General features: G+C 66.1%; 116 protein-coding genes and 1 pseudogene (1 of these 117 only partly in view). 66 read left to right on the plus strand and 51 right to left on the minus strand.

The features are described from left to right. Nucleotides 1–253 (minus strand): annotated as a pseudogene (locus MKL11_RS05830) (porin family protein); the annotation flags it as partial. Nucleotides 254–983: 730 nt separating this feature from the next. Here MKL11_RS05830 and MKL11_RS05835 point away from each other — a divergent pair. Next, nucleotides 984–1,148, plus strand: coding sequence for a hypothetical protein (locus MKL11_RS05835; protein WP_243941172.1), 165 nt, complete (start codon nt 984–986; stop codon nt 1,146–1,148). 378 nt (nt 1,149–1,526) lie between these two features. Continuing rightward, a complete protein-coding gene (locus MKL11_RS05840) occupies nt 1,527–1,883 on the plus strand; it encodes a hypothetical protein (RefSeq protein WP_409565818.1) in 357 nt (118 codons plus the stop codon). 13 nt (nt 1,884–1,896) lie between these two features. Here the strand turns inward: MKL11_RS05840 and MKL11_RS33020 are convergent, their stop codons facing one another. After that, nucleotides 1,897–2,022 carry a hypothetical protein gene (locus tag MKL11_RS33020; protein WP_279600303.1) on the minus strand — a complete coding sequence of 42 codons (126 nt, stop codon included), beginning with the start codon at nt 2,020–2,022 and terminating at the stop codon, nt 1,897–1,899. Between the two features lie 43 nt (nt 2,023–2,065). Further along, nucleotides 2,066–2,287, minus strand: coding sequence for a DUF6894 family protein (locus MKL11_RS05845; RefSeq protein WP_243941174.1), 222 nt, complete (start codon nt 2,285–2,287; stop codon nt 2,066–2,068). A gap of 576 nt (nt 2,288–2,863) precedes the next feature. Between MKL11_RS05845 and MKL11_RS05850 the strand changes: the two genes are divergently transcribed. Then, complete coding sequence (locus MKL11_RS05850) at nt 2,864–3,121, plus strand: hypothetical protein (protein ID WP_243941176.1); 258 nt, start codon at nt 2,864–2,866, stop codon at nt 3,119–3,121. 166 nt (nt 3,122–3,287) lie between these two features. Here the strand turns inward: MKL11_RS05850 and MKL11_RS05855 are convergent, their stop codons facing one another. The 6 genes from MKL11_RS05855 to MKL11_RS05875 form a co-directional block, all read right to left on the minus strand. Beyond that, on the minus strand, nt 3,288–3,590 hold the full coding sequence (locus tag MKL11_RS05855; protein WP_243941178.1) for a hypothetical protein: 303 nt from the start codon (nt 3,588–3,590) through the stop codon (nt 3,288–3,290). 47 nt (nt 3,591–3,637) lie between these two features. Next, nucleotides 3,638–3,763, minus strand: a complete 126-nt coding sequence (locus tag MKL11_RS33025) for a hypothetical protein (protein ID WP_279600305.1) — start codon at nt 3,761–3,763, stop codon at nt 3,638–3,640. 82 nt (nt 3,764–3,845) lie between these two features. Further along, a complete protein-coding gene (locus MKL11_RS05860; RefSeq protein WP_243941180.1) occupies nt 3,846–4,289 on the minus strand; it encodes a DMT family transporter in 444 nt (147 codons plus the stop codon). 141 nt (nt 4,290–4,430) lie between these two features. Further along, on the minus strand, nt 4,431–4,694 hold the full coding sequence (locus MKL11_RS05865) for a hypothetical protein (protein ID WP_243941182.1): 264 nt from the start codon (nt 4,692–4,694) through the stop codon (nt 4,431–4,433). A gap of 377 nt (nt 4,695–5,071) precedes the next feature. Next, complete coding sequence (locus MKL11_RS05870; RefSeq protein ID WP_243941393.1) at nt 5,072–5,491, minus strand: hypothetical protein; 420 nt, start codon at nt 5,489–5,491, stop codon at nt 5,072–5,074. Then, on the minus strand, nt 5,488–5,949 hold the full coding sequence (locus MKL11_RS05875) for a hypothetical protein (protein WP_243941184.1): 462 nt from the start codon (nt 5,947–5,949) through the stop codon (nt 5,488–5,490). Before MKL11_RS05875 ends, MKL11_RS05870 begins: the two co-directional genes overlap by 4 nt. A 255-nt stretch (nt 5,950–6,204) precedes the next feature. Here MKL11_RS05875 and MKL11_RS05880 point away from each other — a divergent pair, with 255 nt between their 5' ends. Both MKL11_RS05880 and MKL11_RS05885 read left to right on the plus strand, forming a co-directional pair. Next, nucleotides 6,205–6,714 (plus strand): hypothetical protein, encoded by a 510-nt coding sequence (locus tag MKL11_RS05880; RefSeq protein WP_243941186.1) that lies wholly within the window; start codon nt 6,205–6,207, stop codon nt 6,712–6,714. Then, nucleotides 6,711–7,157 (plus strand): hypothetical protein, encoded by a 447-nt coding sequence (locus tag MKL11_RS05885; protein WP_243941188.1) that lies wholly within the window; start codon nt 6,711–6,713, stop codon nt 7,155–7,157. The genes MKL11_RS05880 and MKL11_RS05885 overlap by 4 nt, the downstream gene beginning before the upstream one ends. A gap of 16 nt (nt 7,158–7,173) precedes the next feature. Here MKL11_RS05885 and MKL11_RS05890 read toward each other — a convergent pair whose 3' ends face one another. Both MKL11_RS05890 and MKL11_RS05895 read right to left on the minus strand, forming a co-directional pair. Next, the gene (locus MKL11_RS05890; protein WP_243941191.1) at nt 7,174–7,428 is read right to left on the minus strand and encodes a hypothetical protein; all 255 of its coding nucleotides are present in this window, start codon (nt 7,426–7,428) and stop codon (nt 7,174–7,176) included. Between the two features lie 96 nt (nt 7,429–7,524). Then, a complete protein-coding gene (locus MKL11_RS05895; protein ID WP_243941193.1) occupies nt 7,525–7,797 on the minus strand; it encodes a hypothetical protein in 273 nt (90 codons plus the stop codon). A 395-nt stretch (nt 7,798–8,192) separates the two neighbouring features. On the opposite strand from MKL11_RS05895, the gene MKL11_RS05900 reads away from it, so the two are divergent. Next, the gene (locus tag MKL11_RS05900) at nt 8,193–8,330 is read left to right on the plus strand and encodes a hypothetical protein (protein ID WP_243941194.1); all 138 of its coding nucleotides are present in this window, start codon (nt 8,193–8,195) and stop codon (nt 8,328–8,330) included. 29 nt (nt 8,331–8,359) lie between these two features. On the opposite strand, the gene MKL11_RS05905 is transcribed toward MKL11_RS05900, so the two are convergent. Then, entirely contained in the window at nt 8,360–9,046 is a 687-nt protein-coding gene (locus tag MKL11_RS05905) for a hypothetical protein (RefSeq protein ID WP_243941196.1), read from the minus strand. Nucleotides 9,047–9,239: 193 nt separating this feature from the next. On the opposite strand from MKL11_RS05905, the gene MKL11_RS05910 reads away from it, so the two are divergent. Both MKL11_RS05910 and MKL11_RS05915 read left to right on the plus strand, forming a co-directional pair. After that, nucleotides 9,240–10,019, plus strand: coding sequence for an SDR family oxidoreductase (locus MKL11_RS05910; protein ID WP_243941198.1), 780 nt, complete (start codon nt 9,240–9,242; stop codon nt 10,017–10,019). Between the two features lie 969 nt (nt 10,020–10,988). Then, nucleotides 10,989–11,777: a class II aldolase/adducin family protein gene (locus MKL11_RS05915; RefSeq protein WP_243941200.1), complete on the plus strand. Its 789-nt coding sequence runs from the start codon at nt 10,989–10,991 to the stop codon at nt 11,775–11,777. Nucleotides 11,778–12,013: 236 nt separating this feature from the next. Here the strand turns inward: MKL11_RS05915 and MKL11_RS05920 are convergent, their stop codons facing one another. Further along, the gene (locus MKL11_RS05920; protein ID WP_243941202.1) at nt 12,014–12,913 is read right to left on the minus strand and encodes a LysR family transcriptional regulator; all 900 of its coding nucleotides are present in this window, start codon (nt 12,911–12,913) and stop codon (nt 12,014–12,016) included. 140 nt (nt 12,914–13,053) lie between these two features. Between MKL11_RS05920 and MKL11_RS05925 the strand changes: the two genes are divergently transcribed. Then, complete coding sequence (locus MKL11_RS05925; protein ID WP_243941204.1) at nt 13,054–15,195, plus strand: malate synthase G; 2,142 nt, start codon at nt 13,054–13,056, stop codon at nt 15,193–15,195. A gap of 52 nt (nt 15,196–15,247) precedes the next feature. Here MKL11_RS05925 and MKL11_RS05930 read toward each other — a convergent pair whose 3' ends face one another. Continuing rightward, nucleotides 15,248–15,487: an EscU/YscU/HrcU family type III secretion system export apparatus switch protein gene (locus tag MKL11_RS05930; RefSeq protein WP_313900732.1), complete on the minus strand. Its 240-nt coding sequence runs from the start codon at nt 15,485–15,487 to the stop codon at nt 15,248–15,250. Between the two features lie 716 nt (nt 15,488–16,203). Here MKL11_RS05930 and MKL11_RS05935 point away from each other — a divergent pair. The 4 genes from MKL11_RS05935 (at nt 16,204) to MKL11_RS05950 (ending at nt 19,500) form a co-directional block, all read left to right on the plus strand. Further along, nucleotides 16,204–17,238 carry a nucleotidyltransferase domain-containing protein gene (locus MKL11_RS05935; protein WP_243941208.1) on the plus strand — a complete coding sequence of 345 codons (1,035 nt, stop codon included), beginning with the start codon at nt 16,204–16,206 and terminating at the stop codon, nt 17,236–17,238. 131 nt (nt 17,239–17,369) lie between these two features. Beyond that, nucleotides 17,370–17,897, plus strand: coding sequence for a hypothetical protein (locus MKL11_RS05940; protein WP_243941209.1), 528 nt, complete (start codon nt 17,370–17,372; stop codon nt 17,895–17,897). A gap of 84 nt (nt 17,898–17,981) precedes the next feature. Further along, nucleotides 17,982–18,605: a cyclin-dependent kinase inhibitor 3 family protein gene (locus MKL11_RS05945; RefSeq protein WP_243941210.1), complete on the plus strand. Its 624-nt coding sequence runs from the start codon at nt 17,982–17,984 to the stop codon at nt 18,603–18,605. Continuing rightward, complete coding sequence (locus tag MKL11_RS05950) at nt 18,598–19,500, plus strand: ADP-ribosylglycohydrolase family protein (RefSeq protein WP_243941211.1); 903 nt, start codon at nt 18,598–18,600, stop codon at nt 19,498–19,500. Before MKL11_RS05945 ends, MKL11_RS05950 begins: the two co-directional genes overlap by 8 nt. 129 nt (nt 19,501–19,629) lie before the next feature. On the opposite strand, the gene MKL11_RS05955 is transcribed toward MKL11_RS05950, so the two are convergent. Together MKL11_RS05955 and MKL11_RS05960 are read right to left on the minus strand one after the other, a co-directional pair. Beyond that, nucleotides 19,630–20,340, minus strand: a complete 711-nt coding sequence (locus MKL11_RS05955) for a class I SAM-dependent methyltransferase (RefSeq protein WP_243941212.1) — start codon at nt 20,338–20,340, stop codon at nt 19,630–19,632. An 11-nt stretch (nt 20,341–20,351) separates the two neighbouring features. Then, complete coding sequence (locus tag MKL11_RS05960; protein WP_243941213.1) at nt 20,352–21,332, minus strand: hypothetical protein; 981 nt, start codon at nt 21,330–21,332, stop codon at nt 20,352–20,354. Between the two features lie 425 nt (nt 21,333–21,757). On the opposite strand from MKL11_RS05960, the gene MKL11_RS05965 reads away from it, so the two are divergent. After that, nucleotides 21,758–22,225 carry a hypothetical protein gene (locus tag MKL11_RS05965; RefSeq protein ID WP_243941214.1) on the plus strand — a complete coding sequence of 156 codons (468 nt, stop codon included), beginning with the start codon at nt 21,758–21,760 and terminating at the stop codon, nt 22,223–22,225. A gap of 1,231 nt (nt 22,226–23,456) precedes the next feature. Here the strand turns inward: MKL11_RS05965 and MKL11_RS05970 are convergent. The 8 genes from MKL11_RS05970 to motA form a co-directional block, all read right to left on the minus strand. Next, a complete protein-coding gene (locus MKL11_RS05970; RefSeq protein WP_243941215.1) occupies nt 23,457–25,697 on the minus strand; it encodes a phage/plasmid primase, P4 family in 2,241 nt (746 codons plus the stop codon). Between the two features lie 808 nt (nt 25,698–26,505). After that, nucleotides 26,506–27,144 carry a site-specific integrase gene (locus MKL11_RS33030; RefSeq protein ID WP_313900733.1) on the minus strand — a complete coding sequence of 213 codons (639 nt, stop codon included), beginning with the start codon at nt 27,142–27,144 and terminating at the stop codon, nt 26,506–26,508. A gap of 238 nt (nt 27,145–27,382) precedes the next feature. After that, entirely contained in the window at nt 27,383–28,486 is a 1,104-nt protein-coding gene (locus MKL11_RS05980; protein ID WP_243941216.1) for an EscU/YscU/HrcU family type III secretion system export apparatus switch protein, read from the minus strand. A 14-nt stretch (nt 28,487–28,500) separates the two neighbouring features. Then, the gene (locus MKL11_RS05985; RefSeq protein ID WP_243941218.1) at nt 28,501–29,526 is read right to left on the minus strand and encodes a flagellar motor switch protein FliG; all 1,026 of its coding nucleotides are present in this window, start codon (nt 29,524–29,526) and stop codon (nt 28,501–28,503) included. A gap of 14 nt (nt 29,527–29,540) precedes the next feature. After that, entirely contained in the window at nt 29,541–29,936 is a 396-nt protein-coding gene (gene fliN / locus MKL11_RS05990; protein ID WP_243941384.1) for a flagellar motor switch protein FliN, read from the minus strand. A gap of 115 nt (nt 29,937–30,051) precedes the next feature. Beyond that, a complete protein-coding gene (locus MKL11_RS05995) occupies nt 30,052–30,387 on the minus strand; it encodes a hypothetical protein (protein ID WP_243941220.1) in 336 nt (111 codons plus the stop codon). Further along, nucleotides 30,371–31,312 (minus strand): flagellar motor switch protein FliM, encoded by a 942-nt coding sequence (locus MKL11_RS06000; protein ID WP_243941222.1) that lies wholly within the window; start codon nt 31,310–31,312, stop codon nt 30,371–30,373. The genes MKL11_RS05995 and MKL11_RS06000 overlap by 17 nt, the downstream gene beginning before the upstream one ends. Beyond that, nucleotides 31,312–32,199, minus strand: coding sequence for a flagellar motor stator protein MotA (gene motA / locus MKL11_RS06005; protein ID WP_243941224.1), 888 nt, complete (start codon nt 32,197–32,199; stop codon nt 31,312–31,314). Before motA ends, MKL11_RS06000 begins: the two co-directional genes overlap by 1 nt. Nucleotides 32,200–32,374: 175 nt before the next feature. On the opposite strand from motA, the gene MKL11_RS06010 reads away from it, so the two are divergent. The 16 genes from MKL11_RS06010 to MKL11_RS06085 all read left to right on the plus strand — a co-directional run bounded on the left by MKL11_RS06010 (nt 32,375) and on the right by MKL11_RS06085 (nt 46,547). Next, nucleotides 32,375–33,790: a DUF1217 domain-containing protein gene (locus tag MKL11_RS06010; protein WP_243941226.1), complete on the plus strand. Its 1,416-nt coding sequence runs from the start codon at nt 32,375–32,377 to the stop codon at nt 33,788–33,790. Nucleotide 33,791: 1 nt separating this feature from the next. After that, entirely contained in the window at nt 33,792–34,532 is a 741-nt protein-coding gene (gene flgF / locus MKL11_RS06015; protein WP_243941228.1) for a flagellar basal-body rod protein FlgF, read from the plus strand. A gap of 174 nt (nt 34,533–34,706) precedes the next feature. After that, nucleotides 34,707–36,032, plus strand: a complete 1,326-nt coding sequence (gene fliI / locus MKL11_RS06020) for a flagellar protein export ATPase FliI (RefSeq protein ID WP_243941230.1) — start codon at nt 34,707–34,709, stop codon at nt 36,030–36,032. Nucleotides 36,033–36,106: 74 nt separating this feature from the next. Then, nucleotides 36,107–37,324 carry a flagellar hook protein FlgE gene (locus tag MKL11_RS06025; RefSeq protein ID WP_243941233.1) on the plus strand — a complete coding sequence of 406 codons (1,218 nt, stop codon included), beginning with the start codon at nt 36,107–36,109 and terminating at the stop codon, nt 37,322–37,324. 23 nt (nt 37,325–37,347) lie between these two features. After that, nucleotides 37,348–38,802 carry a flagellar hook-associated protein FlgK gene (gene flgK, locus MKL11_RS06030; RefSeq protein WP_243941235.1) on the plus strand — a complete coding sequence of 485 codons (1,455 nt, stop codon included), beginning with the start codon at nt 37,348–37,350 and terminating at the stop codon, nt 38,800–38,802. Between the two features lie 4 nt (nt 38,803–38,806). Beyond that, nucleotides 38,807–39,859, plus strand: a complete 1,053-nt coding sequence (locus MKL11_RS06035) for a flagellar hook-associated family protein (protein ID WP_243941237.1) — start codon at nt 38,807–38,809, stop codon at nt 39,857–39,859. Between the two features lie 97 nt (nt 39,860–39,956). Then, nucleotides 39,957–40,304, plus strand: a complete 348-nt coding sequence (gene flaF, locus MKL11_RS06040; protein WP_243941239.1) for a flagellar biosynthesis regulator FlaF — start codon at nt 39,957–39,959, stop codon at nt 40,302–40,304. After that, the gene (flbT, locus tag MKL11_RS06045) at nt 40,301–40,753 is read left to right on the plus strand and encodes a flagellar biosynthesis repressor FlbT (RefSeq protein WP_243941241.1); all 453 of its coding nucleotides are present in this window, start codon (nt 40,301–40,303) and stop codon (nt 40,751–40,753) included. Before flaF ends, flbT begins: the two co-directional genes overlap by 4 nt. Nucleotides 40,754–40,766: 13 nt before the next feature. Next, nucleotides 40,767–41,189, plus strand: coding sequence for a flagellar hook assembly protein FlgD (flgD, locus tag MKL11_RS06050; RefSeq protein ID WP_243941243.1), 423 nt, complete (start codon nt 40,767–40,769; stop codon nt 41,187–41,189). A 272-nt stretch (nt 41,190–41,461) separates the two neighbouring features. Then, complete coding sequence (locus MKL11_RS06055; protein ID WP_243941245.1) at nt 41,462–41,728, plus strand: flagellar biosynthetic protein FliQ; 267 nt, start codon at nt 41,462–41,464, stop codon at nt 41,726–41,728. Nucleotides 41,729–41,880: 152 nt separating this feature from the next. Continuing rightward, nucleotides 41,881–43,971: a flagellar biosynthesis protein FlhA gene (flhA, locus tag MKL11_RS06060; RefSeq protein WP_243941247.1), complete on the plus strand. Its 2,091-nt coding sequence runs from the start codon at nt 41,881–41,883 to the stop codon at nt 43,969–43,971. Then, entirely contained in the window at nt 43,968–44,723 is a 756-nt protein-coding gene (gene fliR / locus MKL11_RS06065) for a flagellar biosynthesis protein FliR (RefSeq protein WP_313900731.1), read from the plus strand. The genes flhA and fliR overlap by 4 nt, the downstream gene beginning before the upstream one ends. Before the next feature lies 1 nt (nt 44,724). Beyond that, on the plus strand, nt 44,725–45,231 hold the full coding sequence (locus tag MKL11_RS06070) for a hypothetical protein (protein ID WP_243941249.1): 507 nt from the start codon (nt 44,725–44,727) through the stop codon (nt 45,229–45,231). Further along, nucleotides 45,228–45,710: a rod-binding protein gene (locus tag MKL11_RS33375; protein WP_243941251.1), complete on the plus strand. Its 483-nt coding sequence runs from the start codon at nt 45,228–45,230 to the stop codon at nt 45,708–45,710. Before MKL11_RS06070 ends, MKL11_RS33375 begins: the two co-directional genes overlap by 4 nt. 45 nt (nt 45,711–45,755) lie before the next feature. Beyond that, entirely contained in the window at nt 45,756–46,091 is a 336-nt protein-coding gene (locus tag MKL11_RS06080; RefSeq protein WP_243941253.1) for a flagellar protein FlgN, read from the plus strand. Between the two features lie 6 nt (nt 46,092–46,097). Next, nucleotides 46,098–46,547, plus strand: a complete 450-nt coding sequence (locus tag MKL11_RS06085) for a hypothetical protein (protein ID WP_243941255.1) — start codon at nt 46,098–46,100, stop codon at nt 46,545–46,547. Between the two features lie 115 nt (nt 46,548–46,662). On the opposite strand, the gene MKL11_RS06090 is transcribed toward MKL11_RS06085, so the two are convergent. Further along, nucleotides 46,663–49,221, minus strand: a complete 2,559-nt coding sequence (locus MKL11_RS06090; protein ID WP_243941257.1) for a heparinase II/III family protein — start codon at nt 49,219–49,221, stop codon at nt 46,663–46,665. A gap of 480 nt (nt 49,222–49,701) precedes the next feature. On the opposite strand from MKL11_RS06090, the gene MKL11_RS06095 reads away from it, so the two are divergent. The 18 genes from MKL11_RS06095 (at nt 49,702) to MKL11_RS06185 (ending at nt 65,888) form a co-directional block, all read left to right on the plus strand. After that, nucleotides 49,702–50,382: a response regulator transcription factor gene (locus MKL11_RS06095; protein WP_243941258.1), complete on the plus strand. Its 681-nt coding sequence runs from the start codon at nt 49,702–49,704 to the stop codon at nt 50,380–50,382. Between the two features lie 434 nt (nt 50,383–50,816). Then, nucleotides 50,817–51,197: a flagellar basal body rod protein FlgB gene (flgB, locus tag MKL11_RS06100; protein WP_243941261.1), complete on the plus strand. Its 381-nt coding sequence runs from the start codon at nt 50,817–50,819 to the stop codon at nt 51,195–51,197. Nucleotides 51,198–51,199: 2 nt separating this feature from the next. Beyond that, nucleotides 51,200–51,616, plus strand: a complete 417-nt coding sequence (gene flgC, locus MKL11_RS06105; RefSeq protein ID WP_243941263.1) for a flagellar basal body rod protein FlgC — start codon at nt 51,200–51,202, stop codon at nt 51,614–51,616. Then, on the plus strand, nt 51,616–51,942 hold the full coding sequence (locus MKL11_RS06110) for a flagellar hook-basal body complex protein FliE (RefSeq protein WP_243941265.1): 327 nt from the start codon (nt 51,616–51,618) through the stop codon (nt 51,940–51,942). The genes flgC and MKL11_RS06110 overlap by 1 nt, the downstream gene beginning before the upstream one ends. A 98-nt stretch (nt 51,943–52,040) precedes the next feature. Beyond that, nucleotides 52,041–52,829, plus strand: coding sequence for a flagellar basal-body rod protein FlgG (flgG, locus tag MKL11_RS06115; RefSeq protein WP_243941266.1), 789 nt, complete (start codon nt 52,041–52,043; stop codon nt 52,827–52,829). Between the two features lie 25 nt (nt 52,830–52,854). Then, nucleotides 52,855–53,331, plus strand: coding sequence for a flagellar basal body P-ring formation chaperone FlgA (flgA, locus tag MKL11_RS06120; RefSeq protein WP_243941268.1), 477 nt, complete (start codon nt 52,855–52,857; stop codon nt 53,329–53,331). Beyond that, nucleotides 53,331–54,434, plus strand: coding sequence for a flagellar basal body P-ring protein FlgI (gene flgI / locus MKL11_RS06125; RefSeq protein ID WP_243941270.1), 1,104 nt, complete (start codon nt 53,331–53,333; stop codon nt 54,432–54,434). Before flgA ends, flgI begins: the two co-directional genes overlap by 1 nt. Further along, nucleotides 54,431–55,066, plus strand: a complete 636-nt coding sequence (locus MKL11_RS06130) for a MotE family protein (protein ID WP_243941272.1) — start codon at nt 54,431–54,433, stop codon at nt 55,064–55,066. The genes flgI and MKL11_RS06130 overlap by 4 nt, the downstream gene beginning before the upstream one ends. Beyond that, entirely contained in the window at nt 55,063–55,761 is a 699-nt protein-coding gene (flgH, locus tag MKL11_RS06135) for a flagellar basal body L-ring protein FlgH (protein WP_243941274.1), read from the plus strand. The genes MKL11_RS06130 and flgH overlap by 4 nt, the downstream gene beginning before the upstream one ends. Nucleotides 55,762–55,783: 22 nt before the next feature. After that, entirely contained in the window at nt 55,784–56,266 is a 483-nt protein-coding gene (locus MKL11_RS06140) for a flagellar basal body-associated FliL family protein (protein ID WP_243941276.1), read from the plus strand. 37 nt (nt 56,267–56,303) lie between these two features. Further along, entirely contained in the window at nt 56,304–57,065 is a 762-nt protein-coding gene (fliP, locus tag MKL11_RS06145) for a flagellar type III secretion system pore protein FliP (RefSeq protein ID WP_409565819.1), read from the plus strand. 281 nt (nt 57,066–57,346) lie between these two features. Beyond that, complete coding sequence (locus tag MKL11_RS33040; protein WP_279600308.1) at nt 57,347–58,651, plus strand: flagellin; 1,305 nt, start codon at nt 57,347–57,349, stop codon at nt 58,649–58,651. A gap of 172 nt (nt 58,652–58,823) precedes the next feature. Next, entirely contained in the window at nt 58,824–60,470 is a 1,647-nt protein-coding gene (fliF, locus tag MKL11_RS06160; protein WP_243941278.1) for a flagellar basal-body MS-ring/collar protein FliF, read from the plus strand. Then, nucleotides 60,470–61,111 carry a hypothetical protein gene (locus MKL11_RS06165; RefSeq protein ID WP_243941280.1) on the plus strand — a complete coding sequence of 214 codons (642 nt, stop codon included), beginning with the start codon at nt 60,470–60,472 and terminating at the stop codon, nt 61,109–61,111. Before fliF ends, MKL11_RS06165 begins: the two co-directional genes overlap by 1 nt. A gap of 2 nt (nt 61,112–61,113) precedes the next feature. Next, entirely contained in the window at nt 61,114–62,346 is a 1,233-nt protein-coding gene (locus tag MKL11_RS06170) for a MotB family protein (protein WP_243941282.1), read from the plus strand. Beyond that, on the plus strand, nt 62,343–63,623 hold the full coding sequence (locus tag MKL11_RS06175) for a chemotaxis protein (protein ID WP_243941284.1): 1,281 nt from the start codon (nt 62,343–62,345) through the stop codon (nt 63,621–63,623). Before MKL11_RS06170 ends, MKL11_RS06175 begins: the two co-directional genes overlap by 4 nt. Continuing rightward, on the plus strand, nt 63,620–65,383 hold the full coding sequence (locus MKL11_RS33380) for a flagellar hook-length control protein FliK (protein WP_243941286.1): 1,764 nt from the start codon (nt 63,620–63,622) through the stop codon (nt 65,381–65,383). The genes MKL11_RS06175 and MKL11_RS33380 overlap by 4 nt, the downstream gene beginning before the upstream one ends. Then, nucleotides 65,343–65,888, plus strand: a complete 546-nt coding sequence (locus tag MKL11_RS06185) for a transglycosylase SLT domain-containing protein (RefSeq protein ID WP_243941288.1) — start codon at nt 65,343–65,345, stop codon at nt 65,886–65,888. Before MKL11_RS33380 ends, MKL11_RS06185 begins: the two co-directional genes overlap by 41 nt. A 388-nt stretch (nt 65,889–66,276) precedes the next feature. Here MKL11_RS06185 and MKL11_RS06190 read toward each other — a convergent pair whose 3' ends face one another. From MKL11_RS06190 to MKL11_RS06205, 4 genes are all read right to left on the minus strand, one after another. Beyond that, nucleotides 66,277–66,693 (minus strand): hypothetical protein, encoded by a 417-nt coding sequence (locus MKL11_RS06190; RefSeq protein WP_243941290.1) that lies wholly within the window; start codon nt 66,691–66,693, stop codon nt 66,277–66,279. A 258-nt stretch (nt 66,694–66,951) separates the two neighbouring features. Beyond that, nucleotides 66,952–67,116: a hypothetical protein gene (locus MKL11_RS06195; protein WP_243941292.1), complete on the minus strand. Its 165-nt coding sequence runs from the start codon at nt 67,114–67,116 to the stop codon at nt 66,952–66,954. Nucleotides 67,117–67,370: 254 nt separating this feature from the next. Next, entirely contained in the window at nt 67,371–67,961 is a 591-nt protein-coding gene (locus MKL11_RS06200) for a cell wall hydrolase (protein ID WP_243941295.1), read from the minus strand. Between the two features lie 543 nt (nt 67,962–68,504). Beyond that, entirely contained in the window at nt 68,505–68,831 is a 327-nt protein-coding gene (locus tag MKL11_RS06205; RefSeq protein ID WP_243941298.1) for a DMT family transporter, read from the minus strand. A 329-nt stretch (nt 68,832–69,160) separates the two neighbouring features. Here MKL11_RS06205 and MKL11_RS06210 point away from each other — a divergent pair, with 329 nt between their 5' ends. Next, on the plus strand, nt 69,161–70,390 hold the full coding sequence (locus MKL11_RS06210; protein ID WP_243941300.1) for a serine hydrolase domain-containing protein: 1,230 nt from the start codon (nt 69,161–69,163) through the stop codon (nt 70,388–70,390). A 44-nt stretch (nt 70,391–70,434) separates the two neighbouring features. Here MKL11_RS06210 and MKL11_RS06215 read toward each other — a convergent pair whose 3' ends face one another. Beyond that, nucleotides 70,435–71,829 carry a DUF4105 domain-containing protein gene (locus MKL11_RS06215; RefSeq protein WP_243941301.1) on the minus strand — a complete coding sequence of 465 codons (1,395 nt, stop codon included), beginning with the start codon at nt 71,827–71,829 and terminating at the stop codon, nt 70,435–70,437. 212 nt (nt 71,830–72,041) lie between these two features. After that, on the minus strand, nt 72,042–73,781 hold the full coding sequence (locus tag MKL11_RS06220; RefSeq protein WP_243941303.1) for a hypothetical protein: 1,740 nt from the start codon (nt 73,779–73,781) through the stop codon (nt 72,042–72,044). 550 nt (nt 73,782–74,331) lie between these two features. Here MKL11_RS06220 and MKL11_RS06225 point away from each other — a divergent pair. Then, the gene (locus tag MKL11_RS06225; protein WP_243941305.1) at nt 74,332–74,760 is read left to right on the plus strand and encodes a MucR family transcriptional regulator; all 429 of its coding nucleotides are present in this window, start codon (nt 74,332–74,334) and stop codon (nt 74,758–74,760) included. 230 nt (nt 74,761–74,990) lie between these two features. Here MKL11_RS06225 and MKL11_RS06230 read toward each other — a convergent pair whose 3' ends face one another. Further along, nucleotides 74,991–75,917 (minus strand): PAS domain-containing protein, encoded by a 927-nt coding sequence (locus MKL11_RS06230; protein WP_243941307.1) that lies wholly within the window; start codon nt 75,915–75,917, stop codon nt 74,991–74,993. Between the two features lie 880 nt (nt 75,918–76,797). On the opposite strand from MKL11_RS06230, the gene MKL11_RS06235 reads away from it, so the two are divergent. Together MKL11_RS06235 and MKL11_RS06240 are read left to right on the plus strand one after the other, a co-directional pair. Beyond that, nucleotides 76,798–77,712: a sugar kinase gene (locus MKL11_RS06235; protein ID WP_243941309.1), complete on the plus strand. Its 915-nt coding sequence runs from the start codon at nt 76,798–76,800 to the stop codon at nt 77,710–77,712. A gap of 181 nt (nt 77,713–77,893) precedes the next feature. Beyond that, nucleotides 77,894–78,694 carry a DUF502 domain-containing protein gene (locus tag MKL11_RS06240; RefSeq protein ID WP_243941311.1) on the plus strand — a complete coding sequence of 267 codons (801 nt, stop codon included), beginning with the start codon at nt 77,894–77,896 and terminating at the stop codon, nt 78,692–78,694. A gap of 69 nt (nt 78,695–78,763) precedes the next feature. Here the strand turns inward: MKL11_RS06240 and MKL11_RS06245 are convergent, their stop codons facing one another. Both MKL11_RS06245 and recG read right to left on the minus strand, forming a co-directional pair. Then, nucleotides 78,764–79,087, minus strand: coding sequence for a hypothetical protein (locus tag MKL11_RS06245; protein WP_243941313.1), 324 nt, complete (start codon nt 79,085–79,087; stop codon nt 78,764–78,766). Nucleotides 79,088–79,409: 322 nt separating this feature from the next. Continuing rightward, nucleotides 79,410–81,629 (minus strand): ATP-dependent DNA helicase RecG, encoded by a 2,220-nt coding sequence (recG, locus tag MKL11_RS06250; protein WP_243941315.1) that lies wholly within the window; start codon nt 81,627–81,629, stop codon nt 79,410–79,412. A 107-nt stretch (nt 81,630–81,736) separates the two neighbouring features. On the opposite strand from recG, the gene MKL11_RS06255 reads away from it, so the two are divergent. The 3 genes from MKL11_RS06255 to MKL11_RS06265 all read left to right on the plus strand — a co-directional run bounded on the left by MKL11_RS06255 (nt 81,737) and on the right by MKL11_RS06265 (nt 84,460). Next, nucleotides 81,737–82,621: an alpha/beta fold hydrolase gene (locus tag MKL11_RS06255; protein ID WP_243941317.1), complete on the plus strand. Its 885-nt coding sequence runs from the start codon at nt 81,737–81,739 to the stop codon at nt 82,619–82,621. A 165-nt stretch (nt 82,622–82,786) separates the two neighbouring features. Further along, nucleotides 82,787–84,007, plus strand: coding sequence for a UbiH/UbiF family hydroxylase (locus tag MKL11_RS06260; protein ID WP_243941319.1), 1,221 nt, complete (start codon nt 82,787–82,789; stop codon nt 84,005–84,007). Between the two features lie 237 nt (nt 84,008–84,244). After that, nucleotides 84,245–84,460 (plus strand): hypothetical protein, encoded by a 216-nt coding sequence (locus MKL11_RS06265; protein WP_243941321.1) that lies wholly within the window; start codon nt 84,245–84,247, stop codon nt 84,458–84,460. 162 nt (nt 84,461–84,622) lie between these two features. Here MKL11_RS06265 and MKL11_RS06270 read toward each other — a convergent pair whose 3' ends face one another. Together MKL11_RS06270 and MKL11_RS06275 are read right to left on the minus strand one after the other, a co-directional pair. Beyond that, the gene (locus MKL11_RS06270) at nt 84,623–84,967 is read right to left on the minus strand and encodes a hypothetical protein (protein WP_243941323.1); all 345 of its coding nucleotides are present in this window, start codon (nt 84,965–84,967) and stop codon (nt 84,623–84,625) included. 161 nt (nt 84,968–85,128) lie between these two features. Beyond that, a complete protein-coding gene (locus MKL11_RS06275) occupies nt 85,129–86,385 on the minus strand; it encodes an AMP-binding protein (protein ID WP_243941326.1) in 1,257 nt (418 codons plus the stop codon). A 450-nt stretch (nt 86,386–86,835) separates the two neighbouring features. On the opposite strand from MKL11_RS06275, the gene MKL11_RS06280 reads away from it, so the two are divergent. Then, entirely contained in the window at nt 86,836–87,609 is a 774-nt protein-coding gene (locus MKL11_RS06280; protein ID WP_243941328.1) for an invasion associated locus B family protein, read from the plus strand. Nucleotides 87,610–87,747: 138 nt separating this feature from the next. Here MKL11_RS06280 and MKL11_RS06285 read toward each other — a convergent pair whose 3' ends face one another. The 3 genes from MKL11_RS06285 to MKL11_RS06295 all read right to left on the minus strand — a co-directional run bounded on the left by MKL11_RS06285 (nt 87,748) and on the right by MKL11_RS06295 (nt 89,971). Next, entirely contained in the window at nt 87,748–88,731 is a 984-nt protein-coding gene (locus MKL11_RS06285) for a DUF4424 domain-containing protein (RefSeq protein ID WP_243941330.1), read from the minus strand. Nucleotides 88,732–88,815: 84 nt separating this feature from the next. Then, nucleotides 88,816–89,154 carry a heat shock protein HspQ gene (gene hspQ / locus MKL11_RS06290; RefSeq protein WP_243941332.1) on the minus strand — a complete coding sequence of 113 codons (339 nt, stop codon included), beginning with the start codon at nt 89,152–89,154 and terminating at the stop codon, nt 88,816–88,818. Nucleotides 89,155–89,215: 61 nt separating this feature from the next. Continuing rightward, nucleotides 89,216–89,971, minus strand: a complete 756-nt coding sequence (locus tag MKL11_RS06295; RefSeq protein ID WP_243941334.1) for a DJ-1/PfpI family protein — start codon at nt 89,969–89,971, stop codon at nt 89,216–89,218. 53 nt (nt 89,972–90,024) lie between these two features. Between MKL11_RS06295 and MKL11_RS06300 the strand changes: the two genes are divergently transcribed. After that, a complete protein-coding gene (locus MKL11_RS06300) occupies nt 90,025–91,011 on the plus strand; it encodes a GlxA family transcriptional regulator (RefSeq protein WP_243941335.1) in 987 nt (328 codons plus the stop codon). A gap of 119 nt (nt 91,012–91,130) precedes the next feature. On the opposite strand, the gene MKL11_RS06305 is transcribed toward MKL11_RS06300, so the two are convergent. From MKL11_RS06305 to MKL11_RS06335, 7 genes are all read right to left on the minus strand, one after another. Further along, a complete protein-coding gene (locus MKL11_RS06305) occupies nt 91,131–92,543 on the minus strand; it encodes a DUF4435 domain-containing protein (RefSeq protein WP_409565820.1) in 1,413 nt (470 codons plus the stop codon). 433 nt (nt 92,544–92,976) lie between these two features. Continuing rightward, on the minus strand, nt 92,977–94,026 hold the full coding sequence (locus MKL11_RS06310) for an HpcH/HpaI aldolase/citrate lyase family protein (RefSeq protein WP_243941339.1): 1,050 nt from the start codon (nt 94,024–94,026) through the stop codon (nt 92,977–92,979). A gap of 138 nt (nt 94,027–94,164) precedes the next feature. After that, nucleotides 94,165–95,523 (minus strand): tlde1 domain-containing protein, encoded by a 1,359-nt coding sequence (locus MKL11_RS06315; RefSeq protein ID WP_243941341.1) that lies wholly within the window; start codon nt 95,521–95,523, stop codon nt 94,165–94,167. Nucleotides 95,524–95,800: 277 nt separating this feature from the next. After that, the gene (locus MKL11_RS06320) at nt 95,801–97,120 is read right to left on the minus strand and encodes an AmpG family muropeptide MFS transporter (RefSeq protein WP_243941343.1); all 1,320 of its coding nucleotides are present in this window, start codon (nt 97,118–97,120) and stop codon (nt 95,801–95,803) included. Nucleotides 97,121–97,186: 66 nt separating this feature from the next. Further along, complete coding sequence (mfd, locus tag MKL11_RS06325) at nt 97,187–100,795, minus strand: transcription-repair coupling factor (protein WP_243941345.1); 3,609 nt, start codon at nt 100,793–100,795, stop codon at nt 97,187–97,189. 585 nt (nt 100,796–101,380) lie between these two features. Continuing rightward, the gene (locus tag MKL11_RS06330) at nt 101,381–101,611 is read right to left on the minus strand and encodes a hypothetical protein (protein ID WP_243941346.1); all 231 of its coding nucleotides are present in this window, start codon (nt 101,609–101,611) and stop codon (nt 101,381–101,383) included. 15 nt (nt 101,612–101,626) lie between these two features. Next, a complete protein-coding gene (locus MKL11_RS06335) occupies nt 101,627–101,923 on the minus strand; it encodes a succinate dehydrogenase assembly factor 2 (protein ID WP_243941348.1) in 297 nt (98 codons plus the stop codon). A gap of 191 nt (nt 101,924–102,114) precedes the next feature. Between MKL11_RS06335 and MKL11_RS06340 the strand changes: the two genes are divergently transcribed. The 3 genes from MKL11_RS06340 to MKL11_RS06350 all read left to right on the plus strand — a co-directional run bounded on the left by MKL11_RS06340 (nt 102,115) and on the right by MKL11_RS06350 (nt 104,010). Beyond that, a complete protein-coding gene (locus MKL11_RS06340; protein ID WP_243941350.1) occupies nt 102,115–103,092 on the plus strand; it encodes a quinone oxidoreductase family protein in 978 nt (325 codons plus the stop codon). After that, nucleotides 103,089–103,715, plus strand: coding sequence for a nicotinamidase (locus MKL11_RS06345; RefSeq protein ID WP_243941352.1), 627 nt, complete (start codon nt 103,089–103,091; stop codon nt 103,713–103,715). Before MKL11_RS06340 ends, MKL11_RS06345 begins: the two co-directional genes overlap by 4 nt. Nucleotides 103,716–103,809: 94 nt before the next feature. Further along, nucleotides 103,810–104,010 carry a hypothetical protein gene (locus MKL11_RS06350; RefSeq protein ID WP_243941354.1) on the plus strand — a complete coding sequence of 67 codons (201 nt, stop codon included), beginning with the start codon at nt 103,810–103,812 and terminating at the stop codon, nt 104,008–104,010. 27 nt (nt 104,011–104,037) lie between these two features. Here the strand turns inward: MKL11_RS06350 and MKL11_RS06355 are convergent, their stop codons facing one another. From MKL11_RS06355 to rimO, 3 genes are all read right to left on the minus strand, one after another. Continuing rightward, nucleotides 104,038–104,265 carry a hypothetical protein gene (locus MKL11_RS06355; RefSeq protein WP_243941356.1) on the minus strand — a complete coding sequence of 76 codons (228 nt, stop codon included), beginning with the start codon at nt 104,263–104,265 and terminating at the stop codon, nt 104,038–104,040. Nucleotides 104,266–104,407: 142 nt separating this feature from the next. Further along, nucleotides 104,408–105,490 (minus strand): DNA polymerase IV, encoded by a 1,083-nt coding sequence (gene dinB, locus MKL11_RS06360; RefSeq protein ID WP_243941358.1) that lies wholly within the window; start codon nt 105,488–105,490, stop codon nt 104,408–104,410. A gap of 119 nt (nt 105,491–105,609) precedes the next feature. Then, entirely contained in the window at nt 105,610–106,962 is a 1,353-nt protein-coding gene (gene rimO, locus MKL11_RS06365; protein WP_243941360.1) for a 30S ribosomal protein S12 methylthiotransferase RimO, read from the minus strand. 380 nt (nt 106,963–107,342) lie between these two features. Here rimO and pabB point away from each other — a divergent pair, with 380 nt between their 5' ends. From pabB to MKL11_RS06395, 6 genes are all read left to right on the plus strand, one after another. Continuing rightward, entirely contained in the window at nt 107,343–108,734 is a 1,392-nt protein-coding gene (gene pabB / locus MKL11_RS06370; protein ID WP_243941362.1) for an aminodeoxychorismate synthase component I, read from the plus strand. Then, nucleotides 108,731–109,342, plus strand: coding sequence for an anthranilate synthase component II (locus MKL11_RS06375; protein ID WP_243941364.1), 612 nt, complete (start codon nt 108,731–108,733; stop codon nt 109,340–109,342). Before pabB ends, MKL11_RS06375 begins: the two co-directional genes overlap by 4 nt. Next, nucleotides 109,329–110,201, plus strand: a complete 873-nt coding sequence (locus MKL11_RS06380; protein WP_243941366.1) for an aminotransferase class IV — start codon at nt 109,329–109,331, stop codon at nt 110,199–110,201. The genes MKL11_RS06375 and MKL11_RS06380 overlap by 14 nt, the downstream gene beginning before the upstream one ends. Then, on the plus strand, nt 110,201–110,617 hold the full coding sequence (locus MKL11_RS06385; RefSeq protein ID WP_243941368.1) for a DoxX family protein: 417 nt from the start codon (nt 110,201–110,203) through the stop codon (nt 110,615–110,617). Before MKL11_RS06380 ends, MKL11_RS06385 begins: the two co-directional genes overlap by 1 nt. Nucleotides 110,618–110,828: 211 nt before the next feature. Further along, complete coding sequence (locus MKL11_RS06390) at nt 110,829–111,017, plus strand: hypothetical protein (RefSeq protein ID WP_243941371.1); 189 nt, start codon at nt 110,829–110,831, stop codon at nt 111,015–111,017. Nucleotides 111,018–111,144: 127 nt separating this feature from the next. Further along, nucleotides 111,145–111,684 (plus strand): ferritin-like domain-containing protein, encoded by a 540-nt coding sequence (locus MKL11_RS06395; RefSeq protein WP_243941373.1) that lies wholly within the window; start codon nt 111,145–111,147, stop codon nt 111,682–111,684. Nucleotides 111,685–111,777: 93 nt separating this feature from the next. On the opposite strand, the gene MKL11_RS06400 is transcribed toward MKL11_RS06395, so the two are convergent. After that, nucleotides 111,778–112,107: a hypothetical protein gene (locus tag MKL11_RS06400; protein ID WP_243941375.1), complete on the minus strand. Its 330-nt coding sequence runs from the start codon at nt 112,105–112,107 to the stop codon at nt 111,778–111,780. A 73-nt stretch (nt 112,108–112,180) separates the two neighbouring features. Continuing rightward, a protein-coding gene (gene mazG, locus MKL11_RS06405; protein ID WP_243941377.1) for a nucleoside triphosphate pyrophosphohydrolase crosses the window boundary here: on the minus strand, nt 112,181–112,638 show its 3' portion. The gene runs 415 nt beyond the window's last position; 458 of the gene's 873 nt are visible here — the last part of the coding sequence; its start codon lies beyond the right edge, outside the window; it ends in the stop codon at nt 112,181–112,183.

Raw genomic sequence — 112,638 nt, forward strand, 5'->3', positions numbered from 1 at the left:
GGCTGCGGTCGCGGAAGGTGGCGGTGGTGCCGGTGGTGGCGTAGGGGGCCGGGATGCCGAAGACCGAGCTGTTGGAGCGGCTGCTGGCGTCGAAGGCGTGTCCGGCGTTGATGCCGAAGTAGGCGCCGGTCCAGGTGAACACCGGCACCGGGGTGAACACCGGCGGCGGCGCGGCGCGGCGGGGCAGGTCGGCGGCGGCAGCCGCGCCGGTCAGGGCGGTAAAGGCGGCCAGGGAGGCGATGAGCTTGGTCATGAGGGGTAATCCAGGGCGTGAAATCTGACGCTATGACTACCAATCCGTCGGCGAGAAAGCTGTAGTTTTACGGACACACCGCCCAGCCGCGACGCAGGACATCATAGTAAACTACCGGTAAATATATAGCGTGCTCCGATCACCATTCGGGGAATACTGGGCCGAGCGCGACAACTCTGACGCCGGGCATCGGTTGCGGCGGCACCGGCGATTGCGGAACACCTGTGGCCGATCGGCGACAGGGCTGCCGGGGTCGCCCGCAACGCCGATGTAACCGCCCGACTCGCCGCGCGTTCATGGGACACCAAGCCCTGAGGGGCGATTCGACGGAGGCCTCATGCGCGCATTCCTCACCGGCGCCGCTCTGCTGGTTCTCGCGACCGCCGGCGCGGGAGCCCAACCCTACGACGATCGGCGGCCGCCGCCGCCGTCCGGCGAGGATCTCGATCGGCCGCCGCCGCCACCGCATCGGGTCCGGCCCCCACCGCCCGATGCCGACGATGACGGAATGCCGCCGCCGGGGCGCCGGGGACCGCCGCCGCCGGATGACGACGATGATGATGATGACGGACCGCCGCCGCGGTCGGATCGTCTTTGACGCCTGCTGTTAGGCGCGCACATCCGCAATCGCTCCGCGGCAGGCGTTCGCATTCCGTACCCCTGTGACCCGGCTGCGGCAGTCGTCCGCCGGGGCCTCTGCTAGACAGGTCGGCGTCCCCGGATGCCGCTCATGTCCACTCGACCGCTCCTTCGTCGTGTTGCCCTGGTCCTGGTGCTGCTGGGCGGCCTGTTGGCTCTGGCGGACCTCGTCGCCCGCAGGGAGCTGAGGCAGGCGGCCGACGAGTCCTTCGGGCGAAGCGGCGCCATCGCCCATACGGCCGAGGCCACGGAGTAGGCGCGCGCCAGCCGACGGGCCGGGACAAAAAAGGCCACCCCCGAAGGAGCGGCCCGAAGTCTTGGGAGGAGACACCCTTGGGAAGGGCGGCAGGCCCGCGACGCCGTCGCGATCCTGCGTGGTCGACTTAAGGGCGACGAATACGGCCGACAACCACCCGGAACGTGTCGGCGCGTGCATAAGGGGGAGAGCGGTTTCCCCGCAGGTGCGCTTCCACACCACAGCTTGCACATTCTGGCTTCCACACCCCGGCTTGGCACGGCGGCCGAATCCCGACGGGATTGCCGGTGCCGGGGCGAGGATCCCGGTTCCGTTCGCGATGCCGCCCTGGCCCGGCGTCGAGCCCGCATCAGAACCAAATGCCGCGATCCGCCGTTGATGCTGGCGGCACCGATCGCGCGACGATCGGTGCCGTGCCTCGCCACGCTCACCGACTTCGAATTTCCGATGGACCGTCCGCGCCGCGTGGGCCTGCCCTGGTACGCCCCGGAGCACTACGAGGCGCTGCGCGCCGGCCTCGCCGACGGGGCGAAGCTGCCGCCGCATTACGAGACCTGGCGGATCGCCACCGAGCAGATGGAGCGCGAGGTGCAGCGCAGCGGCGTCGAGATCGTGCGCGTGCCGATCGAGCCCGATGCCTTCGCCGCCTGGTGTGCCCGCACCGGGGTCGCGGGCGACGGCCCCGGGCGAGCCCGGTACGCAGCTGAGGCCGTGGCGGCGACCGGCCCGGCCTGAGATCGGCCGCGGATCAGAGCAGGACGACCAACGCCAAGCCGGCGGTCATCAGGACGGCCCCGTGGATCTGCCGCAGGCTTGCCGGATGCACGGCGAAGCCGACCCGTCCGTGATTGTCGGGCACGATCGGGGCGGCCACGCCCACCGAGACGATGATGCCGAGGAACGACGCGGCACCGATCCTATGTCTTGATCGGCAGACGCCTGAGCACGGCCCCGGCCTCGTCTTTCACGATCAAGGTCCAGGCCTCGTCGGGATCGGCGGCGGTCAATTCATCGGCCATCTCGCGGATCACGCTCCGGGCCTCCGCCACGGCTTCCTCCGCGCTGTCGGCCTCGACGCCTTCCGCGTCACGGATCGATTCCTTGCCGTTCTCGATGTCGAAGTAGAAGCGTTCAGGCACCGGGCACGTCCCCCTGATCGACGCCCTCCCGGGAGGGTTGATGAATTCGGCTACGTAGTGCGAACCGACGCAGCAGCATTCAAAAACAACGATAAACCTTAAAATATCTCAAACCTGAATTGGATGGGCGAGTTGCAATTATGTCGAGATTTTGGCGAGACGATCCATTAAAGCTATTGGCGATCGCCTTCCGAACCAAGGCCTTAAGGCCCGCTGAGGTGGCGCTCCTTGCTTGGGGCACTTGCCATGTCGACGTGTGACAAACCGGACTCCGGACAGAGAACCGAAGCGGCATCAGACAGTAGAGACAAGCTTCGTAACCACATTCGACGCATACTTCTGTGTATCAAGACCCAATCCGGGCAGAACAAACCGGCGCCGTGAACGGGGTGCCGCGAGGCGTCATCCGGCGAACGACTTTGGCCGGATGACACAGAGACCGGGTCGGTCCGCCCCGCGGCGGCGCGTGAACGCGGTCATACCGCGACGCTTTGCGGCACAACGTCCTTTCGGTCGGCGGCCAGCTGTGGCGCGCCTGCGCTGGCGCGGATCGCTGCCGGACGGCATCGTCGCCGCATGGTGAAGCCCGGAACCCCGACCTGCGAAGTCTCCGTCGAGGGGGCCTGGGTGGCCATGACGGTCGACGAGGCGCAGGCCCGCCATCGCGATGCCCTCAAGCGCTGCCCGGCCTGCTTCGGACGGCTGATGATCCAGGGCGGCTACACGGCGGTGCGGCGCGCGTCGCTGTCGCATTTTCGCGTGCACGATGGCTGCCCGCTGATCCCGCGGCACTACAAAGGCGAGCCGAAACGCCACCCGGCGGCGATCGATTAGGGCGTGCTGTTCCGTGAACCCGCGGACCGGCCGCGACACAGCATGAAAGTCCTGGGCTTCCAAAGGGCTCGGCCCTTCGGCGGGGTTCAGGGGCGAAGGCCTCGAGCGCCGGAGCGACGCTCTATCCTGCACCCGCACAGGGTCGAAGACTTTTCGAAATCCTGACTCAGCGCTGGACCGCCTCGATGTCGTCCTCGAAGATCGAATCGGGCTGGCAGGCGTGCCAGTCCTTTTTCTCGTCTGTCTGGCCCTTGCGCCCCCAGCAATAGCCGGCCTGGGCCAGACGCCCGCTCAAGCGGTCGCGGAGCCGGCACTGCTCCCGGATGACAGCCGGATCGCCCGAGCCCTCGCAGCCGAGCGCGGCCTTCTCCTCCGCGGCCAGCAGTTCGGGAATGGTCGGCGGATTCTGCTGCGCCCTCGCCCCACCGGCGGCGGCGACGAGGGCTAGGGCGGCGAGGGCGATGCGCATCCGGGCAGGATAGAGGCAGGAGCGGGCGTGTCGAGGCGGCGAGCGCGCTATCGCCCGCGCAGGAAGAAGAACCAGATCAGGATCAGGACGGGGATCGGTACCCCGATCAGCCACAGCAATCCACCCGTCAGCATCGCGTTCTCCTGGAGCGTATGAAGGCCAACCCCGCGCAAGTGAGGGTGTTCCGCGAGCGCGTTCCGGGGGCGCCGGCCGTCGCGGGCAGCGATCGGCGAGGCCCCTGCGGGTGTCCCGCCGTCAGAAGGCGGCGACGAGGGCCACGCCGACGACCATCAGGACACCGCCGAGGATCCGCCACAGGCTGGCGGCGTGGCGCTCGAAACCGACCCAGCCGAAATGGTCGAGCACGATCGAGGTGACCACGCCCGAGGTGACGAGCAGGCCGAGGAACGGCGCCGCCCCGATCTGACGCGCCACGACGAACTGCGCCAGGATGATGCCGCCGCCCAGGATCCCGCCGAACCACGCCCACCAGGGCATCGCCAGCGCCTGCGCCGCCGTCGGCCAGGCGAGCTTGCCGGAGAGGAGGCCGACCACGAGGATGCAGGTGGCGGTCCCGGCCGCCACCACGAGGCCGGCGGTCAGCGATTCGGCCAAGCCCTTCGAGAGCGCCCCGTTCTGCCCCGCCTGGACGGCGTTGGCGACGCCGGCCAGGAGCACGAAGCCGTAGAGGTACCACATGGCGGGGATCTCGATCTGTAACACCGGGTCGATGGGGCGGTCGGGACGGGGACGTCACACGACCGTCAGGGGGGTTCGCGTCCCGCTGCGACGACCTGCGCGCGTGCGCAATCACCTTCGGGGACGAGGCTCCAAAGGGCGTCAGGCTTTCGGCGCGGCGGCGTCCATGCGTTCGGCCAATTCCTGAACAACCTCCTGAACCAGGGGCGGCCAGGGCACGTCGTTGTCCTGAAGCAGCCGGGCGGCGCTCACCAGCGCAGTGAGCTGTTCGCTCGAGATCGAGCGTCCCATGATCTGCGAGGCCAGCATCTGCTCCGCCAGCGCCGAGGCGAGGCGCAGAACCTCCGGCATCCTGGCCGCCTTGGGATCCGTCTCCACGTCGATTCCGGGGTCCATGTCGGTCATGTCAGGTCCCCCGGCTCCCGGACGCGCGCCGCCGAGAGGGATACCGCTCGGCAGCTTGGGTGTTCCACGACCGACGCAGGGTCACGGCCAATTACAATCACTCCGCACGCGGGTCGAAAGCAAATCTCGCAGAATACCCGACGATCTTGGGTCGAAAACCAGTGATCGACCGATCGTCGAAGCGGCCGACGTGTCGGCCCTCCACCACACTTCTGCCGAGGGCCTTATGCCGGACCTGCCGGCCCCGGGCCGACGATTGGCCTGTCGAGGGACCCGGACAGGCGGGCGGCCGAACTCGGTTCCGGTCGGCGATCGGGGCCGCGATCCGATCCGCCGCCCGATCCTGGCCGCCCCGGTCTCGTGAAGTCCGGGGCGCGCTACTTCGTGATCCGCACCGAGACGGGATCGCTCCCGGGAAAGCTCTCCTCCAGAGCCTCGTCGAGCCGCTCCTCCATCCGGTCCGGCTGGTTCTCCGCGAGACCCCGATCCGACGCCGCCGCAGGGGCGCCGGCCGGGATCGCCACGGAACGCCGACGCGCCGATGCCGACCGGAACACGTCGTAGACAAGCAGGCCGAGCCCAGCCGCGATCAGCAGGGTCGGCACCGGGTTCACGCGCAGATCGGCGACGAAGCGCTCGACCACCTCGCCGGCGGCCTGCCCCGACCGTTTGAGGTCGGCCAGATCCCGGGGCATGCCGGGACCCTGGAAGCGGGATTGCAGATCGCCCAGCGTGCGATCCAGGCGCCCGCGGCTCGCCTCCACGTCCTGTTCGAGTTCATCCGCCGCGTTGCTCATGGTGTCCTGCCTTCCGTCGGAGCATCATTCGGCAGGACGTCGACCGGAACCAGGGCCCGGGAGCGCGGGACCGGCCGGATCCCGGGCGCGGTGATCAGCCGGTAGAGCGCGAAGCCCGCCAGCATGGCGGCGGCCGCCGTCAGGGCCGGCCGGCGCCGGGCCGCGGCCCGGACCTCGTCGTACATCTCGCCGAAGGAGCGGCGGGATATGTCCTCGGCCAGACCATCGACGCCGAGCGCGGCCTGATCGAAGAACGCCTTCAACTGCGGCAGCCCGTCGAAGCCGGCGCCCGTCTCTCGGATGGCGTCGCCGACATCCGAGACCACCCGCGCCGCGTCGGCCCTGCGCTTGCCGGTGTAGCCGTGCGCCTGCTCGCGCAGGGCTTCGGTGAAGCCCCGAGCCTCGCTCCGGTCCGGGCCGGACGCGGTCGGGCCTCGATCCTGGGCACCGTTCCGCATCAGGCTGTTCCTCCCGGGCCGCTCCCGTCTGGAGGAACTGGAGGCGCCGCATCCAGTTCCGCAGCCCGCCGAGGGGGGCGGAGCCTGCGGTGTCGCGGAAGGCGCTGCCGGCACCCGGCCGGCTGCGCCAATTCCAGCATAGCGCGCGCCCGGTTTCAACAAAGCACCGCGGGCCGGACTTGATTTTAACGCTCCGTTAACCAATGCAGACAGTTTAGTCGGATCCAAGGTCTACCGGCAGGGAGAGGACGCCCCGTGAGCGAGCTGCAGCGGCTTCTGAACGATCCGCGCTTCCGCAGCGCCGACAAGTCGAAGCGCGAGCCGAGTGCCGCCCCCGAGGTCAATCTCGGCAACGTCCTGCGCGTCGTCTCGTCGCTGAACGAGCAGGCCCCACTGCCGACGCCGCAATCGTCGCCGCAGGATTGGGATGCGCTGATCCACCGGGTCCAGGCGGCGGCCCGCCAGGCGCGCGAGATCGAGGCGCAGGCCCGCGAGCGCGAGGAGCGCATCGAGCACGTACTGGAGCGGGTCCGCGACGACATCACCGCCTCGAACGAGCGCGCGCGGATCGCCGAAGTCCAGGCGCGGGACGCGCAGGTCCGCGCCGAGGCACAGGTCCTGGCCGCCGAAGAGCGCGCGAAGGCTGCCGAGGCCCGCGCCCGGGCGGCGGAGGATCGCGCGCGTCACGCCGAAGAGTGGCTGGCCCGGGTCCAGGACGCGATCATGTCCGAGTTCTCGGACCTGACCGACCAGGCTGCGGCATGAGCGGTTCGGCCCGGGCGACGGCGGCGCCGCCGGAGAGCGACCCGGTGGACCGGGTGGTCGCGCTGTTCTCCGGGGCCGACGGCACCGCGCCTGCCGCTGCCGAGGACGAGGATTGGTCGGCCTCCCTGCTGGCGGTCCGGGGCGTCGCGGCCCGGGTTCGCGAGATGCAGAAGCGCGCGCGGGACTCGGTCCGGGAGGCGCAGCGCACGGTGCGCGAGGCGGACGCGACGGCGCGGGCGGCCGAGGACTGGGCCCGCCATGCCGAGGCGACGATGCGCGAGGCGGTCGCCCGGGCGGAGCGCGCCGAGGAGCAGGTCCGCCTGGCAGCCGAGCGGGCCGACCGGGCGGAAGCCCGCGCCACCGAGGCCCATATGTGGCTGCGGCGCATGCACGAATGCATGGTGAGCGAGTTCGGCACGCTCGCCGAGCCGGGCCGGCTCTGACGCCGGCCGACCGCCTTCACGCGGCGGCCGGGGCAGCCACCACGTCGACCGCGTGCTGCGCCCAGGCATAGGGCTCGATATGGCCGTGATACACGGCGATCTCGAGCTGCAGGACCCGGACGCACTCCTCGGACAGCTCCGTCAGGATGTCGAAGCCGTCCTCGTCGATCGCGGACCGGACCGATACAAACGGGCGATCTTCTTCGTAGGTGACCAGCACTTCCTGCTCGGCATAGGGATCGAGCGGGTTAATACAATAATGGGCCGGCATCTGCCTTCGCTCCTGAGATGATGTCACGCAGGATGCCTCTAGATCCCGGTTGTAACAGCCCGATGAAGACTGCCGATCACCACGGCCGGGCGCACGTCACGGCGCAGGCCGAGCGCCACCGTCGCGCTCGGGGCCGACAGCCGCGGGGACGCCTGGGCAGGGGAGCGAAAACTCCGCCCGGAGGGCCGAGAGCGCCGCGCGGATCGCCATCCGCACCGATCGCGGCGCGTTCCGGGCCTGGGCGCGCAGTTGAAGCTGCTGCAACTCGTGCCGGAGGACCCGCCGCCCGGGATCGCCGGGCAGGCCATAATCCGCGGTGAGCAGGCTCAACAGCTGACGGCCGAACGGGTCCGCGAGAAGGGTCGCCATGAAGCCATCTCAACGCAGTACAGGAATCTACCAATAGCTCTCTGTGCTATATCGATCGGTATAAACCGCTGATTGGCGAGTCCATAGCACGGATGCTAGACGAAGATTACTGACTTGCGTAACCCCCGCGCAGGCCAGTACCGGCGGGGCGGGAGGGGGAGCTTTGCTCGCCCGCCTCGCCGGTACCTCCAGCGCGACCGAGCCGGTCCATGACGGGCCCCCGCCTCCAGGGCCGGCGAAGATCTGCGCCGACGCGGCGTCGGGCCGATTGTCGCCGCCGCCGCAAAACGATCGATCCGCCCCAAAACGACCAATCATCTTAAGGTCAAAACAATAATTCTCGGCAATTATTGCTGCATCCGGGCCATTCGACGCTGTCCAGCGAGCAGACTGCCGTGACCCTCAGCCTCGTCCTCAGTATCACCGCCCCGCTGCTGACCGGCGTCGGCGCCCTGCTCTGGGCCGGATTCGTCGCCCCGGCCCTCGACGAAGTGCCGGACGCGACGTCGCGCCGCGACCTGCGCACCTGGTGAGCACCCACCACCGGGAGTCGAAGGCCCGCTCAGGGCATGCGGCGGATCCCGGCGATGCTCTCCGGCGAGAGATCCGCCGCGAGGCTCCGGTGCGGCGGGCTATCGGCGGCCCGCACCCGGATGGGCGAAGGCCGGTGATCGCCCGGGGCGGTCGCCGCCTCCCGCTTCGGCCAATCCTCCGCCCTCGAAGCCCGGGCGGGCTTCTGATCGCCGCAGCCGTCGCAGACCGAGACGAGCCAGGATTGCCAGAGGCCGTCGGTCTTCTCCTGCGCCGAGCGCGCCTGCTCGCGATGCGCGGAGGCCAGCGGGAGGGTGTCGAGGTCGGATTGCGGCCTGGGCGTGGCCAAGGTCCGGAGCTCGTCGAGCGTCACGTCGCTCTTGGGCGTGGCCTGGGCGGCCGAGGCGGTGGCGCCCGGCAGGGAGCCGGTGGTGCCGGGGTCGGGCCGGCAGCCGATGCAGATCCGGGTGCTGATCGCGTCGTTCGCGACCTGGCGCGGCGACCGGCGCTCGATCGGCCGGATCGCAGTCGAACCGGTCGCGGTCGGGCTGGCGGCCCGGCTCGGCGGCTTGGTCCGTCCGACCGCCGTGGTGTTCGGCGCGGTCTCGGTGGAGAGCGGGACGCCGCCGGTGCCGGTGACGTCCGGCTGCGCGCAGGCCAGTCCCGCGGAAAGGGTACAGAGCACGAGGCCAAATACAGGAGTCCGGAGCACGATCATGGCCACCTCCATCATCGATCAATCGCGTAGCCTGCATCGGGTTCAGTAATACTTCCGGCGTATTGGGAAGATCATCCCTCCGAGTCGGCGCCCCGGCGGCGGGCGCGCCGCGACCCGGGTGCCGCCGGCCGCCCCGGCGCGTTATCACCTCCCCAGAAGCCCTCCCGGGGAGGGCCGAGACGCGGAGGCATCCATGGATCTGGGTTTGAGCGGGCGCCGGGCACTGGTCTGCGCGGCCAGCAAGGGGCTCGGCCGGGGCTGCGCCCTGGCGCTGGCCCGCGAGGGCGTCGCCGTGACGATCACGGCCCGCACGCTGGAGACCCTGGAGGCGACCGCCGACGCCATCCGCCGGGAGACCGGCGCCGCCGTGACCGTGGTGGCCGGCGACATCGCCACCGAAGCCGGCCGGGAAGCCGCGCTCGCCGCTTGTCCCGAGCCCGACATCCTGGTCACCAATGCCGGCGGTCCGCCCCCGGGGGATTTTCGCGACTGGGACCGCGACGCCTGGATCCGGGCGCTGGACGCCAACATGCTGGCGCCGATCGCGCTGATCAAGGCGACGGTCGACGGCATGATCGGGCGCACCTTCGGCCGGATCGTCAACATCACCTCCGGGGCCGTGAAGGCGCCGATCCCGCATCTCGGCCTGTCCAACGGCGCCCGCTCAGGGCTGACCGGCTTCGTGGCCGGGGTGGCCCGCCAGACGGTGCGGCACAACGTGACGATCAACAGCCTCCTGCCGGGCCCGTTCGACACCGACCGGATCCGCAGCAACGCCGCCGCCGGAGCCGCCAAGGCCGGCACCACCGTGGAGGCGTTCCTCGAAGCCCGGGCGCGCGACAACCCGGCGGGCCGGTTCGGCCGCCCGGACGAGTTCGGCGCCGCCTGCGCGTTCCTGTGCAGCCGGCACGCCGGGTTCATCACCGGGCAGAACCTGCTGATGGACGGCGGGGCCTATCCCGGGACTTTTTGAAGGCCGATCCGGCCGGATCATCCCATCCATCCCCCCTCATCCTGAGGTGGCGGCGCGAAGCGTTGCCCTCGAAGGAGCCCTCCAGCCAGCCGCACGATCCCTGGAGCCCTCCTTCGAGGCCTCCGCTCCGCTTCGGCACCTCAGGATGAGGGGGATGGTTTGGGGAGGCGGGTCTCACCGGCATCCGGTCACACGTCATCGGCCCCGCGCGGAAAACCGCCGGGAGCACGGCTAAAAAAACCCAGTCGCAACCGGGGTGACGCGGGACGCCGCGAAGCCCGAACGCAACGTTGCACAAAGAGCCGGCTTCCCGGCGTCCCGCGGACCGGAGGCGCCGCCGCCGAGAGGACGGCCGGGCCACCGCATCCGTCTTTTCGTCCGGTGTCCGTCACGCGGGAGCCCGCCTGCGCTAAGTTCCAGTCCCGAGGTGCTCATCGCCCCTCAGCGCTTCCGAGCGAGCCTTCGTCGCACGCCCCCTCGTAGTAGAGGGCGCCGCAGAACCGCCGCACCGCCCAGGACAGGGTCGCCTTTCGGCATCTGAACGGCCATTGGCATTTCCTCCGCCGGCCGCCGCCCAGCCCGAGCCGGGGGGTGTCGTGCTCCCGCGCCCGGGCCTGCCGCAGCCGACGGCAGACGCAGGCACCGGCCCACCGCCGCCCGCCCGGCGGCTGACCGGACCGGCGCCCCGAGACGTCTCACGACGCGTCGCGGCGGGCGAGAGACCATGAGCACAAAATAGGAACATTGTCAAGTTCTGGCTGAGCCAGGGGAGGGGGCTCCCAAAGGGCGAGCCCTTTGGCGGGGTTCGGGGCGGAGCCCCGAGATACCAGGGCTCCGCCCTGGACCCGCACAAGGTCCCGGACCTTGTGAATCCAGGATGCCATAGATCGGCGGCCCCGACGCATTGCCGGGCAGCGGGCCCTGGTGCACCCTGTCGGCGATCTCGCTCACCGAGCCAGGAGCCGTCGCATGATCGCCGCCGCCCGTTCCAGTTCCCCGGACCTCGATGCCGACCCGACCGCGACCCAGGCGATGCGTGTCGATCTGGCGGCCGCCTACCGGCTGATCCACCGGCTCGGCCTCGACGACAGTATCTACACCCACATCTCGGCGCGGCTGCCGGGTGAGGGCCATCGGTTCCTGATCAATCCCTACGGCATGCGCTTCGAGGAGGTGACGCCGCAAAACCTCGTCACCGTGGATATCGACGGGCGCGTGCTCGAGGATCCGATGGGGCTCGGTATCAACCCGGCCGGCTTCACGATCCACAGCGCCATCCACGCCGCGCGCCACGACGCGATCTGCGTGCTGCACACCCACACGGTCGCGGGGGTCGCGGTCTCGTGCCAGGAGGAGGGGCTGCTCGCCCTGAACCAATGGTCGATGCAGTTCGCCGGCCGGCTCGCCTATCACGCCTATGAGGGGATCGCCCTCGACCTGGACGAGCGGGCGCGGCTGGTGGCCGATCTCGGCGACAAGCCCGTCATGGTGTTGCGCAACCACGGCCTGCTGACCTGCGGCCGCTCGGTCGGCGAGGCGTTCAAGCTGATGCACAACCTGGAGCGCTCGTGCCGAGCGCAGTTGGCGATCCTGGCCGCCGGCGCGCCGATCACCCGCCCCTCCGCCGCCATCGCGGCCAAGACCGCCGGGCAATACGCAGCCGGCTACGATCGCATCGCCGTCCAGGGCGCCCCCGACAACGAGTGGGCGGCATTCAAGCGGATGCTGGCCCGCACCGATCCGGATTTCGCGCAGTGAGAAGGCGACAAATGATCTACGTGTTCGTCGTGAAGCGTAGGGCCCAAGGCCGCTCGTGAAGAGCGCGGGTCCCCTCTCCCGTGCGGGAGAGGGACAGGGTGAGGGGTGCGACCTATCCAGATAGACCCGGCCCCTCACCCAACCCGCTCCCGCACGGGAGAGGGGGCGCGTCGAGGCCTGCAACAGGACTTGCGCGTCAAATTTATACCAGCCCCACGTGAACCGGGCAGGGCGCCTCACGGCTCCGGCCAGGCGGCGCTCGACCGGTAGGAGCGCTTCAGGAAGTCGATGAAGGCCCGGGTCTTGGCCGGGACGAAGGCCCGGCTCGGATAGACCGCGTAGATCCCCGCCTGGGCCGCCGCCGTGTAGGCGGGCAGCACCACCTCCAGCAGGCCGCTGCGCAGTTCCGCGTGGACGTCCCAGGTCGAGCGCAGGGCGATGCCGAGACCGCCGATCACCGCCTCGCGCACCACCTCGTTGGAATGGGTCCGCAAGGGCCCGGCGGCGTTCACCGTGCAGGGCCCGTCCGGCCCAACCAGGCGCCAGGGATTCTGGTTCTCGGTGGCCAGGCAGACATGGCCGCGCAGATCGTCCGGACCGGACGGGCGCCCGGCCGCGTCGAGATAGCTGGGCCGTGCGCAGAGGACCCGCCGCACCGGTGCGAGGCGCACGGCGGTCAGCCCGGAACTCTCAAGGGTGCCGACCCGGATCGCGAGATCGTAGCCGCGCTCGACGATCGGCTCGAAATCGTCGCTGAGCTCCAGGTTCAGGACGAGATCGGGATGGAGCGCGAAGAAGGCCCGCAGGTGCGGGACGATGTGCAGCCGCCCGAACGAGCTGGGCGCCGTCACCCGCAGGGTTCCCCGCGCCCGGGAGGCCCGCTGCGACACCAGGGTCTCGGCCTCCGCGATGGCGTCGACGATCGGGGCGATCCGCTGGAAGAACTCTTGGCCGACATCGGTCGGGGCGACCCGCCGTGTGGTCCGGTGCAGCAGCCGCACCGCCAGCCGTTCCTCCAGCCGCTTCAGCCGCTTCGAGACCACCGCCACGGACAGGCCGAGCTCCGACCCGGCCTGGGTCAAGCTGCCGGCCCGGACCACCCGGGCGAAGATCTCCAAATCGCTATGATCGTGCATTCTCAACGCCGCGGAAAGAATCAAATCCCTTTTGGCGCCTTTTTCGCGGGAGCCAAGGGTTCTATCGCTGTCTTCTCAAAGATTCTTCACGCGCCGCTCAAGTTTTTCTGAACCCGCGTGCGCCAGCCCAGGGGATCGCCATGTCGGGCCTCATCGTCGCCGAAGACCTCCGCCGCTTCCTGTCCGAGGAGGCGCTGCCCGGGACGGGCGTGTCCGCGGATACCTTCTGGTCGGGCTTCGCGGCGATCCTGCGGGATCTCGCGCCGCGCAACCAAGCCCTGCTCGAGCGGCGCGACGGGCTCCAGGCCGACATCGATGCCTGGCATCGCGACCACCGGGGCCAGCCGCACGATCCGGCCGCCTACGCGGCGTATCTGGCGCGGATCGGCTACCTGCAGCCGGAGCCCGAGACCGTGCGGGTCACCACCGCGGACGTGGACGCGGAGATCGCGCAGATCGCCGGCCCGCAGCTCGTGGTGCCGATCTCGAACGCCCGCTACGCCCTCAACGCCGCCAATGCCCGCTGGGGCAGCCTCTACGACGCGCTCTACGGCACCGACGCAATCCCGCAGGACGGCGAGCTGGCCCCGGGCCAGGCCTTCAACCCGGCCCGCGGCGCCGCCGTGGTCGCCCGGACCAAGGCGTTCCTGGACGCGGCCGTGCCCCTGGCCGGGGGGATCTGGGCCGAGGCCGCGGGCTTTGCCGTGACTGCGGGCGCGCTCGCCGTCGATCTCGGCGGCGGCCGCAGCGCCGCCCTGCGGGACGGCGCCGCGCTGGCCGGCTACACCGGCGCCGCTCAGGCGCCGGATACCATCCTGCTGCGCCACCACGGCCTGCATATCGAGATCCGGATCGACCGGACCAGCCCGATCGGCTGTACCGATCCGGCCGGCATCGCCGACGTGGTGCTCGAGTCCGCCCTCTCGACCATCATGGACATGGAGGATTCGGTCGCCGCCGTGGACACCGCCGACAAGGTCGCGGTCTACCGGAGCTGGCTCGGCCTGATGCGCGGCGACCTCGTCGCCCGCCTGCCCAAGGGCGGCCGGACCGTCGAGCGCCGGCTCGCCGAGGACCGGGTCTACACGGCCCCCGACGGCGGCAGCCTGACCCTGCCGGGCCGGTCGCTGATGCTGGTGCGCCATGTCGGGCACCACATGCTCACCGACGCCGTGACCCTGGACGGGGCCGAGATCCCCGAGACGATGCTCGACGCGGCAGTGACCGCGCTGATCGCGCTCCACGACCTCAAGGGCGCCCGGCGCAACAGCCGGGCGGGCTCGGTCTACATGGTCAAGCCGAAGCTGCACGGCCCCGACGAGGTGGCGTTCGCGGTGGAGCTGTTCGGCCGGGTCGAGGCCCTGCTCGGGCTGGCGCCCCGGACCCTGAAGATCGGCGTGATGGACGAGGAGCGGCGTACCAGCGCGAACCTCCGGGCCGCGATCGCCGCCGCGTCCGACCGCCTGTTCTTCATCAACACCGGCTTCCTCGACCGGACCGGCGACGAGATCCACACCGTGATGGAGGCCGGCCCGGTGGTCCGCAAGGATGCCATGAAGGCCACCGCCTGGATCCGGGCCTACGAGGACGGCAACGTCGATGCCGGCCTGGCCTGCGGGCTGCCGGGGCACGCGCAGATCGGCAAGGGCATGTGGGCCGCCCCCGACCGGATGACCGCGATGCTGGAGGCCAAGGGCGCCCATCCGGAGGCCGGCGCCAACACCGCCTGGGTCCCGTCCCCCACCGCGGCGACGCTCCACGCGCTCCACTACCACCGGACCGACGTGCGCGCCCGCCAGGCGGAGCTCCGCGGCCGGGCGCCCGCGACCCGGGCCGCCATGCTGACGCTGCCGCTCGCCCCGGGGCCGTTCTCGCCCGAGGCCGTCCGGGAGGAGCTCGACAACAATTGCCAGGGCATCCTCGGCTACGTGGTCCGCTGGATCGACCAGGGAATCGGCTGCTCGAAGGTGCCCGACATCCACGATGTCGGGCTGATGGAGGACCGCGCCACCCTGCGCATCTCCAGCCAGCACATCGCCAACTGGCTCCGCCACGGGATCGTCGACCGCGCCCAGGTCGTTGAGACCCTGCGCCGGATGGCCGGCATCGTCGATCGCCAGAACGCCGGCGATCCGGCCTACCGGCCGATGGGCCCGAATTTCGACGGGCCGGCCTTCCGGGCCGCGGAGGCCCTGGTCTTCGAGGGCGCGGCCCAGCCGAACGGCTACACCGAGTTCGTCCTGCACCGCTTCCGCCGGGAGGCGAAGCGCCGGGGCGCATAAGGCGGCCCGCTCCGGTGCCGGGTGACCGCGCGTCACCCGGCGGCCTCCAGCGTCAGCGGCGCTTGCGCGTCATGACGTAGACCAAGAGGTTGGCGACCGCGCGGTAGAATTCCGCCGGGATCGCCTGATTGATCTCGACATTGTCGTACATCGCCCGGGCCAGGGTCTTGTCGACCACGATCTCGATCCGGTGCTTCTCGGCGATCTCGCGGATGCGCAGGGCGAGCAGATCCTTCCCCTTGGCGAGCACCATGGGGGCGTCGTTCTCCGCCTGATCGTAGCGCAGCGCGATTGCCTAGTATGGGTCTAGTGTCTCGTCCTACATGCTGACCCAACGATAAGCCGACCACTCTCTCACAATCGAAAAACCATTTCATCACAGCGCCTTAGGCTGGCATAGGCTATCATAGTCGGCGATCACGGGGAAGACGAAATTTGAAGCGTTTTTCGGGGTCAGTGTGACAGATTGTGACCAGATCGCGAGGACAGGACGTACCTTGCGAAGGCTGATCCCCCATTCCCTAAACGGCAGGGCGGGCACTGAACCGCTTACAGGAGTGAGCATCGCCGACGATCCACAGCCGAGCCGAAGCCTTAGGGGATCGTCGGTTGGTGCTGCTGTTACGATCGGTCGCCACCAAGAAGGGGGTCGCTAGACCGTCAAGCTAGATAGCGGCGTCGATCAGAACCACGGCTGGCGTCATATCTGGAAAACACGCAAGCTTGGAGCACTGGAAGAGGAACGATTACGCGACGCCTCCACGGGACGCCGGGTCGCATCAGTAGGCCGGAAACATGAAACACCGAGGCTGATGATGCTGGCCGACGCTATAAATTGGCTCCTACGCGACTGAGCCAACGTCACACCAGCCCTATTTTCGTTAAAGCAAATGCCGACCTGGTCGCCGAGAGCGTCGTCGCTTTACAACCCTGATTCGGTATGTTCACCTTGGGTTGAAATCCGGGCAACCCACTTGTCGAAGGTGGACGCAATTGAAGAGAACGATAGTGGCGAGCTCACCTGGTCGTAATCTTGAAGATAGCCTTGTACATCTCGGTCTATCACAGACAACAGTGCGTCTATTTGGGACACGACGTGATCATTCCAATCATCGCATGGCTGAATTAAACCGCGAACTCGATCTATCGACCTCCATTGCTAATTATCCAGGACTTAGCATTTTCGCGACCGGATCTTACGCACGAGGCGAAGCAAGCATTCACTCCGATGTAGATCTGTTCTTCATTAATGACTGTTTATCTGGCGAGGTTGTCAATCCAAACCTGAGACAAATAAAAGTAATGTCAGACGTAATAAAGGCCACGGAAGGAAAGCTTGGATTTCCGGCACCGTCAAACGACGGCGAATTCCTGAAAGTTATGACAGTTGCGGAAATTTTAAAAGATCTTGGCGGAAGAGAAGACGACTACAAAAATCACTTCACCGCAAGGATGCTTTTGTTGCTCGAAAGTAGCCCTGTTATGGGTGAAGATGCATATAGGTCCGTCATTGATACGGTCATTGGATCATATCTCAGGGACTATGAAGATCACGTGAAGGACTTTCGTCCGACGTTTATTGTAAACGATATCATTCGCTTTTGGAAAACATTGTGCCTGAATTATGAACACAAGCGCAACCAGGAAGAAGATGCGCGAAAGATTAAGCAGAAAATTCGAAATTTTAAACTTGGCTACAGTCGTCTCATGACCTGCTTCGCAACAGTAGGGCTCCTGTCTAGCTATAAACAAATCACAAAAGAGGATTTAGTCAGTATCTGTCGGATGCCTCCCATCGAACGCCTACTGCTTCTTGCAGAGAGACAACCGCTCGTCAAAGGACACCTTATTCAGGCACTACAGCAGTATCACTGGTTTTTAGAAAAAACCGAAAATACGACGACAGATCTGGAAAGCTATTTCTCCGATAGAAACAACAGAACAGAAGCGTTCACACACGCCAGCAAGTTTGGAGACGCCATTTACCACGTGGTCTATACATCCGCCACACAATCCGAGACGTTACGGTATCTTGTGGTATGAAACGGCATTTCTACGGCATACATCTACAGAGCGGGAAACTTTCCGCTGCGTTTGATGTCATAAGGTATTTGTCCGAGCCCGACAGCATTCGTTTTTCACACATAACGCTGCGTGGGCCTTACAATCAGCTGTTGTCTAGCTACACCCTAAGTGAACTAAACCACCATAAGGCTCGCGAATGGTGCGTTCGACTCGATGGCGCCGGCGCTTTCATTGGAGGAAAACAAAACACAGTCATTATAAGAGTTGATTTACTTGATCTAAGCGATTTATTCTTCAAGCCTGACTTTCGCGAAGGCACCCCACATCTAACATTGTATGACGGACCAGAGCAAGCTTATGCCAATTCACTACTCCGGCTACTCTATCGGTTCGATTTAACTGAAATTGTTTTTGTCAGTCAATTACAGAAAATCAGCCCGAAAGCACCAACTTCCGGATCCTTCGCAATCATATACAATGATTTCTATGATACATTCCATAAGTATCTTGCCTGCGAGCCTTCTACAGAGTTCGTGAGATCGCTTGATACGGATCGCAAACTCAAAACGATCGAAATGATCTTAAAGCAAAACTTCAAGGAGTTATACGACAGGCTTAATACCTATCCACCCTCCGACCAACAGCTGACGCTACCATTCAGAAATGACGAGGAATGATCTGCAATTCTCTGCCCTTCCATACCATGAATGATATTTTATATTCCCGCCCTGATGTGATATAACAATCATATCGGAGGCACCATGGCGAAGGATGATATTCGGCACGTTGGACATGCTGTTTTTGGATCACACAGCTTACCTAAAGCGCAACGACCAGTCCGAACATCCGTCAGTCATCCCCTGCAGATCGCAACAGTTACTGCAGGGGAAAACGGTGGCGCTATCGGCATTACTTTCTGTCCGGGCAAGAAGGGGCCATCCGTCTTTGGTGCCCCTTGGGATCGTGACCTGTCGGCAGACGTAGAGGCCATTCGGGCTTGGGGCGCATCATCCGTTCTCACCCTGCTTGAGTCCCACGAGTTTGACCTTCTGGCCGTGAAAGGCTTGCCGGATGCGGTCAGGGATGCCGGAATGGTTTGGCATCATGCCGCGATCCCCGATGTCAGCGTTCCAGGGCTGGCGTTCAAAACTGCATGGCGGTCAATTGGGCCTCGCATCGCAGAACAGTTACGCGAAGGTGGGGCCGTGGTGGTTCATTGCCGGGGCGGTCTCGGACGCGCCGGTATGGTGGCTGCCATGCTCTTGGTGATGATGGGCGAAGATCCGAGACGAGCAATCGAACGGGTGAGAGCGGTAAGGCCGGGAGCCATCGAGACCCAGGCACAGGAAGCGTACGTTCTCGGGCAGGGGGCGCCGAATGTCTGAAGCGATCCGCGACCGTGCCATAGGGGCGTTCATTGGCCTTGCGGTGGGTGACGCTATCGGGACCACCCTGGAATTCGAGACACGAGACACCAAGCCAGCGGTCTATGACATGGTGGGTGGCGGTCCCTTTGATCTGCTACCGGGACAGTGGACAGACGACACATCGATGGCACTGTGCCTGGCCGACTCGCTCATAGCCTATGACCGCCTTAACGAGCACGATCTGATGGAACGCTTCTGCCGGTGGTACAATGCCGGTGAGAATTCTAGCACGGGTACCTGTTTCGATATCGGGATAACGACGAGGAATGCCCTCGAAGCGTTTCGACGGACGGGTAATCCTGTAGCTGGTCCGACCGACGACAGGACCGGAGGAAATGGATCGATCATGAGGCTCGCGCCCTGTGCGATCCGCTACTGGAATGAACTCGAACGCCTACGTGATGTCAGCCGACGCCAGAGCTACACGACACATGGTGCTACCGAAGCCGTGGATGCCTGTGAAGCCTTAGCGACGGTCCTTGCGTCACTGATCGAGGGCAAGCCGCTCACGGACGTTCTCTCAGCCTCCTACGGTCCCTTCTGTCCTGGCGTCCAGCGGATCATGAACGGGTCGTATCGCGGCAGGGCACGGAACGAGATCGGGTCCTCAGGCTACGTCATCCACACGCTCGAAGCGGCTCTCTGGGCAATTTCAGAGACGACGACTTTCAGTGACGCTGTTCTCCTGGCGGTGAACCTAGGGGACGATGCGGATACGGTTGGGGCGGTCACAGGTCAGATCGCGGGAGCAGCATACGGACTTACCGGTATCCCTCAGAAATGGATCAACCGACTCGTTTGGAATGAATGCTTAATCAACAAGGCAGAAATACTAATAAATCATAGCTGGTAATATTAGCTGCTTGATGCCCAAAATTTAAAGAGATACAGCGCATCTGAAAAAAAGCAAGATTTCTAGAATATAGGCATACAATCTTGATTGAGCGCGTCCAAATATAATACGCATTTGTAAAGCACAGACTCAAATGCCTGATTGCCTCAAATCATTCGAAATTGCAGGCGATCTGTAGTAAGTTCGAGTCACCGATTGAGGATGAAATCCATCCTTTCGTTCGATCAACATGAAACCTGCCTCCAACAGTACATACTCATAGACAGGATTGTTGTATATTAAAAATACTTCATTGCTTCGAAGATTGTTTATCATCGGACGAAGTACGACATCATCGAAGGGGTTATACAGGTACAATATCAAGCTTCCGCCCGAACAAAAAGCGAACTCAGAAGCGTCTGCTTGAATAAAGATGCCCTCATCACCAAATAAATTAAAATGATTATTCCGAGCCACTGCTAAAACGTCTTCATAATAATCTATACCACCAACGTTCTGCAACAATCCTTCCCTATGGAGCAATTGCTTCCAGACGATTTGAACCTTCCCTTTGCCGCATCCCACATCATAGAAATGGAAGGATTCAAACCTCGAATTCAGATGTTGGCGAGATGATTTGTATCCAAAAACTATTTCTGAGGTCCAGGAACTAGAATAGTGCAAGCCATATTTTAGATTTGCTAAGCCAGTAGAATAGTTTTCCTTAGAAATTTGTCGAACGGTATCAACTTTATAAATCCAGTCAAATAGTAGTCGCTCCCGTAAATTTGCCCATATGAGCCGGGGATCCTTTAAGGCCATGCGGGTTAGATATGAGATTTGCGACTGAATTGATTTCATTGAGAACCCTGTCATTCGCTGTAACGAAACTCAAAATCTATAGTTGAAACAGCGCGCTGCACTATTCTACACTGTTGACGGGATTGCTCTAACCCAAGCCAACGAGGTGAACCCGACGTCGCATCGTCCACCGGGCCCATAATGAATAATCCGGTTCCATTACTTCCATGATAAGCTTGACGTATAGCATTCACAAGAGTGAACCAGCCCGATCCTCTTTTCGACTTAAACGACCCCCCTTCCATATAATATGTGTTAATGCCGATAGACACACAGGCAGCAAAGCTGTCAAGTCGTCCGCTCGGAGCAACGCATATTACAAATTTCAGGTGGTTGGCTAATGCTATGTAGCGAAGTACACTTTTTACAAAAATTTTGACCTTGGATGATGCCACACCTTTGCTTATAAGCGTCAATGACTTTAAATTGATAATTTCAACGTGATACTTCCAAAACCGTCGGATATCAAGTATCATTAAGCCTTGACTATCGCATTCACGAACGTACTTATTGTAGCTTCGGATTACATTTTTGCTAATTGAGCCCCAATATTCGTTCCAACTCGTCCAACAACTAAAATCTACCACCTCAAGCTTTGCATATTTTATATTTGAAACTTTTACATCCGGTGTGCCCTTCAAAGCTTCTACTCGACAGGGCCCAGTCATCCACTCAGAACCATATCTATATCGCCCTGGACCAAGTATTGCTAGGATCGCTCGCATAATTGTAGCCCACATATGTCCCCAGCTAGGCAGCAATTGCAACTGATCTGTAAATATTCTTGTATCTTTTGTCATAATGATAGCAAACTGACCAATCTTAATTTCAGTCGGTCCTTCCTTTAATACTATATCAAATCGCTTGATCGAAAATAGTATACTTCGAGAACTATTTGATAGCCAATGCGCTTTGAAAAGACATCTATATGAGCAACCGCATTTGGCAACAAAACGATCCCATTCTTCGTGGTCAAGCGCGCTCTTATACAAGGATATAAATCTCAGCAAATTAGAGTTGTTTCTATCTTCGCTATACAAGGTAGACGATCTACAGAGTCTTTTCATCGGCACCTGCTATCCCGATGCGTTGCTGATAGATATTATAATGAGTTCGCAATCACGAGCAACCCTCATAACTCGATCTATTGCAATTAAGGTGCCACGCATGTAGGAAACAGGCCGATGCAATATTGCATCGATTTCTGATCTCATAAAAACTTAAATTACACTGACAAAGTATGCCCGAATACCCTCGCTAAAATTTCAGAATTGCGAGCTTGATAATACATTCATGAGATGCGTAACATGAGTTTGTTCCGAGTTGGACAAGCTGTGGTTATGCAAAGGCCGCAATACAAGTATTGTGATTGCCGATTCATAATCCAGCGAGATCTCTCAAGCATTGGAGCAAGGCCGTGGATAACGAAATTACGCAGGAAGTGCTGAAAGCGGGGCCATTCGAAAATGAAGGTCAAACAGTTTTTGGTGAAAATATCATTGAAATTATGCGACACATAAGTTTCCGTAGGTTAATTACTTTAGATCGGAGCCTTAAATCGGATCACACGGGGTATGATGAACGCTCTATACAACGAGAATGGCTAGTTGATGGTCAGCCGGCCAAGGATCTAGATGATGCAATCGAACGACTCTCTAAACCGTCTCAATTGTCAGACGACGAAGTTTATATCTTGGAAAAACTACCTAGAGATTGGATTAGATTGGCAGAGTTTAAAGCAGCATTCCCAATGATATTGCAAACAACAATTGGTCCCGTGCTAGTCAAACTTCACCTTAAAGGTCTGATTGAAAATCGGATGGAAACGATAGCACAACGTTCTATACCCTCAATTCGTCGTACACCTTTGACGGACGATGCTTGATGCATAGAATTTCAAGCTTATGTTGCCGTTCCTGTTTGGATTCCGGGATGACGGTTGATGCTCACTTGTCCGGTGCCACCTGCGGTCGAGGGCCATACCCGATCCATAGCGAGGTTAGGACGACCGATACGATTGCGAGAGCGGCGCTAACCAGCAGCGTGGATCGGATCATTTACAGCCCCCATTGACGGACGGCTTTGTGTTGCATGGTCATGGCGCATTCGGGGCATCTACCGTTGATAGCGATCACCGTGTCAGGCGCGATCCTCATAAGTGTTCTCAGGTTGGGGTCGGGGCGCAGCGAAAGTGATAGCCTCTATCGTTGCCCCTATGCCGCACGAACATCGCCTATGGTCGTATGGGAGGGCCGCAAGCCAATTCGGGCAAGGTGTTGGGAACCGAACTGTTCTGAGCCGAAACCCACCACCTTGAGGGCTCATACCCCTACCGCTATGAGACGCTGCTCATCGCGCTCTCACCGAAGACGCATTCCTCATAACAGTAATGCAGAATGGATACGGGGCACCCTTGAAGCGGTGCCCCTTGATTATGTCAGGCCGCTTGCCTCCTAGGTGCACCAATCTTCAAGATCAGATTGACGGGGCGGTCCTGATTCTTCCCATTGCAACCATCAACCATTCTACTGGTCTCAAGATAATAATGATGCATATTCATGATGCGATCATGATAGATGCGTTGAGCAACTTCATATGCATCTAAAAAACAGTGATTGTCAGTATCATTGAGAACTAGATTTTCTGATAGATTTGAGTCTATCAATTCGATCATCTCCTCAATATATACATACTCCCACTCAGGAACAAGGTAGTGATCTGGCTTGTTAGAATTCCTACGCCGTTCATTCATGATATTGAGAGTCAACGCAAAAAAGTTCCTTAGCCGTCGAGCAGTGCGGGCATCATAAACAGTTTTTCCAGGCACAATTTGTCTTCTTTATTAAATGTGATGGAGGCGATAGATGCATCGAACGAAAATTCGATGCCAGTGGCGGGGTTATAGTTTGCGATATTTGGACCTCTGTCTTCTGCTCTCTTCCTTTCCGAGTGTGTGTGTGTGTGTGGATGAATGGATGTTATCTACCTAAAAAATAGAAATAGGAATCAGATAGATACATAGGAAGTTATGTTATCAATCATCCATTCCTCCATATGCACATAAGGATGATAGATCACGACCAAAGGGAGTGACGGGGACAGAGGCCCCGTAACTGTTACTTGAATCGAATTCCGGTTCGTGCGTTACCGTTTGCCCTCTTATGAATACCGATGTCCATGCGAGTAAGTGTCTTCATGAACATAATCTTGTTCAATGGCTCTGACCCACTGTTATCGGAGTAAGACACGTACCGCTCATACAGTTCTCCGGCCATGATCTTGCTAACTCCATCACGCACGCACGCAGCATCAATGAAGTCCGCGACATTATTGTTTTCACTTCTATACTCAGCGATGGAATGACGAACAGACTCAGGTGGAGCAAGAAAATCCCCTTTCATTTCTCCGATCTGCTCCAAACCTTCCAGCGACCAATTCAATATGCCCGGAAGCTCACCCTTTAGCTTTTCGAGTAGTTTTGGATCCCTTTCCTCCGGCTTGAACGTTCTGGGAAATTCAATGACATGGATCCTCCGCCAGATCGCATCATCATTCCCGGAAATCTGTGGCAACTCATTACTGGCAAACCACAATTTGAACTCAGGCCGCATATTGAAGTAATCTTTGTACAATCGCTTGACCGACATCATATCACCGCCAGTCATTCGCTTGATCTTAGCAACAGCAAGCCGATCTCCCGATTCACCTTCGGTAGCATAGGCAAATCGCTTTCCCACCAATGAGGCCAAGTCATCAGTCTTATCGTTTGAGAACTTCTGCTGCATGATTGAATGGGCTGGAAGAGCCGTCCCATAATCACCCATCAACGCCTGCAATAGACTCAGAAATACCGATTTCCCATTTGCACCGGCGCCGATTAGGATAAACATGATCTGTGCTTCAACACTGCCAGTCAGAGTATATCCAACAGCGCGACGCACATACTCGATCTTCTCTATGTCACCATTGAATACCTGGGAGATGAAATCCAGGAATTTAGGACATGAAGCATCGGCACGAAAATCTGTTCCGATCCTTTTAGTTATGATATCGTTTGGCGTTATCAGTCGCTGAACGCTTAGATCCAGCACACCGTTGCGAGTTCCAATGAGATGGGAATGAGCATTAAAGCCCCTATCGTCAGTCCGTTTCAATGACTCTGAGAGTTCATAGACGGAATTGATACGTGCACTAGATTGCGATGCGCGAATCTTGACAGGATCGCTTATAGTGTTCGTCCTAGCTGGCTCTTTCAAGAAATCTATGATCGTTGCTTTAACCTCAACAGGCGAGATAGGATCGTATACCTCAGAACTATTCTTGTAGAATCGTTCTTCATGTTCGGCATAGATCAGACTACCAATTGTTGATTCGTGAAATGCTTCGGCTGTCGAGATGTCGGTACTTGTATCAATCGTGACGGATACAGTGCGCGTGTTGTTGTTAACGGCAATGGCCTTCGACGCAGTCTGCCGTCCACCCATCCATTCGATAAGAGTATTGAGGGCTTTTTCTGAGCCGAACAATTTAATCAGTTTTGACCGCCATTCTACCGGCTTCTGATCTGCCGCACGCTCATAGGTAGTCACTACAGTTCCAATGCGATCATCCATCTCTTCATCGTCCGTGATGTCGCAAAGGGTTTGCACCACCGTCAAGCATGATTCCTGATTTACCTCGCTGCAAGCACAGAGTCCGGCGAACCGAAGCGCGAGCTTATGCCGACCGCCCTGGACCCAGAATTCGGATAGGACGCTTACCGTCGCGATTTGACGTACGGCTCTGAGAAGGTCGTCTCGTTGGACCCATGACGGCACGCCATCCTTGCCGGCCTCATAGCGCACCGCCTCACCGTCAGGATGCACGGAGCCGACCATCATTGTCTGACAGCCATCGCCTCGAAACTCGACGAGCATCTTCCCGCTGACAGGGTGCGTCAGCTTCACAGTCCGAGTGTCGCCTGTGATGCGGAAGAGGTAATGCGAGCCCGGCTTACTATCTCGGCCAAACACCAATCCGGTAGGCGGCAGGATCAGCGCTGCCGCCTCAGTCGTGTTCGAGCCGTCAAGATCGATGTCCACCAGACCACCGGATGCCGTTCCGGTCAGAACCCCCACGTTGATATCCGAGGGAATCGATCCAAAGTTGAGCAAGCTCTTTAGCTCCTCACCTTTGTTCTGCCAGTCCTGCTGCACCGGTTTCTTAGTTTTCGAATGCAGGGGGATATACGAGAAATGAGTTTCATTGTAATCGATATTCAATTTACTAGACCATTTTAAACATGCGTCTTTATCCGCCACCAAAAGGCCGGCGATTTTAATAAGAGCAATACAGTTGAAATTCGCCCCAAGCAGCAATAGCTCGGCGCAGTTTGTTGCCTTAAGTACTAAAGCGATGTGTTTATCTCATAATTTCAGTGAGATGTCAACAAGAAATTTACGTAAAACAATTCAATGCAGTCTAATGAACCTGCGCGTGGCACAATTCGCCATCATTGTCAATATCTATTTGGAATAATCGCCGACAATTTGGATAGATTGTATCAATTTGCGACCGATCACTGGAAAACACTCATAGACCGGACGGATCCACTTTTCCAGATTCATTCTGAAAATCCGTTCCATATAACAGTAATATGCGGTGACAGTCCGTTTCCGAACTTTAGATTGTTTCTGTACGATTTAAGGTTTACTTGCGAAGATGCGAGTTTCAAGATCCTACTGTCGCAGCTTTTTACTCTACTTTTGATCGATCTATAAGCAACATGATGTAAAGTTTTAGATTAGTTTTCAGACTTTAGTTTATAGCCGGCCATTATCGCCCCACATTCACTGAAATTAAGTTCTGCGTGATTTCTATAATCAACATAAAGGTTTGGCTGGACGATCACACCGGACTCTCACATAAGACGGTAAGTCGGTTGTCGTTCTGATTGTTCAATCCTCTGCAATCAACGGTGAAACAGCGGTAGTTCAACCGTAAATCGGGAGTTCGATCCTCCCTATCGTCACTTGAAATCAGTCAAGTAATGAAGTGACGCAAAAACTTATAGCCGAGCTTGAACCGGTTTAATCACTGTGTGGGCCGCAATATTAGCTAGACGCTTCCCCAACTTAGGCGGCATCGGCAAGAAATATTCTAAACATTCCTTGCCGCCTGCCTGTTCTATGTAGGCTTATTAAAGATCGCGGCGAGTTTGGCAGCGACACTTTCAGGCTTGATATGCGTGTATCTTCTTAACATTTGATAATCGCGGTGGCCCGAAATCATTGCGACCTCCGGCACACTTAACCCATATTCAAAATATCTAGAGATGCCTTCATGCCTTAGATCATGCCATCGCAGATTTCGAATTCCCGCAGCCTTGAGCAAATTCACCCACCAAGAATTTAGTGTGAAGTAGTTTACTGAGATAATTGAAGTGTTGCCGTTTTTTCTTTCGATTGATCGTATGATTTCCATTGCCCTCGGAGTCAGTGGAATTGTCCGTGGATATTCGTTTTTTGTTTTCGGGATGTGAAGTGTCGATTGACTGAAATCAATATCCGACCATTTAGCGTTAAGAAGTTCGCCCTTTCTCATTGCTGTTTCAATAGCCAGTTCAATGATATGTATCATAGACTTTTCGCCTCGGCGAAAATCACTATCGACAATTCGGTCCCATTCTTCCTTTGAAATGCGCCGCTCTCTACTATTTCGAACCTTCGGTTTCCGCACGCTTTTGAAGACATTTGTTGACAGTCGAACGCCCCATTCGCTTTGAGCTATGGTCAGACAATGTGAACCGATGGAAAGCTCTCTCACGACCGTTGCAGGTTTAACTGTTTTCAATCTTTGATCTCTGTAACGAGCAACATCTCCCTCGCACAGATCGCTAAGCTTTATGTTGTATATATCCGACCTTTGAAATCTCTTTAGTACCGAAACTTCGCGCTTATACCAATATCTCTTTGAAAGAATTTCGATAAAATATCTTTCGAGCAATTCTCCTATGGTCTCCGTATTGTTAGATTGTTGATCTTTTATATCGATGCGGCTGTATTTATCCGTCTCCGTAGCTTTCGACCATCTTACCGCCTCGGATTTTGTTTCGAAAGTCTTTGTCGTAGCTTGAGATCCTTTTATTCTTATTTGGACCTGATATTTCCCATTTCTTTTCCTGATCGTTGCCATCGTCATCCTCATTGTGACTGACATTGTGCCCGAACGCATGAATCAAAGGCTTCCGATAGGATCGAATGGTGCTTGAGCGACCGATAAACCATTGTTTTACAATGATTTTCTGATCGACTAGCGTGAGGCAGAAGCATAGCAGCGCGATGGCGTAATGCGTCGGGTTGGCCAGGATCATCGTGGCGCGGGGCACGGACGCCATCATCTGCTTGCGCACGCGATCCAGCGCGATCGAGCGCAGCTTGGCCTTCACCGCCGGATTGCCCTCGGTCTGCTTGTATTCGTCCTTCAGATCCTGCTTCGACATCCGCAGGTCGCGCTGCCACTTCATGCGTGTCCAGACGAGATCGCCCGCGACCAAGGCAATCGTCGCGACGCTGACTGCGGAAACCAGTCGGACCGACAGGCTCAGAAGCAATTCGGGCAGGCCGATCGGATCCTCAAACATGATATTCTTGATCTCGTGTCGGTCGGCGCGCAGAATCATGAAGACGACGCCGCCGATGGCCAGGAACTTGAGAACGCTTTTCCCAAATTCGATATATCCTTGCAGGCTGAAAACGCGATCCCACCCACTGACGGGTGAAATGCGAGACCATTGCGGCCTGATGCGCTCGCCCGCGATGCGCGGCACATTCTGGAAGATCGAAGCGGCCAACCCGGCCGCCATCAGGATCACCAGCATGGGCAGCAGGAGCTTCCACATCGTGAAGGCCAGCGCCACGAGGAGCTGCTCCGCATCCTGCCCGTTGGCCAGGGCGAAGTTCCGCGGTTGCTCCAGGAGCAGGGTGAGCTGCCGCACGAACGGCGCGCCGTGATCCCGCACAACGAAGACGAGGATGATGAGCGTCGCCGCAATCGAAGCGAAGATCGGCGCCTCCCGCGAGAACGGGACATTGCCCTTCTCGAGCGCCTCGCCGATCTTCTTCTCGCTCGCGGCCTCGGTCTTGCTCTCCTTGTCCTCGTCCGACATCGCAATCGACCCGCTCAGCTGAAGTAGGTGTCTTCGGCTTCAGCCTGGTTGAGCTCGATCTCGCCGCGGGAGGCCATCTCCAAGGCCTGGTCGGTGATCGCACGGCGCGCTTCGAGCACGTCGCGCTGGGAGGCGGGCTCGCCGCCTTCGAGTTCGTGCTCCACGAGGCGCCGCGTGCGGGCCGTGATGGCACTCAGCACGACGTTGCGGAGCGTGCCGCTGGTCCCCTTCAGCGCCAGGATGATGCGTTCGGGCGGGATCTGATCAAACAGGGCCGTGCGCGCCCGGGGCGTCATGTGGATGATGTCGTCGAAGGTGAACAGCAGGCTCTTGAGGATCTCCGCCGACTTGGGACGCGATTGCGCGAGGCTGTCCAGGACCTCCTCCATGCCCTGGCGCTCCATCTTGTTGATGATGTCGGCCATGCGCGCATGGGTGTCCGCACCGGCATTGCGGGCCTGGTTGATCATGAAGTCCTCGTGCATCGTCTGCTCGATCATCTTCATCGTCCCGTCGACGGTGGGCTTGAACGTCAGCATCCGGCGCATGACCCCGTTCCGCAACGGCGCCGGAAGCTGGGCCATCACCTTGGCGGCGCAGGCCGGTTTCACCTTCGACAGGATCAGGGCCGCGGTCTGCGGGTGCTCCTTCAGCAGATAGGACGCCAGCGCGGTCTCCGCCCCGTTCGAGATGCGGTCCCAGACCGAGCGCTCGCCCTGCCCGAGGACGTCGGCCATGATGCTGGCGATCTGCTCGGGCGGCAGGTTGCCCTCCAGCAGCTTCTCCATCTCGCGGGCGGTTCCGATCAGGTTGGCCCCGTCGGAGAAGAACGCGGTCACCTCGTCGATGATGTTCTCGAGCTGCGATCGCGAGACCGGTCCGAGCTGCGCGACGGCGCGGGTGATCTGCTTCAGTTCCGCAGTGTCGAAATACTTGACCAGACGACTCGCCGTCGCCTTGTTCATCGCGATGAGGACGGCCGCGACTTCCTCGGCGGGGTTCAGGACGCGCGTGACCTTGGTGAGGGGGCCGACGGCCATGACGTTGCGTCCCGTCAGCCGTTGGAATCGGCCGTCGCGGGACCGACGATTTCGGTCAGCGACACGCCGAAGCGCGAGTTGTCGTCCTCGACGACGACGACTTCGCCGCGTGCGATGACCCGGCCGTTCACGACGACGTCGACCGGCTCACCGACGCGGTGGTCGAGGGGAACGATCGCCCCGCGCCCGAGCTTCATCAGGTTCGCCACCGGCATCGTCGCCGATCCGAGGACCACCTGCATCAGGACCGGGATGCGGAGGATCGAATCCAGGTTCCGGCCGCTGCCGGCCTTCTCGCCCTGGGCGCGCCGCTCCTGCGCCTGGGCCTCGATCTTCGCGAACAGGCTCTCCTTGTGGCCGTTGCCGGAGCCGCCATCGGTTTCCGCATCCGAAAAGTCTGAGGCTGACATCATAGGTTCCTTGAGGAAATCAGGGCCGGCGCCGTCTCGACCGCCGCTCGGATCGGGCGGCTTCAAGCCGTGACGCCACCGCGCGCGTTCGGCGCGTACGCGCCGGCCATCGGCATCAGACGCTCGACAGGCTGCCGACCGCGGACTCGTGGGCGACGCTCGCGGGCTGCACCGCGGCTGTCAGCTTGAGCCGCTCGGCCTTGAGCTCGGCCAGGGCCGCCTTCGCGAACTCGATTTCGCAGCTGAGATCCTCCAGGACGGTCCGCCCTTCCTGGGCGAAGGCCTGCACGGCGTTGCTCGCGCCGACCATGGCGCAGGCGCTCCAATCGATCATGTCCCGGTACTGCGCATGATACCGGTCCAGGCGCTTCAAGCGCATGTACATCGGGACCAAGCACCCGGTCGTCGCGACCAGGGCGGCGAAGAGCAGGGCTTCAGCGAGAGAGAACATCGTCGATAAACTCCTGGTCCTGATCGATGAACCGGTCGACACGCAGCACGATGGTGCCATCCTGCTGCCCGACGTCACACCAGAACAACTCACGATTGTTGCCCTCGAGCTTGACGCGCGTATTCGGCGTCGCCCGCAACTCGATCACCTGACCGACCTCCAGGCTGGCGATCTCGCCCAGGGTCAAGGGCTTCTCTTCCAGGATCGCCTTGAGCGTCACCGGGGTCTTCTGGACCTCGCCGGCGATCTGCCGCGTCCAGCGGGAATCGCGCGCCGTGCTCTCGCCAACCAGGATCCGGGCCAAGCTCTGGCGCATGGGGTTGAGGACGGATTGCGGGATGACGATGAACATCTCGCCGCCGCGATTGAGCGCCTGCAGAACGAACTTTGCGGCGACGGCCTGATTGTTCCGGCGGCCGATCACCGCGAAATCCATCCGCAGCTCCGTCCGTTCGAGCTTGAACGGCGTGTCCGCCACCAGGGCGAAGGCGGCCTGCAGCGCCTTGCCGATCTGGTCGAAGATCCGCTGGGCCATCCGCATCTCGATGGCCGAGAAGGAACGCTCCTCGTCGAGGGGAGGCTCGGAACCGTCGGAGCCGAGAAGAACCTCCACCATGGTGAAGACGAAGTCGCGATCGAAGTCGACCAGGATGTGGCTGTCCCATTCCGGCGCCTGGAAGATGCCCGCGATGGCGTTCGCCTCATAGGGTTCGAGGATGTCCCCGAAGCGCTGGCTTTCCACGTTGCTCAGGGAGAAATACACCGGCGACGCCGCGAAATGGCGCAGGTGCTCGGCGCTGAACGTCGCCACCCGGTCCAGGATGACGTGCAGCATCGGCAGCCGGTCGAGCGAGAGGCCCGCGGCGTCCAGCAGCCGATCCCGGATGTCGCTGGTGATCTGCTGCTTGTCCTGCGTGTCCGCCATCACGCAGCCTCACGCTGGCCGGCCTCGGCGCGCGAGCCGTTCGTGATCGTCGCGTTCTCGACCTCGTCGATCGTCGGCCGATAGGCGGCGGAGATCGCCTTCCGTCCATGCTCGATGGCGATCTGCGGCAGGGCGCCGTTCATGTAGGCGAGCAAGGTCTGCTTCACGATGATGTAGACGCGCCCCTGCGATTCGCGGGTGGTCTTCACCTTGCTCGCTAAGGGAGCGATGACGCTGTAGGAGACGAAGATGCCGCTGAAGGTCCCCACCAGAGCCGAGCCGATCAGGCTCCCCAGGAGCGCCGGCGACTGATCCAGGGCACCCATCGCCTTCACGATGCCGAGGACGGCCGCGACGATGCCGAGAGCCGGCAGCCCGTCGGCCACGCCGGTCAGGGCGCCGTACGGCTTCAGCTTGTCGCGCCGATGGGTGACCATCTCCTCCTCCATCAGCGCTTCGATCTCGTGGGATCGGGCGTTGCCGATGAGGATGAGGCGCACGTAGTCGCAGATGAACAGCGTCAGCTCCTTGTCGCGCGTTACCCGCGGGAAGGCCTTGAAGATCTCGGACTCATCCGGATTCTCCAGATGCGGCTCGACCTCGTTGCGGGGCTTGGCCCGCAATTCCCGCGTCAGCGCGAACAGCAGCCCGAGCAGCGCGAGGTAATCGTCCTGCTTCGGCGCCCGGCTCAGAATCGCATCCACGATCGCGGCACCGGTATCCTTGACCACCTTTATCGGATTGGCGACCACGAAGGCGCCCAGCGCCGCGCCGCCGATGATGACGAACTCGAAGGGCTGCCAGATCACCGCGAGGTGGCCGCCCATGGCCGCGAACCCGCCGCCTACGCAGCCGACCGCGATCAGCAAGCCGATGATAACACCCACGCGCGGCGCCCTGACGTCGTTCCACTCAATAGCAGCGAAGCTAGATCTGCATGCTTGCGCAGGGCTGGAGCAGCGCACATGCGCAAGCATGCCGGCCTACGACTTCGGAACGAGCAAGGCTCAGGCAAGCCAGAGATCTTAGATTTTCAAACCCGAAAGATGAAGGATTCGCCCGATGCTTTCGACATTTATTGATTACAGATCCACAGTCACAGACCTATCGAAATCTCTTAACCGAACGGCATCTCAGCCAACATCAAAACGCGACATACAATATTTTCAGGACCATATCGGCAACGTCAAAACGCTCGACGATTTTATGGCGGACAATCGCCTCTACAGCTTCGCCATGAAGTCGTACGGCCTGGATGATATGATCTACGCCAAGGGCTTCATGAAGAAGGTCCTCGCGGGCGAGCCCGATGCCAACGGGCGGGTTTTGGTCGATCGATTGCAGGATTCACGGTACCGGGATTTCGCGGCCGCGTTCAACTTCAAGACCTACGGCCAAGACCCGAACAAGCCGCAGCACTCGGACGATCCGGAGGTCCAGGCGCTGATCGATTCTCTCGGCATCAACCAGACTCTGATGCAGAAAAAGGATGACTACGATAGCAAAACTACGGGTCAAATAGATTACATTCAAAATATGGCAAAATACGTTCATTCTATTGATGACATTGTCGAGGATTCCAAAATTTCATCCTTCGTCCGGACCGCCGTCGGCCTGCCTCCGGCCTCCTCGGATGATGATGATTACACGCAAGCCCAACAGATCGAGAGCAAATTTGATGCTGCCGCGTTTCAGGACCCGGAGCAACTTCGTCAACTGATCGATCGTTTCTTCGCCCAGCGCTTGGAAGGCCGCAAAGCTATCATCGACCCCTATTTCCGGCCAGCGGGAACCTACGCCGATTCCGATGCGGAAATCGGAAAGCTGACCCAGTATTTCCAAGCCAAGATAGGCACGGTATACTCTGCTAAAGACATCGTCGCCGACCCGGTGTTATCCGGCCTCGTCTTGAGCACGCTGGGCGTCTCCACCGCGGCGACATCGAAGAATTCCGACGCGCAGGCCAAGCTGATCGAGAGCAGGCTCGACGTCTCATCCCTCCGAGATCCCAGGAAGCTCAGTCAATTTCTTGACAGATTTAAGACACAACGCAGCGAGGCCCGCACGGCAACAGTGGACGCTTATGTCCGCCAGACGCTTGAAACGGATGCCGGGAACGAGAATGAAGGCGTCAGGCTTGCTCTCTACTTCCAACGCAAGGCGGCGAGCATCAACTCCGCGTATGGATTTCTTGCTGATCCGGCCCTGGCCCAGGTCGTCCGCACCGCGCTCGGCTTACCGCAGTCGGCAAAGAGCAGCATCGAAGCGCAGGCCAATCTGATCGAGCGGAAGATCGACATTTCCAGTCTCAAAGATCCTCAAAAACTGAATCAGTTTATCAAGCGCTTCACGATCATGTGGGACACCCAAAACAATACGGCTTCGTCGCCGGCGCTGACATTCCTCGCCGGATCCGATACCAGCCTCGATGCGGACCTCCTCCTGAAGCTCCAATCCATCCGGCTGGGAGGCCGATGACATGCAGTCGTCGCTCTACGTCACCCTGTCCGCCCAGGTCGCCCTCGAACAGCGCCTGACCACGGTGGCGAACAACGTCGCCAACCTCGGGACGGCCGGATTCCGCGCCGAGGAGGTGAAGTTCGAGACGATCCTGTCCCAGGCGGGCGGGCGCGACACCGCCTTCGTCACGCCCGGCGAGACCTTCCTGTCGCGCAAGGCCGGCCCGCTCAACAAGACGGACAGCCCCCTCGACGTCGGCATCCAGGGCGACGGCTGGCTGGCCGTGCGGGGCCGGTCGGGCCCGGTCTACACGCGGGACGGCCGGATGCAGATCTCGGCCGCGGGCGATCTCCAGGATCTGAACGGGCGGGCGGTGCTGGATCCCGGCGGCTCCCCGATCACGGTCGATCCCGAGGGACCGCCGATCACCATCGGCCAGGACGGGATCATCACCCAGGGGGTCAACCAGATCGGGGCGCTCGGCGTCTTCCGCCTCGACAATGCAGCCACCCTCACCCGGGTCGACGGCGACGCGGTGGCCTCGGACCGGCCGGGCACCCCGATCCTCGACTTCAACCAGCGCGGCGAGACCGCCGTCCGCGTCCAGCAGGGCTTCCAAGAGGGCGCCAACGTCAATCCCGTCATGGAGATGTCGCGGCTGATCCTCATCACCCGCACCTTCGAGGGCGCGGCCGCCGCGGTGGCGGAGACGGAATCGTCCCTGCAGAGCGCGATCCGCGGCCTCGGGCCGGCGAGCTAGCCCCGCGAATGAAGCGATAGCCCGAGGCCCGCAGGGCTCCGCCCTGCACCCGCAAAAGGTCGAAGACCTTTTGAAACCTCGATTTTCCATTGGCGGGCGGTACGGGACAAGACCGCGAAGCCGCGCTCGCCGCCGCCGCCGCTGGGCCCGGGGCCGCGGGTTCCGGAGATCACCATGAACGCCCTCGACCAGCTCGCCCGCGCTCTGGAGGACCGGGACGAATATCCCGTGATCCGGGTCGGCGGCTCTGTGAGCGAGATCGGCTTCGGCCATTGCCGCATCAAGATCACTCTGCCCCTGCTGAAGCTCGGCGACTGCATGCGGATCGAGGCGGGGGACCAGCGGATCGACGGCGAGGTCGTCCGGATCGACGGCGACGGCGTGATCCTCAAGCCGTTCGACACCCGGATCGAGGCCGGACTCGGATCCCTGGCCTATCGCGTGACGGCGTTCGATCCCCGGCCGTGCGAGGCCTGGAAGGGCCGGGTCATCGACGCCCTCGGCCGGCCGATCGACGGGGCCGGCGACCTGCCCAAGGGCACACGGGCGATGCCGCTCGACGCCAGCCCGCCGCCGGCGATGCGCCGCGCCCGGGTCGACCAGCCGCTGAAGACCGGCGTGAAGGCGCTCGATCTGTTCATGCCCCTCTGCGCGGCGCAGCGCATCGGCATCTTCGCGGGCTCGGGCGTCGGCAAGTCGACCCTGCTGTCGATGCTGGCTCGGTGCGCGGGGTTCGACACCGTGGTCGTCGCCCTGGTCGGCGAGCGAGGGCGCGAGGTCCGCGAGTTCCTGGAGGGGCCGATCCAGGCGAGCCGCACTCGGGCAGTCGTCGTCGTCGCCACCGGTGACGAGAGCGCGATGATGCGCCGGCAGGCGCCGAAGCTCGCCTTCGCGGTCGCCGAGTCTTTTCGCGATCAGGGCCAGTCGGTGCTGCTCGTGCTCGATTCGGTGACGCGCTTCGCCCACGCGGCCCGGGACGTGGCCCTGGCGGCCGGCGAGCCGCCGGTGGCGCGCGGCTACCCGCCGAGCGTGTTCGGCGATCTCCCGCGCCTGCTGGAGCGGGCCGGCCCGGGCCTCGAGGGCGGCGGGACGATCACCGGCATCTTCTCGGTTCTGATCGACGGCGACGACCACAACGATCCCGTGGCCGACAGCATCCGCGGCACCCTCGACGGCCACGTGGTCCTGGACCGGGCCATCGCCGACCAGGGCCGCTACCCGGCGATCAACCTGCTCGGCTCGATCTCGCGCCTGGCCGACCTGGTCTGGACCCCGCAGCAGCGCGAGCTCGTGCGCACGCTCAAGAGCCTGATCGCCCGCTTCGAGGATTCCCGGGACCTGCGCCTGATGGGCGGCTATCAGGCCGGGACGGACCCGGAGCTCGATCAGGCCGTGGCCCTGGTCCCGAAGATCTACGCCGCCCTGCGGCAGGACCCCACCGACCCGCAGAGCCTCGATGCCTTCCTGGATCTCGCCAACGCCCTGCGCGCCGGCGGATGAGGTGCCGAAAGCTTCACGCAAGCGACTCCTGATCTGAAGTCCTGCAACGTCGTCCAACAACGGAGATTCGCGTCATGGGTCTGTATGGGGTGCTCAACAGCGGCGTCTCCGGAATGAACGCCCAGTCCAACCGGCTCGGCGTCGTTGCGGACAACATCCAGAACCAGAATACCGTCGGCTATAAGCGCGGATCGACGCAATTCTCATCACTGCTCACGGAATCCGGAAGCGGTTCCTACGATTCCGGCAGCGTGACCACGGTCGTTCGGCACGATATTGGCAGCAAATCCAACACGACCGCGACGACAAATGCTTCGGATATCGCGATCGGCGGCAACGGCTTCTTCGTCGTCAAGGATGCGGGCGGCAAGACAGCGCTGACGCGCGCCGGGAACTTCGTCATCGATGCGAAGACGGGCGACCTGGTGAATGCCGCGGGCATGCATCTGCAGGGCTATAGCCTGGCTTCGGGCACCCCGATCCTGTCGATGAACAGCTTCAACGGGCTCGCGCCGGTCAACCTCGCCTCGTTTGGCATGCAGGCCCATCCCAGCACGGCGGGTCGCATCGACGCGGGCAACCTCAACAGCAACGACCCGGATCTGACCGGCGCCTTGAGTAACACCAACTTTACTAAGGCGAGCAGTGTCATCACCTATGACAACCTTGGAAACCCGTTTCAGGTCGATCTCTACTTCGGGAAGACAGCGACGGGGAAGTGGCAGGTGTTGGCCTATAATCATGACACTAAAACTCCTATCCCGCCAGGGGGGACAGCGACTCCCTTAACATTCGACACGTTCGGCAAATTATCGAATGCGGCGTCACTGAGTTTCACCGTCCCCAACGGTCAGCCGTTCAAGCTGGACTTTGCCAACCTGACACAGATGGCGGGCGATTTCGTACTCAATGGCCGGGTCGATGGGAACAAGCCGCAAGCCGTCGACCATGCCGCGATCGACACCGACGGCACGGTCTACGCGGTCTATCAGGACGGCCAGACGGCCGCGGCGTTCCGCATCCCGCTCGCGACCGTGGCGAGCCCGGATAACCTGACCCCGCGCTCGGGCAACGTGTTCGAGGTCACCCCCGAATCTGGGGACCCGCAGCTCAACTTTGCCAATGTCGGCGGGCGCGGATCGATCGAGTCGCATTCCCTTGAGGATTCGAACGTCGACCTGGGCAACGAGCTGGCCACGATGATCGAGTCGCAGACCGGATACGGCGCCAACTCGAAGGTGTTCCAGACAGGCACGGAGATGCTCGAGACCCTCGTGAACCTGAAGCGCTGACGATCGGCTGAAGGAGACCGGGGATGAGCCTTTCCGTTGCCATGAAGGCGGCGCGCGGCGCCTTGCAGGCGAACGCGACCAGTACCGGCGTGGTGTCGCGCAACATCGCGGGCGTCAACGATCCGGCCTATTCACGCAAGATCGCGTCGCTGGTCACCACGGACGGGCCTGTCCGCGTCGTGGTCAGCCGCGCCAGCGACACGCTGCTGTTCGATAAGACACTCCGCAGCACGTCGGAACTCGCCGGCCGGACGGCGATCCTCAAGGGTCTCACCAGCCTGGAGGACACGGTCGGTGACACGGAGGAGGGTAGCTCCGTCTCCGCCAAGATCGGCGCGGTCAAGATCGCGCTCGCGAACGCCGCGAACCAGCCCAGCGACATCAACCTGGCTAAGGCTGCCGTCGCGGCCGCGAAGGATCTGGCGCGGACCCTGAACCAAGCGAGCACGACGATCCAGAAAACGCGCCTCAGTGCTGATCAGGACATCGCCAACTCCGTTGCGACGGTGAACGATCTGCTCGGGCAGTTCGACAAGGCCAACAAGGCCGTGGTGTTCGGGACGGCGACCGGGGCCGACATCAGCGACGCCCTCGACAACCGCGACAAGATCCTTGCGCAGCTGTCCCAGGAGATCGGCATCCATACGGCCGTCCGGGCCGGCAACGACATGGCGATCTACGCCGACAACGGCGCCCCGCTCTTCGAGCGGAGCGCCCGGACCGTATCGTTCGCGGCGACACCGGCTTTCGGCGCCAGCACGACCGGCAACGCCGGTCTGATCGACGGCATCCCCGTGACCGGCAACAGCTCGATGATGCCGCTCCAGTCCGGACGCATCGTCGGGTTGATGACGGTGCGCGACGAGGCCGCCGTCACCTATCAGAATCAACTCGACGCGATCGCCGGCGGCTTGATCAACGCCTTTGCCGAGACGGACAAGAACTCGGCGACCGGGACGGCTCTGGCAGGCCTGTTCACCGATGCCGCCAACGCGGCGCTGCCGACCGTGACGACCGGGCTGGCGAGTTCGATTCAGGTGAACGCGAAGGCGGATCCGGAGCAGGGCGGCAATCCGTTCACCCTGCGCGACGGCGGCATGAACGCAGGCACGCAGTACAAGTACAACGTCGCCAACGCCGCCTCGTACGCGGATCATCTGCGCGCCCTTCAATCCGCACTCGGGGCCGACCGGTCCTTTGCATCGGATTCCGAACTCCCGGCTTCGGCCTCGCTGCTCACGGCCGCCGGGGCTTCGGCGAGTTGGCTGGAAGCGACCCGCAAGGGGGCCTCGACTCAGGTGGATAGCGAATCGGCCATCCTGAACAGCGCGTCGAACGCGCTCTCCAATGCGACGGGGGTGAATCGCGACGACGAGGTTGCGACGATGCTCGAGCTCGAAAAGTCCTATGCGGCTTCCGCCAAGCTCCTCGCGACCGTCAATGCGATGCTGCAGACCCTTCTCGATGCCGTGAGATAGCGATATGAAAGCCAGCTTCATCTCCACGGCGACGCTGTTAAACAGTACGCGCTGGGACATGTCCCGTCTGCAAGCGGGCATTGCCAAGGCCAATATCGAAGTCGACAAGGGCCGCTATGCCGATATCGGCCTCGAACTGGGCTACAAGACCGGGATCACCCTCGATCTGCGTCAGCAGTTCGGCGACATTACTGCCCAGAAGACGCGCAATGATCTGACCACGGTCCGGCTTGCCGACAGCCAGAGCGCACTCAATCAGATCCGCTCGGACGGCGAAGCGTTTCTTGCCCTCATCGCACCGGGAAAGCTGACGGACGCCAGCGGGACTGTCGTAGCCCAGGCGGCAGCTTCGAAGCTCTCGGCATTCATCGGGCAGATGAACACATCGACCGCAGGTCAATATGTGTTCTCCGGAATCAACACGACGCAGCGCCCGCTCGCGGATTATGAGGCGTTCCCGACCTCGGCCGCCAAGACCGCGTTCGCACAGACCTTCCAGACCACGTTCGGATTCGCGCCGGGCACTCAACCGGGGGCAAGCCAAATCACCCCGGCGCAAATGCAGAGCTTCCTCGACGGCCCGGCCGCTGCCCTGATCGCCAATCCGCAATGGGGTTCGAACTGGTCTTCTGCTTCAGACACCAATATCCGAACCGATATCGGCCCCGGCGAGACCGCGACCACCTCCACGAACGCCAATGCCCAACCGTTCCGGCAATTGGCGATGATGTACATGATTGGGTCGGATATTGGTCTGGCTAGTCTGGCTTCGGCAACGCAGGCCGTCGTCTACAGCAAGATGCGCAGCATCGCCGGTCAGGCCACGGTCGACGTCACTGCGATCCACGCCGATCTCGGTACCGTTGAGGCTAGGCTCACCACATTGGGAAAACAGCAGGAAGCTCAGAAAATCATCCTGACTAGTGGCTTCAACTCTCTTGAGGGCGTGGACCAAGCGGAAGCCAAGACACGCCTCGACGCTCTGTCGACTCAACTCCAGATCTCGTATTCTCTGACCAGCCAGATCCGGAAGCTTAACCTCATCGATTACGTCTGATCCGGTGCTCGGGCACTATCCGCGGTGGGCGAGCGCAACGATCTGAATCCGGATCCGTTGCGGTCGTTTTTCTTACCACGCAAGAGGCAATTCTGCGATGTACGGCGCGTCTTACGCGGAAATCATGGAAGACTCGCCCTCCCTGGCCAGGGAACGCGAGCGCGAGGCCTTCGACCGGGCCATCGATCTGATGAAGCGCGCGGAGGCGCCCGATGCACCCTTCGAGGCGCGTGCCGAAGCGGTCAGCTTCGTGCAGCGACTCTGGAGCGTACTCATCGACGATCTCGTGAAGCCCGAGAACGAGTTGACGGTCCAGTTGCGCGCCGACCTGATCTCGATCGGTCTCTGGAACATGAGCCAGACCGACCAGATCATCCGCGGCGATGCCACCGGTTTCGAGAGCCTGATTTACGTCAACACGATGATCCGCGATGGTCTCAAATGAGCCGCTCGATCAATCTCAGCCTGCGCGGGCGCGAGCGGATCTTCATCAACGGCGCCGTCCTCCGGGTCGACCGCAAGGTGACGATCGAGCTGCTCAACGACGCCACCTTCCTGCTGGAAGCCCATGTGCTGCAGGCCGAGGAGGCGACCACGCCGATCCGGCAGCTCTACTTCATCGCGCAGGCGATGCTGATCGATCCCAAGAACGCGGAGCGCGTCCGGGCGGCCTACGACGCGGTGGAATGGACCTATCTCGACCGCGGCCCCGACCCGAGCATCGTGGCCGCGCTCGCGACGGCGCGAAGTTTCCTCGATGCCGGGCGCGCCTTCGATGGCCTGCGCGTCCTGCGCGGCCTGTTCGAACCGGACGTTGCTCAGCGCGCCCGCTTGGTCACCGACCTTTCCAATCCGGGTGCCTTCGGACAACCCGGGGCCGCCAATCCCGTTTGACGGAGGCAGAATCATGAGCGTGCCAGTCACCAACGCCGCCAATACATCGGCCACCGACGCGGCTTTGAAGGCCCAAGCCGCGAAGAAGAAGGCGGAGAGTTCGACGACGTTGAACTACGACAACTTCCTCCGCCTTCTCCTCGCGCAGATGAAGAACCAGGATCCGACCGCTCCGATGAAATCGACGGAGTATATGGGTCAGCTGGCCACGTTCTCGCAGGTCGAGCAGAGCGTCAACGCGAACAGCAAGCTCGATTCGCTCCTCAAGTCGACATCCATGACGCAGGCCCAGGGGCTGATCGGGCGCACCATCACCTCCGCGGACAAGTCGGTCACCGGACAAGTCACCTCGGTTCAGGTGACCGACACGGGCGTGGTCGCCCATCTCAACAACGGCAAGGACATCCCGTACGATCCCGGCGTGACGGTCTCCTGAAGGATGGTGGCGACGTCCGGTCGGCGAGCCGTCCCGGCGCGCATGCGGTGGAGCAGATCTGCACCGCTCGATGCGCGGTCGCGTCGTGAATGTGCAGAGACGGAGCCGTGGCAGGCGATCGCGGCTCGCCACGGATCGCCCCGGTTGCCCGAGCTTCATTCTCAGGGCGAAACGTCTCGACGGCACGGCGCCGGTCTGCACTCACGCGCGGACAGACAGCGCGCAGATCGGCTGATGCCAGGATCCTTCGGCTTCGCTCCGGGGCAAGCACAATGAACGAGGTCGACGCGCTTGAACTCACCCGCACGGCGATCTGGACGATCATCGTCGCTTCCGGGCCTTCGGTCGCGGCCGCGATGGTCGTGGGCACCCTGATCGCCCTCTTCCAGGCGCTCACCCAGATCCAGGAAGTCACCCTCACCTTCGTCCCGAAGATCGTCGTCACCCTGCTGGTGATGATCGCGACCGGCTCCTTCGTCGGAGGCCAGATCTACACCTTCACCGAGCTGGTCTACGGCAAGATCATCTCCGGGTTCTGAAAGGCGCCGCGAGCCCGCATCGTCGGGGGGCTGGCCGGTACGCCGATCCCGAGATTTCGGCACCCGCCCGGGCCGGGCGGCGCGGCGGCTCGCGCAATCCAGGCGCAAGCTTGGTGATCCAGAATGGAGGTGGGCACCGAGGGGTTGAGCGCGTGGCAGCGGCCGTAGACGTCTTCACGCCGGAGCGCAGGGTCCGGCGCGATATCTGGTTCGCGGTCGGGATCATCGCCATCCTGGCGGTTCTGTTCCTGCCCGTGCCCGCGATCCTGATCGATATCGGGCTGGCCTTCTCGATCGCGCTGTCCGTGCTGATCCTGATGGTGGCGCTCTGGATCCAGAAGCCCCTGGAATTCTCGTCCTTCCCGACGATCCTGCTGATCGCGACGCTCCTGCGCCTGGCGCTCGGCATTGCGACGACCCGCCTGATCCTCGCCAACGGCGATGCCGGCGTCGACGCGGCCGGCCACGTGATCCAGGGCTTCTCGCAATTCGTCATGAGCGGCGATTTCGTGATCGGCCTCGTGGTCTTCGCGATCCTGATCACGGTGAATTTTTTGGTGATCACCAAGGGGGCGACCCGCATCGCCGAGGTCGGCGCGCGCTTCACCCTGGACGCGATCCCGGGCAAGCAGATGGCGATCGACGCGGATCTCTCCGCCGGGCTCATCGACGACAAGCAGGCGCAGCAGCGGCGGCGCGAACTCGAGGAGGAGAGCGCGTTCTTCGGCTCCATGGACGGCGCCTCGAAATTCGTGCGCGGCGAGGCGGTGGCCAGCCTGATCACCATCGCGGTCAACATCTTCGGCGGGATCATCATCGGCGTCACCCGTCACGGCCTGCCGCTCGCCACCGCGGCCGACGTCTTCACCAAGCTCTCGGTCGGGGACGGCCTCGTCTCGCAGATCCCGGCGCTGATCGTGTCCCTGGCCGCCGGCCTGCTGGTCTCGAAGGGCGGCACGCGGGGCACGGCGGAGCAGGCGGTGCTCGGCCAGCTCAGCGCCTATCCACGGGCGCTGTTCGTGGCCTCCGGCCTGATGATGCTGTTCGCGATCATGCCCGGGATGCCGTTCGTGCCGTTCGCCGGCCTGGGCATCCTGATGAGCACCGTCGCCTACCTGATTCCCCGTCGCATCGCCGAGGCGCAGTCCAAGGTCGCGGCTCAGGCGCAGGCCGAGGAGACTCAGAAGCTGCTGGCGCAGCGCGAGAGCGAATCCGTGAAGGACTCGCTCAAGACCGCCGAGATCGAGCTGCGGCTCGGCAAGCACCTCGCGGTGCAGATGCTGGGCGCGCAGGGCGAGCTGGCCCAGCGGGTCGGGCGGATGCGCCGGAAATTCGCGCAGCAATACGGGTTCGTGGTTCCGGACATCAAGCTGGTCGAATCCATCACCGTCCCCAGCAAGACCTACGAGATCGCGATCCACGGCACCGTCATCGCCGCGCAGCAGGTGCGCCCGGGCGAAGTCCTGATCGTCGTGGGCGACGGGCCGATGCCCACCCTGATCGGCGAGGAGGTGCACGAGCCGGCCTTCGGCATGAAGGCGGTCTGGGTGCCGGAGGCCTACGCCCAGGAGGCCCGCCGCGAGGGTTTCAGCCCGATCGACTGGCATTCGGTGATGCTGACCCATGTCAGCGAGGTCATCCGCAACAACCTGCCGCAGCTCCTGTCCTACAAGGACCTGCGGATGCTGATCGACCGGCTCGATCCGGAATACAAACGCCTGGTCGAGGACATCTGCCCGTCGCAGATCTCGTATTCCGGCCTGCAGGCCGTGCTCAAGCTCCTGCTGGCGGAACGGGTCTCGATCCGGAACCTGCACCTGATCATCGAGGCGATCGCCGAGATCGTGCCGCATGCCCGCCGCGCCGAGCAGATCGCCGAGCATGTCCGGCTGCGGATCGCGCAGCAGATCTGCGGCGACCTCGCCGAGAACGGCACCCTCAACGTGCTGCGGCTGGGCAGCCGCTGGGACCTCACCTTCCACCAGGGGCTCAAGCGCGATTCCAAGGGCGACGTGTTCGAGGTCGATATCGATCCGCGCCTGATCGAGCAGTTCGGCGTCGAGGCGTCGGAAGCGATCCGGGCCCACATGAAGACGTCGCACAAGTTCGCCCTGGTCACCGCGCCGGAGGTTCGCAGCTACGTGCGGATGATCATCGAACGCATCTTCCCGACCGTCGCCGTGCTGTCGCATGTCGAGATCGCCCGCGGCGTCGAGATCCGATCGCTCGGCACCATCTCGTGACCGTCAATGTCTCGGAGTCGATTCTCGGCGTCTTCATGATCTTCTGCCGCATCGGCGGCTGCCTGCTGATCGCGCCGGGCCTCTCCAGCGGGCGGGTGGCGCCGCGCATCCGCCTCCTCATCGCCCTGACGGTGTCCCTGGCCCTGGCGCCCATGCTCCTGCCGAAGCTCGGCGACGGGCTGCGGAACCCGTCGCCGGCCGACACGCTGTGGTGGATCCTGTGCGAGACGCTGACCGGGCTGGCCATCGGCCTGTTCGGGCGGTCGTTCTTCTTTGCCCTCGAAACGATGGGGAGCGCCATCGCGACGATGATCGGCCTCGGCGGCATCCCCGGGACGCCGGTCGCCGACAACGAGGCGGAATCCATCGCGGGCTCGCTCATCATGCTGGTGGCGACGATGCTGGTCTTCGCCACGGACCTGCACTGGGAATTGTTCCGCGGGCTGGTCGCATCCTACGACCGGATTCCGGCCGGCGACCCGTTCGGGTCGCGCCCGATGCTGGCCGGTCTGGTCGACCGGACCAGCGCGGCCTTCACCATGGCCCTGCGGCTGACGAGCCCGTTCATCGTCTATTCCATGGTGGTGAATTTCGCCCTCGGGCTCGCCAACAAGCTCACGCCCCAAATCCCGATCTTCTTCATCGCGACGCCGTTCATCCTGGCGGGGGGGATGCTGCTGTTCCTGTTTCTCTCGACGGACCTGTTCGGGCAATTCGCCCTCGCCTACGGGCAATGGCTCAGGAGGGGCTGAGATGCAGGCACGGCTCGGTCGGGCGGCGCGGCTCCTGCGCGTCCAGGAACAGATGCACCGGCGCGCCGAGCGGGACCTCGCCCAGGCGGAGGGCCGGGTGCAGGACGTCGATGCGGCCCAGGTCGACGTGATCCGGGCCCTCAACGAGGCCTCGGCGTTTCTCGAGCCGCTGCGCGATGCGGCGGTCCGGCGCCTGAAGAACCTGGCGATCGAGGCGCAGGGGCTGCGGGCGGCGCGGGACAGGGCGGCCCAGCAGTTGATCACCCAGGCCACGCAGCACAAGCGGGCCGAGCGATGGGTCGACGGTCTCGAAGCCGAGCGCCGCCAGCAGGTGGAGAAGCAGATCTGGGCCGAGCGCCTGGACAGCCTCGTGGGTCCCGCGCAGGCAAGCCTCCGGTCAGCCAGGCCTGATAAGCCTCTGAACCAGTCCATAGCCCCGACGGGTTCGGTCGAGCCCGGTGACCAGACGGATCGTGGTCACGAACATCCGGACACGAGAGCGCCGTGAGCGTCCAACCTCCCTCCGATATCGTCCTCGACGTCGCGCGCGCCGCGGATCCGGCCCGCTATCAGGCGGCCGTCACCAAGCTCACGCAAGCCGCCCCCGGCACCTTCGCGGATGCCATGGGCGCGGCCGCAGCCGGCGGTGCGGGCATCCCGGCGGCGCCGCAGGCGAATGTCGACACGATCCTGACGCGGTTCCGCACCGCCGCGACGCTTCCGCCCCCGCGGGCCAAGGGCTCGCCGCCCCAGGAATTCGAGGCCTTCGTCCTGCAGACCTTCATCGAATCGATGCTGCCCCAGAACGCCGCCGCGGTGTTCGGCAAGGGCAATGCCGGTTCGATCTGGAAGTCGATGATGGCCGAGCAGATCGGCGCCCAGATCGCCAAGGCCGGCGGCCTCGGCATCGCCCGCATGCTGGAGGCCGCGCATCAGCCGACCGCCGCCGACCCGGCGGCGAAGCCCGACCCGGCGCGGATCGGCTGACGGATCCCGGAATCCCACGTTTCACCCCTCGTCCGGACGCTGTGCATGCTGCTGTCATCCCTGGCCCGCCTCGAAGCCACCATCGACGCCGAGACGGACGCGCTCACGATCCACGACATTCGGGAGCAGGACGATTTCAACCGTCGCAAGAGCCAGAGCCTGGTGGAACTGTCGCGCCTGGGGCGGACGATCGGCGCGACGCCGCTGAGGCCCGCGGAGATCGAAGGCCTGGAGCGCGTGCGCGCCAAGCTTCGGCGCAACCACGAGCTTCTGGCCATCCACCTGCGGGCCATGCAGGAAGTGTCGGATATCGTCACCAGCATGATCCAGAGCGCGGAATCCGACGGCACCTACTCGGCCGCCCTGCGCTACCAGGAGTAAGCGCGCGTGTTCCGGATCGTCATCACCGGTCTCTGGGTCTGCGCCATCACGGTGCTGTCCAGCTATGCTGTCGTCTCCTGGATGCCGGACCTCCCCAAAGCGAAGTCCGAAGAATATCTGGAAGGCCTGACCTACCAGAAGCTGAAGCCGCTCAACATTCCGGTCATCGCTGACGGGACCGTCCAGGGCTACATCATGGCCACCGTCGTGTTCACGGCGGATTCCCACCTGATCAAGGGGCTCGGGGTCACGCCCGCGCCGTTCGTCATGGACGAGTCGTTTCGCCAGATCTATGGCGACGGCGACCTCGATTTCCGCAATCTGAAGAAATACGACATCAATAAGCGCCTCGAAGAAATCAAGGTCAAAGTCAACGAGCGGCTCGGATCGGAAGTCGTCAAGGACGTGATGATCGAGAATTTCAATTTTGTAACGAAGAAGGACATCCGGACGTAGGGCAACACCGCCGCCGGAGAGCCGACGCCTATTTTCGGACCCGGCACGAGCCCGGCAGCCGACGGCGGACAGACGGCGCGATTCCCCCGACGCGTGCGGACGCACCCGTTTGGCCTCAATCCGTGAGAGCGCGCCGGAAGGCCTCGTCCTCGACGATCTGCACGAGCCGCCTCGAGCTTTCGGCCGACGCGGCGATCAGGAGACCGCCTGCGACGCATCGGCCTCCCGTCATGCCGTAACTCAGGACGGGGCCCGCCGGGGGCTGCTGACTCGGCGCCGGGACGACGCCCTGAACCGCCGCCTGCGGCCCGGCCCAGGACCGCCCGACCGCGATCCGGCCGCGTTGACCGGCGATCAGGTGCGGCACGATGCGCAGCCGCCGGTCGCCCCGGAGCCCGAACACGCGTCCGGACGCGTCGAGGGCGACCGCGACTGCGGGATCGAGGTGCAGGAAGCCCTCCAGGGACAGCGGGCCGCCGCCGGTGGCGAAGCGATCGAAGACGGCCAGCCCCGACAGGTCGTCCAGGATCGCGAACGCCCGGACGTGCCGGTAATCCGGACCGTGCACGCTCGTGTCGATCAGATGCACGGACGCGGCGCCCACGGTGAAGGGCGCGCGGGACACCCCCGTACCCGCGGTCGGCTCCCGCCCGTCCGGGATGACCACGTTGTGCGCCCGGGCCGCCGCCGGATGCCGGCCGGGCGCCTCGGTATGCGATCCGCCGACCTCCGTGATCCAGCGCAGGCCGCCGGTGCCGAAGGTGAAGGCGGAGCAGTCCCGGTGATCCTGCGGGTGGACCTGTTCGGAGAAATCCGCCGTGAAGGACGCCCAGTCCGGCCCATCCGACCACCGGCGATAGACGATGGTCCCGGATCGCGCGGGTTCGACGGATAGGGGGCCGCCCCGGCGCTCCGCCCGGTCGGCCGGCGGTCCGGCCATCCAGGGACGCGGGTAGGATGCCGCCACGCGCTCGATCCAGCCAGCACGGTCGTCGTGACCGGGCGTGTCGCCGAACGGGGGCAGGGTATCGTCCGGCTCGAACAGCGCGACGAGGCCGGTCCAGGCTTTCGCGAGGCGCAGGTCGAGGGAGCTTGCCAGCGATGCCAGATCCGGCCGCGCGTGCAGGACGGGCAGGAGGATCGAGGCCAGGGTCAGGATCTCGAGGCTGCGATGGTACGACGGCTCCGCGATCACGCCGCTCGCGTCGATTAGCGCCTCGAAGCCGCTCCGCAGCGCGATCGCCGCGAGGCAAGCCCAGTGCCGCGCCATCGGCAGGGCCGGAAGCGCGAGGCAGACCACCAGGAGGGCGGTCGCCACCTTCACCTCCAGCAGCGAACCCGCCACCGTGTGCTGGGCGAGGATCTCGGCGAGCGCGAAGGCGTGCCGCACGACCTCGCCGCCGAGGATCTCGACGGCGCGCGCATCCGCGTCGGCGGTGTCCCGCGCGGCGGCGCTTAGCAGGCTCAGCAGGGCCTCAAGGCGCATCGCCATGCAGGCCGGATGCAGGCTCAGCGTATCCGCCGGCTGCCCCCAGGGATTCGCCCGGGACCAGGAGACGGCGACAGCGATCGCGCGCTCCCGGACCACGTGCTCGGGGCTTGCGGCCGCGGCACCGGCCCAGGTCAGGGATTGGAAGGACAGGCGCCACGCAGGCGACTGGAACGGATCGGCGGCCCAGTCCACAGTCTCCGACAGCGTCCAGGCCGGCCGACGGCTCAGGCGAAGGACGTCTCCCGCCCAATTGCACGCGTCCGGGCCGTCCCTCAGCGCCGTGAAGCTCCGCAGGGGCGCGGGCGCCTGCGCGAGCCGGGCGGGGTCGAGGTAGGAGCGGATCGAGGCCGCGGAGGCGCCCTCCGTCGCCGACGCGCCGCCGATGCGGCCGATCAGAACCGGCAGAAAGGCTTCGGCCCCCGGATCCGCATCGTCCACCAGGTTCTCCAGGCGCAGGTCGTCGTCCAGAAGCATGTCGGGTGCGCAGGTCAGGGCGAGCGAAGCGTCGGCCTCCCAGGTCGCGAAACCGATCTCGAGCGTCGCAGCCCGCGGGGGTGGCACCACCTTCAGGGTGAAGCGATAGGCCTCGCGATGCACCGGGATGTCGATGAAGGCGGGGATCGCCAGGGTCGCCAGGGTCTCGGGGTAGGGGGTCGGAAGCGGGTTCCCGAGAGCGTCGCAGAACACCACCCGCGCCAGGGCGCCCTCCGTCTGCCCTTGCGCGATGACTTGCCCCTTGAAGGTCAACCCGCGTCCCGGCACCAGCCCGTGCCGGTACCAGCGCGGCTGCAGGCCGAGGGCGATTCGGCCGTCGCGGGTGAGCCGGCTCCCCATCCGGCCGACGCGCTCCTCTGCGGAGACGGGGTCGTCCGGCGAGGCGGGACGGATCGCGGGGTCGCCGATTCGGAAGGCGTGGGTGTTGCGCCAGCTCCGGATGACGACGGCCACCTGAGATGCCGGGGCCGGGAGATGAAAACAGCGGCGGATGGTGACGGCCCGCCTGTCCGCGCCGCCGTCCCAGGTCGGCCCGGCGAGCCAGGCCCCATGCGCGTCGATCGCGGTTCGCGCGAGTCCCGGAACCTGGGCGAAATCGATCCCGGACTGGTCCTGAGCGAAGAATTCCAGACCGAGCGCCGCGAAGTCCTCGGCACCCGTCGCGGCCTCGGCGGCCGCGCACACCATGCATGCACGAAACTCATACCACTGCCCCGCGGGCAGGGGCCCGAATGTGAGGCCGAGGCGCGACCAGCGATTCCTGTTGCCGATGACATGATCCGCGCCGGTCGCCGATGCTGAATTCACGCTCGGCCGAACTGATACCGGCAAGAAGACAGATCGCTCGCTCATAGGCTGTAAGGCACTCGCGTCATTTAGAGCACCACGCGTGACGAAGCATCCATCAAGACCAAATGCTGGTCTGCATCGAGCAGTCCCAACAAATCTTACACAGAAACCGAAATAAATATTCTTAAATCGAATCATAAAACATAAACGGAATTGAATTTCTCCAATTGCATCAGAAACACACCCGACATAAAATCGAAATCCGCCATTGACGCCGTGTTTTGTTGACGTCATCAAGATTCATGAAGCTTATGAATGTTTGCTTCAAGCCATATCTCCATCATTCCCCGGAATGATTGTCTGTGGAGTTCCGAGATAATGTACGTCATTGTCGATGAAAGACCGATGGTGACCGATGGATACGTCGCGAGCTTCGCCAGAGAGGGTATTTCCTCCGTCGGATTATTGGACTCTGATTTCAAGGGCTGGCTCCAGACCGCTCGGGAGCCGGACGTGGACGCCGTGCAGGGCTTCCTCCTCGGTGATTGCGAGCAACGCCCCGATCTCCCGGAACTCATCCAGAAGCGGTCCCGGGCGCCGATCATCGCCATGATCGAGACCCGCTGCCTGACCGAGACCCTGAACCTGTTCACGGCCGGCATCGACGACGTCGTCCGCAAGCCGGTCCACGTCCGCGAGATCATGGCCCGGACCGAGGCGGTCTGGCGCCGTTCCCATCGCGGGGCGATCAAGGAGGCGGCGGTGGACCGGACCGCGCGGCTGAAGGTGTATTTCGACGGCCGAGATCCCGACATCGACGGGGAGAAAATCGTCCTGCCGCGACGCGAGCGGCAGATCCTCGAATTCCTGGTCCGCAACCGGGGACGGCGGATGACCAAGGAGCAGGTCTTCAACGCGGTCTACGGCGCTTTCACGAGCGATGTGGACGAGAGTGTCGTCGAGGGCCACATCAGCAAGCTTCGCAAGAAGCTCCGGGAAAAGCTGAGCTTCGATCCGATCGAGGTGCGGCGCTATCTCGGATACGCCTTCGTGAGCTGATCGCCGAGCCGCGGAGCCGGCAGAACGCGGCCGGTCGCCCCGACGGAGACCTCTATCGGCCCGACGACCGGCCGTGGCGATTCGCGGTCCGTCCTCCAAGGGAAAACCGCACCGCGGGACGACGGAACCGTATCGCGATGGATCCGATCCGGCCGCGAGGCCCGGGATCCGGCGGTCTGCGCGTCTGTCGTCGGGAGGCCGCGCCTGCTCGCAGGTCAGTCATATCGAGCGTCCCACGGGTTCGGCAAGACCGTGGCGTCGCCGGCGGACAGCTCGCCGCAAGCTTCGGACAAGACTGATCGGGCAAACCGCATTCCAGAACATCGTGGCGTTCAATAGCCGATCCGATTCAGAGCGCGCTTGGAAAGACGTTGTTCCAGGTCATTCCAGGACGATATCGATCCACGCCCGACAGATCAGAAAGCCGACAGGTTATGAACCCGATCTTTCTGCTCAATCTCGCCTCGCGGCAGCTGCAGCATCTTTCCACACGCCAAGCCGTCATTTCCGGAAACATCGCGAATGCCAATACACCGGGCTATCGCGCGCGGGATCTGACCCCGTTCGGCGATATGCTGGACAAGACGACGCTCGCGATGGCGGCGACTCACGCTGGCCATTTCGAGATCGACGGTCCCACGGCACGCCCGGCCCGTCCGACCCAGTCCGACGGCTGGGACGTCGTCCATTCCGGCAATTCGGTGAATCTCGAAGAGCAGATGATGAAGTCGGGCGAGATCAGCCGCGATCAGGCGCTGAACACCGGCATCGTCAAAGCCTTCAACCGCATGCTGGCCATGAGCGTGAAGGCCTGACCATGATCGATCCGCTCGTCGCATCCTCACGCATCGCGGCCTCGGGCATGGGGGCGCAGTCCGAGCGCATGCGCGTGGTGGCGGAGAACATCGCCAACGCGCAATCCACGGGCACGACAGCGGGCTCGGACCCCTACGCCCGCAAGACCATCACGTTCCGCACCGCCATGGACCGGGCCTCCGGCACCACGGCGGTCGCGGTGCGCCAGATCGGTCAGGACAAGGCGCCGTTCCGGGTCGAGTACGATCCCGGGAACCCGGCGGCGGACGCGAACGGGACGGTCAAGCTCCCGAACGTGAACATGCTGATCGAGATGGCCGACATGCGGGAGGCTAATCGCTCCTACGAGGCCAATCTCCAGATGATCAAGCAGACCCGCTCGATGGTCTCGAGCATCATCGATCTTCTGAGGCCGTGATGATCCAGTCTCTCTCCGCGCTCTCGAGTCTGTCCGACAAGAATTCGGTCTTCGGCGTCCCACAGCTCGACCTGGCGACGCCCAGCGCCGCCGCGCCCGCAGGAACGGCCTCCAGCTTCGGCGATCTGCTGGCACAGCTGGCGGGTCACGCCCGGGACTCCGTGAAGGCCGGCGAGGCGGCGGCGATCTCGGGCATTCAGGGCAAGGCGTCGACGCAGTCCGTGGTCGAGGCGGTGATGTCGGCCGAGCAGAGCCTCCAGACCGCGGTCGCCATCCGGGACAAGGTGGTCGCCGCCTACCAGGAAATCGTCCGCATGGCGATCTGACATCGCAAACAGCGCGGGAGAGGTCGCCCTCTCCCGTCGGTGGCACGCGAACGTCGCCTGACCACAGTCATCGTCATCCCGGGCGGAAGGACATCATCATGAGAGCGCTTGCCATCGCGGCCACGGGCATGAATGCCCAGCAGCTGAACGTCGAAGTCATCGCCAACAACATCTCGAACCTGAACACGACGGCGTTCAAGGGCGCGCGGGCGGAATTCAAGGACCTGATCTATCAGGCCGAGCGGCCGGCGGGCGTCCCGATCCAGGCCGGCGAGTCGGCGATCCCCGAGGGCGCGATGCTCGGCCTCGGCGTCCGCAATTCCGCGATCCGGAACCTGCACCGGCAGGGCCCGCTGGCCAACACGACCAACCCCCTCGATCTCGCGATCAACGGGCGCGGCTGGTTCCAGGTCACGATGCCCAACGGCGAGATCAACTACACCCGCGCCGGCTCGTTCAACAAGAACGCCGACGGCCGCCTCGTCACCGCGGAGGGCTACAGCGTCGATCCGGCGATCATCATCCCGCAGAACGCCGTCGACGTGGTGATCAACGAGACCGGCCAAGTGATGGTCAAGCTCGATGCCCAGCCGCTGCCGCAGACGGTCGGCCAGCTGGCGCTCGCCAACTTCGCCAACGATGCCGGGCTCGAGCCGCTGGGCAACGGCCTGTATCGGGAGACACCGGCCTCCGGCCTGCCCGTGACCGGCGTCGCCGGCGATCCGGGCTTCGGCAAGATCCAGCAGGGCTATCTCGAGAATTCCAACGTCGATCCGGTCCGGGAGATCACCAACCTGATCTCCGCCCAGCGGGCGTTCGAGATGAACTCGAAGGTGATCCAGGCCGCCGACGAGATGGCCGGCACCGTCTCGAAGGGCCTGCGCTGACATCATGACCCGGGGACATCTCTTCGTGAGACGGGGCGTCGCGCGCACGGCTCGGGGGCTGCGCGCGGCCTGCGCGCTCGGCCTCGTCGCCGTTCCGGCCGCCGCCGCAGACCAGACGTTCCCGGTGCCGGTGGCGACGATCTACGCGGGCGACGTCATCAAGCCGACGATGCTCCGGGACCAGACCTATCCGGAGAACTTCAAGCCGCGGGTGCCGGCGGTCGAGACGGCGGCGCGCGCCGTCGGCAAGGTTGCGCGGCGGACCCTCCTGCCCGGGGAGGTGATCCCGTCCGGCGCCCTCGAGGAGGTCAAGCTCGTGACCCGCGGGGCGCCGACCGTGATCGTGTTCGAGGAGCGCGGCATGGTCATCTCGACCCTGGGCACGGCGCTGGCGAACGCCGCCGTGAACGAGCCGGTGACGGTGCGGAACACCGCGACCGGCCGCCTGATCCAGGGCGTCGTCCAGCCCGACGGCCGGGTACGCACCGGCGGGCAGCCGTGATGCGTCGCCTGCTTCCCCTGTTCCTGATCGGGCTCGGCCTCTGGTCGGCGCCCGCGACCGCGGCGACGCGGATCAAGGACATCGCGTCGCTCCAGGGCGTCCGCGAGAACCAGGTCGTCGGCTACGGCCTCGTCACCGGCCTGCAGAGCACCGGCGACACCCTCCGCAATTCGCAGTTCACGGAGCAATCCCTGCAATCGATGCTGGACCGGCTCGGCATCAACGTGCGCGACCAGCGGATGCGGACCCGCAACGTCGCGGCCGTGATGGTGACGGCCAACCTGCCGGCCTATGTCGAGCCGGGCTCGCGCATCGACGTCAGCGTGAACTCGCTCGGCGACGCGACCTCCCTGCGCGGCGGCACCCTGCTGATGACGCCGCTGGCGGGGGGTGACGGGCAGGTCTACGCGGTGGCGCAGGGCGCGCTCGCCGTCTCCGGCTTCAGCGCCACTGGTCAGGCCGAATCGCTGGTCTCGGGCGTCGCGACGGCCGCCCGGATCCCCAACGGCGCCCTGGTCGAGCGGGCGGTGGCCGGCACGTTCCGGGATCTGCCCGGCATGTCGCTCGAACTGAAGAACCCGGATTACCGCACCGCCATCCTGATCTGCGACGCGATCAACGCCTACACGGTGCAGCGCTACGGGCGCCGCGCCGCGAGCCCGCGCGACTATCGCACCGTCGTGCTGACGCGGCCCGGGCATGTCGGTCGGACGCGGTTCATGGCCGAGATCGGCGAATTGGCGGTCCAGCCGGATACGCCGGCGCGGGTGGTGATCGACCAGCGCACCGGCACCGTGGTCATCGGCCGGAACGTGCAGATCTCCACCGTGGCGGTCACCCACGGCGATCTCACGGTTCGCATCACCGAGACCCCGCAGGTGTCGCAGCCGGCCCCGTTCTCCGACGGGCAGACCGCGATCGTCCCCCGGACCGACATCAACGCCGCCGAGCAGACCGCCCGCCTGGCCGTCGTCTCGGGGCCCGACCTGCAGAGCCTGGTCCGCGGCCTGAACAATGTCGGCATGAAGCCGACCGACGTGATCTCGATCCTGCAAGCGGTGAAGACGGCGGGCGCCTTGCAGGCGGAGCTGGTGGTTCAATGATCGCCCCGACCCGCGAGCGGCGCACCGGGCGGCGCAGCCTGCACGGCTGGGGCGCTCGCGTCCTGGTGGCGGCCGCGATCCTGCCCGCCGCCCAGGCCGCTGCCCAGCAGAAGCCGGGCGAGCCGGCCAAGGGCGAGGAGACCCGCGCCCCGCAAGCGCAAGCCCAACAATATTGCAGCAGCATCGCCAACGCCGCCGCCGATGCCCGGTTCACTTGGCAGAAGGAGACGCTCACGGCGCTCGCCAAGGATATCGAGGGGCGAATCGGTCAGCTCGAGGCGAAGCGCGCCGAGTACGAGGAATGGCTGAAGCGCCGGCAGATGTTCCTCGCCAAGGCGGACGAGAGCGTCACGGCGATCTACGCCAAGATGAAGCCCGAGGCGGCCTCGCAGCAGCTGACCGCCATGGACAGCGAGGCGGCCGCAGCCATTCTGACGCGGCTCGATCCGCGCGCCGCCAGCGCGATCATGAACGAGATGGAGCCCGGCCGGGCGGCGTGGCTGGCCAACGTCATCACCAACACCCCGAAGAAAGCGGTGCCGCCCCGGTCCGAGCCGCCCCCGAGCCCCCCGCCCGAGCCTCGCTCGGACGAGGGAAACCGCCAACCGCAGAACAGTGAGAAATCAGGATGAAGCGGCTGGCTGCCATCGCGGCGCTTGTGACCCTCGGAGCCTGCTCGACCCCCGTCCAGGAGATCGGCCGCGCTCCGGCCATGAGCCCGGTCGGGCTCGGGATCAATGCGAATCACGACGCGGTGCCGCCGCTGTTCACCGCGACCCAGCGGGCGGGATACCATTCGACCTGGGCGCAGCAGAGCGCCGACCTGTTCCAGGATCCGCGCGCCAAGAATGTCGGCGACGTGCTGACCGTGCTGATCGAGATGAACGACAAGGCCCAGTTCGACAACGCCACCGACCGGTCCCGCGATTCGCGGTCCAAGATGAGCCTCGACGTCGAGCTCGACCTGTTCGGCCTCGGCACGCAATCGAAGAACAACTACGAGGTCAACGGCAATTCCTCGACCAAGGGGCAGGGCTCGATCGACCGCAAGGAGCAGCTTCGCCTCTCCGTCGCCGCCATCGTGACCAACGTGTTCCCCAACGGCAACATGATGATCAGCGGTTCCCAGGAGGTGCGGGTCAATTACGAGATCCGCGTGCTGAACATCGCCGGCATCGTCCGGCCGCGGGACATCTCGCGCAAGAACACCATCGACTACGACAAGATCGCTGAGGCGCGGGTCTCCTATGGCGGCCGGGGGCGCCTGATGGAGGTGCAGCAGCCCGGCGCGGTCCAGCAGGTCTACGACCTGGTCGCGCCGTTCTGACCCGACAGCGGAAACCCGAATCATGGCGTCAGATGCCGCGTCACCGCGCTCCAAGCTCCGCTGGCTGCTCCTGCTCGCCATACTCACGGTCCTGGCGGTCGGCGTCGGGGGCGCGGGCGGCCTGTTCATGATCTCCACCGTCGAGAAGGCCGTGAACGAGAGAAATAAACTCGAGGAGGAGCAGGTCCAGAAGGTCGTCGCCTACGATGCGAGCTTCAGCCTGACGAGTATCGGCACGGTGGTGACCAACCTCGCCAGCCCCAGCGATGTCTGGATCCGGCTCGAAGCCTCGATCGTCGTCAAGACCGGGACATTCTCCAATCCTCAAGCCGTCGCGGCCGAGATCCGCCAGGACCTCCTCGGCTATCTGCACACTTTGTCGCTCGCGCAGATCGAAGGGCCGAGCGGCCTCGTCCATCTGCGCGAGGATCTGGCCGAGCGGGTCCAGCAGCGATCCAAGAGCCAGGTCCGCGACTTCTTCATCGAGACGCTCGTCGTCCAGTAAAACATCCCTTTCCGGCCGTATCGCGGATGCGCGTCCGATGAACATCAGGATCGGTCACGCCATGCTGCGCCGCGTCTTTCTGGCGGGCTCGTTGATTCTCGTCGCCACGGCCGCGAGCGCCCAATCGTTCAGCCTCGATCAGGTCCTGCCGCCCGGGAACGGCTCGATGAGCGGGCGGATGATCCAGCTCATCGCCCTCCTGACCGTCCTCTCGGTCGCGCCGGGCCTGCTGGTCATGATGACCAGCTTCACGCGATTCGTCGTGGCGCTCTCGTTCCTGCGGTCCGGGCTCGGCCTGCAGGGCGCGCCGGCCAACATGGTGCTGATCAGCCTCTCGCTGTTCATGACCTTCTACGTGATGGGCCCGACCTTCGACCGCGCCTGGCAGGACGGCATCCGCCCGCTCACCGAGAACCGGATCTCGGAAGAAGAGGCCTTCGCCAAGGTGACCGATCCGTTCCGGGACTTCATGCTGACCCATGTCCGCCCGAAGGATCTCGACACCTTCGCGGAGATCGCGGTGGCCGCCTACCCGAAGGCCCAGGCCGGCAGCCGGACCGATCTCCGGGTGCTGATCCCGGCCTTCATGATCTCCGAGCTGCGCCGCGGATTCGAGATCGGCTTCCTGATCGCGCTCCCGTTCCTCGTCATCGACATGGTGGTGGCGGTGCTGGTCATGGCGATGGGCATGATGATGATGCCCCCGACGGTGATCTCACTCCCGTTCAAGGTGTTGTTTTTTGTATTGATCGATGGCTGGAACATGCTCATCAGCGGACTTGTACGGTCGTATTTTTGAAGTTTCAAACAAAGTCTTTCATGAAACACGCTGCAAGGACCAAAATTTTCACAAGGCGCAGCGCCTGCTATTGACTTGCTGTTGAAAGTTCTTCATCTGAGGCCTGCCAACGCGTGGTTGATCGGTCCGATAAGAGCGACCGGATCAGACCAACGGTTGAGAGATCGATAGCGGGTTGACTGCGTGCTCGGCACGCCGGGTCAAAGGCATGATGCCGCCCTGCTATGCCGGTGAAAATCCGACATGTCCCCTGAACGTCTTCTCTTTGAAGGGACATCCTCATGTCGAGCCTGTTGACCAACACCGCCGCGATGACGGCGCTGACCACCCTCAAGACCACGAACCAGGATCTGGAGAAGTCGAGCAACCGGGTCGCCACGGGCCAGAAGGTGGCCGTCGCCGCCGACAACGCCGCCTATTGGTCGATCGCCACCACCATCCGCGCCGACAACGGCTCGCTCGGCGCCGTCAAGGACGCCATCGGCCTCGGCCTCGCCACGGTGAACGGTGCCGTGAACGGTCTGGAAGCGGTCAAGAACACCTTCCTGGATCTCAAGAACAAGCTGACGGCGGCGCTCAACCCGAACGTCGATCGCGCCAAGATCCAGTCGGAAATCAGCGCCCGCATGACGGATCTGCGGACCTACGCCAGCACCGCGACCACGAACGGCGAGGCGTGGCTGGCGGTCGATTCTGCTTCCGGCAACTACACGGCCGACCGCAAGATCGTGTCGTCCTTCACCCGTACGCAGGGCCAGATCGCGGTCGGCACCGTCACGGTCGACGTGGACGATACGAAGCTCTACGACGCCCAGACTGCGGCACTTGGCGCGAGCGGTGCTGCGACCACGCCGGGCTTTAAGGGCGCGGTGAAGGGCACGGACGCGACTGGCGCCAAGGGTGGCACGGGTTCCCAGATTGAAAAATACGAAACCGCCAAGAAGGCCTGGGCGGACGCTCAAACCACCTACACCGCCAGCGACAAGGGATCCACCGCCGTCAGTAACTACAACAATGCGAACGCGACGTGGCAGCAGGCCCAGAACGATCTCGCAGCCGACGCCAAGAAACAGAATGCCATCGTGGAAGGCACTGCGACGGGTGCGACGGGTGACACGGGTGCGACGGGTGCGACTGGTGCGACTGGTGCGACTGGTGCGACGAGCCGTGGCTCTGACGGAAGCGGCGGCATTCTCGACAAACAATACGCCGTCTTCGGTAAGAACGAGTACGGCTACGACGTCGCGTATACGCTCAGCGTCGACACGATTGACATCACTTCGATCCAGAACAGCGACCTGTCGATGCTGCACGCTTACGTCAACATGGCCGACAAGGTCCTGACCAACATCACGAACGTCGCGACGAAGCTCGGCGCGGTGCAGAGCCAGATCCAGTCGCAGTCGAACTACGTCGACACGCTGATCAAGAACAACGACAAGAGCATCGGCATCCTGGTGGACGCCGATATGGAAGAAGAGTCGACCAAGCTGAAGGCCCTCCAGGTCCAGCAGCAGCTCGGTATCCAGTCGCTTACGATCGCCAACACCACCACCCAGCAGATCCTGAGCCTGTTCCGCAGCTAAGTTCCGGGTCCCTGACCCTCATCAGCATCGTCCCTTCGGGGTGATGCGGGCCGCGCGTCTTCGGGTGCGCGGCCCTTCTCTTTGAGGCGGGCCGCCGCCGGGCACCACCCCCACGCAAGATTGATCCGGCACGCTGGCGCCGAGCCACTGCGGTGGAAGCTGAGCCTTGCCGATGCCCGGTCGTGAGCACCTCGAAAAGCTATGGACGAACATCCTCGAGCTCGGCCCGCGGCGGCTGATCGCCCTGGGTCTCGTCGGGCTCACCGTGTTCGTGACCGTGGGCCTCGGCGCCTATTATCTCAGCCGCCCGCTCCGTGAGCCGCTCTATACCGGCCTGAGCCGGGACGACGTCAGCCGCATGGCCGCCGTGCTCAAGGATGCCGGCGTTCCGTTCGACGTCAGCTCCGACGGCACCGCCGTCCTGGTCAGCTACGGGCAGACCGCCCAGGCCCGGATGCTGCTCGCCGAGAAGGGCCTGCCCCAGAGCGGCAAGGCCGGCTACGAGTTGTTCAACGATCTGGGCTCGCTGGGCCTGACCTCGTTCATGCAGGACATCACCCGGGTCCGGGCTCTCGAGGGCGAGATCGCCCGCACGGTGCAGACGCTCAAGGGCGTCAAGGCCGCCCGCGTCCATATCGTGATGCCCGATCCCGGCTCGTTCCGCCGCGAGCAGCAGCCGGCTTCCGCCTCCGTGGTGGTGCGCACCGAGCCCGCCAACGATCCCTCGACCGCGCCCGCCATCCGCCAGCTCGTCGCCGCGGCCATCCCCGGCATGAAGCCCGACAAGGTGACGGTGCTCAACACCGACGGGACGATCCTGCTCTCCGGCGACGACGCCGCCACCGCGCCCGCCGGCCGCATGGCGACGCTGGAGCAGCTCACGAACCGTGAGATCCAGGACAACATCCGCCGGACGCTCACGCCGTATCTGGGGACCAACAATTTCGAGGTCAGCGTGGTCGCGCGGCTGAACACCGACAAGACCCAGACCAACGAGACGCTCTTCAACCCGGACCAGAAGGTCGAGCGCGGGACCCGGGTCATCAAGGAAACCGAGAGCTCGCAGAATCGCGCAGCCCAGAGGCCGACCACCGCCCAGCAGAACCTGCCCAACCAGAACGTCCAGTCCGGCGGGGCGGAGAATTCGAGTTCCGAAAGTCAGCGCCGCGAGGAACAGACCAACTACGAAATTTCCTCGAAGACGGTCCAGACCGTCAGCGACGGCTACACGGTGAAGAACCTGTCCGTGGCCGTGCTGGTGAACCGCTCCCGGTTGGAAGCGCTGGCCAATCCCGGCAAGGAGGCCGGCAAGGACGCGGCCAAGATCGAACTCGAGCCGCAGATCGCCGAGATCGAACAGCTCGTCGCCTCCGCGTCGGGCTTCAACAAGGCGCGGGGCGACCAGATCAAGGTGGCTGCGGTCAGCTTCGTCAACGAGGGCCAGCCCCTCGCACCCGTTCCCGCGCTCGGGATCGGCGATGTCCTGATGCGTCAGTCCGGAACCCTGATCAACGCGGCCACGATCCTGATCGTCGGATGCCTGCTGATCTGGTTCGGCCTGCGTCCGGCCGTCAACGCGATTCTCGCCCGATCACCCGAGACGGAGACCGAGCTGGCGCTCGCCGCGCCCGAGTCCGACACGCTCGACAGGCTGCAGGCAGAGCAAGCCGTGGCAGCCGCGGAACCCAACCTCATCGAGGACCTGACGGAAAGGATCGCGCACTCGCCGATCCGGAAGCTCGAGCAGCTGGTCGAGCTCGACGAGGAGCAGGTCGCCAATATCCTGAAGCAATGGCTCAGCCGTGACGAGGCCGCGTGATGGCCGAGGCACCGCCGGTCTGGACCGTCTTCTCGGGAACGAGCCAGCGCTCCTCCTCCGCCCTGGCCGCACTGATACCCAAGCGGGTCGATTCGAGCGCACCGCCGGCGGCGCCCGCGAGGCCGCCGGATCTGGACGCCATCGCGGCCGCGGCACGGGCGGAAGGTCGCCGTGAAGGCGAGGCTCTGGCAGCCCAGGCGGCCCGGGCCGCCATTGCGGCCGAACGGGAAGCCGGCGCGGCCGCCCTCGCGGAGACCCGGCGACGCTGGGTGGACGCGGAATCGGCAGTCCTGGCGAACGGTTTCACCGAGCAGGTCCGGACGCTGGAGGCGCAGCTGGCGCAGAGCTTGACGCGGGTCCTAAAGCCCTTCCTGGCCGAGGCCCTGCGGCGCGAGGCGCTCCGCGACCTGCACGAGACCGTGTCGTCCGTCCTGGCCGACGACCGTTCGGGAACGCTCGCGGTGACCGGTCCCGCGGATCTCGTGGAGGCGCTCGCGAAGCGCCTGGACCTGCCCCCTGGCCGGCTCGTCACGGCATCCGACGGAAGCCCCGACCTGCGCGTCCGGATGAACGGGACTGTCGTCGAAACGCAGCTTCAGGCGTGGGGCGAGCGCGTCGCCGCCCTGCTCGGGGATCGCTGAGCATGGCCGACGAGAAGACCGAGATCATCATCGTCCGCCGGGGGCCGGAGGAGGATGGGGAGCACCACGGGGGCGTTTGGAAGATCGCGTTGGCGGACTTCATGACCGCCATGATGGCGCTATTCCTCGTCCTGTGGCTGATCCGAGCCACGAACGAGGAGACGAAGACCAGTATCGCGAATTACTTCAATCCGATCAGCCTATCCGAGGCCCTGCCGACGCGGAAGGGGCTGACCGATGCCCAGCCCAACACCGCCGATCCGAGGGAGGGCGACACGGCGAATCAAGCGGAAGCCGGCGCGGGCCAGAGCGACAAGGGCAGCCCCTTGCCGCCGGGCTCGACACCTCGGGAGCGGGAGCTGTTCCAGGATCCTTACGCGGTGCTGGCGGCCCTTGCCGCCGAAGCCGAGCCCGACAAGCCTCAGAGCGCGACGATCGGCGATGTCGGCGAAGCAGGACGGCGGGGCGGGGACGCCGCGCGCGATCCGTTCGATCCGCTGTACTGGCAGGTGATCACCCTCTCGCCCGCGAAGACGGACCGGTCCGCGCCCACGGGGATCACGCCGCTGCCGTCCCGGACCCAGCCTGACGCACGCGGCGCGGGACGCACCTCCTCGACCGCGCCCGAGAGCGCCGGGACCAAGGACACCACCAAGGACGCGAAGGACGCCAAGGCGCCGGTGAACGGGCCGGAAGCGGGCCAGGCTCCGATCCAAACCCAATCGGCCGCGCAAACACCGGCGCAGCCCTCGGCTCAAACCGCCGCGCAGGCCGACCAAGCCGCGCTGAAGGCGGAGATCACCACGATCTTCGCCCCCTCCGCGTCGGGCGCGTCCGGGCCGCATGTCGAGGTCCAGGGAACGCCGGAGGGGCTCCTGATCAACGTGACGGACGACCTGAACTTCAGCATGTTCGCGGTGGGCTCGGCCGAGCCCCGCCCCGAGATGGTGCGGGCCATGGAGCGTCTCGCGAAGGCCCTGGCCGGGCGTCCGGGCAAGATCGTCATCCGCGGCCATACCGACAGTCGCCCGTTCCGCTCCGAAGTCTACGACAATTGGCGGCTCTCGACGGCGCGCGCCCATATTGCGTCCTACATGCTGACGCGGGCCGGCGTCGATGAAGCCCGGATCGCCCGGATCGAGGGCGCCGCCGACCGGATGCCGCGGAACACTACGGATCCGAAGGCGCCCGAGAACCGCCGGATCGAGATTCTTTTGCAAGGCGCTCCGGGATGAGGTGGATCACGCAGATCGCCCTCGGCGCTCTTCTCAACCTCTGTCCGTACCCGGCTGCCGCAAACCCGGTGCCGCAGACGCCGACCGAGGCGGCTCCGCAGACGGCGCAACCTCCGGTGTCCGAGGCTTCCCCGACGGCCCCAGCCGCTGACCCGCCGGGCCGCAAGAGCGGTCCTGTCGCGTGGGTGCGCACGCTGCAATTGCTGCAGGACCGGATCGCCACAGGATCCCTGGCCGCGCACGAGAGCCAGCCCGCGCTCATGGCCCGGATCGAGGGCGACCTTCTGAAAGCGGCCCCGGAGGTCTGGACCGATCGGCACAACGTGCAGGCGGCCATCGTCTTCGCCCTGAGCGGCGGCGGCCCGGCGATCCTGCGGCGCCTGACGAATCAGGAGAGCCCTGATACGCCCGAGACGAATCTCGCGCGCGGCGCGCTGGCCTATATCGATGGCCAGGAGGCCGAGGCGAACCGCCTCCTGAGGGACGTCGACACGGCGACGCTGCCGCCGACGCTTGCCGGGGCGATCACCCTCACGCAGGCCGCCCTCACGGTGAACGAGAATCCGGTCCGCGCGATCACGCTCCTCGATCGCGTCCGGTCGCTGTTGCCGGGAACGCTCGTCGAGGAAGGCGCGCTGCGCCGCGAGATCTTCGCCCTCGGGCAAGGCGGCGACCTGAAGAAGCTCGAGGTCCTGGCGATCCAGTACCTGCGCCGCTTTCAGCACTCGATCTACGCGGGTAATTTCCGGCAGCGCTTCGCGTACCAGCTGATGCAGCTCGATTTCGGCCGGGACGAGGCCCGCTTCGCATCCTTCACCAGGATCATGAACGAACTCGCCCCCGAGAGCCGGCGGGATCTCTACCTGCTGATCGCCCGGACGGCGGTCCAAGAGGGCAAGACCAGCTCGGCCCTCATGGCGGCCGACAAGGCGCTGGTGCTCTGTGCTCCGGAGAGTCTCGAGGCGACCCAGGCCCAGCTCTACCGCGCGGCTGCCGAGATCGTGACCCTGGCGACATTCCAGACGGCCGTGCGGAAGCTGAAGGCCGTCGACAGGGCCAGGCTGCCAGCGCGCGACATCCAACTCCTCGACGCGGCTCTGTCGATGGCCGAGCAGATCGGGCGCGGGCTGGCCCGTGCCCCCGCCCCGCCGGATGCCGAGGCGTCGAAGCGTGCGCAGGCGCAGGTGGCAGCCGCGGACGATCCGGGCAGCCTGATCCCCAAGGCCGAAGCCATGATCGGCCAAGTCGACCAACTCCTTCGGAGGTCAAACCCGTGAATCCGATCTCGGCCGCGGTTCAGAATCCCGCTCCGAAGCCCGATCGCGAGGTCGCGCCGTCCAACGCGAACGGCGATACTCCGCAGCAGGCGGGGACGGGGCGCGAGAGCGCCTTCGGGTCCGTGCTGCGCGAACTCTCGGGGGCGGGTACGCCGTCGACGACCGATACCGAGGTCGTGAAGGGCAAGCCCGACGACGCGGACAGCGACGACGCTCCTCCGGCAACAGCGGCGACGGCTGCTCTGCCGACGCCTGCGCCGGCCGTCTCTGCCACGGCGATGTTGGCGAACCTCCTGAACATCGCTTTACCGCCCGCTCCCACCGCGGCCGTGGCCAAAGCCGCTGCACCGGTCCAGGATCGGTCCATTGCGGCGGTCCTCGTTCCCGCGACAGGAAGCCTGTCGATTTCGGCACCGGGTTCCACCGCAGCACCGGCCAGCGGATCTCCGTCAGGATCTGCGCCGGTCGCTATCGAGGCTCCCTCCGGGAACACGGAGCCTCTTACGCCTCAGGCGGACGCGACAGCATCCGTCGACAAGGCAGCGGGCGCGAAGGATAAGCCACTCCCAGACAGTGCTGTGCCTACGGACGGTGCGGCCCGCCCGGACATCGCCAAGGTGCCCCAGGCCATCGCGTCGAAGGTCGAGGTGCTCGGCCGCGCGGTTCATTTCAGGCCGGTCGTACCCGCTGGTGCGCCGGCGCCCGAGGCCGCGAATGCGGGCCCGATGGAACCGGCCGCCGCCGAAGCCGAAATCGGCACAGCCAATCCGCAGATCGCCCGGCCCGAAGGAGCGGCTCTGAATGCGGCGGCGGCGCTGAAGCTCGCGCCTCAGATCCGGTCCGAGCCGGATCCGCGGCACGCGGTTCATTTCAGGCCGGTCGTACCCGCTGGTGCGCCGGCGCCCGACGCCGCGAATGCGGCCCCGATGGAACCGGCCGCCGCCGAAACCGAAATCGGCATAGCCGATCCGCAGATCGCCCGGCCCGAAGGAGTGGCCATGAATGCGGCGGCGGCGCTGAAGCTCGCGCCTCAGATCCGGTCGGAGCCGGATCCGCGGCGCGCCGTCGCGGCGGCTGCCGATCGGGAGGCCGAGCCCGAGAAGCCGATGGCGATCGCACCCGCCCAGGGCCGCGCCGTCTCCGGGGTCGAGCGGGCCATCCTGGCCTCCGTCGGCGAGCGCGGGGAGGGCACCGCGTCGGCGACGGGGCCGCATGACGGGACCGGGGCGGCCGCGAGCCTGCCCGCCGGATCCCTGCCGTTGATCGCGACGGCCATCAAGGAGGAACTCGCGCGCGCGACCGCGGCTGCATCGCAGTCCCGGATCCACGCCGATCCGGCCGCCAACGCCGTCCCGGAGGGGCCGCTGCGCGTGCTCAGGATCCAGCTTCGGCCGGAGGACCTCGGGGTCGTCACCGTGGAGATGCGGCTCTCGAACGGTCAGCTGGAGACGCATCTGCGCGCCTCGCAGCCGGAGACCGCCGCGCTCCTGCACAAGGACACGGCGATCCTCACCGACCTCCTGAGTCACAGCAGCTACCAGGCCGAGGTCATCGTCGGGCAGGCCCGTCCGACCGAGGCGGGAGCGGCACCCGGCGGCTCCCAGCAGCAGGCTTCACCGTCATTCACCGACGGCGGCGCCCGACCGGGCAACGAGGGCGCCCGGCAACGGCAGCAGGAGCAGCGGCAGGCCGTCAGCAGACGCGAAGGAGAACGGACGGATGAAGCGGTACGTCCTCGTGACGGCGGCGTTTATCTCTAGCGCTGTCCCGGCTGCGGCGAATGTCTGCGAGGACGAGATGGGGCGCGCCTCCACCCGCTACGGCGTGCCGCTGGGCGTGCTCTACGCCGTCGGCCTGACGGAGACCGGCAAACGCGGCTCGCTGCAGCCCTATGCCATGAACATCGAAGGAACGGCCTATTTCGCGACGGGGCCGCGGGACGTGCTCGCCCGCTTCGCGGCGGCGCGGGGCAAGGGCGTGCGCCTGATCGATCTCGGCTGCATGCAGATCAACCACCATTACCACGGCGGCAAGTTCAGCTCGGTCGAGGCCATGATCGACCCGCACGCCAACGTCCAGTACGCGACGCAATTCCTCCGGGAACTCAAGAAGCGGGAGGGCAGCTGGACCATGGCGGTGGCTCGCTACCATGCCGGCCCGAACAACAATGCCGCGCAGAAGCAGTATATCTGCCGGGTCGTCGCCAACATGGTCGCGACGGGATTCGGCCAATGGACCCCGGCGGCGACACGGTTCTGCCAGTAATGCCCCGTCCGTCGAAGGGGATCCGCAGCCGCGCCGAATCACGTCGCCAGCCGCCAAGCCTGTGCCGGCGCCGGCTGCACGGCCCGATCCAGATACTCGCATGAGAAACGAATTCTTCAGCGCCAACAGCGAAGATTACTGAATACGCTATGCGGATGCCGCTAATTGGCCGCTCATACGTTGAGCCGAACGGCAGACGCCACCCGCCTTCCGGGGTTGGGGGAGCATCATGAACGACGCGCCAGACCCACCGGACAACCCCTTCGCGAAGACGCTGCTGCTGTTCGCCGTCACCGTCGCCGTCATCGCAATCTCGGCCTACATTCTCATCCGGATGGATTGAGTCACGTCAGCGCATCGTCCTGTATAGCGCATCGAGGACAATGCGTTACAAGCTCCGGCAGCTTCCATAGCTCACCTTGATCTCGCTGCGATCCTCCGGATTCAGCTGCGCTTCGACGAAGTTCAGCTTGTTCAAATCGATCAGAAGAAAATACACGCCGTTCTGGCATTTGATCGCGTTGCGCGGCGTACGCTCGTTCAGGCGCGGCGATGCCACCTGACATTCGTAATAATCGGAGCGCCCCGCGGAGATGACGGTCAGAAAGCCACCGCTGGCGACCAGCGAGAAGGTCCGCGGCCGTTGCGGCTGCGGCTGCGGCTTTGCACCTTCGGGGACGGGGGCTGCATCGAGCCCCACCGACACGTCCTCCGTACAGGTCATCGGGCGGCGCAACTGAGAGGCCGCCGGCGCGATGCTCAGGATGAGGACCGCGCCGGTGAGCGCTACCCTGTGGGCGATCATCGGCAGGAATTCCGCGATTCGTAGGTAGTTTCAACCGACAAGCTAAGGCGTCGTCGGGCGATGTAAACGCCGTCCCCTCCGGCGGGGGAACGGAATAACAGATTTGCCACAAATCCTGTTGTCACTTCGTCTGACATGACTGGTCAATCCGGCCCGATCGACAACATCGGCGGAGCCTGGCCCGATGCATCGGCCTTCTTCGCCCCCTGAAGCATCGTCTTTTTCCGAAAGCCGGTGACCACCTTGCGAGGCGAGGCTCTAACCGTCCGGACCGTCGGGGTTGTCGTTCGCGGCGGTTTCCGCCTCGCCTCGCAGGGCGATCTCGGCGCCGACCTCGATCAGCAGCAACCGCGACAGGAGTTGCATGGTCGACGTGCCATGCGCGAGCAGAAGCTCGTGCGCCGCGATGGCTGCCTCCACCATGCGGCTGAAACCGTCATCCTCAGACATCGTCGCGCAAGAGCCGAGTTGAATGAGAGCATACAACTTTAAGATCGAGCTTCGGTTCGCTGACGCCCGAGGAAACTGATCGCCGCCTCGCCTCGGACGCACGATACCTACCAGGCGGCCCGACATGCCCGGGCTCAGGGCGTGCGCCGGGGCAGGGACCTTCCCGGTGCCCCGCCGATCCACGACCCGATCAGGCGGGGCTGTTCGGATCGTTGGTGAGGGGCGCCCTATTGCGCCGGCGGCACCGGGCCCGCCGCATAGCTCGAGACCGTTGCGGGCAGCGCGACGGAGGCCGGCATTTCCTTCCTGGCCGCGCGCGTGTCGCGCTTCTCGTAGAAGGCGTTGCCGCCGGCCACGGCCACGTAGTGCATGTTCTTGTAGGGGAAGTGATGGCCCGCCGTGTGGAAATACATCGCCTTTCCGACCTTCGGGTGCCGCTCGCCCGCCAGCACCGCGTCGGCCGCGTCGGCGACCTTCTGAAGGTCGCGGTCCTGCATCGGCTTGGTGAGCACGCCGGGCGCGAACTGGCCGGGCTGTCCGACGACCGCGCAGATCCCGCCCGGGAAGATCGCGGCCTCCAGGCGGTTCATGACCACGGTGCCGACGGCGAGCAGGCCGCCCTCGTCGCTGCGGTTCGACTCGAAATACATGGCCCGGCCGAGGCAGTCGCGCTCTTCATCGCTGACGACCAGCGGCGGCTTGCGGTCTGGGATCGATCCTGTGGTCAGGGGTGAAGCGGTGTTGCACGCACCCAGGCCGCCGGCGAGCGCCAGGACGACCCATCTTGAAACCGTCTTCGTCCTCTCGCTACCCTGCATGCATCAGCGCTCCGTCCTCCTGCAGCCTCGTTTCGGTGCGAGACGGCCGCCCCATCGCGGCATCGCCTCCCGCCGTCGTTGTACGCGCCAAGCTTGCGTGCACGTTCGCGGCGAGGATGTGGCGAGCTGTCGTCCGCGCCTCGCGGAGGGCAGCAGCCTCCAGGCGCTGGTGGACAGCCGGGAAGGCCCGGAGCCCGATCGCTCCGGGCGAGAGGGGCGCCCGCGGCCGGTCCGCCGGCCCGGCCGGAAAACCGACGTGTCGTCAGTCCGATAGCATCGTCTCCGGGATCCACGCGGCACGGGATCCGGCACCCGCGCCCGGACGATCTCGCGGCGGGGAGGGGGCTCGGCCGAAGGCCCGGTGTCATCCGGGAGACACACCGGCCGCCAACCGGTGCCGGGGCGTTGGCACGGCCTGCGCCTTGGTTCGATGGTGGCCATGACGGTTCCCTTCGGGGATCAAAAGGAAACGCCGTGAGGGGTTTTTGCCCGATCCGACCAGTTCGCCGATGCCAACGTCCCGCGCCGGCCCAGGGAACCGGCTCAGTGCTGGCCCTGCCCGGACGCCAGGACGGCTACGCCCACCGCGATGATCGCGATCCCCACCAGCATGGTCGGGCTGATCGCCTCGCCGTACAGCCACGCGCCGCCGAGGGCTGCGCCGATCATGCCGACCCCCGACCAGATCGCGTAGACCACCCCGATCGGCAGCATGTCCATGCTGCTCGACATCAGCCACAGGGCGGTGCCGTAGCCGACGGCCACGATCAGGGTCGGTACGGGCCGCGTCAGACCGTCGGCGGCCTTCAGCGCCAGGGTGGCGGTGACCTCCGCGCCGATCGCGAGCCCGAGGATGAGGAAAGGGTTCATCGCGCGGAAGACCTTTTGTGGAGGAACGGAGCCAGTTTCAAATGAACCTCGGTTTTCAGGTCAGCATAGACGATCAGACAATGACGACAGGCTGCAGTTTGTGCGCTGCAGCAGCCTGCCATAAGATGCGGCCAGACTTCGACAATCCTTGTCCACCGAATCGATGAACATTTTTGGATCGCCGACGCCGGGCTCGCGCGGCGGAGCCCCGAATGCAACGTCCGACCTGCTTGGCCCTTCGTTAACGCCTCCTCATCATGGTCGCCGCGCGCCGAGACCCCGATCGACGGCGCCCTGACCGTGACGATCCAGAGCGACACCGATCCACCATGACCTCGTCGTCCGCGATCCCGAAGCCTTCGGCCGGCCCCCGCCCGGGGCGCCGGCGGGGCACGCGCTGGGGCGTGATCGCCGCGGCCGGCGGCGTCGTAGCGGCGGCCTGCGCCTGGACCGCCACGGCGCTGATCGACGTTCCGAATCCGGTCACCCTGGCGGCTCTGGCGGTCCTCGAGCCATCCGCGATCGGACCGTGGTTCCCCAGCCGGGTCGTGCAGGCGCCGGCACAGGCCCACGACCTGGCGTTCCGGCCGGCCCCGATCCTGGAGCGCGTCCCCTGGAAGGGGAAGCCGGTCCCGCTCGCCGCGATGCTGGCGGAGACGCATACCAACGCCTTCCTGGTGGTGCAGGACGGGGTCCTGATCCACGAATGGCAGCGCCTCGGGACCGGACCCACGACCCTGTTCCCGTCCTGGTCGGTGGCGAAGTCGATCGTGTCGCTCCTGGTCGGCGCCGCGGTGGCGGGGGGCAAGCTCGCCGAGACCGACCGGGTCTCGGCCCTGCTGCCCGAGTTGCGCCACGCCGCGGTGTTCGGCCAGATCACCGTGCGCGACCTCCTCGACATGACGAGCGGCATCGCCGTGCCGGAGAATTACGACCCGCAGCATCCGCTGACCGGCACCGCCGGGATGTACCTGACGCGCGACATCACCGCCTTCGTGCGCGACAACGCCCATCTGGCGTTCAAGCCCGGCAGCCAGGGCCGCTACCGCAGCATCGACACGGAGTTGCTCGGCCTGATCCTGGCGCGGGTCGAGGGCAAGCCCCTGGCGGACCTGCTCTCGGAGCGGATCTGGAAGCCGATGGGCGCCCAGGCCGACGCCACCTGGAACCTCGACCGGGCCGGCGGCATCGAGAAGGCGTTCTGCTGCATCAACGCCACGCCCCGCGACTTCGCCCGCTTAGGGCTTCTGGTGGCCGATCAGGGCCGCGCCGGGCAGAACCGCATCATCCCGGCCCGCTGGATCGACCGGATCGAGACGCCGGCGCGCCGGGCGGTCGATGGCTGGCAGTATTCAGCGCAGTGGTGGCACGCCCCCGGGGGCGACGACAGCGACATCTCGGCGATCGGCGTCTACGGCCAGTACGTCTACGTCAATCGCGAGACCGGCACCGTGATCGTGAAGCTCAGCGACCACGGCGCCGAGCAGGACGAGGTCGATACGCTATCGGTGATGCAGGCCATCGCGGCCGACCTCGCCGCCGGCCGCACGGCCCGCTGACCCGGGCGCGCCGCGCGCCGGAGGGCAGGGGCGCGACGACGCTCTCAGGCTTCGGTCGGACCCGCATCCGAAGCGGGCCGGCGCCGGGCGAGCTGAAACAACCGCGTCAGCGACTCGCCCCGCCCATTGCGGACGAACCGCCGGCCGACGCTCGCCCAGGCAATGGTCGTCACCGGCGCGGCCGGGTCGACCAGGGCGCTGAGCGCCCGCGTGTAGTCGAGAACCAGACCGGGGGTCCAGGTCATGGACCGGGCGCCGTTGCGCAGCAGCGCCGCGGCCCAGAATTCCGGGCTGGTCAACGCGTTGGCGAGGTTGCGCCAGGGATGCCCGTCGCGGCTGAACGCGCCCTCCGCGGCTACGTCCAGGGCGCGGGCGACCGTGGTCGAGCAGTTGCGGCTGATGAAATTGTAGGTGGTGTCCCGCCGATAGGCCTCCCAGAACGCCCGCAACCGGGCGCCGTCGACGCCGTTCAGCGTGACCGCGACCGTGGCCTCGCACCAATCCGCGACCTCCTCCCGATGGGACGGCAGGAACCGGCCGGGGACGTCGTTCTCGGGCCCGGCGCGCAGGCTCGACCGGAGGTTGGCCGGGGAGCGATCGATCTCCACCGCGGGGTAATGGCTGATGTAGAGGTCGTCCCCCTGCTCCAGGGCGGCGTGGCCGGTGGAATACCGCCCGGCCCCGTCGACGGACGCGACGTAGCGCCGGACCAGCCGCTGCGCGGCGGGCGTCGTCGCCTGGCCGGTCGGGGTCCAGACATAGACCGTCAGGCTGTCGGACGCCGCGGCGGGCGCCGCGACCGGCTCCGGGGCTAGGCGGTGCGTGCGCAGCCCCGCCAGGGCCAGCCGCGCGCCGTTGAGGATGAGAAACATCCCGATGCAGTAGCCGACGGTGCCGACATACCAAGTCGGCCAGGGCTGCAGGTGGAACAGGCCGAAGGCCACGCCCAGCGCGCCAAGCGCCACCGAGGTCCGCCATTCGGGAAACTTCAGCAGGCCGGCGAGGATGATCCGGATCGCGCCGTCGACCAGGAAGGCGGTGCCGAACAGCATCGCCAGCAGGAAGAAGCTCGTGGACGAGGCCATCATGATCAGGATCGCGGCCAGGGACAGGAACAGCCCTTTGAAGACCCGCAGCCGCCGGGCCGCCCCCGCGGCGATCAGGCCGGCGCCGAGCGAGCCGAGGCCGTCGGCGAGCAGGAGCAGGCCGAACCAGCGTTCCGGGATGTGGACCGCCCCCGCGAAGGCATCGATCGTCACGGCCACGCCCAGGAGGGCCAGAGCCACGCCCGCGGCCAGGATCAGGTGCACATGGCGGCGGACAGCCTCCCCCCCGACCAGAACCTGCCAGAGCGGTGCCATCCGGGCATTGCCCGCGCGCGACGGGCGATCCGGATCGAGGCCGTCATGCCGGTGGAGCAGGGAGGAGCGATGGGACATGACAGGTCGTCTTCGGAAGCGCGCGTGCGACCCGCACCTTCCACGAGTCGCCTGATGACTTCCTTAAAACCATTGCGGCCGCCGCGTCTCCGAGGATGGTATCCACCGGGCAAGATCGGCTCCGCCAAACCACCCGACAAGACAAAGCCCGGGATACGGCGCCGGTCTCACCCGAACCGGTCACCGCTCCCGAGCTTCGGCTCCGCTCAGATTCAGTACTTGCGCGCGAGAACCGGCGGAACGTCCGCTCCGCCCAGCCCCAGATCCGACAGCTTGTAAGAGATCTGGGCGAAGGCGCCGTAGCGATCGGTCTCGAACTTCGTCGGGCTGCCGGGGGAGAACGGGAACCTGATGCGGCCGGAACCCGTCTGCATCCGCCAGTAGCGGCCGCCGATACCGACGCTGACGGACGGCGTCAGGTCGTACGAGAGAATACCTTCGGCGAAGTAACCATCCCCGGTACCGCGTTGCGGGAGCGGGTTGATGTCGGGCCGGAGCCAATGGCGGTCGACGCCGGTCACGGCGACGACGGGTAGATAGGCGCCTTCCAGGCTGACCTTGAACCGATCGAACCGCGCCGCGCCGACGAGGCCGATGCGCAGCGCATTCCAGCGCAGGTTCTCGCTCAAAACATTGATGTCGCTCGGCACGACGTTGCGGCGCGCGCAGATCGTGCCTCCTGCGACCTGGGTGCAGCCATATCCGTTGGCCAACTCGGCGTCGTACTGGTAGCCGACGAAACCGCCCAGGCTGAAGCCGTCCCGGCGGAGCGCCGTGTAGCCGACATCGACGACGCCGTAGCTGATGTCGCCGTCTTTGATCCGCGAGAGGGTCTTCGTGTAGGGGCGTATGGCGGGCGGGAAGTCCTCGTCGTAGAGGCGGCCGGAGGTGACGCCGCCCGAACCCAGGAAGCCCTTGGCGAACAGGCCCGTCGGGTTGTGGTCGACCCGCGCGAAGCCCTCGCCGGCATGGGCCTCGGTGTTCTGATAGGTCAACCGGGAATTGACCTGTCCGGGCGTCCGTGCAGATCCAAGTGTGTAGCGCGGGCCACCGGAACTGTAGAAATAGCGCAGGCCGCCCTCGAAATCCCAGATGCCGGAGCCCGCCGGGGCGCCTGCGGGCGGCAGAACCGGAAGCCCATCGCCAAGCCGGTAATTGAGGCCGACCCGGGTCAGGAACCCGTCCGTGGTGGCGTGCGTGCCCATGCGATAACGGGTCGTATCGTCGAAGACCGCGCGGCTGCCGAGATCGTAGTACAATCCCTCGATCTTGGCCGAGAGATGCTGGCTGAACGCATATTCGAGGCCGGCGCCGACCACGTAGCCGGTGCGAAGCTCTCCCTCGCGGGCATCGTAATCATCATTGAAGCGGCCACGCAGCCTCTGCGTCGTGTCGACGCGAACGTTGCCGATCGCGAGGCCGCCGGTGGCGTAGACCAGCGTCCGGCCGGCAACGAGACCCACCTTCCCGCGCAGCGTCGCGAGATTATCCAGTCGCTGCCCGGCATGCGCGGTGCTGAACGGGTAGGCGCCCCCGCTGACGGCCGGGAAAGTCCCTTCGCGGGACCCGTAGTCCCAGAGGCGGGTGAACTGGTAATCCGCCGCGCCGCCGATCAGCAGATGGGCTCCGAACAGCCCGTTGTAGCCGATCTCGCCACCCGCGATGAACGCGCCATCGGTTCCCTTCCGGGTCTCGATGATCGGGCAGCCGACCGCGCCGCGTCTCCCGTTCGGCCCGATGCAGTCGAACCGTGTCACGCTGTCCAGGCCTCCGTATCCGGCGAACAGGCCGCTGTAGAGCCCGGCCCACGCCGGCAGACCCTCCGATTCTGCGAGATTTTTATTGATCAGATCCGCCGCATATGGACTACGTGACAGTATAATTTCGATAAATACGGCAAAAATCAATCTTTTCATCGTAAAATCCGATTTACATAGGTTGTTCAGGCTCAAATATGATCGCAACGACACCTAGCATCACGGAAATTTTTAGGCAAATTTAACGTCAACACTTTCATTCGGCGTCGAAAAATTCCGAATTCGTTCTGTTGGTTAACAATTTTCTCTCTTCGCATTCGATCGACAATGCTGGGGTGTCCTGAGAAGGGCCGGATAGCATCGGATCATGTGTTCCCCGGCTTAAACGGGCCCATTCCTTCGTCCCAAGGCTTGGATCATCCGCGAACGATCAGCACCGGCAGCGGTCGAGGAAGCGACATGTGGCGGGCGACGCACATGCGCGCTGCGTCGGCATTCGTGAATGAGCGATATGTGTCACGAGCCGAAAGATGGACAACCTCGTGTTGTGATCGTGGAGCAAAAATTGCTCAAAGACTATCCGAGGTAAACCCTGGACAATTCGCCGCATTTTCGTATTGTTAGTTGCCAATTTTGGCGGAGCATCAGCAGTCCGGCAGAAGTTCGAGCGAAGAGATCCGGTAAAATTGTCGGTATCTTCTAGTCTCAAGCTTGGGCTTCTGCGGCAACCTGAAGCGAAGGGATCATGAACACGATCGAATTCCATGAAAAGACCCAGGAACCGAACTACGACCTGATCAAGTGCACGGCTTCACTGGTCGCAGCCTACGTATCGCGGAACCCCGTGGGGGCGGGGGAGCTGCCGGTTCTGATCGACCAGGTTCACACCGCCATCTCCGTGCTTCAGGGCAGCACCGCCGGCTCGACCTCGGCCTGGACCGGCCCGACAGCCGTGCAGATCGAGGCCTCGATCGGCCAGGACGGCCTGATCAGCTTCATCGACGGGCGGTCGTACAAGACGCTCAAGCGCCACCTGACCGCCCATGGCCTGACGCCCGAGCGCTACCGCGCCAAGTTCGGCCTGCCGGCCGACTACCCGATGGTCGCCCCGAGCTACGCCGAACGGCGCTCGCAGATCGCCAAGGCGATCCAGCTCGGCCACAAGGTCGGCTGAGCGTACGCGCGCGTCCCCACGCGGACCGGGCCCCGGTTTTGGGCCGACCGGACCGACCGCGAGGGACGCGCGCCGTAAGGATTGCGCATCCGACAGCCTGAACCCATGCGCGCCGGGGCTATCCCGGAATGCGTGTTGCACGTGCTCCGCCCGCCGGTCGCGGCGCTCATTCGGGGACGAGGCGGCCGATCTCCGGATAGCTTTCAGGGCGGCCCGAAACCGGGTCCGCGCTAGCCCTTCGCCACCGCCAGCATGCCGTCGTCCATCAGGATGAAGCGGATGCCGGCCTGGCGCAGCGACGCCACGGCCTGGAGACGGGTGCGGCTCCCGCGATGCTCGCCGTCCTCTTCCAGGCGCCGGACGGTGGAATGCGACAGGCCGCTCGCCTGGGCCAGCTCCATCATCGACCAGTCGAGCAGGGCCCGGGCGGCGCGCAGATGATGGCCGGTCACGGCTTGGTCGAGGCCCTCGCCCAGAGCCGCGGAGACCGGCATGGAGCTTCGGACCGGGTATTTCAGCCCGCAGCGTCCGAGATAGCTGCCATCCGGATCGCGCACTGGCACCGTGATGATCTTGAAATGCCAGAGCTCGCCGTTGGCAAAGCGCTCGTGGGCCGTGCCCTGAAAGAATTGCTGTCTGTCGATCTGCGCCTGAGCGGCCTCCTGGAAGGCATGCCGCTCCTCAGGGACGATCATCAGGTACGGGTTGGAGCAGATCTCATCATGCGGTAGTCCATGCACCTGCGCCACCTCGAAGGGGAATTCGAAGCGAAGATCGAGCCCGACCGAGTAGGTCGTTATGTGCTCGGTGAGATACAGGGCACCCCGCCGCCGCCGCTCGTCCTGTTGCATCAGCGCCAGTTGCTCGCGGTCGGTGACATCGAGCGCCGTGCCGTTGACGGCCACGGGTCGGCCATCCCCGGAAAAGCGTGCCTCCATCACCAGCGAGAGCACACGCATCGTGCCGTTCGGGCGAATCACCCGGACGATCGTCTCGCGGGGGACGTGGCCCTGCCGGACTTCGCCGAGCGATGGCAGCCGGTGCCGGTCCTCCGGATGGACCAGGCTCAGGAGCAGGTCGTAATTCGCCTTCGCGGCATTCGGGACGAGGCCGAGAAGACGGAAGAACCCCGGCGACCAGATCTGTTCGCCGCTCATGAGCACCCAGCTCCAGGCTCCGCTCAACCCCCGGCTCTCGGTGATCGTCAGAAATTCCCCGGAGGAAAACGTCAGTGCGCTGAGGGCGGAATGAAACATCTCAGGTTATCTCGATTTTATAGTCTTGATTTTAAAGGCCTGCGCGCCGCCATCGATCGACCCCCATACCTGTCGGACCCATTCGGCCAAGCCTGTCGTCCGAGACGTGGATTGGCGACGCAGTTCCTCTGGACCGGCGATCGAAACCCGCCGCTCGGCATTCGATGCGAGGCTGCGGCGTGTCTTGTGGCGCGCAACAATCGAACGTCCCCCTTTTGGATAGATCGATACACATCGGCTTCATTCGTGCATAATTTTGAAGATAATATGCGTATCTTCTTTCCGATGCACCCCGCTGTGCAGGTAGATCGGATATGCGCCAATCTCGGTACTCATTGTCTGAGATCGATAAAAACTGCGCGTCTTCGCTTACGATTGGAAAATTCATTCGTTCGATCGGTAAAAATCGGCGCATCGCTGATGCCTGACAGATACATATTAATGTTACATCAAACTAAAATACACATTATACCAGAAACATTCCTCCTGCCGGCAAATACCAATTTATATCTGACATTGATCGAAAAGCGACGTCGCGCGCAGACGTGAAATTTTATAATTCCGGCTCTCAACAGCAGAGCGAGAATCCGTCCATCCAGAGCTATTGCCCGAATAGCGAGGTCGCAGATGCCTCCATCTGCGGTGGTGACCGTGCCGGATCCTGGACTGGATCAGCGGGCAATGCCCGCAGCCCGGGCGTGAAGCCGCGCGATTGACAGGCCGGGCCGAACGAGGCCCGTCCGTCGCCGGGCCGGTCGGTGGCCCGCACGGGAGAAGCCGCATGAAGGTCGCCTGCGTCGGCGAGTGCATGGTCGAATTGTCGGAGCGGCCGGACGGGAGCCTCGTCCGCGGCTTCGGCGGCGACACGCTCAACACCGCCCTCTACCTCGCCCGCCTGGGCGTGACGGTGGATTACGTGACCGCGCTGGGGGACGATCCCTGGAGCGACGCGATGGTGGAGGCCTGGGGCCGTGAGGGCATCGGACTCGGCCGGATCCGCCGGCTGCCGGGCCGGATGCCGGGGCTCTACATCATCCGCACCGACGCAGCTGGGGAGCGCAGCTTCCATTACTGGCGCGACAGCGCCGCCGCCCGGGACCTGTTCTCCGAGCCGGGCGCCGCCGCGACGCGCGCCGCCCTGGAGGCCGACGATCTCGTCTACGTGTCTGGCATCAGCCTGTCGCTCTACGGCGAGGCCGGCCGGGCCGCCCTGGCCGAGACCCTGTCGGCCCTGCGCGCCCGGGGCGGGCGGGTCGCGTTCGACACCAATTACCGGCCCCGCGGCTGGCCCGACCGGGAGGTGGCCCGCGCAACGTTCCGCGCCGCCCTGGCGCAGGCCGACCTGATCTTCGCCTCGGTGGAGGACCTGGACTGGCTCTACGGCGCAACAGGCGAGGACGAGGTCCTGCGCCATCGCGGCCGCGCCGAGATCGTGCTCAAGATTTCGGACGGCCCGGCCCCGGTCGCGCGGGTGCTGCACGGAGCCTCGGATACGGCCGTGCCGGCCGGCCCGGTGGAGCGGGTGGTCGACACCACGGCCGCCGGCGACAGCTTTGCGGCGGGCTACCTCGCGGCCCGCATCGCCGGGCTGGCCCCGGAAGCCGCCGCCATCGAGGCGCATTGCCTGGCGGGGGCCGTGATCGCGCATCGCGGCGCCGTGATTCCCCGGGACGCGATGCCGGCCCTGGCCTTCTGAGTATCGGGTTCCCAAAGGGCTCGACCCCTTAGCGGGGTTCGGGGGCGGAGCCCCTGAGAACGGCAGGGCTCCATCGGTCGGGCCGCCGCCCTTGAGGCGGACAAGCGCAACCGCTACCTGTGCCCTCGGGGGATCACCTCCAGGCAGGATCGCCGCGCATCGAGCGGCCGAGAGGGCACCCGTGGCGCCGAGTTCCCCGCCGATTCAGGCTCCCGAGCCCGACGCATCCGCGCCCGGCCCCGCCACCCCGAAGACGCGGGTCAGCGCCCGGGGGCGGCTGCGCACCTATTTCCTCACCGGCGTCATCGTGGCCGGGCCGCTGGCGATCACCGCCTACATCACGTGGTGGTTCATCGCGCTGATCGATTCCTTCGTGAAGCCGCTGGTGCCGGCGAGCTACCTGCCGGACCATTACCTGCCGTTCTCGATTCCCGGCCTCGGCCTCGTCATCGCCTTCCTGGCGGTGACGCTGCTGGGCTTCCTCACGGCCAACCTGGTCGGCCGCTCGGTGATCGAGTTCGGCGAGGTGCTGCTGGCCCGCACCCCGGTGATCTCCGGCCTGTACAAGGGCCTGCGCCAGATCTTCGAGACCCTTTTCTCGGCCAACGGCACCTCGTTCCGCACGGTCGGCCTGGTCGAGTTCCCCGTGAAGGGGACATGGTCGGTGGTGTTCCTGTCGGCGCCCGCCTCCCCGGAACTCGAGGGGGCGCTCCAGGCCCGGAACGCGGCCGGCGCGGACGAGATGGTCGGGGTATTCCTGCCCTGCGCGCCCAATCCGACCACGGGCTTCTTCTTCTACCTGCCGCGCTCGGCCGTGGTGGAGTTGCACATCAGCGTCGACGACGCGGCCAAGCTCGTGATGTCGGCAGGCGTGATCCAGCCGGAGGATCCGCAGGGCCGGCTGCACGCGATGGCGGCGTCCCTGCGCACGGCGCAGCAGGCGGCCGACCCGGACCCCCATCGAGAGCCGCAGGACGCATGAGGCCCAAAGGAAAGGGCCGCCCCGCGTGAGCGGGACGGCCCTGATCCGTGAGTCAGCCTGAGAGCGAACTCAGCGCTGGAGAGAGGCCGTCTGCGGCGCGATGGTCGGCGGCGTCGCCTGGGCGACCGTCACGGCGCTGCGGGGCGGGGTCGCCATCCAGCCGGTGGCGCATTGGAGCGTCAGGGCCAAGCCCAGCGCGATGCAGAGGCCGTTGGCGGCCAGCCAGAAAGGACGCGCGGCCTGCCGGACGGCAGCCTGCAGATCTTCCGAGGTCTTCGTCACCGCCGCAGCGGCCCGATCCGAGATCGGCAGCAGCCAGGGCTCGGTCGGCAGGGCTTGGATACCGGCCATCTCGTGGGAGCCCGGCAGGTTTTGGAACAGTCCGTTCGACATGTTCGTCCTCCAGATTCGTCCGTGATGTCCCGGCTTACCGGGCCATTCGTTCATCTGCAGTTAAGGGAAGATTGTGGCTGATGCAAGGTCACGACCCCTGCCTGCGCGCTTTCCCGCCGCCTTTGAGGCTCCGGAGAAGCTTCCACTTAGGGAGCCAAGCCATTGAGTAAGAACATGTTTTCCGGACGGGCGTGCCTGCCATGCATCAGGCGGCGGTTCCATGCGGCATGTTCCCTAGCGCACATGCCGGTGGTGCAGCTTTCCTGAACGGCGGCTTTCCTGAACGGTGCCGTTCAGGAAAGCCGCGTCCCGGCCGACACTATCAGCCGGCCCCGATCAGCCGGATCGCGGCGTCGCGCTCGAACAGGTAGAGCAGCACCCGCAGTGCCTGCCCGCGCGGGCTCTTCAGGCCGGGATCGCGCTCGACGATCATCCGGGCATCGTCCCGGGCGGCCTCCAGCAGGTCGCCGTCGCTCTCGATCCGCGCCAGCCGGAAGGCCGCGAGGCCCGACTGGCGGGTACCCAGCACCTCGCCCTCGCCGCGCAGCTTCAGGTCGGCCTCGGCGATGCGGAAGCCGTCCTCGCTGTCGCGCATCATCTCGAGCCGCGCCCGTGCCACCTGCCCGAGAGGCCCCCGGTAGAGCAGCAGGCACGAGGAGGCCTTGGAGCCGCGCCCGACCCGGCCGCGGAGCTGGTGCAGCTGCGCCAGCCCGAACCGCTCGGCATGCTCGATCACCATGATGGTCGCCTCGGGCACGTCGACCCCGACCTCGACCACCGTGGTCGAGACCAGGAGCTTGGTCTCTCCGGCGGCGAACCGGGCCATGGCGGAATCCTTCTCGGGACCCGGCATCTTGCCGTGGATCAGCCCGACCGCGTCGCCGAAATGCTGCTTCAGGTCGTCGAAGCGCTCGGCCGCGGCGGCGAGGTCGATGAACTCGGATTCCTCTACCAGCGGGCAGACCCAGTAGACCCGCTCGCCCGTGGCGATCGCCCGGGCGAGCCCCGCCACCACCTCGTCGATCCGCTCGGTCGGCAGGGTGAGGGTGCGGATCGGCTGGCGGCCGGCGGGTTTCTCGTCGAGGACCGAAACGTCCATGTCGCCGAAGAAGGTCAGCGCCAGGGTCCGCGGGATCGGCGTCGCGGTCATCACCAGGAAATCGACCGCCTCGCCCTTGGCGCCCAGCGCCAGGCGCTGGTGCACGCCGAACCGGTGCTGCTCGTCCACGACGGCGAGACCGAGGTCGCGAAAAGTCACCGCCTCCTGGAACAGGGCGTGGGTGCCGACCAGGATGTCGATCTCGCCCGCCGCGAGGGCGGCCAGCGTGCTCTTGCGCTCCGCGGCCCGGTCGCGCCCGGTCATCAGGCGCAGGCGTAGACCCCCGGCCAGGGGCTGCAGCCGCTCGAAATGCTGCCGGGCCAGGATCTCGGTGGGGGCCATCAGGGCGGCCTGGCGCCCGGCCTCCACGGCCGAGGCCATGGCGAGGAGGGCCACCGCGGTCTTGCCCGAGCCGACATCGCCCTGGAGCAGGCGCAGCATCCGGCGCGGGGCGGTCAGATCCTCTCGGATCTCCGCCACCGCCCGGGCCTGGGCACCGGTGAGCGCGAAGGGCAGGGCGGCCTGGATCCGCGCGCTCAAGGCGCCGTCGCCGGCATTGACCCGGCCGGCCTTGCGCCGCTGGCGGGCGCGCATCAGGGCGAGCGCCAGCTGCGAGGCGAGCAGCTCATCGTAGGACAGGCGCCGCCTGGCCGGAGTGGCGGGCGGCGGCTGGAGCGGATCCTCGGATTTCGGGAGGGGCTCCTCGGGGCGGTGCTCGACGCGCAGGGCATCCGCGAAGACGGGCAGGCGGTTCTTCTCCAGCCAGGCCGGATCCTGCCATTCGGGCAGGGTCGGCAGGCGATCGAGGGCCGCCACCGCGAGCTTGTTGATCGCCCGGGAGGTCAGCCCCTCGGTGGCGCCGTAGATCGGCTCGACGGCGGGCAGTTCGGCCAAGGCCGCCTCGTCCACGATCCGGGACGGGTGGACCATCTGGCGGGTGCCGTCCCACAGGTCGATCCGGCCGGTGATGTAGCGGTGGGCGCCCAGCGGCAGCATCTTCTCCACCCGGGCCCGGGGCATGCCGAAGAACACGAGGGAGATGTCGCCGGTGGCATCCTCCACCAGCACCCGGTGCGGGCGCTTGCCCGATCCGATCTGGGCCGGGCGGTGCGCCACCACGGTGACCCCGACGGTCACCGGCTCGCCCACGGGTGCCTCGCTGACCGAGCCCATCAGCCGGCGCGGGACGCCGCCCTGGGGCAGGTGGAACAGCAAATCCACCACCCGGGCCTCCCGCTCGGGGGTGCCGAGCAGCTTCTCGATCAGCGGTGCCATCTTGGGGCCGACCCCCGGCAGGGCCCGGACCGGGGCGAACAGGGGATCGAGGATGCTCGGGCGCAGCAGCGGCGCGCGGACGGCCTCGCCCTCCGGCGCCTCGGCGTCCGGGTCGTTCACGGCCGCATCCCGGGGGGCGGCGTCCTGAGTCGCGCGTGCATCTGTCATGGTGGCTCGGCGGACATCCTGCCGGAGCCGCCTTATCATCCGGTGCATCCCGGCGCGCCAGTGCGGCGCATGGCACGGGCGGCATGGCACGGAGGCGACCGACCCGCATGGCCACGGATTTCCTGCCGGGCTTCGACCGGCACCGGATCGAGACCGAACCCGGCGTGACGATCCATGCGCGCTCAGGCGGCTCCGGGCCGCCGGTCCTGCTGCTGCACGGCCACCCGCAGACCCTGTCGACCTGGCTGCACGTCGCCCCGCGCCTGGCGGAGCGCCGCACCGTCGTGGCCATGGACCTGCGCGGCTACGGTGATTCGGACAAGCCCCCGGGCGGGGAGCGCCACGCCGCCTACGCCAAGCGTGCCATGGCGGCGGACGCGGTGGCGGTGATGCGGGCGCTGGGCCACGAAAGGTTCGCGCTCGTCGGCCACGACCGGGGCGGGCGCGTCGCCCACCGCTTGGCGCTAGACCATCCGGAGCGGGTCGCGCGCGTGGCCCTGTTCGACATCGCCCCGACGGCGACGATGTACGCGCGCACCGACAAGGCCTTCGCCACCCGATACTTCTGGTGGTTCTTCTTCATCCAGCCGCATCCGCTTCCCGAAACGCTGATCGGAGCGGATCCGGAATACTTCCTGCGCCACCACGTCGAGGGCCAGTCCAAGACCCCCGGCTCGACCCCGCCTAACCTCTTCGCCGAGTATCTGCGCTGCTACGGCGACCCGGCGTGCCGCCACGCGATCTGCGAGGATTACAGAGCGGCGGCGGGCATCGACCTGGAGCACGACGCGGCCGATTCGGACGCGCGGATCACGGCGCCGCTGCTCGCGCTCTGGGGTGCGAAAGGTGTGGTCGGACAGACCTACGACGTGCTGGAGACCTGGCGCGAGAAGGCTACGAACGTCTCCGGCCGGGCGCTCGATTGCGGGCATACGCTGCAGGAGGAGCGGCCGGAGGAGGTGTTTTCGGAGCTCTCGGCCTTCCTGGGGTGAGACGGCGCGCTCGGACGGCGAGGGGAAGCCGAGGCGTGAGGCCATTGCTCGGCTGCGGCGCTGTGGCCTTCGCGGATCGGGCTTGGCAGGGATACCGGAAAACTCAGATAGAGGCACAGGCAGCGCGACCAGATCGGCGCGGTTCACGGAAGCAGGCGAGGGATCGTGCAGGGTAGCAGGGCCGAGGGGGCAGCATTCGACGTCGCCGTGGTGGGCGCGGGGGCCGCGGGGCTCGCCGCCGCGCTGGCGAGCGCCCAGGCCGGCATCCGGACGGCGCTGGTCGGTCGCCACGCCCCCGTGGCGGACGGGCGCACGGTCGCGCTGCTCGACGGCTCGGTGCGCTTCCTGGAGGCCCTGGGCGCCTGGGCGGCGGTGGCGCCGCAGGCGAGCCCGCTCTGCACCCTGCAGATCATCGACGACACCGGCAGCCTGTTCCGGCCGCCGCCGGTGCGCTTCCAGGCCGCCGAGATCGGACTCCACGCCTTCGGCTGGAACGTCGAGAGCGCACGCCTGGTCGAGAGCCTGCGGAACCGCGCCCGGGCCCAGGACAATCTCACCCTGGTCGAGGCGGATGCCGCCGGGGCCGTCCCCGGCGAGACGGTGGCGCGCCTGAGCCTGGCGGATGGCGGCAGCGTCGCGGCCAAGCTGGTGGTCGGCGCCGACGGCGCGCGCTCCCCGCTCCGGGCCGCCAGCGGCGTGCACGTGCGCGACTGGACCTACCCGCAAAGCGCCATCACCACGATCCTCGCTCATGAGCGTCCGCACCGGGACGTCTCAACCGAGTTCCACACCCGCTCCGGCCCGTTCACCCTGGTGCCGCTGCCGGGCGGGTACCGGTCCAGCCTGGTCTGGGTCACCGGCGAGAGCGCGGCGCGGCGCCTCGCGGCCCTGGACGACGCCGCCCTGGGCCAGGCTGTCGAGCGGCAGGCCCGGGCGATGCTGGGCGCCATGCGGATCGACGGCCCCCGGGGCCTCGTGCCGATGCGCGGCCTCTCCGTCTCGAGCCCGGTGGCGCAGCGCCTGGCGCTGGTCGGGGAGGCGGCCCACGTCTTCCCGCCGATCGGCGCGCAGGGGCTGAATCTCGGCCTGCGCGACGCCGCCGCCCTGCGCGACGCGCTGGTGGCCGCGTCCCGCGATGGCCGCGATCCCGGCGCCCGGCCGGTCCTCGACGGCTACGCCCGGAGCCGCCGGCTCGATGCCGCCGCGCGCACCGCCGCGGTGGATCTGCTCAACCGCAGCCTGCTCACCGACCTGTTGCCGGTCGACGCCCTCCGGGGCCTCGGATTGCTGGCGATGTCGCATCTCGGCCCGCTCCGGCGGGTGGTGATGCGTGAAGGCGTCCTGCCGCGGCTCGGCGCGCCGGAACTGATGCGCGGGGCGCGCTGAGCGCGGCGCGGGATCAGCTTGGACAACGGACGCGGCGCAGGCGATCGTCGGCGCGATCAGAGCATCCAAGCCGTCGAAGCCTGGAGGAGAGACCATGGTAAGGACTGAGGTGAAGTCGGCCGCGGCCTGCGCGCGGCCGCGGCGGATGTAGCCGAAGCCTGGAAGGCGGCGGAGGCCGGACACGTCGTCCCTGGGAGCGATCGCATCCTGTTCCGGGACTGGAGCGTCCTGTGCGCCGTGTTGACGCCGAAGCGCTACGACCTCCTGCGCCACCTTCGACAGACGCCCGAGACCGGAATTCGCGCCCTGGCCCGCGCGCTCGGCAGCAACGTCAGGTGGGTCCACGACGACGTTGTGGCTTTGGCCGAACTGGGCCTCGTCGTGCGGGGTGCGGATGGAAGCCTGTCGAGGGAGATCGACGAGATCGTCTCGACGATCCGAATCGCAGCGTGACATCGGGCTCCGGATCCTGGCCTCGACGGCGGGGATCCGTGGGCTGTCATCGCGCACGAAGCGACTCAAGGATGTGCCACGATTCGGGCGACGGCGCGCTGCCCTAGCTTGCTTCGCTGCGCTCGCAATGACGGTGGCGAAGCTTCTGTCGAAGAAGTCTCCTCAGAGGTCCGGCTGGGCCGCCACGTAGGCGCCGAGGCGTGTGGCGAGGTCCACCGGGCCGCCGGCCCGTGATTCGCCCGCGTCGCCGATCAGGAGAACCGGGATGCCGCGGTCGCGCAACCGGCCGCGCAGGCGGGCGGCACGGCGGGCATAGGCCGGGTCCCGGCGCGTCGGGGCCTGGAGCAGCACCGCCGCCGGGCGGGCGATCACGGCCAGGACATCGTCCGCCGCCTCCATCGAGGCGGTGACGCTCGCGTAGCCGAGGTTGGCCAGCTCGCCCGAAAGGGACCGGTCCACGGCGCGAACACCGTCATCGACCACGAGCACTTGTTGCAGCGCACCCATAGGCTTGAGCGGTACCTCATGACGCGTGGCTTGGGAAGATAGCCAGAACCACAATCCGAAGCGAAACCCACGAAGGAGCGGATCGGATCCGTCCGGCCGTGTGCGCCTGCGAGATTATCCGCCACGCCTGAGCGCCGGATGAACCGACGATCGTCCGCCGTTCAGGCGGCCTCGATCCCGCCGGACCGGGTCGGCTGGTAGCCCGAGTTCCGCCATGCCTGGGTGTCGGGCTCCGGGATGCCGGCGCGGGGGAGGAGCGCCGTCGCGCAGGCCAGTCCGCGATACGCCAGCGGGCCGTCCGGATCGTCGCCGAGGTCCAGGAACGCGAGATCGAGGAGTGCCCGGGGCAGGGGCGCCCGCTCCGGATGGGCCAGGGTCGCGGCGAGGTCGCGGCCACCGAGCCGGGTGAGCACCGCGTCCTCGTCGAAGACCAGTGAATCGAGGCGGCGCGGGCCTGCCGATTCGGGGAAAGAGGCCAGGATCGTGCGCGCGGGCGCCCGATGAACCACGTGGAGGGCCCGCACGGTCCAGGGCAGGGGCAGGGCGGCGAGCGCCCCCTCGATCAGGGACGGGACCACGAGCCGGGTCGGCACCGGCCGCATCAGGGCCGCGCGGAACCCCGCCTCGTCGAAGGGAATCACGGTCTCGAGGCTGCCCCCGGCCGCGAGCGCCGCGCCGAGGCCGGTCACCAGGCCGCGCAGGTCGTGGGCCGGCAGCAGCGTCAGGATCCGCTCGTCCGCGGTCACCGGCACCGCGTCGAGATGGACGTCGATCGCCGCGGCGAGGGCCGCCGCGCTGCGGTAGACCGGCCGGCCCGGATCCCCTGCCGCGAAGGTGACGAGGCCGCGGCTCGCCGCCGGCGCGACGACCCCGCGTTCCAGGGCCATCGCGTCGAGGCTGATCACGCCGTCCGGGACGCCGGGACCGAAGGCAGCGAGGAAGCGCAGGCCGAAATGGCCCATGGCCGCGCGGGCGAGGTCCTCGGCCGGGCGGCGGGCACCGCGGCGGCCCTCGGTCAGCACCGCCACCAGGCCGGCGGACGCGATCCCGGCCGAGAGCTGCCCGGCATCCCAGAGGGCGGGCATCGGGCAGGGCAGGTGGCCGGCCGCCTCGACGGCCAGATGAGCCAGGGCCGATTCGGCGCCGCCCGAGAACCACAGGCCGACCCGGCTGCCCGCCGGCAGCCGCCACGCGCCGATGCCGCGGGCGAGGCGGCCGACGATCTCGGCCGCCGCCGCGTAGGTCCAGGTGATGGGCGGGCGCCCGCACCACGCCGCCCGGTCCCCCGAATCACGCAGGGCCGTGCGCTGCGGGCCGGCCTGGGCCGCCGCGAACAGGCTGGCCGACAGGCCGCCGGACCGAGCGGACGCATCCGGCGCGGCGTCGGCATTCCTCTCCGCCACCGCGAACGCGCTCAATCCGCCCCCCACCCAAACCGCAAATCCATCCGCATGGTCGGCCGACTATGGTTAACCCCCAGCTAAGACCCGTTCACTTGAGCGAGGCTGTCGTCGCCGCGGGACGCCGCATGACCGGGCCCATGGCAGCCTCGGGCAACGTCGCGCTTGCGGCCGAAGAGTCACGGGCCTATCGGGGGCCGGCTGCGGCACAGGGCACCCCGAAGGGCGCTCGGTGCCGCGGTGTCATGCCTTCGCCTCATTCGGAGGGGACAGGCAGGCCGCCCGGTCGCAGGGGCGGGCGATGCGCGCATCCGGCGCCCATCCTCGCCCGATGGTCGGACCGATTCATCCGGAGCCCCGGGAGGCACGCCACGGCGGTGCGTGCCCGGGCGGTCCGGCGGACCAGCCCGTCAGGCCGGCTCCGCATTCCGCAAGCCACACCACGTTTCTCCAAAGGGGTCAGAGCCGATGTCCTTCACCCGCCCCGCGACGCTGGCACGCGCCGCCCTCCTCGGCCTCGCGGGCCTCGGCCTCGCGGCCGCCCCGGCGCTGTCCCAGGCGAAGAAGCCCGCCGCCCCCGCGCCGACCGCGCCCGCCCCCGCTGCGCCCTCCACCCCGGCCGCCAACACCCCGGCCGGCGCCGCCGCGCAGACCGGCCCGCAGATCGTGACCGTGAAGTCCGAGCCGAGCCAGGCCGACTGGACCAAGGTCTGCGGCAAGGACCAGGGCTCCGGCACCGACATCTGCTACACGACGCGCGACTTCGTGTCCGACCAGGGCCAGCCCGTGCTGGCGGTGGCCGTCTACGAGATGAAGAACGCCGCCCAGAAGCAGGAGGTGCGCGTGGTGCGCTACCTGCTGCCGCTCGGCCTGCTGCTGCAGCCGGGCATCCGCTTCAACGTCGACGGCCAGGCCGGGACGCCGGGCCGCTTCGCGGTCTGCTTCCCCAATGGCTGCTTCGCCGAGGCCGGGGGCGTCGAAGCCGGCGTCGTCGCCGCGATGAAGAAGGGCACGACCCTCAACGTCTCGGTCCAGAACCAGACCCAGCGCGAGGTCACCTTCGCGGTGCCGCTGGCCGGCTTCGGCAAGGCCTTCGACGGCCCGGCCATCGACCCGAAGGTCCTGGAGGAGCAGCAGAAGAAGCTCCAGGCCGAGCTGGAGAAGCGCTCCGAGGACATGCGCAAGAAGCTCGAGCAGCAGGGCGGCGCCGCGCCGGCCGCCGGCGCCCCCGCGGCGAAGTAACGTCGCAGCGGCGACCGATCCGGGGCCGGACCGCGAGGGCCGGCCCCTTTTTCATGCGCGATCGCAGGCGCCGCGCATGTCGGCGCTCCGCCCCGAGCCCCGCCAAACGGCTTGGCCCTCTGGGATCCTGGACTTGGCCTACCGGATCCCCGTGGGGCCCGGGCCGGGCAGGACGATCAGGACCCGGAGGTCGTGATCGGGCACGTAGTCCCGGGCCTCCCAGCGGAACGTCGTCGGGCCGGTCTTGCGGATGCCGGAGCGGCAGAAGCTCACCACCGCCTCCGGGCTGCCCTTGTCCACCGTCAGGGTGAAGCGGCCGATCGGGGCCGCCCAGTTGCGCGCGGTGGTGACGATGTAGGGCACCACGAAGGCTCGCAGGTAGCCGGCCTCGTTCGGCGCCTTGGCGTACAGGCGCCGGATCGCCGCCAGCCCGGCCTCGTCCAGGCAGTAGGTCGCCCGGTAGGACGCGCGGGACGCCTCCTTCGGATCGAGGACGTGGAAGCCGCTCACCGGAGCGTAGCTGTGCCGGATCCGCACCTCTCGGTCGGGCGGAAACACCTGCAGCCAGTGGAACTTCGCCTCGAAGCGCCAGAGCCCTTCGGTCATGTCCTCGGCCTCCGGAAACAAGCCGGCCTTGACCAGTTCGGCCCAGTCCGGCTTGCCGATCCGCTTGGCGGCTACGTCGATCTCGGAGACGCGCAGCGGGTTGAGCGGCAGGCCGTGGCGGCGCAGCAGGTCGGTGACCTCGCGCTCGCCCACGAAGGCGCGCTCCTCCAGTTCCGGCGCGACCGGATGTCCGTCCGCCGTGACGGTGAAGCCGACGAAGTTCGCCTGATCGAGCTGCGGAAGCTTGGTGGCCGAGAAACTCAGGGTCCTGCCGTCGATCGGCGGCAACGGGAAGGCGATCCGGACCGTGCGCGTCTCCGATCCCTGGTTGCGGAACCCGTAGGACACGCTGATTCTGTCGAGAGCGATCGACAGATCCTCGCTCGCCAGGCCGATGCCGGGTTCCGGCCTCAGGATCAGGCCGCCGGCATCGAGCTCGGCGGCGCTGTCATTGGCGCGGGCCGGCGCAGCGAGGAGGCCGGCGGCCAGCAACGCAGCGGCGACGGGACGAACCATGACGAGACCCTTCGAAGAATTGCTGCGCCGCCCGTCGCGTTATCCGCGCGGGATTGCCCGAGCGTGACCGAATTCTTCGAAGCGTCAGTTCCGGACGCGGTCGCGCATGCGGTAGCCGCCCGCCGCGTCGCGCTCGAACATCTCGGCGATGCCGGCATGGCGCAGGGCCTCGCCGGACGTGTCGGGCAGGAGGTTCTGCTCGGACACGTAGGCGACGTACTCGGTCTCGGCGTTCTCGGCGAGGAGGTGGTAGAACGGCTGGTCCTTGCGCGGCCGGACATCCTCGGGGATCGCCAGCCACCAGTCCTCGGTGTTGTCGAAGACCGGGTCGACGTCGAACACGATGCCCCGGAACGGGTAGATCCTGTGACGCACCACGGCGCCGATCGCGAACTTCGCGGTTCTCAGTGTTACGTCCGTCATGACTCTGTCCGCCCAGAGCGGACAGATAGGATCGATCCCGGGGCGTGTCACCGGGCCGATGTCACGTCCCGGTTTCCGAGGTGCGATTCGGCAGGTCCGGAGCCGGGATGCCGAGCTCGGCCGCGATCGCCCGGGCGGTGGCCGCCCGCCGGGCGGTGATCCCGGCCGCCGCCTCCCGGACCTGCGCCACGATCGCCGGCGGGGCACTGCGCGGGGTGCCGCTGTCGAAGGGCGGCTCGGGAGCGTATTGCATGCCGAGCTGGATCGCCCGGGCGGCCTCGTCGCCGCGCAGTTCGGCCGCGAGCCGGAGCGCGCCGTCGATCCCCGCGGTGACGCCGGCCGCGAACAGCCAGGTGCGGCCGGCGGCATCGCGGTCGATCACCACCCGGGCGTCGACCGGCTGCGCCCCGAACCAGGGCAGCAGGTCGACGGCGTTCCAGTAGGTCGTGGCCCGCCGCCCGATCAGCAGCCCGGCCGCCCCGAGCAGCAGCGCGCCGGTGCAGACCGAGAAGACGTGGGAGGCCCTCGCGGCCTGGCTGCGGATCCAGCCGAGCACCGCCGCGTCGCGCATCAGGTCCTCCTGGCCCTGGCCGCCGGGGATGTGCAGCACGTCGAGGCGCGGCGCCTCCGCGAGGGCGGCGTCGGGGGTGATCCGCAGCCCGCGCAGGTCGCGCACCGGCTCAGAGCTCGGCCCGTAGATCCGGTAGGTCGAATTCGGGATCCGCGACAGCACCTCGAACGGGCCGGTGAGGTCGATCTGGTCGAGCCCCTCGAACAGGAGCGAGCCGATCTGCAGATGGGTCTCGGCGGGAATCATGCGGGGCCTCCGGGCTGGACGGGGAGACCGTACCGCGCCAGGATCTGGCCGAGATGCCAAACACCCCTCGTTTCTCGCCAGATGCGCCCCGCCCGGTGGAGCTGCTGGCCTTCCCGGCGGTGCAACTCCTCGACGTGGCCGGGCCGCTCCAGGTCTTCGCCACGGCCAACGACCTGAGCGGCGGGCTCGCACCCTACGCCCCGCGGGTGATCGCGGCTGGCGACCGGGCGCTCACCGCCTCGGCCGGCCTGCGCCTGGTCGCCGACCCGTTGCCGGATCGCGACGCGCCGGTGGACACCCTGATCGTCGCCGGCGGCCCCGGCGTCACGGCGGCCTGCGCCGATCCGGAGCTGGTGGCCTGGGCGCGGGACCGGGCCGGGCGGGCGCGCCGGGTCGCCTCGGTCTGCACCGGGGCCTTTTTGCTCGGGGCCGCCGGGCTTTTGGACGGGCGGCGGGCCGTGACCCACTGGACGCAGTGCGACGCGCTCGCCCGGCGCCATCCGCTGGCCCGGGTCGAGCCCGACCCGATCTTCGTGCAGGACGGCCCGGTCTGGACCTCCGCGGGGGTCACCGCGGGGATCGACCTGGCGCTGGCCCTGGTCGAGGCCGATCTCGGTCGCGATCGTGCCCTGGCGGTGGCGCGCCACCTGGTGATGTTCCTGAAGCGCCCGGGCGGGCAGGCGCAGTTCAGCGCGGCCTTGGCCCTGCAGGCCGGGGAGGACCGCTTCGGGGCGCTCCACGCCTTCATCGCCGAGAACCTGGCGGGGGACCTGTCGCTCCCGGTCCTGGCCGAGGCCGCCGGGATGAGCGCGCGCAGCCTCAGCCGGCACTACCGGGCGGCGACCGGCCTCACCCCGGCCAGGGCCGTGGAGCGCCTGCGGATCGAGGCGGCCCGGCGGGCGCTGGCCGAGACCGCGCAGCCGGTGAAGCGCATCGCCCGGACCTGCGGCTTCGGCTCCGAGGAGACCCTGCGGCGCAGTTTCTTGCGGCATGTCGCGGCGACGCCGCAGGATTATCGGGCGCGGTTCGGAGAAAAATGAAGATCAATTGGTCGAACAATGTCGATTAGAGAAACGATTGTTCGCATGCTTATTATTGTGGATTTAGATTTCACAAGCAACCGACAATATATTGCCCATAACAAATAAATCAAGAGGCCTTAATCTAATTGGTTCGATAAAGCGCCGAGTTTATTCTTAATGGTTGATTTCAAATAATCATTCATATTAATAACGCTCAGAGCTGCTTTCTCATAATCGATTTCTCCCAAAAAACGCAGCCCTTTAGCCAAATCGCCCAATATACCAGTCTCTCGGACCGGGTACCCATTTATAATTGAGGTTAAGTTCCCATCCGATATCAATGCCTTAATCTTATTCAAACCAGTTGCATAGGGAGAAACAACAGAAATATTTATTGGATCACTGCCGCTAGCCACGATAAGCTTACGATCCGGAATATTTGCAAGAATCTTATCGCGCATTTGACGCTCGCTTATCCGAGCAGCTAGATGTTCAGCCTTGCCAGGATTATTTAAAGTTTCAAGTGCTTTGGAAAAACAGTTCCTTAGAAGATCATCTGCCGCAACGCCGAGCGTGGTGGCCTGTCGCTCCGCAACTGCACTGAGAACCTCTATAGAATAGTATATGCTTTCTACAGAAAACATAGGCAGGGCGTATATGCCTTCATTTAATAATTTTTCCTGGAAATCCACCTCCATGCTATCGTTGTCAACCAGACCAAATACCTCGGCGTGATGATGCGATTGAACTTGCCTCAATCCAACGACAGCTCGACGTACCTCATTGCACGTCTCTCTTTGCCTAATAGAAATTCTTGGAAAAATTAGAGCATATAGTGGCTGGTCAAGACTGGTTGATTTTCCCTCAACAAAAAGGATTTTTCTTCTAGACCCAAGGAGATCAATGCGGACTTCAATTGGAATGTTTTCAGCGTCTGAGATCTCATCGAAATCCCAAGCTCGAGGTGCGCCGCCACTCCAAACACAGCCTCGCACGAGGATAATTGAGCAGTTAGGATGCTCACTTGGCAAACTCAACTCGTGAGTGCTAACAATCATTGCGCAGTCCGGCCTTTCCGCCATTAATGCAGCAATCAATGGCACAACAATTGAACGATGTAGATGAAGCTCCGGCTCATCAATTAGAAAGCATGCGCCATTCTTTGCAGCAATTACATCGGCAATCAGGATGAGCGCGGTCCTCTCCCCATCAGACATTCTTGAAATACTGTAAATATTTCCATTCCTCTGAGCTTTCAGCTCTCCGGAATCGATAATAGTTTTAACAGGCAGATTGGACTGGAGAAGAAGCCGATTCACACGATCAAGCGGCGATGACTTTGATTGTAATTTTTGTATCGCGGAAGAAGCAGTGCCATTCTCCTTGATGTCGTTCGCAGCATCGACGTGGTATTGAATTTCTGCGGCTTGTAGATCAAAAATAGCTCTTTCATTTCGCGTCGTACCAGAAACAGGCCGTATTCGAACATCTGGGGACGAATCCCAACTAGCACTATTACTTTCAAACTGTAGACGCGAATTAGCTGTCATACTCAAACTGTCACTATCGAAATAACTTGGTCGAGACCCTGGCAAGTAGACCAGGCGGCCGACATATTGATGCTGAATCTGACCTCTGATGTAGTGAACAAGAGCCGATTTGCCCGTTCCGTTCCTGCCTAGGATAAAGACAGGCCTATCGGTTAAACTCAAATTGCGAGTCCCACCTTCAATTGGAATTGATATGCCAACTGTCATTCAACACCCAAAATGTTTTCAAAGATTGCTATTTATCATATAGCAATTTTGAATCAGCAGAAGATATATCGCGGATTGAACATCTCTTCAATCCGCGATGTTTTCGACCTGATTCCGATTAGATCTGACTTTATTTTATGAATTTCGTTGTCCGAGTACCGGAGCAGTATTCGCAATTGCGGCGAGCGCTCGTTGCGCAATCATCCGAAGATCCGCGTCCTACGCTTCACCCCAGCTGATACACCGCCGCCAGTTCCGGATCCTTCGCGGCGACCAGCTTCGCCAGATCCACGATGACCTTGGCCTGCTTCCAGGTGGCGTCGTCCTGCATCTTGCCGTCGAGCATCACGGCGCCGGTGCCGTCGGGCATGGCCGCGACGATGCGGGCCGCGAAGGCGACCTCGGCGGGGTCGGGGGCGAAGACGCGCTTGGCGATCGCCACCTGGCTCGGATGCAGCGTCCAGGCGCCGGCGCAGCCCATCAGGAAGGCGTTGCGGAACTGCGCCTCGCAGGCATCGCCGTCGGAGAAATCGCCGAACGGGCCGTAGAACGCCTTGAGGCCGTTGGCCATGCAGGCGTCGACCATCTTGGCGATGGTGTAGTGCCAGAGATCCTGCTGGGCGGTGGCCCGGGGGGCGTCGCCCGCGGGATCGCTCAGCACCCGGTAATCCGGGTGGCCGCCGCCGACCCGGGTGGTCTTCATGCCGCGGGACGCCGCGAGATCGGCCGGCCCGAGGCTCATGCCGTGCATCCGCGGGGAGGCGCACGCGATGGCGTCGACATTGGCCACGCCCTCGGCGGTCTCCAAGATCGCGTGGATCAGGATCGGCTTGGTCACCCCGTGCCGGGCCTCGAGCTGGGCCAGCAGCTGGTCGACGTAGTGGATGTCCCACGGCCCCTCGACCTTGGGCACCATCACGACGTCGAGCTTGTCCCCGACCTCGGCGACGATCGTGAACAGGTCGTCGAGAATCCAGGGGGAGTTGAGGGCGTTGATCCGGGTCCAGAGGCCGGTGCCGGTGGCGGCGAAGTCGGTCGCCTGCGCCATGGCGACGAAGCCCTTGCGGGCCGCCTCCTTCTGGTCGGCCGGGACCGCGTCCTCCAGGTTGCCCAGCACCACGTCGACGGTGCCGGCGAGCTCGGGCACCCGGGCGCGGACCTTGTCGTTGTGGGGCGGGACGAAGTGGATCATCCGCTCCAGCCGCACCGGCAATTCGCGGAACGGGGCCGGCGCGCCGGTGGCCAGCGGCTGGAAGAAGCGGCGGGGCAGTTTCATGGTGTGCCTCTTGTACGGGGCTTGGCGTCTGGCCCCGTTAAGGCAGGCTTGAGCGGGCGCGTAAAGGCACGGGCCGCCAGGGCGCCCTCCGACCTTCGGGGCATTTTGCCCCGGCCCGGATGCGCCGGAGGCCTGGTCTCAGCCCCGCCGGCCCGGGCGGTCGACCATGCCGACCCGGCCGCCGAAGAAGTCGCCCCGGCTGCCGGCGACCACCACGAGGCGCCGGACCTCACCGCGCAGGAACGCCTGCAGGAAGCGGTTGTAGTCGCGGAACGAGACGCAGCCGTTCGAGGCGCCGGGCTGGCGCAGCATGTAGGTGTGGGCGAGCAGGCCTTCGCGGCCGTGGACCGCGCCGCTGCCGCCCACCGGGTTGAGGCGGATCGCCCGGACCCCGTGGAACAGGCGCTCGCGCTCGGTGAGGTCGTAGGTGCCGGGGGGCGTCGAGCCGCGCATGCGCAGGTGGACGTAGCGCGGATCGTCCATGGCCTCGCCGAGGCCGGAATGGGCCTCCAGCACCTCGCCGGAAGGCAGGGTCACGGTGCGGGCGGTGATGTCGTAGACGGCGGTGCCGGCCACCGAATCCGGGGCGGGGCTGATCCGGGTGCGCGGCGCCTGCTGGGGCAGGGCGTCCGGGCTGGCATAGGCGAGCGCCTGGCGCGCATCCGCACGGGGCGCGGCGGCGCCGACGCCGAACAGCTTCTCGAGGAAGGACGGCTCCTCCGCCATGGCGGCGCGGAACACGTCGCGGGTGCGGGGCAGGGCGCGGGCCGCCACCCGGGGCGCCGGGGCCGCGGACGGGCGCCGCAATTCGGAGGGCCGGGCGACCGGCAAGGGGACGAGATTGGGGACGAGATTGGGGACGAGATTGGGCGCGAGGGCCGCGGGCGTCGGCTCGGCGGCGGCGATCCGGACCGGCGCGGCCGCCTTGGGCGGCACGGCGGCCGCTTGCACGATCGGAGCCTGCACGACCGGAGCCGGGGCCGGCTCGGCCGACGCCATCCGGGCCTGGACCACCTTCCGGGCGACCCGCTGGGCGATCTCCCGGACAGCCGGGGACGGCTCGGCCGCCGCGACCTGGAAGGACGCGGCCGGGGGCGGCGCCCCGAAGGCTCTGGCGGCCCCGGAGCCGAGCGCCGGGCTCGGATCGAGCATCCAGGCGATGCTCGGGCGGGGCGCCGACGTGGGCTGGGCTTCGGCGGCGGGCGCAGGCTCCGCCTCGGCAACCGGGGCGGGCGGGCTCCAGGAGACCGGCAGGGTGATCGGCAGCCCGTGCGGCAGGGTCAGCACGGTCCAGCCGGCCATGGACAGGGCGGCCAGCGAGATCAGCGCCGTCAGCCGGGCGCGGCGGCGGGCGCGCCGCATGGCGCTCGGGTAGGGCGCCCGGGCCGGGGGCGCGTAGGCCGCCTCGTCGGCAAGACGCGGATAGGGCGCCGGCACAAGGGCCGGGGCAAAGGCCGCGTCGCGGTACGCGGGTCGGGAATACGCAACCTGGGCCATGCGGGAACTCGCGTACGCGCTTCCCCACCTGGCAGCCGCCGCCGTTCGCCCGCGGAGGCTTTTTCCGCGCACGTGGCCTGGGTTGCCCGTCTGGGGAGGATATCAACCGTCCAGCCCATTAGGCCGTCCCATGGTTAATCTTGGCTAAAGAGCCGGGCGTGCCGCCAGCGCCGCGCTGGAACACCCCCGGGATCCCCGCGGAACACCAGAACAACGCCCCGAAAAGCGGTCGCCGGCCCGCGAAGACTGAGGAGACCCTGCGCGCGACCCCGGGCCGTCACGCCGCCGGCGCCTCCATGGGCCCGTGGCGGCGCGCCACCAGGAGGCACAGCAGCGCCACCGGCACGCCGATCAGCGAGGTCCCGACGAAGAACCACGTGAAGCCGGTCCGCTCGATGACGAAGCCTGAGAGCCCGGCGAGCAGGCTGCCGGGCAGGGCGCAGAGGGAGGTCAGCAGGGCGTACTGGCTGGCCGCGTGCTCGGTGGCCGCGAGCCGGGACATGTAGGTGATCAGCACGATCGACGCGAAGGCGTAGGCGAAGCCGTCGATCCCGACCGTGACCGCGAAGGTCCAGAACGCCGCCCCGCCATGGCCGCCGTGCCAGGCGAGATAGGCCAGCGCGAGATGCGAGGCCGAGGCCGCCACGGTGCCGATCAGCAGGCTCGCCATCATGCCGATCCGCGGGATGATCGCGCTCGCGAGAAACGTCCCGCCGAGCGCGATCCAGAAGCCGAACAGCTTCGTCACCGTGGCGATGTCGGTGTTGGTGTAGCCCAGCGTCTTGAACAGCGGGATCGCCATGGTGCTCGACACGTAGCCGGGCATCCGGAAGCCCGCCACCAGCGCCAGGACCGGCACCGCCAGGGGGCCGAGCCGCGCCAGCAGGTCGCGGATCGGTGCCCAGACGGTCTCGACGAAGCCGCCTTCCTGCGGCGGCGCGGCCGGGGGTTCGGGCGCCAGCAGCGCCGCGATCGTGCCGGGGGCGAGCAGGACCGCCATGCACAGATAGGCGGCGCGCCAGCCATAGGCGTCGGACAGGTAGAGGGCGCCGGCCCCGGCCGCGAGGTTGCCGACCCGGTAGCCGATCTCCGCCCAGGACGACATCAGCGCCTGCCGCTCGGGCGGCGCGACGGTGATGCGCCAGCCGTCGATCACCACGTCCTGCGTGGCGCCCGCGACGCCCAGCGCCAGCGAGAACGCCACCGTCCAGGCCAGCCAGTGGGCCGGATCGCCGAAGGCGACGCCGGCGAGCGCCAGCGCCACCAGGATCTGCGCGGCCACGATCCAGCCCCGGCGCCGCCCGAGCCAGCGCCCGAGCAGCGGCGCGTCGTGCCGGTCGAGGAACGGCGCCCAGAGGAACTTGAGCTTGTACGCGATGGTCAGCTCGCTCATCAGCCCGATGGTGGCGAGCGGCACCTTGGCCTGGACCAGCCAGGCCGACTGCGTCGCGTAGACGAGCAGGAACGGGATGCCCTGCGCGAAGCCCAAGCCCAGCACCGCCACGACCCGCCGGTCGGTGAGCAGGGGCGTCAGGAAGGCGTTGTTTTGGGACTTCGCCGGAGTGGACGGGGCGCTGGCTGCGGCCGGGTTTGCCATCTGCGCGTCTCCCTGGAAGTTACGAGGCCGGACACCTAAACGGCACCCGACCCTGAAACAGAACCCTCACGCCGCCTTCTTCCCGCGCTCGGCGATCGTCACCAGGCGGCGCAGCACCTCCGTGGCGGTCTTGAGCCGGGCCGGGATCGTGGTCAGCTCGCGCACGAACACGACGCTCATGTCGGGCCGCACCTTGGCGAAGGAGGCCTGCTCGGCCACGAACGCCACCAGGCCCTGCGGGTTGGCGTAGGACTTGTCCCGGAAATGGACGACCACGCCCTTCGGGCCGGCCTCGACCTTCTCGACATTGGCCTTGAGGCACAGGATCTTGATCGTGCCGATCTTGAGCAGCTGCTCCACCTCCGGCGGCAGCGGCCCGAACCGGTCGATCATCTCGGCCCCGAAGCTCTCCATCTCGGCATCGTCCTGGAGGGTGGCGAGCCGCCGGTAGAGCGCCAGCCGCGCGCCGAGATCCTCGACATAGGTCTCCGGGATGGTCACGGGCGCACCCAGCGCGATGGTCGGCGACCACGCCTCCTCGGGCAGGTCCTCGATGCCGGCCTTGAGCGCCGTCACCGCGTCCTCCAGCATCTGCTGGTAGAGCTCGTAGCCGACCTCCTTGATGTGGCCGGACTGGGCGTCGCCCAAGAGGTTGCCGGCGCCGCGGATGTCGAGGTCGTGGCTGGCGAGCTGGAAGCCGGCGCCCAGGGTGTCGAGGGTCTGCAGCACCTTGAGCCGCTGCTCGGCCTGGGTCGTGAGCTGGCGGTTGGCCGGGGTGGTGAACAGCGCGTAGGCCCGGGCCTTCGAGCGGCCGACCCGGCCGCGCAGCTGGTAGAGCTGGGCCAGGCCGAACATGTCGGCCCGGTGCACGATCAGCGTGTTGGCGGTGGGGATGTCGAGGCCGGATTCGACGATGGTGGTCGAGAGCAGCACGTCGAACTTGCCCTCGTAGAAGGCGGTCATCACGTCCTCGAGCTGGCCCGCCGCCATCTGGCCGTGGGCGATCGCGACCTTGATCTCCGGCATCTCGGCGTCGAGGAATTTCTTCACCTCCGCCAGGTCCTCGATCCTGGGGACGACGTAGAACGACTGGCCGCCGCGGTAGCGCTCGCGCAGCAGCGCTTCCCGGATGGTCAGCGGGTCGAACGGCGTCACGAAGGTGCGCACCACCAGCCGGTCCACCGGGGGCGTGGCAATGATCGAGAGCTCGCGCACGCCGGTCATGGCGAGCTGCAGGGTGCGCGGGATCGGGGTCGCCGAGAGCGTCAGCACGTGGACATCCGCCTGGAGCGCCTTCAGCCGCTCCTTGTGGGCGACGCCGAAATGCTGCTCCTCGTCGACGATGATCAGGCCGAGATCTTTGAACGCGATGTTTTTCGCCAGCAGCGCGTGGGTGCCGACCACGATGTCGACGGTGCCGTCGGCGAGCCCGGCGCGGGTCTGCCTCATGTCGCCGGCCGAGACGAACCGGGACAGCTGGGCGACCTGGATCGGCAATCCCTTGAAGCGCTCCGCGAAGGTGCGGAAGTGCTGGCGGGCGAGCAGGGTGGTCGGCACGATCACCGCCACCTGCTTGCCGGCGATCGCCGCCGCGAAGGCGCCGCGCAGGGCCACCTCGGTCTTGCCGAAGCCGACATCGCCGCAGACCAGCCGGTCCATCGGCCGGCCGGCATTGAGGTCGTCCAGCACCGCGTCGATGGCGTTGGCCTGGTCCTCGGTCTCCTCGAACGGGAAGCGGGCGGCGAACTCGCCGTAGAGCCCCTCGGGCGCCTTGAGCACCGGGGCCTTCCGGACGAAGCGCTGGGCCGCGACCTTGATCAGCTCCCCCGCCATCTCGAGGATGCGGCGCTTCATCTTGGCCTTGCGGGCCTGCCAGGCGCCGCCGCCGAGGCGGTCGAGGGCGACCTCCGAATCCTCGGAGCCGTACCGGGTCAGGAGCTCGATATTCTCCACCGGCAGCAGCAGCAGGCCGCCGGTATAGCTCAGCTCCAGGCAATCGTGCGGGGCGCCGGCGGCGTGGATCGTCTTCAGGCCGGAGAAGCGGCCGATGCCGTGGTCGGCATGGACCACGAGGTCGCCGGGCTGGAGCGCCTGCACCTCCAGGATCACGTCCTGGGGCCGCTTGGCCTTGCGCTTCTGGCGCACCAGCCGGTCGCCCAGGATGTCGCCCTCGGAGACGACGGCGAGTTCGCCCACCGTGAAGCCGGCTTCCAGGCCCCAGACCGCCACGGCGGAATCGGCGCCGCGCTTCAACGCGTAGACGTCCGACAGGCGGGTGATCGCCACCGGCTTCCTCAGGCCGTGGTCGGTGAGCACCCCGCAGAGCCGGTCGCGGGAGCCGTCGGACCAGGATCCCAGGATCACGTGATGCCCGGATCCCTGGAGGTCGCGGATATGGGCCACCGCCGCGTCGAACACGCTGGCGCTCTCGTTCGCGCGCTCCGGCGCGAAGGTTCTTCCGGCCTTGGCGCCGCAATCGATCACCGCGCGCTCAAGGGAATCCGGCTGCGCGAACGGGGTCAGCCGCGCCACCGTGGCGGTCGCGATCCGCTCCTTCAGCTCGTTGGGGGTCAGGTAGAGGGCGCGGGGCGGCAGGGGCTTGTAGGGGGCGACGCCCGATTGCGGCGTCTTCATCGCGCCCTCGCGGGCCTGGTAGTAATCCTGCACGAGGCTGATCCGCTCGGCCGCCGCGTCCTCGACCTGCGGGTCGAACACCAGCGGCACGCCGGGCAGATAGTCGAACAGCGTGTCGAGCTGATCGTAGAACAGCGGCATCCAGTGCTCGAGGCCGGCGTAGCGGCGGCCCTCGCTCACGGTCTCGTAGAGCCGGTCGTCCCGGGTCGCGGCGCCGAAACTCTGGATGTAGCCCTGGCGGAAGCGCCGGATCGTCTCGGTTGTGAGCTGGACCTCGCTCATCGGCATCAGGTCGAGGGAGCGCAGCTGGCCGGTGGTGCGCTGGGTCTCCGGGTCGAAGGCGCGGATCGATTCCAGCGTGTCGCCGAAGAAGTCGAGGCGGATCGGTGCCGGCAGGCCCGGCGGCGACAGGTCGAGAATGCCGCCACGCACCGCGTACTCGCCCGTATCCCGCACTGTCCCGGTGCGCAGGAAGCCGTTGGCCTCGACCCAGGCGACCACGTCGTCCATCGCCACGACGTTGCCGATCGCGGCCGAGAACGCCTCCCTGGCGATGTGGCCCCGGGGCGGCACCCGCTGCACCAGGGCGTTGACCGTGGTGCACAGGATGCGCGGGCGGTCCTCGGCGGAGCGGGTCCGGGCCAGGCGGGCCAGCGCCGTCATCCGGGCGGCGGCCGTGGCCGTGGTCGGCGAGACCCGGTCGTAGGGCTGGCAGTCCCAGGCCGGCAGGTTCATCACGTCCATCTCGGGCGCGACGAAGCCCAGCGCTGACTGGAACGACGCCGAGCGCCCGGAATCGCGCGCCACGTGGACCAGCACCGCCGGGGCGTCGACGGTGGGCGCCAGGGCGCGGGCGAGATCGGCCAAAGCCAGGGCGTCGAACCCCTCCGGCGCGTTGGCCAGGACCGGGCTGTCGCCGCGCTTCAGGGCGTCGAGCACCTGCGCGAGCGCCGAGGATTTCGGCAGCGCGAAGCGCGCGACCTGCGGCTTGGCAGCGGGGGCAGGGGGCTTCGGGGAGGATTTCGGCTGGGGCTTGGCCATCGGGTCTTTCGCGGGGAGTCCCGCCGGGCACAGGGAGGGCTGACGCGGGCCGGCGTTAGCCCATTGAGCCGTCGTGATAAAGCATCCCGGCGGCGGCGTCGGGGTGGCTGACGGTGCCCTATATGGCGGCGGCGCTCCAGCAGGGAACGCGTGTTCAGGTGCGATTCCGGGATGCGCCCGCCGGCCGGGGCGCGGCACTTCCACTGCGCCGGACGATTACCGGAGAACCCGCGCTGGCGCATGGCGGGATCCTCGTCAGGCGCTTGTCGGAAAGCGCACGGCCCCGGCATATGGAGAGGCCGCGCACATGAGCGCATCCGACTCGGTTTAGGATGCGGTCGCGCTCGCAGGCCGCCACGGGCCTTCTCTCGTGTGGGCTATCGGACTCACACGGCTCCGGACAAGGCCCGGGTCCCCTCTCCCGTGCGGGAGAGGGACAGGGTGAGGGGTGCGACCTCCGCGGACAGAGCTGATCCCTCGCCCCAACCCTCTCCCGCACGGGAGAGGGGGCGCGTCGCGGCCTACTCAAGAACGGAAACCCAGGTCGGCGGCAGCTCTGCGGGGGCAAGGCGCTGAGCCCCACTCCTACGCGTCGGGCCCGACGATCTCCGCCAGCGCCGCCTCGACCCGGCCGCGGAAGAAGTCGGCGTTGGGCATGGTCTTGGTCATCGCGGCGGCGCGGGTGGTCGCCTGGCGCAGGATCTCGGCGCGCAGCGACGGGTCGGCGCGCTCCATCATCTCCAGCATGATGCGGACCACGAGTTCGGTGGCGATCGACCGGGCCGGGTGGTCGTAAGTGGGCTTGGGTTCGTCCATTTCAGGCCTTCGCTCTCAGGAATGGATCGGCGCGTCGTGCCGGTGGAACGCCCGCACGCGGCGCCAGACCGAGGTGTCGTAGTTCGACGGCGTCTCGGCCTCGCCGGTGAGCCACTTGAACAGGTCGCGGTCCGGCACCTCGATCAGCGCCTCGAACTGGTCGAGCTCCGTCTCCGTCAGGGTGCCGATCTCGGCATCGGCGAAGCGGCCCATGATCAGGTCCATCTCGCGGATGCCGCGGTGCCACGACCGGAACAGCAGGCGGCGGCGGCGCGGATCGAGGTCGGCGCTGGTGCGGGTGGTGCCGGACATTTTCTGGGACTTCCGGTCGGAGGGTAGGCAGGACCAAGATAGGCGGCCGGAGGCGCCGGATCCAGGATTTGGGTTTCAGATCGGGCCGCAACCGCAGAGCGAACGGCAAAAACGAATTGCCTCCGGCGGCGGCTCCGTTATCTCGGATCCGCGACGTCCCGGCGCAACGGGGCTTGAGCGGGAGTACGACGATGCCGAAGGCGATCCGGGTCTACGAGTACGGCGGCCCCGAGGTGATGAAGTTCGAGGACGTGCCCCTGGCCGAGCCCGGCCCCGGGCAGATCCGGGTCAAGCAGGCCGCCATCGGCGTCAACTTCATCGACATCTACTTCCGCACCGGCGCCTACAAGTCGCCGCACCTGCCCTACACCCCCGGCAAGGAGGGCGCCGGCACCGTCTCGGCGGTGGGCGAGGGGGTGACCCAGTTCAAGACCGGCGACCGGGTGGCCTACGGCTCGGTGGCGGACGGCTGCTACGCCGAGGAGGCGGTGATCCCGGCCGCGGCGGCCGTGCCGATCCCCGACGGCGTCGACGAGAAGACCGCCGCCGCCATGATGCTGAAGGGCCTCACCGTCGAGTACCTGCTGCACCGGACCTACGCGGTGAAGCCCGGCGACACGATCCTGTGGCAGGCGGCGGCCGGCGGCGTCGGCCTGATCGCCTGCCAATGGGCCAAGCATCTCGGCGCCACGGTGATCGGCACCGCCGGCAGCCCCGAGAAGGCGGAGCTCGCCAAGCGGAACGGCTGCGACCACGTCATCCTGTACCGCGAGGAGGATGTCGCCAAGCGGGTGCGCGAGCTGACCGACGGCAAGGGCGTGCCGGTGGTCTATGACGGCGTCGGGCAGGCGACCCTGATGGGCTCGCTGGACAGCCTGGCGCCGCTGGGCCTGCTGGCGAGCTTCGGCTCGGCCTCCGGGGCGATCACCGGGCTCGATCTCGGCCTGCTCGCCCCGCGCGGCTCGCTCTACGTGACCCGGCCGACGCTCGCGACCTTCTCGTCGAACCGCGCGACGCTGGAGGAGGCGGCCGCCCGCCTGTTCAAGGTGGTCGGCGACGGTGCGGTGAAGATCGCCGTCAACGCGACCTACCCGCTCGCCGAGGCGCAGCAGGTGCACCGGGACCTGGCCGGCCGGGAGACCACCGGTTCGATCGTGATGCTGCCGTGACACCCGGCGGCGCCGACCTGCTCCTCGTCATCGACGTGCAGGTCGATTTCCTGCCGGGCGGGGGCCTCCCCGTCCCGGACGGCGGCGCCGTGATCGCGCCGATCAACGCGCTCCAGCAAAGATTCCGGCACGTCGCCCTGACCCAGGACTGGCACCCAGCCGGCCACATCTCCTTCGCGGAGAATCATCCCGGGCGGGCGCCGTTCGAGAGCGTCGTGCTCGCTTACGGCGCGCAGGTGCTGTGGCCCCGCCACTGCGTCCAGGGCTCGACCGGGGCGGGTTTCGCGCCGGGGCTCGATACCGACCGGGCCGGGCTGGTGATCCGCAAGGGGATGGATCCGCGGATCGACAGCTACTCGGCCTTCCTGGAGGCCGACCGGACCACCCGCACCGGGCTCGCCGGTGCGCTCACGGAGCGCGGCGTCACCCGCGTCGTCCTGTGCGGGCTCGCCACCGATTTCTGCGTGGCCTGGAGCGCGCTGGACGCGCGCGACGCCGGTTTCGACGTCTGGGTGGTGGCGGATGCGGTGCGCGGGATCGACGGGGACGGGTCGCTCGCCCAGGCCTGGGCCCGGATGGAGGCGGCCGGCGTGCGGCGGATCGGCTCGGACGCGATCGCCTGAACGGTATCGGGAGGCGAACCGCCGCATGCGGGCCGGGCGACCGCCCGGGGCCCGACGCGTTGGCCCGGCTCCTATACCCGACAGGAGTCAGGCGATGTCATCCAAGCACCCGAAGACCGAGACCCCGACCGACGCCGATCTCAAGGGCAATCCCGGCATCGGCACCTCGAAGGGCATGAGCGGCGCCGACCCGGAGGACCTGGAGGCCGACTCGACCTTCGAGGGCGATGTCGAGAACGAGACCAAGCCGGACGGCGGCATCGACCCGGACCACCGCCCGCGCAAGAACGCCTGATCGAACGGAAGCCCGGTCCGACCCGCCTCAGCGGGCGCGGGCCGGCGGCTTCGGCGGCTGCGGAGCCGAGACGGCGCCGGCGAAGAATCCGGCGCTCGGGCCGCCCGACGAAACGTAGAGCTGCGGGGGGCTCGCGGTGTAGCCCCGCAGCAGCGCCGCATTGGCCGCACCGAAGGACCCGTCGGCGCGGGCGGCGCCCGCCGGGACGCTCAGCAGCAGGGCGGCGGCCAGGGCCAGGGATGTAGGCTTCGACATGGGGGTGGAACCTTCGGTTCGTGCGGTGTCCGGGCAATCCCGACCGCACCGGATGGCTCCTATCTGTGGTTGACGAGTCCCAGCCGACGTGCGGCGCCGCACAAACCACGACGCAGCGCAGCATGGGACCGGCCGCGGCGGATCAGAGCCCCAGCCCGAGCTGCAGCGGCTCTGCCGTCTCCCCCTGCTCGAAGCCCGAGAGCGCGATCCCGATCAGCCGGGCGCTGCGCCGGAGGGGGAACAGGCCGGAGAGCAGCTCCAGGCCGATCCGCTCGAGGGCGGCCCGGTCGGCCACCGGGGCGGGGAGCGATTTCGCCCGGGTGACCTGGGCGAAATCCGAGAACTTGAGCTTCAGGGTCACGGTCCGGGCGCGCATCCCCTTGGCGTCGGCCCCGGCCCAGACCTTGTCGAACAGGGGCGCGAGCCGCTCCGCCAGGACGGCGAAGGCGGTCGTGTCCTCCGAGAAGGTCGTCTCCGCCCCGATCGACTTGCGCACCCGGTGGGCGCGCACCGGCCGCTCGTCGAGCCCGCGGGCGACCGCGTGGTAATAGGCCCCGGCCGACCCGAAGGCCTCGCGCAAGCGTTCGGGCGTCCAGGTGCGCAGATCCGCCCCGGTCTCGATGCCGAGCCGCTTCATCTTCGCCTCGGTGACCGGCCCGACCCCGTGGAAGCGGCCGATCGGCAGGGCGGCGACGAAATCCGGCCCCATGGCCGGCGTGATCACGAACAGGGCGTCGGGCTTCCGGTAGTCGGAGGCGACCTTGGCCAAAAACTTGTTGTACGAGACCCCGGCCGAGGCGACGAGGCCGGTGCGCTCCAGGATCTCGGCCCGGATCGCCTTGGCGACGGCCGTCGCCGTGGGAAGCCCCAGAAGGTTCTCGGTGACGTCGAGATAGGCCTCGTCCAGGGCCACCGGCTCGATCACCGGCGTGTGCCGGGCGAACACCGCCCGGATCTCCTCCGAGACCGCCCGGTAGACCTCGAAGCGCGGCTTCACGAACAGCAGGTCCGGGCAGAGCCGCCGGGCGGTGGCCGACGGCATGGCCGAGCGCACGCCGAACCGCCGCGCCGCGTAGCTCGCCGCCATCACCACGCCGCGCTCCCGGGAGCCGCCCACGGCGAGCGGCAGCCCGCGCAAGGACGGTTCGTCCCGCTCCTCCACGGACGCGTAGAACGCGTCCATGTCGATATGGATGATTTTTCGGAGGGCGACCTCCGGATCCATCGCCGCCTCGGGGGCTCGGCTCGAGTTCCTGATATGTTCCTAAGGATCAGGCCCGGCTGCCCGGGTCAACCGATCCGGCAACGCAGCGCACAGGGGATCGGGCGAAGTCCCAAAAAAAATCAGGTCACGCTGCCGTAGAGGTCGTAGGCGTCGGCCCGGTCGACCTTCACGGTGACGATGTCGCCGGGCCGAACCGGCCGCCGGAACGCGGCGTGGACGTTGCCGTCGATCTCCGGGGCGTCGGCCTTGGACCGGCCCTTGGCGATGCCGCCCTCGACGGAATCGACGATCATGGCCAGCCGCTTGCCGACCTTGGCCCGCTGCAGCCGGAGCGAGATCGCGTTCTGGGTTTCCATGAACCGGCGCTTGCGCTCGGCCTTGAGCGCCGGCGGCACGAGGTCGCCGAGCGCGTTGGCGGTGGCGCCGGCCACCGGCTCGTACTCGAAGCAGCCGACGCGATCGAGCCTGGCCTCCTGCAGCCAGGCCAGCAATTCCTCGAACTCGGCCTCGGTCTCGCCGGGGAAGCCGACGATGAAGGTCGAGCGGATCGCGAGGTCCGGGCAGACCTGCCGCCAGCTGCGGATCCGCTCGAGCTGGCGCTCCTGGTTGCCGGGCCGGCGCATGCGCTTGAGCACGGACGGGCTCGCGTGCTGGAGCGGCATGTCGAGATAGGGGAGCACCTTGCCCTCGGCCATCAGCGGGATGACCTCGTCCACGTGGGGGTAGGGGTAGACGTAGTGCAGCCGCACCCAGGCCCCGAGTTCGCCGAGCTCCTTGGTGAGGTCGTAGAACTTCGCCCGCACGCTGCGGTCGCGCCACGGGCTCTCACTGTAGCGGATATCGACCCCGTAGGCGCTGGTATCCTGCGAGACGACCAGCAGCTCCTTCACGCCGGCTTTGACCAGTTTTTCCGCCTCGCGCAGCACGTCGGCGGCGGGGCGGCTGACGAGGTTCCCGCGCAGGGACGGGATGATGCAGAAGCTGCAGCGGTTGCTGCAGCCTTCCGAGATCTTCAGGTAGGCGTAGTGGCGCGGGGTGAGCTTGATCCCCTGCGGCGGCACCAGATCGAGGAACGGGTCGTGGGCCGGGGGCACCGCCTCGTGGACCGCCGCCACGACGGATTCGTAGGCCTGCGGCCCGGTGACCGCGAGCAGGTCCGGATACTTTTCGCGGATCTCCTCGGGCTGCGCGCCCATGCAGCCGGTGACGATCACCCGGCCGTTCTCGGCCATGGCCTCGCCGATCGCCGAGAGCGATTCCGCCTTGGCCGAATCCAGGAACCCGCAGGTGTTGACGATCACCACGTCGGCCCCGTCGTGGCGGCGGGCCAGCTCGTAGCCCTCGGCGCGCAGGTGCGTGAGGATCCGCTCGGAATCGACCAGCGCCTTGGGGCAGCCCAGCGAGACGAACGAGATTTTCGGGGCGGCGCCGGGGATGGTGTCCCGGGGGGCGGGCGTGGCGGTTGCGGTCATGGTCGCATTCGGAAGACGGGTCGGACACCACCCTCGCGTGCGGCCGGTGGATCGGGTCGCACGGCGCGCGAGGACAGGCGTTCGGGATCGCGTCCCTATAGCGGTTCCAGAGCGCCCGCGCGAGACCGGCCGCCGCAGGGGTGCCCGGCCCGGCGCGGGAGGCTGGCGCCGCGATCGAAACATGTCTCTTAGCAGGGCTTTGCTGGCGGGTCCTGAGATCCAGCATGAGATCTTGCCGGCCTTCTCCCGCCCCCGGGACGGGTCCCGACCGCCCGCGACGGGCGCGGCCTTGCGCGGAACTGCCGCTTTCCCCGCGGCATCGCCTGTGCAACGGCAGCGCGCGGGGCGCGTGCCCTCAGGACATCAGCCCGAACCCGGTCATGTGGACCCAAGAGATCTGGACCCGAGAGATCCCCTTCATCGATCCCGTCGCGGCGGCCGCCCGGCTGCGGCCCCTGCCGGATCTCGCCTTCCTCGACAGCGCCATGCGGCACGACGCGCTGGGGCGGCACTCGATCGTGGCCGCCGACCCGTTCGCGCGCTTCCGCTTCCGCGACGGCCGCGCGACCTTGGACGGGCGCCCGGTCCCGGGCGGCCCGTTCGCGGCTTTGCGGGCCTGCCTCGCCCCCTACCGGGTCGAGCCCGATCCCGAAAACCCGTTCCCGGGCGGGGCGATCGGCTACCTCGCCTACGACCTCGGCGCGCAGCTCGAGCGGGTCGCGGCCCCGGCCCGGCGGGCGGGGCTCACCGACGACAGCGCGTTCAACCTCTACGACACGGTGCTGGTGATCGACCACGCCGCCGGCACGTGCCGGCTCGTCGCCACCGGCTTTCCCGAGACCGAGCCGGCGGCCCGGCAGGCGCGCGCCGAGGCGCGGCTTTCCGCCTTCGCGGACCGGCTCGGCACGGAGATCCAGCCGGAAGAAGCACCACCCCAGGTCACAAAAAACCTCGCGTGGTGCTCGAACTTCGACCGGCAAAGCTATGAATTCGCTGTCGAAAAAGTCCGCGCCTATATCCGGGCCGGCGACATCTACCAGGCCAACATCGCCCAGCGCTTCAGCGCCGAGCTGCCGGCGGGCTTCGACCCGTTCGCGCTCTATCGCCGCCTGCGCGCCACCAACCCGGCGACCTTCGGAGCCTATCTGGAGCTGGAGGCGCTGACCGTCGCGTCGTCCTCGCCCGAGCGCTTCATCCGGCTCGACGGCCGGCACGTCGAGACCCGTCCGATCAAGGGCACCGCCCGCCGGCTCGACGATCCGGCGGCCGACCGGGCGGCGGCCGAGGCGTTGCTGGCCTCGGTCAAGGAGCGGGCCGAGAACGTCATGATCGTCGACCTGCTGCGCAACGACCTGTCCCGGGTCTGCGCGCCGGGCAGCGTTGCCGTGCCCACCCTGTGCGGCCTGGAGACCTACGCCAACGTCCACCATCTGGTGTCGGTGGTCACCGGACAGCTCCGCGACGGGCTCGACGCCCTCGACCTCTTGGAAGGCACCTTCCCCGGAGGCTCGATCACCGGCGCCCCGAAGATCCGTGCCATGGACATCATCACCGAGATCGAGGGCGACGCCCGGGAGCTCTATTGCGGCGCCATCGGCCGGATCGGCTTCGACGGGGCACTGGACACCTCGATCGCGATCCGCACCGTGTTCATGGACGCGACCCGGGCGGTCCTGCAGGCCGGCGGCGGCGTGACCCTGCTGTCGGAGCCCGGCCCCGAATACGACGAGACGCTCGCCAAGGCCGCCCGGGTGTTCGAGGCCTTCGCATGATCCTCGTCCTCGACAATTACGACTCCTTCGTCTTCAATGTCGTCCGCTACCTGGAGGAGCTGGGCGAGGCGGTCCGGGTCGTGCGCAGCGACGCCCTCGACGTCGCCGGCATCCGGGCGCTCGCCCCGGACGCCCTGGTGGTGTCGCCGGGCCCCTGCACGCCGGCGGAGGCCGGCATCTCGCTGCCGGCGATCCGGGATCTCTCCGGCCACGTGCCGATCCTCGGCGTCTGCCTCGGCCATCAGGCGATCGGCGCGGTTTTTGGCGGCACGGTCGAGCGCGCTAAGCGTCCCCTGCACGGGCAGGCGACGCCGATCGCGCATCAGGGCGCGCGGCTGTTTGCCGGGCTGCCGGCGCCGATGCCGGTGGGGCGCTACCACTCGCTGGTGGTCACCCCCGGCCCCGACATGGACAAGCACCTCTCGATCGACGCGGTCTCGCAGGAGGGCGAGGTGATGGCGCTCTCGCACCGGACCCACCCGACCTACGGCATCCAGTTCCACCCGGAATCGGTGCTGACCGAGGGCGGCCACGCCCTGTTCGCCAATTTCTTGGGATTGGCCCGCGCCTGGCGGGAACAGGATGGGCGGCGCGATGCTGTGGCGTGACGGCGCGCTCGTCCCGGGCACTCAGGCGCCCTTGGACCACACCGACCGGGGCCTGACGCTGGGCGACGGCTTGTTCGACACGGCGCTGGCCCTCGGCGGCAGGGTGGCCTTCGAGGACGCCCATATCGCCCGGCTCGTCGCCGCGGCCGACACGCTCGAAATCCCCGCCGAGCCCGAGCGGATCCGCGCCGCCATGCGGGCGCTGGCCGGGCAAGGAAGTGAGAAAGGCGGGGGGGAGGCGGATCGGCTGGCGATCCGCACCACCCTCACCCGCGGCTCCGGCCCGCGCGGGCTGAAGCCCCCGGACGATCCGCATCCGACCCTGTTCGCCACCGCGGCGCCGAGCGCCAGGGGCGCGGCCTTCGCGCCCCTGCGGCTGTGGCCGACGGGGATCGCCCGCAACGACACCTCACCCGCCGCCCGGCTGAAGACCCTGGGCTATCTCGACGCCGTGCTGGCCGCCCGCGAGGCCGCCGCTTCGGGCTTCGATGAATCGCTGTTCTGCAACACGCGGGGCCGCGTCGCCTGCGCGGGCACGGGCAATCTTTTTGCACTCTTCGGCGACCGGCTGGTCACGCCGCCGCTCGCCGACGGCGTGCTCGCCGGGATCGTGCGCGCGGAGGTGCTGGGGCTGGCAGGGGCGTGCGGATTGCGCGCGGAAGAGGGTTCGCTGAGCCTGCCCGAGTTCCTCGGCGCCGAGGCGGTGTTCGTCACGAACTCCCTGCGGCTGCTCGCCCCCGTGACGGCGATCGGCGGGACCGCCTTCGCGAGCACGGAACACCCGACCGTGGCCCGGCTCGCGGCGGCGCTCCGGGGGGTGGCGGCCCGCGCCTGCGGGGTCGCGGAGGAGCGCGTCTGATGACCGAGCCGACAGCCGAGATCTGGCGCCGCCGGCTGCGCTACGCGCTGGCCCTGGTCTATGCCGGCATCGGGATCGTCCACCTCGTGGCCGCCGACGCGATGCTGCCGCTGATGCCGGACTGGGTGCCGCAGCCGCGCCTGGTGATCCTGGCCACCGGCCTGTGCGAGATCGCCGGCGCGATCGGGCTGCTGACCCGCTCGCTGCGCCGGGCGGCCGCGATCGGGCTCGCCCTCTACGCGGTCTGCGTCTACCCGGCCAACCTCAAGCACGCCTTCGACGCCGTCCATGTCGACGGCATCCCGGATTCCTGGTGGTACCACGGCCCAAGGCTGGCGTTTCAGCCGGTCTTCGTCTGGGCCGCGCTCTGGGCCGGCGGCCTGATCGACTGGCCGTTCGGCCGGCGCAAGGACTGAGCCGGAAGCCGGTCGAACGCACCGGTCGAACGGCATTCGCCCCTTTCCCCCGCCGGACCGGCGAGCAACGTCCGAGAAACCGTGATCACAGGATCCCGGGATCGCAGGCTCCCGGCAGGCTTTGATCCCGGGATCACCGCAGATAGACTGTGGGGCGGCCGCCGCACGCGCTGGAACATCGCGTCGCCCGGTCCCGATACGGGTACAGTGCATGACCAAGCGCCGCGAGGCCGGCCGAACGACACCGCTCGCCGACACGCTGCCGGAGCAGGCCGCGGTCGAGCGCGCCATCGAGGCCGTGCTCGACCGGCTGCGGCCCAAGCCGGTGGGAGTGTCCGCGTCCCCGGCCTCACCGAGCAAGACCGCCCGGAAATCCGGCCCGACCCGGAAGGCCGACTGAGCGGCCGCGGCTGCTCGAAAGGTTCCTCCACAGGGCGAAGATATCGCCCGGACCCGTCGGGCCGGACCGGCGTTCCCCGTCCGGACGCCGCGTTCCCGAGAGCGGCCCGCACTGGAGACGGACAGCCATGGCCAAGCCGAAGACGCTGCACGACGCCTTCTACGAGACCCTGAAGGACGTCTATTACGCCGAGAAGCAATCCGTGAAGGCGCTCAAGAAGTCCGCCAAGGCGGCCGAGCACCCGGAGCTGCGTCAGGCCTTCGAGACCCATGCCGAGGAGAGCGCCCAGCAGGTCGAGCGCCTGACCCAGGTGTTCGAGATCATCGGCAAGCCCGCCCGCGCCAAGACCTGCGAGGCGATGCAGGGCATCACCTCGGAGATGGAGGAGGATCTGGAGGATTTCGAGGGCAGCCCGGCCGCCGACGCGGTGCTGGCCGCCTGCGCCCAGGCGGTGGAGCATTACGAGATTGCCCGCTACGGCACCCTGAAGACCTGGGCGCGCCAGCTCGGCCACGCCGAGGCGGCCAAGCTCCTCGACGAGACCCTGCAGGAGGAGAAGAAGGCCGACGCGCTGCTCTCCAAGATCGCCGAGACGATCAACACCGAGGGCACGCCCGACGACGACGCCGAGGCGCCGAAGGGCAAGGCCCCCAAGAAGGCGGCGTAAGCACGTCTGCGGCGGAGGAAGGGAGGCCGCTCCTCCGCCGGCTCGAACATCCGGGATCCCAGAGGGCTCGGCCCTTTGGCGGAGCCCCGGAACTCACTTCGCCGTCTCGATCGCGCTGAGCGGCGTCCAGTAGCAACGATCCTGCCCGCTCGTGAGGGCGAGGCAGCCATAGGTCATCGTCCGGGTCTCGAGCCGGACGTCTTCGCCGCGCTTCCACGAGCGGCACTCGCCGGTGGCGAGGCTGCCCGTCAGGAGCTGCCCGAACCCCGACTCGTCGCCGGCCATGACCAGCTTGAACAGGCGGTCGGTGACCTCCTGGCTGTGGCAACCGAACCGCTCTTGGACGATCGTCTCGGATCGAGCGTCCCGGGGCAGGGACACGATCACGGCAAGGGCGGCGAGGGCGGGCAGAATGAGGCGCATGGCCCAAGGATAAGCGCCGGCCGCCGCCTGTCGACCCCTCGGGTCCGGGCGACCCTGCGGGCGAAAGCCGCGCTCAGGGCTGCCGCTCGTCCCGCTTCGCCGCCTGCCAGGCGGCCTCCAGGGCGGCGAGATCCGAGCGTCCGAGTTCCCCGCCCGCGGCCTTCAGGTGCTCCGCCATGGCGGCGAAGCGGCGCTCGAACTTGGCGGTGCCGTCGCGGAGCGCGGTCTCGGGATCGATCCCGGCATGCCGGGCGAGGTTGGCCACGGAGAACAGCAGGTCGCCGATTTCTTCCGATAGGGCCTGCGGATCGCCGGCCGCGAGGGCCTCGGCGACCTCGTCGGTCTCCTCCCGGACCTTGTCGATCACCTGGGCGGCGTTGCCCCAGTCGAACCCGTAGGCCGCCGCCCGCCGGGAGATCTTTTCGGCCCGGGCCAGAGCCGGCAGGGCGCGGGCGACGCCGCCGAGGGGGTCCGGGGCGGCGGCGCCGGGATCCCGGGCCGCCCGCTCCTGCGCCTTGATCGCTGCCCACT

Origin of the sequence: Methylobacterium sp. J-077 (assembly GCF_022829365.1) — a bacterium.
Taxonomy (GTDB): Bacteria; Pseudomonadota; Alphaproteobacteria; order Rhizobiales; family Beijerinckiaceae; genus Methylobacterium.

Coding starts and splice junctions, on each gene's coding strand:
- MKL11_RS05905 (WP_243941196.1), bottom strand. CDS start 9,046: ATGATCGTGCTCCGGACTCCTGTATTTGGCCTCGTGCTCTGTACCCTT.
- MKL11_RS06375 (WP_243941364.1), top strand. CDS start 108,731: ATGATCCTCGTCCTCGACAATTACGACTCCTTCGTCTTCAATGTCGTC.
- mfd (WP_243941345.1), bottom strand. CDS start 100,795: ATGGCCAAGCCCCAGCCGAAATCCTCCCCGAAGCCCCCTGCCCCCGCT.
- MKL11_RS05855 (WP_243941178.1), bottom strand. CDS start 3,590: ATGCGCATCGCCCTCGCCGCCCTAGCCCTCGTCGCCGCCGCCGGTGGG.
- flgD (WP_243941243.1), top strand. CDS start 40,767: ATGAGCGTGCCAGTCACCAACGCCGCCAATACATCGGCCACCGACGCG.
- flgK (WP_243941235.1), top strand. CDS start 37,348: ATGAGCCTTTCCGTTGCCATGAAGGCGGCGCGCGGCGCCTTGCAGGCG.
- MKL11_RS06270 (WP_243941323.1), bottom strand. CDS start 84,967: ATGGGTGCGCTGCAACAAGTGCTCGTGGTCGATGACGGTGTTCGCGCC.
- MKL11_RS06280 (WP_243941328.1), top strand. CDS start 86,836: ATGTCCTTCACCCGCCCCGCGACGCTGGCACGCGCCGCCCTCCTCGGC.
- fliP (WP_409565819.1), top strand. CDS start 56,304: ATGAACATCAGGATCGGTCACGCCATGCTGCGCCGCGTCTTTCTGGCG.
- MKL11_RS06175 (WP_243941284.1), top strand. CDS start 62,343: ATGAGGTGGATCACGCAGATCGCCCTCGGCGCTCTTCTCAACCTCTGT.
- MKL11_RS06095 (WP_243941258.1), top strand. CDS start 49,702: ATGTACGTCATTGTCGATGAAAGACCGATGGTGACCGATGGATACGTC.
- MKL11_RS06170 (WP_243941282.1), top strand. CDS start 61,114: ATGGCCGACGAGAAGACCGAGATCATCATCGTCCGCCGGGGGCCGGAG.
- flgH (WP_243941274.1), top strand. CDS start 55,063: ATGAAGCGGCTGGCTGCCATCGCGGCGCTTGTGACCCTCGGAGCCTGC.
- MKL11_RS33040 (WP_279600308.1), top strand. CDS start 57,347: ATGTCGAGCCTGTTGACCAACACCGCCGCGATGACGGCGCTGACCACC.
- MKL11_RS06320 (WP_243941343.1), bottom strand. CDS start 97,120: ATGGCAAACCCGGCCGCAGCCAGCGCCCCGTCCACTCCGGCGAAGTCC.
- MKL11_RS06310 (WP_243941339.1), bottom strand. CDS start 94,026: ATGAAACTGCCCCGCCGCTTCTTCCAGCCGCTGGCCACCGGCGCGCCG.
- MKL11_RS05860 (WP_243941180.1), bottom strand. CDS start 4,289: ATGTGGTACCTCTACGGCTTCGTGCTCCTGGCCGGCGTCGCCAACGCC.
- MKL11_RS05980 (WP_243941216.1), bottom strand. CDS start 28,486: ATGTCGGACGAGGACAAGGAGAGCAAGACCGAGGCCGCGAGCGAGAAG.
- MKL11_RS05920 (WP_243941202.1), bottom strand. CDS start 12,913: ATGCACGATCATAGCGATTTGGAGATCTTCGCCCGGGTGGTCCGGGCC.
- MKL11_RS05910 (WP_243941198.1), top strand. CDS start 9,240: ATGGATCTGGGTTTGAGCGGGCGCCGGGCACTGGTCTGCGCGGCCAGC.
- MKL11_RS06330 (WP_243941346.1), bottom strand. CDS start 101,611: ATGGACGAACCCAAGCCCACTTACGACCACCCGGCCCGGTCGATCGCC.
- MKL11_RS06335 (WP_243941348.1), bottom strand. CDS start 101,923: ATGTCCGGCACCACCCGCACCAGCGCCGACCTCGATCCGCGCCGCCGC.
- MKL11_RS06300 (WP_243941335.1), top strand. CDS start 90,025: ATGCCAAACACCCCTCGTTTCTCGCCAGATGCGCCCCGCCCGGTGGAG.
- MKL11_RS06090 (WP_243941257.1), bottom strand. CDS start 49,221: ATGGTGTGCGCGGCCGCCGAGGCCGCGACGGGTGCCGAGGACTTCGCG.
- fliI (WP_243941230.1), top strand. CDS start 34,707: ATGAACGCCCTCGACCAGCTCGCCCGCGCTCTGGAGGACCGGGACGAA.
- MKL11_RS06165 (WP_243941280.1), top strand. CDS start 60,470: ATGGCCGAGGCACCGCCGGTCTGGACCGTCTTCTCGGGAACGAGCCAG.
- MKL11_RS06215 (WP_243941301.1), bottom strand. CDS start 71,829: ATGTCCCATCGCTCCTCCCTGCTCCACCGGCATGACGGCCTCGATCCG.
- MKL11_RS06380 (WP_243941366.1), top strand. CDS start 109,329: ATGCTGTGGCGTGACGGCGCGCTCGTCCCGGGCACTCAGGCGCCCTTG.
- MKL11_RS06035 (WP_243941237.1), top strand. CDS start 38,807: ATGAAAGCCAGCTTCATCTCCACGGCGACGCTGTTAAACAGTACGCGC.
- MKL11_RS05955 (WP_243941212.1), bottom strand. CDS start 20,340: ATGAAATCAATTCAGTCGCAAATCTCATATCTAACCCGCATGGCCTTA.
- MKL11_RS06385 (WP_243941368.1), top strand. CDS start 110,201: ATGACCGAGCCGACAGCCGAGATCTGGCGCCGCCGGCTGCGCTACGCG.
- MKL11_RS06025 (WP_243941233.1), top strand. CDS start 36,107: ATGGGTCTGTATGGGGTGCTCAACAGCGGCGTCTCCGGAATGAACGCC.
- dinB (WP_243941358.1), bottom strand. CDS start 105,490: ATGGATCCGGAGGTCGCCCTCCGAAAAATCATCCATATCGACATGGAC.
- hspQ (WP_243941332.1), bottom strand. CDS start 89,154: ATGACGGACGTAACACTGAGAACCGCGAAGTTCGCGATCGGCGCCGTG.
- recG (WP_243941315.1), bottom strand. CDS start 81,629: ATGACAGATGCACGCGCGACTCAGGACGCCGCCCCCCGGGATGCGGCC.
- MKL11_RS05985 (WP_243941218.1), bottom strand. CDS start 29,526: ATGGCCGTCGGCCCCCTCACCAAGGTCACGCGCGTCCTGAACCCCGCC.
- MKL11_RS05875 (WP_243941184.1), bottom strand. CDS start 5,949: ATGCGGAACGGTGCCCAGGATCGAGGCCCGACCGCGTCCGGCCCGGAC.
- MKL11_RS06070 (WP_243941249.1), top strand. CDS start 44,725: ATGCAGGCACGGCTCGGTCGGGCGGCGCGGCTCCTGCGCGTCCAGGAA.
- MKL11_RS06200 (WP_243941295.1), bottom strand. CDS start 67,961: ATGCAGGGTAGCGAGAGGACGAAGACGGTTTCAAGATGGGTCGTCCTG.
- MKL11_RS06355 (WP_243941356.1), bottom strand. CDS start 104,265: ATGTCGAAGCCTACATCCCTGGCCCTGGCCGCCGCCCTGCTGCTGAGC.
- flgF (WP_243941228.1), top strand. CDS start 33,792: ATGCAGTCGTCGCTCTACGTCACCCTGTCCGCCCAGGTCGCCCTCGAA.
- MKL11_RS06255 (WP_243941317.1), top strand. CDS start 81,737: ATGGCCACGGATTTCCTGCCGGGCTTCGACCGGCACCGGATCGAGACC.
- flgI (WP_243941270.1), top strand. CDS start 53,331: ATGCGTCGCCTGCTTCCCCTGTTCCTGATCGGGCTCGGCCTCTGGTCG.
- MKL11_RS05885 (WP_243941188.1), top strand. CDS start 6,711: ATGAGCGGTTCGGCCCGGGCGACGGCGGCGCCGCCGGAGAGCGACCCG.
- MKL11_RS05835 (WP_243941172.1), top strand. CDS start 984: ATGTCCACTCGACCGCTCCTTCGTCGTGTTGCCCTGGTCCTGGTGCTG.
- MKL11_RS06225 (WP_243941305.1), top strand. CDS start 74,332: ATGAACACGATCGAATTCCATGAAAAGACCCAGGAACCGAACTACGAC.
- MKL11_RS06190 (WP_243941290.1), bottom strand. CDS start 66,693: ATGATCGCCCACAGGGTAGCGCTCACCGGCGCGGTCCTCATCCTGAGC.
- MKL11_RS05850 (WP_243941176.1), top strand. CDS start 2,864: ATGGTGAAGCCCGGAACCCCGACCTGCGAAGTCTCCGTCGAGGGGGCC.
- MKL11_RS06055 (WP_243941245.1), top strand. CDS start 41,462: ATGAACGAGGTCGACGCGCTTGAACTCACCCGCACGGCGATCTGGACG.
- MKL11_RS06195 (WP_243941292.1), bottom strand. CDS start 67,116: ATGGTGGAGGCAGCCATCGCGGCGCACGAGCTTCTGCTCGCGCATGGC.
- MKL11_RS06230 (WP_243941307.1), bottom strand. CDS start 75,917: ATGAGCGGCGAACAGATCTGGTCGCCGGGGTTCTTCCGTCTTCTCGGC.
- pabB (WP_243941362.1), top strand. CDS start 107,343: ATGTGGACCCAAGAGATCTGGACCCGAGAGATCCCCTTCATCGATCCC.
- MKL11_RS06395 (WP_243941373.1), top strand. CDS start 111,145: ATGGCCAAGCCGAAGACGCTGCACGACGCCTTCTACGAGACCCTGAAG.
- flaF (WP_243941239.1), top strand. CDS start 39,957: ATGTACGGCGCGTCTTACGCGGAAATCATGGAAGACTCGCCCTCCCTG.
- MKL11_RS06235 (WP_243941309.1), top strand. CDS start 76,798: ATGAAGGTCGCCTGCGTCGGCGAGTGCATGGTCGAATTGTCGGAGCGG.
- MKL11_RS05840 (WP_409565818.1), top strand. CDS start 1,527: ATGCTGGCGGCACCGATCGCGCGACGATCGGTGCCGTGCCTCGCCACG.
- MKL11_RS06305 (WP_409565820.1), bottom strand. CDS start 92,543: ATGACAGCTAATTCGCGTCTACAGTTTGAAAGTAATAGTGCTAGTTGG.
- MKL11_RS06140 (WP_243941276.1), top strand. CDS start 55,784: ATGGCGTCAGATGCCGCGTCACCGCGCTCCAAGCTCCGCTGGCTGCTC.
- MKL11_RS06010 (WP_243941226.1), top strand. CDS start 32,375: ATGCTTTCGACATTTATTGATTACAGATCCACAGTCACAGACCTATCG.
- MKL11_RS05945 (WP_243941210.1), top strand. CDS start 17,982: ATGGCGAAGGATGATATTCGGCACGTTGGACATGCTGTTTTTGGATCA.
- MKL11_RS05995 (WP_243941220.1), bottom strand. CDS start 30,387: ATGTTCTCTCTCGCTGAAGCCCTGCTCTTCGCCGCCCTGGTCGCGACG.
- MKL11_RS06110 (WP_243941265.1), top strand. CDS start 51,616: ATGATCCAGTCTCTCTCCGCGCTCTCGAGTCTGTCCGACAAGAATTCG.
- MKL11_RS05890 (WP_243941191.1), bottom strand. CDS start 7,428: ATGCCGGCCCATTATTGTATTAACCCGCTCGATCCCTATGCCGAGCAG.
- MKL11_RS06185 (WP_243941288.1), top strand. CDS start 65,343: ATGAAGCGGTACGTCCTCGTGACGGCGGCGTTTATCTCTAGCGCTGTC.
- MKL11_RS06130 (WP_243941272.1), top strand. CDS start 54,431: ATGATCGCCCCGACCCGCGAGCGGCGCACCGGGCGGCGCAGCCTGCAC.
- MKL11_RS06285 (WP_243941330.1), bottom strand. CDS start 88,731: ATGGTTCGTCCCGTCGCCGCTGCGTTGCTGGCCGCCGGCCTCCTCGCT.
- MKL11_RS05865 (WP_243941182.1), bottom strand. CDS start 4,694: ATGACCGACATGGACCCCGGAATCGACGTGGAGACGGATCCCAAGGCG.
- MKL11_RS06245 (WP_243941313.1), bottom strand. CDS start 79,087: ATGTCGAACGGACTGTTCCAAAACCTGCCGGGCTCCCACGAGATGGCC.
- MKL11_RS06205 (WP_243941298.1), bottom strand. CDS start 68,831: ATGAACCCTTTCCTCATCCTCGGGCTCGCGATCGGCGCGGAGGTCACC.
- MKL11_RS06350 (WP_243941354.1), top strand. CDS start 103,810: ATGTCATCCAAGCACCCGAAGACCGAGACCCCGACCGACGCCGATCTC.
- MKL11_RS05870 (WP_243941393.1), bottom strand. CDS start 5,491: ATGAGCAACGCGGCGGATGAACTCGAACAGGACGTGGAGGCGAGCCGC.
- MKL11_RS06000 (WP_243941222.1), bottom strand. CDS start 31,312: ATGGCGGACACGCAGGACAAGCAGCAGATCACCAGCGACATCCGGGAT.
- MKL11_RS06390 (WP_243941371.1), top strand. CDS start 110,829: ATGACCAAGCGCCGCGAGGCCGGCCGAACGACACCGCTCGCCGACACG.
- MKL11_RS05895 (WP_243941193.1), bottom strand. CDS start 7,797: ATGGCGACCCTTCTCGCGGACCCGTTCGGCCGTCAGCTGTTGAGCCTG.
- fliF (WP_243941278.1), top strand. CDS start 58,824: ATGCCCGGTCGTGAGCACCTCGAAAAGCTATGGACGAACATCCTCGAG.
- flbT (WP_243941241.1), top strand. CDS start 40,301: ATGAGCCGCTCGATCAATCTCAGCCTGCGCGGGCGCGAGCGGATCTTC.
- MKL11_RS06295 (WP_243941334.1), bottom strand. CDS start 89,971: ATGATTCCCGCCGAGACCCATCTGCAGATCGGCTCGCTCCTGTTCGAG.
- flgG (WP_243941266.1), top strand. CDS start 52,041: ATGAGAGCGCTTGCCATCGCGGCCACGGGCATGAATGCCCAGCAGCTG.
- flgC (WP_243941263.1), top strand. CDS start 51,200: ATGATCGATCCGCTCGTCGCATCCTCACGCATCGCGGCCTCGGGCATG.
- rimO (WP_243941360.1), bottom strand. CDS start 106,962: ATGACCGCAACCGCCACGCCCGCCCCCCGGGACACCATCCCCGGCGCC.
- MKL11_RS05950 (WP_243941211.1), top strand. CDS start 18,598: ATGTCTGAAGCGATCCGCGACCGTGCCATAGGGGCGTTCATTGGCCTT.
- MKL11_RS06400 (WP_243941375.1), bottom strand. CDS start 112,107: ATGCGCCTCATTCTGCCCGCCCTCGCCGCCCTTGCCGTGATCGTGTCC.
- MKL11_RS05925 (WP_243941204.1), top strand. CDS start 13,054: ATGTCGGGCCTCATCGTCGCCGAAGACCTCCGCCGCTTCCTGTCCGAG.
- fliN (WP_243941384.1), bottom strand. CDS start 29,936: ATGTCAGCCTCAGACTTTTCGGATGCGGAAACCGATGGCGGCTCCGGC.
- MKL11_RS06080 (WP_243941253.1), top strand. CDS start 45,756: ATGCTGCTGTCATCCCTGGCCCGCCTCGAAGCCACCATCGACGCCGAG.
- MKL11_RS06210 (WP_243941300.1), top strand. CDS start 69,161: ATGACCTCGTCGTCCGCGATCCCGAAGCCTTCGGCCGGCCCCCGCCCG.
- flgB (WP_243941261.1), top strand. CDS start 50,817: ATGAACCCGATCTTTCTGCTCAATCTCGCCTCGCGGCAGCTGCAGCAT.
- MKL11_RS05915 (WP_243941200.1), top strand. CDS start 10,989: ATGATCGCCGCCGCCCGTTCCAGTTCCCCGGACCTCGATGCCGACCCG.
- MKL11_RS06340 (WP_243941350.1), top strand. CDS start 102,115: ATGCCGAAGGCGATCCGGGTCTACGAGTACGGCGGCCCCGAGGTGATG.
- MKL11_RS06315 (WP_243941341.1), bottom strand. CDS start 95,523: ATGGCCCAGGTTGCGTATTCCCGACCCGCGTACCGCGACGCGGCCTTT.